The organism is Streptomyces sp. NPDC006235 (assembly GCF_040613735.1).
Taxonomy (GTDB): Bacteria; Actinomycetota; Actinomycetes; order Streptomycetales; family Streptomycetaceae; genus Streptomyces.
The window spans coordinates 1-115,343 of the sequence record NZ_JBEXSR010000015.1 but is presented as its reverse complement, the minus strand read 5'-3'; the positions used below and the strand labels follow the sequence as shown (position 1 = coordinate 115,343).

General features: G+C 70.2%; 95 protein-coding genes, 12 pseudogenes and 1 riboswitch (1 of these 108 running past the window's edge). Of the genes and pseudogenes, 62 read left to right on the top strand and 45 right to left on the bottom strand.

The annotated features are described in order from the left end of the window. The 4 genes in view from ABZ192_RS19750 to ABZ192_RS19735 are tightly spaced (at most 33 nt apart) and all read right to left on the bottom strand, a layout consistent with a single transcriptional unit that may run on beyond the window. A protein-coding gene (locus ABZ192_RS19750; protein ID WP_356925735.1) for an amidohydrolase crosses the window boundary here: on the bottom strand, nt 1–921 show its 5' portion. 777 nt of this gene lie to the left of the window's left edge; 921 of the gene's 1,698 nt are visible here — the first part of the coding sequence; it begins with the start codon at nt 919–921; its stop codon lies beyond the left edge, outside the window. Between the two features lie 33 nt (nt 922–954). Continuing rightward, nucleotides 955–1,938, bottom strand: a complete 984-nt coding sequence (locus tag ABZ192_RS19745) for an ABC transporter permease (RefSeq protein ID WP_356925734.1) — start codon at nt 1,936–1,938, stop codon at nt 955–957. After that, nucleotides 1,935–3,488: a sugar ABC transporter ATP-binding protein gene (locus ABZ192_RS19740; RefSeq protein WP_356925733.1), complete on the bottom strand. Its 1,554-nt coding sequence runs from the start codon at nt 3,486–3,488 to the stop codon at nt 1,935–1,937. Before ABZ192_RS19740 ends, ABZ192_RS19745 begins: the two co-directional genes overlap by 4 nt. Nucleotides 3,489–3,499: 11 nt before the next feature. After that, nucleotides 3,500–4,510, bottom strand: a complete 1,011-nt coding sequence (locus ABZ192_RS19735; protein ID WP_356925732.1) for a sugar ABC transporter substrate-binding protein — start codon at nt 4,508–4,510, stop codon at nt 3,500–3,502. Nucleotides 4,511–4,741: 231 nt separating this feature from the next. On the opposite strand from ABZ192_RS19735, the gene ABZ192_RS19730 reads away from it, so the two are divergent. After that, on the top strand, nt 4,742–5,773 hold the full coding sequence (locus ABZ192_RS19730; protein ID WP_356925731.1) for a LuxR C-terminal-related transcriptional regulator: 1,032 nt from the start codon (nt 4,742–4,744) through the stop codon (nt 5,771–5,773). Between the two features lie 15 nt (nt 5,774–5,788). Here the strand turns inward: ABZ192_RS19730 and ABZ192_RS19725 are convergent, their stop codons facing one another. After that, on the bottom strand, nt 5,789–6,727 hold the full coding sequence (locus ABZ192_RS19725) for a TIGR03619 family F420-dependent LLM class oxidoreductase (RefSeq protein ID WP_356925730.1): 939 nt from the start codon (nt 6,725–6,727) through the stop codon (nt 5,789–5,791). Nucleotides 6,728–6,831: 104 nt separating this feature from the next. On the opposite strand from ABZ192_RS19725, the gene ABZ192_RS19720 reads away from it, so the two are divergent. Next, nucleotides 6,832–7,404 (top strand): MarR family transcriptional regulator, encoded by a 573-nt coding sequence (locus ABZ192_RS19720; protein ID WP_356925729.1) that lies wholly within the window; start codon nt 6,832–6,834, stop codon nt 7,402–7,404. A gap of 14 nt (nt 7,405–7,418) precedes the next feature. On the opposite strand, the gene ABZ192_RS19715 is transcribed toward ABZ192_RS19720, so the two are convergent. The 10 genes from ABZ192_RS19715 to ABZ192_RS19670 all read right to left on the bottom strand — a co-directional run bounded on the left by ABZ192_RS19715 (nt 7,419) and on the right by ABZ192_RS19670 (nt 17,452). Next, nucleotides 7,419–8,111, bottom strand: coding sequence for a gamma-glutamyl-gamma-aminobutyrate hydrolase family protein (locus ABZ192_RS19715; protein ID WP_356925728.1), 693 nt, complete (start codon nt 8,109–8,111; stop codon nt 7,419–7,421). Continuing rightward, nucleotides 8,108–9,598, bottom strand: a complete 1,491-nt coding sequence (locus ABZ192_RS19710) for an aldehyde dehydrogenase (protein WP_356925727.1) — start codon at nt 9,596–9,598, stop codon at nt 8,108–8,110. The genes ABZ192_RS19715 and ABZ192_RS19710 overlap by 4 nt, the downstream gene beginning before the upstream one ends. Before the next feature lie 63 nt (nt 9,599–9,661). Continuing rightward, a complete protein-coding gene (locus ABZ192_RS19705) occupies nt 9,662–11,122 on the bottom strand; it encodes an APC family permease (RefSeq protein WP_356925726.1) in 1,461 nt (486 codons plus the stop codon). Nucleotides 11,123–11,283: 161 nt separating this feature from the next. Then, a complete protein-coding gene (locus tag ABZ192_RS19700) occupies nt 11,284–11,886 on the bottom strand; it encodes a TetR family transcriptional regulator (protein ID WP_356925725.1) in 603 nt (200 codons plus the stop codon). A 55-nt stretch (nt 11,887–11,941) separates the two neighbouring features. Next, entirely contained in the window at nt 11,942–12,787 is an 846-nt protein-coding gene (locus tag ABZ192_RS19695; RefSeq protein WP_356925724.1) for a fumarylacetoacetate hydrolase family protein, read from the bottom strand. Then, nucleotides 12,780–13,700 (bottom strand): 3,4-dihydroxyphenylacetate 2,3-dioxygenase, encoded by a 921-nt coding sequence (locus ABZ192_RS19690; RefSeq protein ID WP_356925723.1) that lies wholly within the window; start codon nt 13,698–13,700, stop codon nt 12,780–12,782. Before ABZ192_RS19690 ends, ABZ192_RS19695 begins: the two co-directional genes overlap by 8 nt. Further along, nucleotides 13,693–15,153, bottom strand: coding sequence for an aldehyde dehydrogenase (locus tag ABZ192_RS19685; protein WP_356925722.1), 1,461 nt, complete (start codon nt 15,151–15,153; stop codon nt 13,693–13,695). The genes ABZ192_RS19690 and ABZ192_RS19685 overlap by 8 nt, the downstream gene beginning before the upstream one ends. Nucleotides 15,154–15,244: 91 nt before the next feature. Further along, entirely contained in the window at nt 15,245–16,054 is an 810-nt protein-coding gene (locus ABZ192_RS19680; protein WP_356925721.1) for an acetoacetate decarboxylase family protein, read from the bottom strand. Nucleotides 16,055–16,065: 11 nt separating this feature from the next. Further along, nucleotides 16,066–17,262, bottom strand: a complete 1,197-nt coding sequence (locus ABZ192_RS19675; RefSeq protein ID WP_356925720.1) for an FAD/NAD(P)-binding oxidoreductase — start codon at nt 17,260–17,262, stop codon at nt 16,066–16,068. Nucleotide 17,263: 1 nt separating this feature from the next. Then, on the bottom strand, nt 17,264–17,452 hold the full coding sequence (locus ABZ192_RS19670) for a ferredoxin (RefSeq protein ID WP_059420853.1): 189 nt from the start codon (nt 17,450–17,452) through the stop codon (nt 17,264–17,266). 339 nt (nt 17,453–17,791) lie between these two features. Between ABZ192_RS19670 and ABZ192_RS19665 the strand changes: the two genes are divergently transcribed. Next, nucleotides 17,792–19,141 (top strand): glutamine synthetase family protein, encoded by a 1,350-nt coding sequence (locus ABZ192_RS19665; RefSeq protein ID WP_356925719.1) that lies wholly within the window; start codon nt 17,792–17,794, stop codon nt 19,139–19,141. A gap of 29 nt (nt 19,142–19,170) precedes the next feature. Then, nucleotides 19,171–20,457: a cytochrome P450 gene (locus ABZ192_RS19660; protein ID WP_356925718.1), complete on the top strand. Its 1,287-nt coding sequence runs from the start codon at nt 19,171–19,173 to the stop codon at nt 20,455–20,457. Here ABZ192_RS19660 and ABZ192_RS19655 read toward each other — a convergent pair. The 3 genes from ABZ192_RS19655 to ABZ192_RS19645 form a co-directional block, all read right to left on the bottom strand. Further along, nucleotides 20,444–20,902, bottom strand: coding sequence for an alpha/beta fold hydrolase (locus ABZ192_RS19655; protein ID WP_356925717.1), 459 nt, complete (start codon nt 20,900–20,902; stop codon nt 20,444–20,446). The two genes, ABZ192_RS19660 and ABZ192_RS19655, sit on opposite strands and share 14 nt — an antisense overlap. A gap of 131 nt (nt 20,903–21,033) precedes the next feature. Further along, entirely contained in the window at nt 21,034–21,666 is a 633-nt protein-coding gene (locus ABZ192_RS19650; RefSeq protein ID WP_356925716.1) for a sigma-70 family RNA polymerase sigma factor, read from the bottom strand. Nucleotides 21,667–21,844: 178 nt separating this feature from the next. Further along, entirely contained in the window at nt 21,845–22,516 is a 672-nt protein-coding gene (locus ABZ192_RS19645; RefSeq protein WP_356925715.1) for a hypothetical protein, read from the bottom strand. A 163-nt stretch (nt 22,517–22,679) separates the two neighbouring features. On the opposite strand from ABZ192_RS19645, the gene ABZ192_RS19640 reads away from it, so the two are divergent. Further along, on the top strand, nt 22,680–23,477 hold the full coding sequence (locus tag ABZ192_RS19640) for an SDR family oxidoreductase (RefSeq protein WP_356925714.1): 798 nt from the start codon (nt 22,680–22,682) through the stop codon (nt 23,475–23,477). 21 nt (nt 23,478–23,498) lie between these two features. On the opposite strand, the gene ABZ192_RS19635 is transcribed toward ABZ192_RS19640, so the two are convergent. Further along, nucleotides 23,499–24,347 carry a class I SAM-dependent methyltransferase gene (locus ABZ192_RS19635; protein ID WP_356925795.1) on the bottom strand — a complete coding sequence of 283 codons (849 nt, stop codon included), beginning with the start codon at nt 24,345–24,347 and terminating at the stop codon, nt 23,499–23,501. 188 nt (nt 24,348–24,535) lie between these two features. On the opposite strand from ABZ192_RS19635, the gene ABZ192_RS19630 reads away from it, so the two are divergent. The 9 genes from ABZ192_RS19630 (at nt 24,536) to ABZ192_RS19590 (ending at nt 34,314) form a co-directional block, all read left to right on the top strand. Continuing rightward, the gene (locus ABZ192_RS19630; protein WP_356925713.1) at nt 24,536–25,333 is read left to right on the top strand and encodes a VOC family protein; all 798 of its coding nucleotides are present in this window, start codon (nt 24,536–24,538) and stop codon (nt 25,331–25,333) included. A 54-nt stretch (nt 25,334–25,387) separates the two neighbouring features. Further along, a complete protein-coding gene (locus ABZ192_RS19625) occupies nt 25,388–25,924 on the top strand; it encodes a GNAT family N-acetyltransferase (protein WP_356925712.1) in 537 nt (178 codons plus the stop codon). 97 nt (nt 25,925–26,021) lie between these two features. Continuing rightward, nucleotides 26,022–27,830 (top strand): ABC transporter permease subunit, encoded by a 1,809-nt coding sequence (locus ABZ192_RS19620; RefSeq protein ID WP_356925794.1) that lies wholly within the window; start codon nt 26,022–26,024, stop codon nt 27,828–27,830. After that, a complete protein-coding gene (locus ABZ192_RS19615) occupies nt 27,827–29,155 on the top strand; it encodes an MFS transporter (RefSeq protein WP_356925711.1) in 1,329 nt (442 codons plus the stop codon). Before ABZ192_RS19620 ends, ABZ192_RS19615 begins: the two co-directional genes overlap by 4 nt. A 702-nt stretch (nt 29,156–29,857) precedes the next feature. After that, nucleotides 29,858–31,330 (top strand): protein kinase, encoded by a 1,473-nt coding sequence (locus ABZ192_RS19610; RefSeq protein WP_356925710.1) that lies wholly within the window; start codon nt 29,858–29,860, stop codon nt 31,328–31,330. A gap of 68 nt (nt 31,331–31,398) precedes the next feature. Further along, nucleotides 31,399–31,606, top strand: a riboswitch (cobalamin riboswitch). 29 nt (nt 31,607–31,635) lie between these two features. After that, the gene (locus ABZ192_RS19605; RefSeq protein ID WP_356925709.1) at nt 31,636–32,337 is read left to right on the top strand and encodes an energy-coupling factor ABC transporter permease; all 702 of its coding nucleotides are present in this window, start codon (nt 31,636–31,638) and stop codon (nt 32,335–32,337) included. Further along, complete coding sequence (locus ABZ192_RS19600; protein ID WP_356925708.1) at nt 32,334–32,708, top strand: energy-coupling factor ABC transporter substrate-binding protein; 375 nt, start codon at nt 32,334–32,336, stop codon at nt 32,706–32,708. Before ABZ192_RS19605 ends, ABZ192_RS19600 begins: the two co-directional genes overlap by 4 nt. Nucleotides 32,709–32,713: 5 nt before the next feature. Continuing rightward, complete coding sequence (gene cbiQ / locus ABZ192_RS19595) at nt 32,714–33,463, top strand: cobalt ECF transporter T component CbiQ (protein WP_356925707.1); 750 nt, start codon at nt 32,714–32,716, stop codon at nt 33,461–33,463. Further along, nucleotides 33,460–34,314 carry an ATP-binding cassette domain-containing protein gene (locus tag ABZ192_RS19590; RefSeq protein ID WP_356925706.1) on the top strand — a complete coding sequence of 285 codons (855 nt, stop codon included), beginning with the start codon at nt 33,460–33,462 and terminating at the stop codon, nt 34,312–34,314. The genes cbiQ and ABZ192_RS19590 overlap by 4 nt, the downstream gene beginning before the upstream one ends. A gap of 37 nt (nt 34,315–34,351) precedes the next feature. Here the strand turns inward: ABZ192_RS19590 and ABZ192_RS19585 are convergent, their stop codons facing one another. Beyond that, nucleotides 34,352–35,479: an amidinotransferase gene (locus tag ABZ192_RS19585; protein ID WP_356925793.1), complete on the bottom strand. Its 1,128-nt coding sequence runs from the start codon at nt 35,477–35,479 to the stop codon at nt 34,352–34,354. Nucleotides 35,480–35,663: 184 nt separating this feature from the next. Between ABZ192_RS19585 and ABZ192_RS19580 the strand changes: the two genes are divergently transcribed. Further along, entirely contained in the window at nt 35,664–36,320 is a 657-nt protein-coding gene (locus ABZ192_RS19580; protein WP_356925705.1) for a maleylpyruvate isomerase N-terminal domain-containing protein, read from the top strand. Here ABZ192_RS19580 and ABZ192_RS19575 read toward each other — a convergent pair. After that, nucleotides 36,308–36,967: a hypothetical protein gene (locus tag ABZ192_RS19575; protein WP_356925704.1), complete on the bottom strand. Its 660-nt coding sequence runs from the start codon at nt 36,965–36,967 to the stop codon at nt 36,308–36,310. The genes ABZ192_RS19580 and ABZ192_RS19575 overlap by 13 nt on opposite strands. A 416-nt stretch (nt 36,968–37,383) precedes the next feature. On the opposite strand from ABZ192_RS19575, the gene ABZ192_RS19570 reads away from it, so the two are divergent. Further along, a complete protein-coding gene (locus tag ABZ192_RS19570) occupies nt 37,384–39,198 on the top strand; it encodes an ABC transporter ATP-binding protein (protein ID WP_356925703.1) in 1,815 nt (604 codons plus the stop codon). A 54-nt stretch (nt 39,199–39,252) separates the two neighbouring features. Here the strand turns inward: ABZ192_RS19570 and ABZ192_RS19565 are convergent, their stop codons facing one another. Then, entirely contained in the window at nt 39,253–39,378 is a 126-nt protein-coding gene (locus tag ABZ192_RS19565; RefSeq protein ID WP_356925702.1) for a hypothetical protein, read from the bottom strand. A 30-nt stretch (nt 39,379–39,408) separates the two neighbouring features. On the opposite strand from ABZ192_RS19565, the gene ABZ192_RS19560 reads away from it, so the two are divergent. Next, a complete protein-coding gene (locus tag ABZ192_RS19560) occupies nt 39,409–39,501 on the top strand; it encodes an SDR family oxidoreductase (protein ID WP_356925701.1) in 93 nt (30 codons plus the stop codon). 48 nt (nt 39,502–39,549) lie between these two features. Here the strand turns inward: ABZ192_RS19560 and ABZ192_RS19555 are convergent, their stop codons facing one another. The 4 genes and pseudogenes from ABZ192_RS19555 to ABZ192_RS19540 all read right to left on the bottom strand — a co-directional run bounded on the left by ABZ192_RS19555 (nt 39,550) and on the right by ABZ192_RS19540 (nt 42,938). Continuing rightward, nucleotides 39,550–39,999, bottom strand: coding sequence for a sugar-binding domain-containing protein (locus ABZ192_RS19555; protein WP_356925700.1), 450 nt, complete (start codon nt 39,997–39,999; stop codon nt 39,550–39,552). After that, nucleotides 39,971–40,474: pseudogene (locus tag ABZ192_RS19550) on the bottom strand (sugar-binding domain-containing protein); the annotation flags it as partial. The gene ABZ192_RS19555 and the pseudogene ABZ192_RS19550, both read right to left, overlap by 29 nt. A gap of 164 nt (nt 40,475–40,638) precedes the next feature. After that, nucleotides 40,639–42,285 carry an alpha/beta hydrolase gene (locus ABZ192_RS19545; protein ID WP_356925699.1) on the bottom strand — a complete coding sequence of 549 codons (1,647 nt, stop codon included), beginning with the start codon at nt 42,283–42,285 and terminating at the stop codon, nt 40,639–40,641. A 152-nt stretch (nt 42,286–42,437) separates the two neighbouring features. Then, complete coding sequence (locus tag ABZ192_RS19540) at nt 42,438–42,938, bottom strand: aromatic amino acid lyase (RefSeq protein WP_356925698.1); 501 nt, start codon at nt 42,936–42,938, stop codon at nt 42,438–42,440. 141 nt (nt 42,939–43,079) lie between these two features. Here ABZ192_RS19540 and ABZ192_RS19535 point away from each other — a divergent pair, with 141 nt between their 5' ends. The 4 genes from ABZ192_RS19535 to ABZ192_RS19520 are packed head-to-tail and all read left to right on the top strand — an operon-like array spanning nt 43,080 to nt 46,356. Beyond that, complete coding sequence (locus ABZ192_RS19535; protein ID WP_356925697.1) at nt 43,080–44,114, top strand: ATP-binding cassette domain-containing protein; 1,035 nt, start codon at nt 43,080–43,082, stop codon at nt 44,112–44,114. Then, the gene (locus ABZ192_RS19530) at nt 44,111–44,752 is read left to right on the top strand and encodes an ABC transporter permease (RefSeq protein ID WP_356925696.1); all 642 of its coding nucleotides are present in this window, start codon (nt 44,111–44,113) and stop codon (nt 44,750–44,752) included. The genes ABZ192_RS19535 and ABZ192_RS19530 overlap by 4 nt, the downstream gene beginning before the upstream one ends. Nucleotide 44,753: 1 nt before the next feature. After that, entirely contained in the window at nt 44,754–45,416 is a 663-nt protein-coding gene (locus ABZ192_RS19525) for an ABC transporter permease (protein WP_356925695.1), read from the top strand. A 10-nt stretch (nt 45,417–45,426) separates the two neighbouring features. Next, the gene (locus ABZ192_RS19520; RefSeq protein WP_356925694.1) at nt 45,427–46,356 is read left to right on the top strand and encodes an ABC transporter substrate-binding protein; all 930 of its coding nucleotides are present in this window, start codon (nt 45,427–45,429) and stop codon (nt 46,354–46,356) included. A 33-nt stretch (nt 46,357–46,389) separates the two neighbouring features. On the opposite strand, the gene ABZ192_RS19515 is transcribed toward ABZ192_RS19520, so the two are convergent. Continuing rightward, nucleotides 46,390–47,511 (bottom strand): PP2C family protein-serine/threonine phosphatase, encoded by a 1,122-nt coding sequence (locus tag ABZ192_RS19515; RefSeq protein WP_356925792.1) that lies wholly within the window; start codon nt 47,509–47,511, stop codon nt 46,390–46,392. 200 nt (nt 47,512–47,711) lie between these two features. Here ABZ192_RS19515 and ABZ192_RS19510 point away from each other — a divergent pair, with 200 nt between their 5' ends. After that, the gene (locus ABZ192_RS19510) at nt 47,712–50,399 is read left to right on the top strand and encodes a SpoIIE family protein phosphatase (RefSeq protein WP_356925693.1); all 2,688 of its coding nucleotides are present in this window, start codon (nt 47,712–47,714) and stop codon (nt 50,397–50,399) included. 69 nt (nt 50,400–50,468) lie between these two features. On the opposite strand, the gene ABZ192_RS19505 is transcribed toward ABZ192_RS19510, so the two are convergent. Together ABZ192_RS19505 and ABZ192_RS19500 are read right to left on the bottom strand one after the other, a co-directional pair. Next, nucleotides 50,469–52,187, bottom strand: a complete 1,719-nt coding sequence (locus tag ABZ192_RS19505) for an acyl-CoA dehydrogenase family protein (protein ID WP_356925692.1) — start codon at nt 52,185–52,187, stop codon at nt 50,469–50,471. A gap of 111 nt (nt 52,188–52,298) precedes the next feature. Next, nucleotides 52,299–52,865 carry a PadR family transcriptional regulator gene (locus ABZ192_RS19500; RefSeq protein ID WP_356925691.1) on the bottom strand — a complete coding sequence of 189 codons (567 nt, stop codon included), beginning with the start codon at nt 52,863–52,865 and terminating at the stop codon, nt 52,299–52,301. 245 nt (nt 52,866–53,110) lie between these two features. Between ABZ192_RS19500 and ABZ192_RS19495 the strand changes: the two genes are divergently transcribed. The 5 genes from ABZ192_RS19495 to ABZ192_RS19475 are packed head-to-tail and all read left to right on the top strand — an operon-like array spanning nt 53,111 to nt 57,441. Beyond that, nucleotides 53,111–53,848, top strand: a complete 738-nt coding sequence (locus ABZ192_RS19495; protein WP_356925690.1) for a BTAD domain-containing putative transcriptional regulator — start codon at nt 53,111–53,113, stop codon at nt 53,846–53,848. 5 nt (nt 53,849–53,853) lie between these two features. After that, complete coding sequence (locus ABZ192_RS19490) at nt 53,854–54,417, top strand: MauE/DoxX family redox-associated membrane protein (RefSeq protein WP_356925689.1); 564 nt, start codon at nt 53,854–53,856, stop codon at nt 54,415–54,417. Nucleotides 54,418–54,425: 8 nt separating this feature from the next. Continuing rightward, entirely contained in the window at nt 54,426–54,977 is a 552-nt protein-coding gene (locus tag ABZ192_RS19485; protein ID WP_356925688.1) for a hypothetical protein, read from the top strand. Further along, nucleotides 54,974–56,878 (top strand): ABC transporter ATP-binding protein, encoded by a 1,905-nt coding sequence (locus ABZ192_RS19480; protein WP_356925687.1) that lies wholly within the window; start codon nt 54,974–54,976, stop codon nt 56,876–56,878. The genes ABZ192_RS19485 and ABZ192_RS19480 overlap by 4 nt, the downstream gene beginning before the upstream one ends. Nucleotides 56,879–56,901: 23 nt before the next feature. Continuing rightward, nucleotides 56,902–57,441: a S26 family signal peptidase gene (locus ABZ192_RS19475; RefSeq protein WP_356925791.1), complete on the top strand. Its 540-nt coding sequence runs from the start codon at nt 56,902–56,904 to the stop codon at nt 57,439–57,441. On the opposite strand, the gene ABZ192_RS19470 is transcribed toward ABZ192_RS19475, so the two are convergent. The 3 genes from ABZ192_RS19470 to ABZ192_RS19460 all read right to left on the bottom strand — a co-directional run bounded on the left by ABZ192_RS19470 (nt 57,435) and on the right by ABZ192_RS19460 (nt 61,373). Continuing rightward, complete coding sequence (locus ABZ192_RS19470; RefSeq protein ID WP_356925686.1) at nt 57,435–57,632, bottom strand: hypothetical protein; 198 nt, start codon at nt 57,630–57,632, stop codon at nt 57,435–57,437. The two genes, ABZ192_RS19475 and ABZ192_RS19470, sit on opposite strands and share 7 nt — an antisense overlap. 121 nt (nt 57,633–57,753) lie before the next feature. Beyond that, on the bottom strand, nt 57,754–58,467 hold the full coding sequence (locus ABZ192_RS19465; protein ID WP_356925685.1) for an ABC transporter ATP-binding protein: 714 nt from the start codon (nt 58,465–58,467) through the stop codon (nt 57,754–57,756). Between the two features lie 44 nt (nt 58,468–58,511). Beyond that, nucleotides 58,512–61,373 carry an FtsX-like permease family protein gene (locus ABZ192_RS19460; protein ID WP_356925684.1) on the bottom strand — a complete coding sequence of 954 codons (2,862 nt, stop codon included), beginning with the start codon at nt 61,371–61,373 and terminating at the stop codon, nt 58,512–58,514. A 223-nt stretch (nt 61,374–61,596) separates the two neighbouring features. Here ABZ192_RS19460 and ABZ192_RS19455 point away from each other — a divergent pair. The 4 genes and pseudogenes from ABZ192_RS19455 to ABZ192_RS19440 form a co-directional block, all read left to right on the top strand. Beyond that, a pseudogene (locus ABZ192_RS19455) lies at nt 61,597–62,214 on the top strand (SDR family NAD(P)-dependent oxidoreductase); the annotation flags it as partial. 80 nt (nt 62,215–62,294) lie between these two features. Beyond that, on the top strand, nt 62,295–62,486 hold the full coding sequence (locus ABZ192_RS19450; RefSeq protein ID WP_356925683.1) for a hypothetical protein: 192 nt from the start codon (nt 62,295–62,297) through the stop codon (nt 62,484–62,486). After that, complete coding sequence (locus ABZ192_RS19445; protein WP_356925682.1) at nt 62,456–63,085, top strand: hypothetical protein; 630 nt, start codon at nt 62,456–62,458, stop codon at nt 63,083–63,085. The genes ABZ192_RS19450 and ABZ192_RS19445 overlap by 31 nt, the downstream gene beginning before the upstream one ends. A gap of 103 nt (nt 63,086–63,188) precedes the next feature. Continuing rightward, nucleotides 63,189–63,455, top strand: a pseudogene (locus ABZ192_RS19440) (sugar ABC transporter substrate-binding protein); the annotation flags it as partial. 93 nt (nt 63,456–63,548) lie between these two features. Here ABZ192_RS19440 and ABZ192_RS19435 read toward each other — a convergent pair. Continuing rightward, nucleotides 63,549–64,484 carry a serine hydrolase gene (locus tag ABZ192_RS19435; RefSeq protein WP_356925681.1) on the bottom strand — a complete coding sequence of 312 codons (936 nt, stop codon included), beginning with the start codon at nt 64,482–64,484 and terminating at the stop codon, nt 63,549–63,551. A 253-nt stretch (nt 64,485–64,737) separates the two neighbouring features. After that, nucleotides 64,738–65,157 (bottom strand): annotated as a pseudogene (locus ABZ192_RS19430) (P-loop NTPase); the annotation flags it as partial. A 261-nt stretch (nt 65,158–65,418) separates the two neighbouring features. Between ABZ192_RS19430 and ABZ192_RS19425 the strand changes: the two are divergent. Together ABZ192_RS19425 and ABZ192_RS19420 are read left to right on the top strand one after the other, a co-directional pair. Further along, nucleotides 65,419–65,832 (top strand): annotated as a pseudogene (locus ABZ192_RS19425) (ISL3 family transposase); the annotation flags it as partial. A 49-nt stretch (nt 65,833–65,881) separates the two neighbouring features. Beyond that, nucleotides 65,882–66,239, top strand: a pseudogene (locus ABZ192_RS19420) (substrate-binding domain-containing protein); the annotation flags it as partial. A 155-nt stretch (nt 66,240–66,394) separates the two neighbouring features. Here the strand turns inward: ABZ192_RS19420 and ABZ192_RS19415 are convergent. Then, nucleotides 66,395–67,375 carry a LysR family transcriptional regulator gene (locus tag ABZ192_RS19415; protein ID WP_356925680.1) on the bottom strand — a complete coding sequence of 327 codons (981 nt, stop codon included), beginning with the start codon at nt 67,373–67,375 and terminating at the stop codon, nt 66,395–66,397. Nucleotides 67,376–67,504: 129 nt separating this feature from the next. Between ABZ192_RS19415 and ABZ192_RS19410 the strand changes: the two genes are divergently transcribed. The 9 genes from ABZ192_RS19410 to ABZ192_RS19370 all read left to right on the top strand — a co-directional run bounded on the left by ABZ192_RS19410 (nt 67,505) and on the right by ABZ192_RS19370 (nt 76,857). Beyond that, the gene (locus tag ABZ192_RS19410; RefSeq protein WP_356925679.1) at nt 67,505–68,509 is read left to right on the top strand and encodes a fumarylacetoacetate hydrolase family protein; all 1,005 of its coding nucleotides are present in this window, start codon (nt 67,505–67,507) and stop codon (nt 68,507–68,509) included. Then, a complete protein-coding gene (locus tag ABZ192_RS19405) occupies nt 68,506–69,477 on the top strand; it encodes a cyclase family protein (RefSeq protein WP_356925678.1) in 972 nt (323 codons plus the stop codon). The genes ABZ192_RS19410 and ABZ192_RS19405 overlap by 4 nt, the downstream gene beginning before the upstream one ends. Nucleotides 69,478–69,590: 113 nt before the next feature. Beyond that, entirely contained in the window at nt 69,591–70,730 is a 1,140-nt protein-coding gene (locus ABZ192_RS19400) for an FAD-dependent oxidoreductase (protein WP_356925677.1), read from the top strand. Further along, nucleotides 70,727–71,746, top strand: a complete 1,020-nt coding sequence (locus ABZ192_RS19395; RefSeq protein ID WP_356925676.1) for an amidohydrolase family protein — start codon at nt 70,727–70,729, stop codon at nt 71,744–71,746. Before ABZ192_RS19400 ends, ABZ192_RS19395 begins: the two co-directional genes overlap by 4 nt. A 51-nt stretch (nt 71,747–71,797) precedes the next feature. After that, nucleotides 71,798–72,736, top strand: a complete 939-nt coding sequence (locus tag ABZ192_RS19390) for a VOC family protein (RefSeq protein WP_356925675.1) — start codon at nt 71,798–71,800, stop codon at nt 72,734–72,736. A 93-nt stretch (nt 72,737–72,829) separates the two neighbouring features. Next, nucleotides 72,830–73,795 (top strand): fumarylacetoacetate hydrolase family protein, encoded by a 966-nt coding sequence (locus tag ABZ192_RS19385; RefSeq protein WP_356925674.1) that lies wholly within the window; start codon nt 72,830–72,832, stop codon nt 73,793–73,795. Between the two features lie 72 nt (nt 73,796–73,867). Next, complete coding sequence (locus ABZ192_RS19380) at nt 73,868–74,650, top strand: CoA transferase subunit A (protein ID WP_356925673.1); 783 nt, start codon at nt 73,868–73,870, stop codon at nt 74,648–74,650. Beyond that, nucleotides 74,650–75,285, top strand: a complete 636-nt coding sequence (locus tag ABZ192_RS19375) for a CoA transferase subunit B (RefSeq protein ID WP_356925672.1) — start codon at nt 74,650–74,652, stop codon at nt 75,283–75,285. Before ABZ192_RS19380 ends, ABZ192_RS19375 begins: the two co-directional genes overlap by 1 nt. A 312-nt stretch (nt 75,286–75,597) precedes the next feature. Beyond that, the gene (locus ABZ192_RS19370) at nt 75,598–76,857 is read left to right on the top strand and encodes an FAD-dependent monooxygenase (RefSeq protein ID WP_356925671.1); all 1,260 of its coding nucleotides are present in this window, start codon (nt 75,598–75,600) and stop codon (nt 76,855–76,857) included. Nucleotides 76,858–76,914: 57 nt separating this feature from the next. On the opposite strand, the pseudogene ABZ192_RS19365 reads toward ABZ192_RS19370, so the two are convergent. The 7 genes and pseudogenes from ABZ192_RS19365 to ABZ192_RS19335 all read right to left on the bottom strand — a co-directional run. Next, nucleotides 76,915–77,127 (bottom strand): annotated as a pseudogene (locus ABZ192_RS19365) (transposase); the annotation flags it as partial. 542 nt (nt 77,128–77,669) lie between these two features. Next, a complete protein-coding gene (locus ABZ192_RS19360; protein WP_356925670.1) occupies nt 77,670–78,497 on the bottom strand; it encodes a carbohydrate ABC transporter permease in 828 nt (275 codons plus the stop codon). 82 nt (nt 78,498–78,579) lie between these two features. Beyond that, nucleotides 78,580–79,491, bottom strand: a complete 912-nt coding sequence (locus ABZ192_RS19355; protein ID WP_356925669.1) for a sugar ABC transporter permease — start codon at nt 79,489–79,491, stop codon at nt 78,580–78,582. Between the two features lie 30 nt (nt 79,492–79,521). Further along, nucleotides 79,522–81,582, bottom strand: coding sequence for a beta-galactosidase (locus ABZ192_RS19350; protein ID WP_356925668.1), 2,061 nt, complete (start codon nt 81,580–81,582; stop codon nt 79,522–79,524). A gap of 70 nt (nt 81,583–81,652) precedes the next feature. Continuing rightward, nucleotides 81,653–82,969, bottom strand: a complete 1,317-nt coding sequence (locus ABZ192_RS19345; protein WP_356925667.1) for an extracellular solute-binding protein — start codon at nt 82,967–82,969, stop codon at nt 81,653–81,655. A 552-nt stretch (nt 82,970–83,521) separates the two neighbouring features. Further along, nucleotides 83,522–84,610 carry a LacI family DNA-binding transcriptional regulator gene (locus tag ABZ192_RS19340; RefSeq protein WP_356925790.1) on the bottom strand — a complete coding sequence of 363 codons (1,089 nt, stop codon included), beginning with the start codon at nt 84,608–84,610 and terminating at the stop codon, nt 83,522–83,524. Nucleotides 84,611–84,824: 214 nt separating this feature from the next. Next, nucleotides 84,825–86,612, bottom strand: coding sequence for an RICIN domain-containing protein (locus tag ABZ192_RS19335; protein ID WP_356925666.1), 1,788 nt, complete (start codon nt 86,610–86,612; stop codon nt 84,825–84,827). Between the two features lie 479 nt (nt 86,613–87,091). Between ABZ192_RS19335 and ABZ192_RS19330 the strand changes: the two genes are divergently transcribed. From ABZ192_RS19330 to ABZ192_RS19305, 6 genes are all read left to right on the top strand, one after another. Continuing rightward, nucleotides 87,092–89,092 (top strand): DUF4978 domain-containing protein, encoded by a 2,001-nt coding sequence (locus tag ABZ192_RS19330; RefSeq protein WP_356925665.1) that lies wholly within the window; start codon nt 87,092–87,094, stop codon nt 89,090–89,092. 89 nt (nt 89,093–89,181) lie between these two features. Next, nucleotides 89,182–90,897, top strand: a complete 1,716-nt coding sequence (locus ABZ192_RS19325) for a substrate-binding domain-containing protein (RefSeq protein WP_356925664.1) — start codon at nt 89,182–89,184, stop codon at nt 90,895–90,897. A gap of 270 nt (nt 90,898–91,167) precedes the next feature. Beyond that, nucleotides 91,168–92,295 carry a Gfo/Idh/MocA family oxidoreductase gene (locus ABZ192_RS19320; RefSeq protein WP_356925663.1) on the top strand — a complete coding sequence of 376 codons (1,128 nt, stop codon included), beginning with the start codon at nt 91,168–91,170 and terminating at the stop codon, nt 92,293–92,295. Beyond that, nucleotides 92,288–93,211 (top strand): PmoA family protein, encoded by a 924-nt coding sequence (locus ABZ192_RS19315; RefSeq protein WP_356925662.1) that lies wholly within the window; start codon nt 92,288–92,290, stop codon nt 93,209–93,211. The genes ABZ192_RS19320 and ABZ192_RS19315 overlap by 8 nt, the downstream gene beginning before the upstream one ends. Next, nucleotides 93,208–93,951 (top strand): cupin domain-containing protein, encoded by a 744-nt coding sequence (locus ABZ192_RS19310; protein WP_356925661.1) that lies wholly within the window; start codon nt 93,208–93,210, stop codon nt 93,949–93,951. Before ABZ192_RS19315 ends, ABZ192_RS19310 begins: the two co-directional genes overlap by 4 nt. A 70-nt stretch (nt 93,952–94,021) precedes the next feature. Next, on the top strand, nt 94,022–95,512 hold the full coding sequence (locus ABZ192_RS19305) for a family 43 glycosylhydrolase (RefSeq protein ID WP_356925660.1): 1,491 nt from the start codon (nt 94,022–94,024) through the stop codon (nt 95,510–95,512). A gap of 126 nt (nt 95,513–95,638) precedes the next feature. On the opposite strand, the gene ABZ192_RS19300 is transcribed toward ABZ192_RS19305, so the two are convergent. Further along, nucleotides 95,639–95,797, bottom strand: coding sequence for a hypothetical protein (locus ABZ192_RS19300; RefSeq protein ID WP_356925659.1), 159 nt, complete (start codon nt 95,795–95,797; stop codon nt 95,639–95,641). A 186-nt stretch (nt 95,798–95,983) separates the two neighbouring features. Between ABZ192_RS19300 and ABZ192_RS19295 the strand changes: the two genes are divergently transcribed. From ABZ192_RS19295 to ABZ192_RS19280, 4 genes and pseudogenes are all read left to right on the top strand, one after another. Next, the gene (locus tag ABZ192_RS19295; protein ID WP_356925658.1) at nt 95,984–96,985 is read left to right on the top strand and encodes a PaaX family transcriptional regulator C-terminal domain-containing protein; all 1,002 of its coding nucleotides are present in this window, start codon (nt 95,984–95,986) and stop codon (nt 96,983–96,985) included. Nucleotides 96,986–97,338: 353 nt separating this feature from the next. Further along, a pseudogene (locus ABZ192_RS19290) lies at nt 97,339–97,869 on the top strand (hypothetical protein); the annotation flags it as partial. Nucleotides 97,870–98,032: 163 nt separating this feature from the next. Then, nucleotides 98,033–98,365 carry a hypothetical protein gene (locus ABZ192_RS19285; protein ID WP_356925797.1) on the top strand — a complete coding sequence of 111 codons (333 nt, stop codon included), beginning with the start codon at nt 98,033–98,035 and terminating at the stop codon, nt 98,363–98,365. A gap of 201 nt (nt 98,366–98,566) precedes the next feature. Continuing rightward, nucleotides 98,567–99,805 carry a glycoside hydrolase family 5 protein gene (locus ABZ192_RS19280; RefSeq protein WP_356925657.1) on the top strand — a complete coding sequence of 413 codons (1,239 nt, stop codon included), beginning with the start codon at nt 98,567–98,569 and terminating at the stop codon, nt 99,803–99,805. A gap of 586 nt (nt 99,806–100,391) precedes the next feature. On the opposite strand, the gene ABZ192_RS19275 is transcribed toward ABZ192_RS19280, so the two are convergent. After that, complete coding sequence (locus ABZ192_RS19275; RefSeq protein ID WP_356925789.1) at nt 100,392–102,224, bottom strand: rhamnogalacturonan lyase; 1,833 nt, start codon at nt 102,222–102,224, stop codon at nt 100,392–100,394. A gap of 787 nt (nt 102,225–103,011) precedes the next feature. On the opposite strand from ABZ192_RS19275, the gene ABZ192_RS19270 reads away from it, so the two are divergent. The 9 genes and pseudogenes from ABZ192_RS19270 to ABZ192_RS19230 all read left to right on the top strand — a co-directional run bounded on the left by ABZ192_RS19270 (nt 103,012) and on the right by ABZ192_RS19230 (nt 114,082). Further along, nucleotides 103,012–104,034 carry a glycosyl hydrolase 53 family protein gene (locus ABZ192_RS19270; protein WP_356925656.1) on the top strand — a complete coding sequence of 341 codons (1,023 nt, stop codon included), beginning with the start codon at nt 103,012–103,014 and terminating at the stop codon, nt 104,032–104,034. A gap of 111 nt (nt 104,035–104,145) precedes the next feature. Continuing rightward, complete coding sequence (locus ABZ192_RS19265) at nt 104,146–105,174, top strand: rhamnogalacturonan acetylesterase (protein WP_356925655.1); 1,029 nt, start codon at nt 104,146–104,148, stop codon at nt 105,172–105,174. 34 nt (nt 105,175–105,208) lie between these two features. Then, nucleotides 105,209–106,078, top strand: coding sequence for an SGNH/GDSL hydrolase family protein (locus ABZ192_RS19260; protein ID WP_356925654.1), 870 nt, complete (start codon nt 105,209–105,211; stop codon nt 106,076–106,078). 456 nt (nt 106,079–106,534) lie between these two features. Next, nucleotides 106,535–106,681, top strand: a complete 147-nt coding sequence (locus ABZ192_RS19255; protein WP_356925653.1) for a hypothetical protein — start codon at nt 106,535–106,537, stop codon at nt 106,679–106,681. 120 nt (nt 106,682–106,801) lie between these two features. Beyond that, complete coding sequence (locus ABZ192_RS19250) at nt 106,802–108,151, top strand: right-handed parallel beta-helix repeat-containing protein (protein ID WP_356925652.1); 1,350 nt, start codon at nt 106,802–106,804, stop codon at nt 108,149–108,151. Continuing rightward, a pseudogene (locus ABZ192_RS19245) lies at nt 108,141–109,301 on the top strand (family 43 glycosylhydrolase); the annotation flags it as partial. The gene ABZ192_RS19250 and the pseudogene ABZ192_RS19245, both read left to right, overlap by 11 nt. Before the next feature lie 639 nt (nt 109,302–109,940). Next, nucleotides 109,941–110,345 (top strand): annotated as a pseudogene (locus ABZ192_RS19240) (carbohydrate-binding protein); the annotation flags it as partial. A 151-nt stretch (nt 110,346–110,496) separates the two neighbouring features. Further along, a complete protein-coding gene (locus ABZ192_RS19235; protein WP_356925651.1) occupies nt 110,497–112,416 on the top strand; it encodes a glycosyl hydrolase 53 family protein in 1,920 nt (639 codons plus the stop codon). Nucleotides 112,417–112,768: 352 nt separating this feature from the next. Beyond that, nucleotides 112,769–114,082, top strand: coding sequence for an RICIN domain-containing protein (locus ABZ192_RS19230; RefSeq protein ID WP_356925650.1), 1,314 nt, complete (start codon nt 112,769–112,771; stop codon nt 114,080–114,082). A gap of 164 nt (nt 114,083–114,246) precedes the next feature. On the opposite strand, the pseudogene ABZ192_RS19225 reads toward ABZ192_RS19230, so the two are convergent. Continuing rightward, nucleotides 114,247–114,348, bottom strand: a pseudogene (locus ABZ192_RS19225) (IS5/IS1182 family transposase); the annotation flags it as partial. 300 nt (nt 114,349–114,648) lie between these two features. Between ABZ192_RS19225 and ABZ192_RS19220 the strand changes: the two are divergent. Then, a pseudogene (locus ABZ192_RS19220) lies at nt 114,649–115,006 on the top strand (transposase); the annotation flags it as partial. Nucleotides 115,007–115,343 lie beyond the last annotated feature (337 nt).

Genomic DNA, 115,343 nt, shown 5'->3' with positions numbered 1-115,343 from the left:
CAGCAGCCGGGGGTCGGCGGACTCGGGACGGCGCAGTTCGGCCAGGCCCTCGCGGACGTCGGCGGCGGAGCCGCCCATGGGGGCGGGCAGCAGCAGGACGCTGACGCGTGCCCGGAGTTCGCCGCTCGCCGCGAGGTCCGCGTACGCGGTCCAGTTGTCGGTGCTCAGGCCGCCGAAGAGGGTGCCGGAGCCGCCGGGGCCGAGGCCGGGCTCGGTGTAGCTGGTGATGCCTCGCGCGTGCAGTTCGCGGATCACGTTCTGGATGGCCTGGCGGCGCTGGGCGGGGGTGGGGGCGGGCAGGGCGGCCTGGACGAGTCGCCCGGCGGCCTCGCGCAGGATGCCGGTCGGCCGGCCGTCGGGGTCGTGGTCGATGACGCCGCCGGGCGGGGGCGTGGTGTCCGCGTCGATGCCGCAGCGGCGCAGCGCCTCGGAGTTGGCCCACACCATGTGCGAGGAGAAGTCGGTCAGGCAGACCGGGTGGCCCGGCGCCACCGCGTCCAGGTCCCGGCGGTGCGGGAAGCGGCCCGGGTCGGCCAGGCACTCGGCGAGGTAACCGGGGTCCCAGCCCAGACCGACGATCCACGCTCCGTCCGGGGCGTCCCGTGCCGCCCGTGCCACGGCCGCGGCGATGTCGGCGATGGACCCCACCGCCGGATGGCCGACGTCGATGGCGAACGGCGGTTTCGTCATCCCGTAGGCGGCTCCGTGCAGATGCGAGTCGTTGATGCCGGGCAGCACGGTCCGGCCGCCCAGTTCGACGATCCGGGTGCCGGGCCCGGCCAGGGCGCGCATCTGCGCGTCGCTGCCGACGGCCAGGATGTCCCGGCCGCGTACGGCGACGCCTTCGGCGACGGTGAAGCCGGCGTCGACGGTGAGGACCTGGCCGCCGGTCAGGACGAGGGTGGGAGCGGTGTCGCTCACGGTGACCTCTCTCTTCTCTCAGGGGGAGGGGGATCAGCGCCCCGTGCGGGGTGCGAAGTACGCCAGAGCCGCGCCGGCCACCAGCGCGACGCCCTGGGCCATCTGCTGCCAGAACGTCGGCACGTTCAGCAGGGTCAGGCCGTTCTGCAGGCCGCCGAGGAACAGCACGCCGAGCAGGACGCCGAGGATCGAGCCGGAGCCACCGGTCAGGGCGACTCCGCCGACCAGCACGGCGGTGAGCACGGCCAGCTCGAAACCGGCTCCCGAGGTCCCGGCCACCACGCTGTCCAGGACCGACGCCTTGACGGCACCGGCCAGCGCGGCGGCCACGCCGGTGACGACGAACAGCCCGAAGGGGGTGCGGCGGACCTGGATGCCGGAGAGGTGGGCGGCCTCCCGGTTGACGCCGATGGCGAAGACGTGCCGTCCGGCCGGGGTCACCGCGAGGAACAGCGCGCCCGCCGCCAGGACCAGCGCCGCGATGACGACCGGCGCCGCGATCCCGGCGATCCGCGCCCCGCCGATCCAGGCGAACCCGGAGCCGAAGCCGCTCAGCGGCAGCGGGAACAACTGCTGCGCCAGACCGCGTACGGCGGTCAGCATGCCGAGCGTGACGATGAACGCGGACAGGCCGAAGTAGCAGCACAGAACACCGTTCACGGCGCCGACCACCGCCCCGGCGGCGAGCGCCCCGAGCAGGGCCACGGCGGGCGACTGGTGGTGCTGCCCGGCCAGCCAGCCCGCGACAAGGCCGCCGAGGGCGAGCGTCGAGCCGACCGACAGGTCGAGGTACCCGCTGATGACGAGCAGGGCCAGCGGGACGGCGACGATGGCGAGGGTGGCGGCGTCGGTGGCGATGCCGCCGAGGTTGGCGGGGTCGAGGAAGCTGCCCGTGGTCAGCTGGAAGACCAGCACCATCACGACGAGGACGACGAAGAGCGGGTTGCGGCGCACGGTGGTCAGCCCGCCCGTGGCAAGCAGGTGCGGGCGGGTGAGGACGCGGTCGGCGGTGGTCATGCTGCTCCTTCGGCGGGCAGGGGGTCGGGGTCGGCGTCGTGGACCGCCGAGAGCAGGGCCTGTTCGGTGAGTCCGGCGCCGGAGAGTTCGCCGACGATCCGTCCCCGGGCGACGATCAGGCAGCGGTCGGCGAGCGCCACGATCTCCTCCGGGTCGCTGGAGGCGAACAGCACGGCGGTGCCGCGCTCGGCGGCGAGCCCGGACACCACCCGGTAGATCTCCTGACGGGCCCCCACGTCGACGCCCTGGGTCGGCTCGTCCAGAAGCAGCACGTCCACGTGCCGGGCGCCGTTGATCCACCGGCCCAGGACGAGCTTCTGCTGGTTGCCGCCGGAGAACGCGCTCGCCGGCAGCCCGGGCCGGGCCGGGCGCAGCCCGATCGCCGTGGCCAGCCCGTCGAACACCCGCCGTTCGGTGCGCAACGCCCGTACGTGGCACCGGGCCAGGGTCCGCACGGCCGGCAGCAGCGCGTTGTCCTGCGCGGACAGCGACGGGAACAGGCCCTGTGCACGCCGGTCCGCCGGTACCAGCGCGATTCCGGCGCCGAGCGCGTCGGCGGGCCGGGCCGGGCTGACGGTGCGTTCGCCGACGCGGATGGTTCCGGCGGTGGCACGGCGTCTGCCGTAGAGCGTCTCCAGGATGCGGGTGCGGCCGGAGCCGATGAGCCCGAACAGGCCGACACGTTCGCCCTCGGCGACGGTGACACCGACGGGGCCGAAGCCGGGGCCGCGCAGGGCTTCGACGACCAGCCGGGGCCGGGTCGGCGTGCGCTGCGGCTCGGTCGCCTCCACCTCCGCAGCGCGCCGAGGCCCCCGCACGGCCTCCGTCGGCCTGCCCGCGATCGCCTCGACCAGATCACGCCGGGTCTGTCCCGCCACCGTGGCCTGGTGGGTCACCCGGCCGTCGCGCAGTACGGTCACCGCGTCCGCGAGCCGTTCCACCTCCGACAGCAGGTGGGTGACGTAGACGATGGCGAGGCCCTGCGCGCGGAGATCCTCGACGCGTTCGGCCAGGGCGTCGGTCTCCGCACCGGACAGGGCCGCGGTCGGCTCGTCGAGGACCAGGACGGCGGCGCTGCGGCTGAGTGCCTTGGCGATCTCGACCAACTGCCGCTGGCCCATGGGCAGATCGCCCACCCGGTCGCGCGGGGAACACCGGGCCGCGACCCGCTGAAGCAGCCCGGCGGCGACCTCCTCCTGGGCGCGCCGGTCGACGCGGCCGTACCGGGTCCACTCCTGGCCGAGGAAGATGTTCTCCGCCACGGTCAGAGCGTCGACCACGCTCAGCGTCTGGAAGATGATCGCCACGCCGGCCGCGATCGACTCGCGTGGAGTGAGGCGCGTGTACGACGCGCCGCCCACCTCGATCGTGCCGGCGTCGGGCGGATAGGCGCCGCCCAGGCACTTGATGAGGGTGGACTTGCCGGCGCCGTTGTGGCCCAGCAGGGCGTGCACCTGCCCGGCGGGCACGGTGAGGTCCACGCCGTCCAGGGCCCGGACGCCGCCGAAGGACTTGGTCAGGCCGCTGATGCGGAGGTTCGTGGTCGTCATGACGGCGGACCTCAGGCGTTCTGCGCGAGCAGGGCGTCGATCTCGGCGGTGTCGGCGTGCTGGACGAGCGCGACCGGCACCTCGACGCTGGGGTTCGCCTGGCCCGCGGCGACGGCGCGCGGCACGTCGACGATGGCGGCGGCGATGTCCTTCGGGGCCAGCGCGGCGGAGGCCCGGTAGAAGGTGCCCTGCTTGACGGCGAGGAGGGAGGGCGCGGAGCCGTCCTGGCCGCCGACGAAGGTCCTGGCGTCGTCGGCGGCGCGGCCCGCCTGCTGGAGGGCCTTGAAGCCACCGTACGCGGCGGCGTCCGTGACGCCGAGGACGAGGTTGAGGTCGGGGTGCTTGGCGAGGATCGCCTTCGTCTTCGACAGGCCCGTGTCGGGGTCGATGGCCTGTTCCCGCGCCACCACGTCGACGCCGGGTGCCAGCCTGGTGAAGGCGTCGATCATGCCCTTGGTGCGTTCGCGGCCCAGCTCGATGGTGCTGTCGGTGAGGAAGGCGATCTTGCCCTTGCCGCCGAGGTGCTCCTCGGCCCACTTCGCCGCGGCCTCGCCGAGCACGGTGCCGCCCTTGCGGAAGCTGAACTGGATGTCGGCGCTCTGGTGGTGCAGGGAACCGCCGTAGGTGACCCAGATCAGTCCCGCGTCCAGGGCCGCCTTGGCGACGGGCTCGGCGGCCTCGAAGACCATCGGGAAGGACACGATCGCCGGGACCTCGCGGGCGACCCAGGTGGTGAGGTTGCTCGCCTGCGTGTCGGCACTGGCGTTGTCGCTGGTCGTCAGGAGTGAGATGCCGTGCCGCTTGGCCTGGGCGGTGGAGAGCTTCACCAGTGTGGAGTAGAGCGGGAGCTGGGTGAAGGGATAGTCGAGTCCGATCTTCGTCAGGCGCGTGCCGCCGGAGGGCGACGGCTTGGCCGACGCGGCCGTGTTCTGTGGCGCCGAGCATCCGGCGGCCGCCAGGGCGGTGGCGGCGGAGAGGGCGAGGAAGTGTCGGCGTGAGGCTGTGGGCGGGGGTGGGGTCATGGCGGGGGCTCTCCGAGGGGCGGGCCCGGCTGGAGCGGGCGTCCGGGTGTGCCGAACAGGAAAGACCCACCGGGACCGCCGCACCATCCGTAGAAATACCGACTGCGCACGACAGGCGGCGGATCATGGGCCCCTCACCCGACAAGAGGGTGAACACCTTGCCGGACCCGGACCGGACCCCTATCGTTAGACCCCAAACGACATTGCGCCCGGGCCGCCCGGAGGCTCGCCATGCCCAGTCACCACCAGATCGCGGCAGCAGCACGCATCGGCATGCTCACCCGCGAGCGCGACACCGCGTCGGCTTCCGCGCAGGCCCTGCGCGAACTCGCCCGCGCCCTGCCGCTGGACGCGGCGACCCTGCTCACGATCGACCCGCTGACCGGCTCCCACGTCCAGGTCGCGAGCATCGGCTACACCGCCACGGCCTCACAGGCCCTGGCCGGGGAGTTCGTCGCGACCCCGTGGTACCGCAACGTCGTGCGGCGGGAGCTGCCGCCGTCCATCTCGGAGGACGCGGAGGACACCGCCGACGCCGGGCCGCGCTTCCGGCACGGCTGGTTCTACGCCGAGCGGGTCCGCCCGGCCGGCTTCCGGGACGGCGTCACGGGCGCGCTGCGGCACCGGGGCCGGCTGGTGGGCCTGGTCCACCTCTCCACCGAGAGTGCGGACGCCTACGACACCGACGCCCGCCGGCTCCTCGCCTCCGTGATGCCCGCCTTGGCCGCGCTCGCCGACCCGCTGGCCCACGCCGGTGACCTGCACGGCCTGGCGGCGGAGGACGCGGCGAGCCTGGTCACCGGCGACGGCGGGGTGATCGACCTGCCGGACCGGGACCGGCCGCGGGTGCTGCGGGAGGCAGACGGGTTCCGCGCGCTGCTCGACGCCTTCACCGGCACGGGCGGCCGGCGGCTGCGCCTGCTGTGGCCGGCCGGCGGCGGCTGGCAGCGGGTCGTACTGCACCGGCACCCGGCCGGACCCGGCCTCGCGTCCGAGGCGGTGCTGGTGCACGAGACGCCCACGGAACTGCCGTACGGGCTGAGCCCCCGGGAGCTGGACGTGCTCACCCGGGCGGCCACGGGGCAGACCAACCAGGCCATCGCGCAGGCGCTGTTCCTGTCCCCGCGGACCGTGCACAGCCATGTCGAGCACCTGCTGCGCAAGACCGGATGCGCCTCCCGTGCGCAGGCGACCGCGCTCGCAGTCCGGGACGGGCTGCTGCGGCCGGACCCGGATCACCTCGGGCGGTTCGTCGAGCGGTGATCCGGGCCGTGGCGGTCAGGACGTCAGGGACGCCACGCGCCGCATGACGTCCCGGCAGAACTCCCCCACCCCGTCCGGGTCGTCGATGAACTGGTTCGGCTTGACGCAGAACGTGGTGAAGCCCTGCTCCAGTTGCTCGGGGATGACGGAGAGCGCGGCACCGAGGTCGGCCGGTGAGCGGTCGTCGGGGAAGACCGCCCGGGTGCCGCCGATCATCTCCAGGTCGGCGACGTCCCGCCCGGCAGCGGTCATCGCCTCCTTGAGGGCTTGGAGGTCCTCGGCTGTGGGCCGGCCGAGCGGGTGGAAGCCGTGGCCGTACCGCACGAGGCGGCGCAGGACGGGACCGTGCAGCCGCTGTCCGCCGAACCAGAGCCGGGGGCCGTCCGGGTGGTGGGCCCTGGGCTCGAAGTAGACGTCCTGGAAGGGGTAGTGCGGTCCGTCGTGGGAGAACGGCGACGGGCCCCAGGCCTTGGCCCAGATCTCCAGGTGCTCGTCGAGGAGCCGACCGCGCCGGGCGAAGGGCACGCCGAGGGCGTCGTACTCGTCCTTGCTCCAGCTGACCGTGGGCTGCACGACGAGGCGCCCCTGGCTGAGGAGGTCGAGGGTGCCGAGCTCCCGGGCGAGCAGCAGAGGGTGGCGCAGCGGGGCGAGGACGGCCGCGGCGGCCAGGCGCAGCCGGGAGGTGACGGAGGCGATGGCGGCGAGCAGCAGCAGGGAGTTGGGCCAGGGGGTGTGCGGGTCCTGGTTGCCCGGGAGGGCGTAGTCGCGCGGGTTGCCCATGATGCCGGCGGCCGCCGCATCGGGGCCGAGGACGATGTGCTCGCTGACCATGACGGCGTCAAAGCCGGCGTCCTCGGCCTCGCGGGCCCAGCGGACGGCGGCGGACAGGTCGGCCCGGCCGCCGGTCAGCGTCCAGTTCTCGCTGAGGACGAGGAGCATGCGGGCAGTGGGCATGTCGGGTTTCCCTTTCGTCTCCGTACAATTTGAGTCCGAACGACCGGACGGCGAGGATGCGCCGCCCGGGTGTGACGCCTCGCGACCAGACGAAGGAGCCGCCCGTGCCGGGCCACCGATCCATCACCGAGGCCGAGAAGCTCGCGGCGGCGAAGCTCGGCGGTGTTCCGATCCGCCGGGAGCAGATGGCGGCGGTGGCGAACATCTACCGGGCCGCGTCCGCCGTGCGGCAGCATCTGGAGAACTCGGTGCTGCGCGGTTCGGACCTGACCTGGACGGCCTTCGTGGTGCTGTGGGTGGTCTGGGTGTGGGGCGAGTCGGAGACCCGGCACGTGGCGGAGGAGGCGGGGATCTCCAAGGGCACGCTGACGGGCGTGGCGCGCACGCTGGAGTCGCGGGGGCTGTTGCGGCGGACGGACCATCCGAGCGACGGGCGGCTGGTGCTGCTGAGCCTCACCGAGGAGGGCGACGCGTTCATGCAGCGGGTCTTTCCGGCGTTCAACGAGGAGGAGGCGTTCGTGACGGCCCGGCTCAGCGACGCGGAGTGCCGCAGTCTCGCCGAAGGGCTGCGGAGTGTGGTGCTCCAGGTCGAGGAGCGGGGCGAGGAGCGGCGGCAGTCCCTGCTGGGCGGCGCCGAGCCCGCGCCGCGGCGCAGCGGTCGGCGGCCCCGGGCCTGATGCGCAACGCCGCCTCATCGGGCCGCGGCCCGTACGAGTGCGTCGAACAGGCCCTGCTGGGCGGAGTCCTCGTGGGCGGTGTCCTCGGGGTGCCACTGGACGGCGGTGAACCAGCCCCGGGCACCCGGGAGTTCGAGGGCCTCAACGGTGCCGTCCGCTGCCTGGGCCGTGACACGCAGGCCCGCGCCCAGGCGGTCGACGCGCTGGTGGTGATAGCAGGACGCGTCGGTCTTCTCGACGCCGGTGGACCGGGCGACGACCGAGCCGGGTTCCAGGGTGACGGGGTGCACGAGGTGCCGGTGCTCGCGCTCGGGGCCGCCCATGTCCTGCTCCAGGGTGCCGCCGAGGGCCACGTTGACGACCTGCAGTCCGCGGCAGACCGCGAGCAGGGGGAGGCCTGACTCCAGCGCGTGGCGGGCGATGTCGAGGTCGAAGGCGTCCTGGAGTGTGTCGACGTCGTAGACGGTGTCGTGGGTGTCGGTGGCGCCGTAGCGGGAGGGGGCGAGGTCACCGCCGCCGGGGAGCAGGACGCCGTCGAAGCGGGCGAGCCGGGCGGCGGTCCCGGTGTCCGCCGGGTGGATGCTCGCGGGTTCGCCGCCGGCCCGCCAGACGGCCTCGATCAGGGCGCGGGCGTTGACCTCGGCGGCGTGGCGGAGGGCGGAGGTCCGCGCGGAGAACCGGGCGGGGATCGCGATCAGTGGCCTCACAGCTGGATCCACGTGGTCTTGAGCTCGGTGTACTTCTCCAGCGCGTGGACGGACTTGTCGCGCCCGTTGCCGGACTGCTTCATGCCGCCGAAGGGCACCGTCAGGTCGCCCTCCTCGTAGCAGTTGACCCAGACCGTCCCGGCCTTCAGGGCGCGGGAGACCCGGTGGGCGGTGGACAGGTCGGAGGTCCACAGGCCGGCGGCGAGGCCGCACTCGGTGGCGTTGGCCAGGCGGACCGCCTCGTCGAGGTCGTCGAAGGCGAGCACGGACAGGACGGGGCCGAAGATCTCCTCGCGGGAGAGGCGCGAGCCGGGGTCCACGCGGTCGAAGACGGTCGGCTGCAGATAGGTCCCGCCCGTCTCGGCGAGCAGGCGTTCGCCGCCGGAGCGCAGCCGGGCGCCCTCGTCGACGCCGTGCCGGATGTGGTCCCGTACGCGGTCCAGGTGTGCCCGGCCGGCCAGCGCGCCCATCTCCGTCTCCGGGTCGAGCGGGTCCCCCACCCTCAGTTCCCGGGCCCGCCGGACCACGGCCTCGGTGACGCGCTCGGCGATCGAGGAGTGTACGAGCAGCCGCGAAGGCGCCGTGCACATCTCGCCCTGGTTGAAGAAGATGCCCCAGGCGGCCGTGGCGGCGGCCCGGTCCAGGTCGGGAGCGTCCGGCAGGACGATGTTGGGCGACTTGCCGCCGAGTTCCAGCCAGACGCGCTTGAGGTTGGAGTCGGCGGCGTAGCGCAGGAAGTGGCGGCCGACGGCGGTGGAACCGGTGAACGCCAGGACGTCGACGTCGGGGTGGAGGCCGAGGGCCCGGCCCGCGGTGGGGCCGTCGCCGGTGACGACGTTGAGCACGCCGGGCGGGATTCCGGCCTCGGTGGCGAGGCGGCCCAGGAGCACGGCGGACAGCGGGGAGTTCTCCGAGGGTTTCAGGACGACCGTGCAGCCGGCGGCCAGTGCCGGGGCGATCTTCCAGCCGGCCAGGGTCAGCGGGAAGTTCCAGGGGACGACCGCCCCGACCACGCCGGCGGGTTCCCGGGTGACCAGGGCGAGGGCGTCCGGGGCGGTGTGCGGGGCGGTGTCGGTGAGCTTGTCGGCGAGCTGCCCGTACCAGCGGAAGGTGCTGATGACGGCGCGCAGTTCGATGTCGTGGGCGTCCGTGATCGGTTTGCCCATCTCCAGGCTGACCGTGAGGGCGAGTTCCTCGCGCCGCTCTTCGAGCAGGCCGGCGAGGCGGAGCAGGGCCCGGCCGCGCTCGGCCGGTGCCAGGCGCGGCCACGGGCCGGTGTCGAAGGCCCGCCGGGCGGCGGCGACGGCCGCGTCCACCTCGGCGGTGCCCGCGTCCGGGACCTCGGTGAGGACCCGGCCGTCACGCGGTGACACGACCGGGAACGTCGCCCCGCTCCCGGGCTCGTCGGCGCCGGCGATGTGGTGGGTGCCGGAGGGCTGGAACGCCTTGGCGCGGCGCAGCCACTCGTCGTGGGTGACGGCCGGCATGAAGGACCTCCTTTGAACTCAAACGATATGGGTGTGACGGTCCGCGGACCACGACGAGCGCGGTCAGCCGTCGGCGGCGGCCACGGCCGTCCCCCGCACCCGTGCGGTGACGACGCCCAGCGCCATGACCACCGGGACGGACAGCGTGAGCCATACGGCCGTGCTGCGTTCGCCGCCGATGAGCGTGGTGAAGTTGGCCAGGATGAGCCAGATCGCCCCCGCGATGCCGAGCGCGCCCAGGGCGGGAGCGATCAGTGTGTTCCAGGGGCGGGCGTCGAGCCGCTCACGGCGGAAGAAGACGACGACGGACACCGAGGTCAGCAGGTACAGCAGCATCATCGCCAGGACGGCGACCCCGCTGAACCAGGAGAACAGCGTCAGCACCGGGTCCTTGCCCGCCAGCGCGAAGGGCGTCACCAGCAGCACGGCCAGGACCGTCTGGACGCATCCGGCCGCCCAGGGCGCGTGCCGGCGGTTCAGCCCGCACAGCCGGCGCGGCAGCAGCCGGTCGCGGCCGAGGGAGAACAGGTAACGGTTGGCCGAGTTGTGGAAGGTGAGGATGCCGGCGAAGAGGGACGTGGCGAGCAGGACCGGCAGCACGTCGCCGACCCAGCCGCCGAAGTCCGCCGCGATGGGCGCGAACACGAAGCCGGCCCCGTCACCGCTCGCCAGGGCCTTGCCCGCTGCCGCGGTGGCCTTGGACGCGCCGTAGGAGGAGATGAGCATCCAGGAGACCAGGGCGAAGAAGCCGGTGACCACGACGACCGCGAGATAGGTGGCCCTCGGCACGGTCTTCCTGGGCTCGCGGGCCTCCTCGCCGTAGATGGCGGTGGCCTCGAAACCGAACATGGACGCCACGGCGAACATCACGGCCACGCCCGGCGCGCCGTCCAGGGCGGCGGACGGGGAGAAGCTGCCGGCGAGGCCGAGTCCCTCGGGTCCGCCGCCCTTGACGAGGGTGACCAGGGCGAAGACCGACAGGATGCTGAACTCCGCGAGGACGAAGACGGCCAGCACCTTCGCGCCCATCTCGACGCCGGCCGCCCCGAGCGCCTGCACGGCGGCCATGGTGGCCAGCGTCCAGACCCACCACGGCAGATCGAGGCCGGTGTGGCTCGCGACCAGGCCGCTCACGATGGAGCCGTAGAGGCCGTACATGGCGGCCTGGATGGTGCAGTACGCGAAGAGCGCGAGGCCCGCGCTGCCGGTGCCGGTGGTCCGGCCGAGGCCCTTGCCGATGTAGGTGTAGAAGGCGCCCGCGTCCACGACGTGGCGGCCCATGGCGACGAAGCCCACCGAGAACAGCAGGATCACCAGGCCCGCCACCAGGTAGGCGGCGGGCACGCCGGGCCCGTTGCCGAGCGCCACGGCGATGGGGGCCGCGCCGGCGATGCCGGTCAGCGGTGCCTGGGCGGACAGGACGAAGAAGAGGATGCCCAGGACGCCGAGGGCGTTGGGCTTGAGCGTGCCTGCGGTGGGCGCGTCCGGGGTCGCCGTGTGCCGGGAGACCGTCTGACTGTCCACGCGGATCACCTGCCTGAGGGAGGAGGGCGGATCGTTTCAGGCCAAACGAGTTGCCTCATCGTGGGGCGGGACTATCCGTTTGGCAAGGGGTGCGGAGCGGGGAATTCCAGAGCTCCGGGCCGGAACGTCGCGGCCGGAGGATCAGGCGGCGGCCGGGAAGATCAGGCCTCGCCGTCGCGCTTCTCGGCGAGCAGCCGCAACACCGAGCGCAGTTCGTCGAGCGCGTCCTCGATGACCTCGCGCTCGCCGAAGACCAGCTGGTGCAGGACGAGTCCCTCCAGCGTGGCGAAGACCATCCGGGACAGTCCCTCGTCCACCGGGCCGGGCAGCATCTGGGTGAGCTCGCGCCGGGTCGCGTCGAAGTACTCGGCGTACAGCGACCGCAGGTGGGCCAGGAGCTCGGGGCGGCGCCGGGACTCCAGCAGCAGTTCATACTGGAACGCCTGGAGGTCGGGGCCGGATTCCACCATGTCCGTCAGGCCCACCGAGAAGTCGGCGGCCTCGCCCGTGCCCGGTTCGAGTGCGCTGCTGCTCAGGGAGGACCGGATGGCGTGGGTGAGGGCCTCTTCGATCAGGGCGTCACGGGAGCCGAAGTGGTGCACGACCAGTCCGTGGGTGACGCCGGCCTCCTCCGCGACCGCCCGGTAGGTGAGCCGGCGCAGCCCGCCCCGGGCGACGACGCGCACGGCGGCCTCCAGCAGGGCCTCGCGGCCCGTGCCGTAGTGCACGCGCTTGCGGGGGCGGCGGCCGGCGGGCTCGGTCATGCCCGTGACCCTACCCGGGGCGCTCCGCTCCCCTGCTCGGCGGCCGGAGCCCGCGTCAGCGACGCGGCGGCCGGATGCCACGGAACTCCCAGTCGCCGCCGAGCGCGGTCGACAGCACCTCCTCCGACTCGGTGGGCTGGGCGCCCACGTCCGTACGGATGGCAGTCGGCCCGGTCACGATGTGGTTGGTGAGCCGCCCGAGCCCCTCGACCTCCACCTCCACCACGTCCCCGGGCTCGACGGGACGCGAGTTCGCCGGTGTCCCGGACAGCAGGACGTCTCCGGGGTGCAGCGTGATGGTGCGGGCGATGTCGGCGACGAGGTAGTGCATGTCCCACGTCATCTCGTCGGTCGAACCGTCCTGCACCACCTGCCCGTTGACGTAGGTCCGCAGCCGCTTGCCGTGGAAGTCCCAGTCGGTGACCAGGCCGGGGCCGAGCGGGCAGAGGGTGTCGGAGCCCTTGACGCGGAGCATCGAGCCGGCGTCGGTGTCGCGGAAGTCGTGCAGCCCGTAGTCGTTGGCGACGGTGTAGCCGGCGATGTACTCCCCCGCCTCGGCCGGCGAGATGTTCCGCGCCGTCTTCCCTATGACGATGGCGACCTCGCCCTCGTAGTTCAGCCACTTGCAGCCCTCGGGCCGGACGATCGCGCCTTGGTGGGCGTTGAGGGCGGAGACCGGCTTGTGGAAGTAGGTCGGCGTGTCGGGAAGCCCGATCTGGAACTCTTCCACCCGGCTGCGGTGGTTGAGGTGAACGGCGATGACCTTGGACGGCACGACGGGCGGCAGGTGCCGCGCGTCGTCGGTCTTGACGCGGCGGCCGTCACCGGCGACGAGCTCGTCACCGTCGACGGTGACCTGGACGGCGGCGCCGTCGAGGAGGATGCGGCGGTACTCAGGCATGGGCGGACTCCTGCGCGGGGGTGTGGTCTGCGGTCCAGCCGTCGGCGGGGCGGTCGAACCAGAGGTGGACCTGGCCGGTGCCGACGGAGTTCTCGTACTCGCCGTACTGCCGGGCCCGAGCGACGCAGCCCCGCTCGCCGAGGGCACCGGCCATCATCAGGTAGTGGAAGAACTTCGCCTCGGGCTTGTGCTTCCAGAACGCGTCCATGGTGTCGAGGACCTTGTCGTGCCGGCCCTCCTTGAACCAGGCGATGCGTTCCAGGTCGGCCTCGCGGGCCTCGGGCGTACGGATGTGCACGGGGTCACTGGCCTCGTGGTCGCGCAGTTCGCGCAGCGGCCAGAAGGTGTGCGAGAGGGCGCCGGAGGCGATGAGCAGCACCCGTCGCCCCGGGGTCGCGGCGATACCGTCGGCGAGCGCCCGTCCGAGTCTGAGATGGTCCTCCATGTCACCGGTCTGGCAGACCCCGATGGTGATCCACCGCTTGTCGGGCAGGCCCTCGCCCAGGTACTTCCAGAGGTTGGTGGTGGCGTAGTAGATCGGCAGGTACTCGTCGTCGATCGGGGTGATCCAGGTGCCGTGCTCGTCCGCGAACTTCGCCACGTTGTGGGCGAGTTCCGGGTCGCCCGGGAAGTCGTACGGCATCCGGCACATGCCGCGCGGCAGTTCCTCGGAGGTGAAGAGCCCGGCCCTGCGTTGCTGCGCGGTCACGACGAACTCGACGGTGGTCGCCCAGTGGGAGTCGAGCACGACCACGGTGTCGTAGTCGTCCCGATCGAAGACGTCCCTGCGGAGCTCCCGGAGCCCGGTGACGAGGGTGATCTCCTTGCCCTCGTTCAGCTCCAGCCGCTCCTCGTCGGGCAGCACGATGGTGGGGACGTGGGCGAGCAGCCCGGCCCCGACGATCTCACCCATGGTCCTTCCATCCCTTCGGGGCGGTGACGGTGTTCTTCAGGTCGCAGTAGAAGTCGAAGCTCCAGGTGCCGCCCTCACGTCCGACACCGGACTGCCGGGAGCCGCCGAAGGGTGCCTGGAGGTCGCGTACGAAGAAGCAGTTGACCCAGACGGTCCCCGCGACCAGTTGCCCGCTGACCCGTTCGGCGCGCTCCCGGTCGCCGGTGGCGACGGTGGCGGCCAGCCCGAAGCGGGTGTCGTTGGCGAGCCGGACGGCCTCGTCCTCGCCGGTGAAGGTCTGGAGGGTCAGGACCGGCCCGAAGACCTCCTCCTGCACGATCTCGGAGTCCTGGGCGACGTCGGTGAGCAGCGTCGGCGCGTAGTACTGCCCGTCCTTGCGATGCCCGCCGATGACCGCCCGCGCCCCGGCCGCGACGGCCCGCTGCACGAACCCGTCGATCTTCTCCAGCTGGCGAAGGTGGATGGTGGGCCCGATGTCGGTGGCCTCGTCGCGGGGATCGCCCTGGGCGAGGGCGGACGCCCTCGCCACGAACCGGCGGGTGAACTCCTCGGCGACCGGCTCCTCGACGAGCAGCCGGGTCCCCGCGAGGCACACCTGCCCGGCGTTGTCGTACTGCTCGACGGCGAGGTCGACGGCCAGGTCGAGATCGGCGTCGGCGAAAACCAACAGCGGCGATTTGCCGCCGAGTTCGAGGCTCAGCGGGGTGAGGTTCGCGGCTGCCGACGCGGCGATGCGCCGGGCCGTCGGCACCGAGCCGGTGAAGCTGATGCGGCGCACGTCCGGATGCGAGGTGAGGACGTCGCCGACCTCCGAGCCATGGCCCTGGACGACGTTGAGGACACCGGCGGGCAGCCCCGCCTCGGCGGCGATGTCGGCCAGCAGCGAGGCGGTCAGCGGCGACCACTCGGCGGGCTTGAGGACGACGGTGTCACCGGCGGCGAGGGCCGGGGCGACCTTCCAGGTGGCCAGCATCAGGGGCGCGTTCCACGGAGTGATCAGCACACAGGGACCGGCCGGGTCCCATGAGACGTGATTCGTGTGCCCGCGCGTCTCGAAGTCCTCGTGGTCGAGCGTGAGCAACCAGTCGGCGAAGAAGCGGAAGTTGTGGGCGACGCGGGGCATCACGCCCCGCCGATGCGACCGCAGCAGCGCACCGTTGTCGGTGGTCTCGACGATCGCCAGCTCCTCGATCCGCTTCTCGACGCCGTCGGCGATGGCATGCAGGATGCGGGCCCGCTCGGCGCGCGAGGTGGCGGCCCAGGCGGGGAAGGCGTCCCGGGCGGCGGCGACGGCGGCTTCGGCCTCGGCGGGGCCACCCCGGGCGATCTCGCCGATCTCGCTGCCGTCGATCGGCGAGTGGTCGGTGAAGGTCTCGGCGGAGGCGACCCGTCGCCCGCCGATCCAGTGGCGCGTGTCGACGGAAACACCGGCGACGGTGATGTTGTCAGGCATAAGAGTTCCATTCGACGAGGGGAATTGCACGTCCTCAGTGGCGCGGGGAACTGCGCGACCAGCCACGACGAGCCCGCAGCCGCCCCGAACCTCACTCGGCAGACGCTCCGGACGTACCGACCTCCAGCACCTGCCCGCCGTCCCAGACCACGCCGACCTGCCGGTAATACGCGGCGATCGGTTCCCGGATCTCCAGCCGGGCCAGCTCCTCGGTCGGCGCCTCGAACAGCTCCAACTGCGCGTCCCCCACCCACGGTTGGCCGCCTTCGAAGGACGCGGCCCCGGACTCGACCAGCTCATCGAGAGCCAGCCCCTTGCCCTCGATCGACGGCAGCCACCGGTGATGCGCCATGGGGTGCGCGTTGACGAACCCGCCGTTCTCAGCAGGCCCCCGCAGCGTCACCACGGCCTGCGCAAGCCGCCGATCCGCAGCCGCCAACGTCGCCCCGAACCGAGCCCCCGCCTCGATCCGCGGAGCAGGCCCGTACGGATGCGGCCGCGTCTGATGGATGGAGCCGAGCTTCTTCGGATACCCCTGGTGCAACCCCCGCGCGATCGCGAAGTCCTTGTCCACCCAGATGTAGACGCACCGCGAGTACGTCCGCCCCCGGTACCGGCACCGCACCACCGCGAACGCCTCCTTGTACTGGGAGCGCACCGGATCCAGCAGCTCCTCCCCCGCCCCCGAGCAGGACTGCCAGTCCGCCCAGATCAGAGCGACCGCCCCCGGATCCTCCTCGGCCAACTCCAGCGGCTGGGGAAGCAGTTCACGCACGCGCGCCGGGTCGGTCCGGTACTCGACCGTCAACAGGTCACCGGAGTACCGCCAGGGCGGGGAGGGAATCAGCGACGACGCACCCGTCGCCGTCTTGGGGTGGAAGTAACCACGAAGAGCGGTCACGAGAGGGCTCCTTACGAAGTGAGTGCGGGCTGCTTCAGCAGGTCGGCGCGGTACCGGGCGGCGGCACGGGCGACGGGAGGCCCCCCGAGCGCGACGACGCCGACGAGCCGTCCGTCGCGGTGGTAACCGACCAGCACGTCCCCCGAGGGGTCACCGTCCAGGACCCGGACGTCACCGAGCCCCAGGACGGGCGCGCCGAAGGACTGCAACCGGAAGTCGTGCTGGTCGCTCCAGAAGGTGGGCAGCGGCGCGAAGGGCGCCAGGCCGGTCTCGCCGCCGACCAGCACCTTCGCGGCGTGCTTGGCCGAGTCGGCCGGCACGGACCAGTGCTCGACCCGCCGCGGCACACCGTCGTAGCGGGCGTTCGGGAAGCGGGCGACATCGCCGACCGCGACGACTTCCGGCCGGCCTCCGACCCGCAGGTGCTGATCGGTGAGGACCCCGTCGCTCAGGTCCAGCCCGTTGCCGTCCAGCCACTCGGTGTTGGCGACCGAGCCCACGGACTCCACCACCACGTCAGCGGGGAGCACGGACCCGTCGCTCAGCACGACGCCGGTGACACGGTAGTCCCCCTCGAACCCGGTCACACCCGAACCCAGCACGAAACGGACCCCGCACTCCTGGTGCCGCGCGAGCAGCGCACGCGCGAGCAGCTCCCCGAGCGGCCCGGCCATCGGCAGCGGCAGCGGATCGACGACGGTCACCTCGGCCGCACCGAGCCCGACGGCCGTCGCGGCGACCTCGCAGCCGATGAACCCGGCGCCGACCACGACCACGCGCACGCGGGGCCGGGTCAGCTCGGCCCGCAGGGCCTGGGCGTCGTCGATCGTCCGGACCAGGTGACGGCCCTCGACCGGCCCGGGGCAGCGCAGCCGCCGGGGCCGCATTCCGGTGGCGACGACCAGGCCGTCGTAGGAGAGCACCGAGCCGTCGTGGAGCTCGACGGTCCGCTCGGCGAGCCGGGCCGCGGTGACCCGCGTGCCCAGCCGCCACTCCACATCGGCCACGGACGGTTTTGGTGTGAAGGCGAGCGACGCGAAGGACGCCTTGCCCGCGAGGACCTCCTTGGACAGCGGGGGCCGGTTGTACGGCCGGTGCGGCTCGTCGCCGATCACCGTGATGCCGCCGGTCCAGCCCGCGGCGCGCAGCTGCTCGGCCGCCCGGAGTCCGCCGAGGGAGGCGCCGGCGACGACGATGCGACCGCTCATGTCAGTCCTCGATCCGGATGGCCTGGAGCGGGCAGACGTCCGCCGCCTCCTCGACCTCGTCGCGCAGGGCGTCGTCGGGGTCGGGGACGTAGGCCAGGCGGCCGTCGTCGTCCATCCGGAAGACGTCGGGGGCCGCGAAGACGCACTGGCCGTGGTCCTGGCACTTGTTCATGTCGACGACGACCTTCATGGCCGGTCCTCCTGGATGTGAGGGCGTCGAAGCGGGGTGAAAGGGGCCCGGCCGGAACGGTCCGGGCCCCGGCCAACGGGGTGCGGTCACCGCGACCCCGAACTCGTTTGGCTTCAAACAAGGTAGGCAGGGGCTGGGGTCTGGTCAATAGCTATCCGGATGGATAAATTCTTGCCCCCGCCCCCTTGCGGCCCCACTCGCCCACCCCTACCGTTTGGCACCAAACAAAGCTCCGGGCGGTCCCTGGCTCCGCCGCGCCCGACAGCTCGTTCCCCACGCCACCCGCCTCCCCGGCCCCTGGTCCCGGAGGTGTCCCGACGTCCGCCCGAGGAGACAACGGTGAGCGCTCACGACCTTGAAGAAGTCCGCCGCCACATGGACCGGCTCGCCGCCGACGGCATCGACGTGGTCCGGGTGACCTATCCCGACCTCATCGGCACCGACCGGGCGCGTGACGTGCTGCTGGAGGAGCTGCCCCGGGCCTGTGAGCACGGTCTCGCGTTCTGTCGAGCCGTCTACCACACCAGTCCGCAGGGCGACGTGGTCCCGGTCAGCGGTGGGCTCGACGCGGGGCTGCCCGACATCTGCGTACGCCCGGACCTCGGCACGCTGGTGCCGCTGCCGTGGGAGCCGGGGGTGGCCGTCTGTCTGGGGGAGGTCGTCGACCCGGCGACCGGCGCACCCGCGCCGGAGTCACCCCGAGACCTGCTGCGCGGCGTCCTCGCCCGATGCGCCGAGCACGGGCTGCGGCCGGTGGTCGGACCCGAGCTGGAGTACTTCCTGTGCGAACCGGACCCGGCCGGCGGCTGGCGCCGCTACGCGACCGATCCCGGGGTCGTCTACACGGCCGGGCTGCGCGCCGACCCGGACAACCACCTGCTGCGCACCCTGCGCCACGTGCGCGATCTGAGGGTGGGGGCGATCAGCGGCAACCACGAGTTCGACGGCGGCCAGATCGAGATCAACCTGGCGCACTCCGACGCCGCGTCGGCCGCCGACCGGTCCTTCCGCTTCAAGGCCGCGATCAAGGAACTGGCCCGCAAGGAGGGCAGACTGGCCACCTTCATGGCCAAGCCCTTCAACGACGCGGGCGGCTCCGGCTTCCACCTCCACCTCTCCTGTGACGACACCGAGGGCCGCAACACCTTCGACGACCCGTCGGGCCCCTACGGCCTGTCCGCCACCGCCCGGCACGCCGTCGCCGGCATCCTCGCCCACGCGCCTGCCCTGGCCGCGCTGCTCAATCCCACCGTGAACTCGTACAAACGCTTCGGCCCGGACACCCTGGCGCCCTGGCTGATCGACTGGGGACTGGACAACCGCAGCGCCATGGTGCGCATCCCGCCCGAGCGCGGCACCGGGGCCCGGCTCGAACTGCGCCTCGGCGACGCGAGCGCCAACCCCTATCTGGCGATCGCCGGGACGACGGCCGCCGCCCTGCTGGGTGTCCTGGCCGGCGAGGAACCGCCCGCGCCGCTGGAGGGCTACGGCTACGACACCGCCCGCTCCGCCGTCCTACCGCAGACCCTGTCCGCCGCGCTGGACGCGCTGGAGGCGGACACCGCCCTGACCGGCCTGCTCGGCAAGGGCTTCACCACGTCCTTCCTCTCCTACAAGCGCGACGAGGTCGAACGCTTCCACCGGCACGTCACCGACTGGGAGTTCACCGAGTACGCCTTCCACCTGTGACGCCACCCGTGACGCCGAGGAGCCTGCCGATGACGACCGAGATCCTGCCCGACGCCGTGCGCGAGCCGCTGCCCCTGGCCGACGTGAACCTCGCCGACCTGGACCGCTTCACGGACGGCGTCACGCCCTGGCGGATGTTCCACACCCTGCGCCACGAGGACCCGGTGCACTGGCAGCCCGAGGAGGCGCCCAACTCCGGTTTCTGGGCGGTTACCCGGCACCGGGACATCGTCCGGGTCGACCGTGACGCCGAGACCTTCACGTCCACGAAGTTCGTCAACCTGGAAGAGGTCGACGACGACCAGATCAAGAAGCGCGCCTCGATCCTCGAACTGGACGGGGTCCGGCACCGGGCGCTGCGCAGCCTGATCCAGCGGCAGTTCGGCGCGAACGTGATCAGCGGCTACACCGACTTCCTGCGCGGCCTGACCGCGCGGACGCTGGACGCCGCCCTCGCCAAGGGCCGTTTCGACTTCGTGGCGGACGTGTCGGCGGACTTCCCGATCAACGTCCTGGCCCGGCTGCTGGACGTGCCCCTGGAGGACAACCAGAAGCTCATCGACTGGGGCAACCGCATCATCGGCCACACCGATCCCGACTACGCGGACGTCCTGCTGCACAGCGAGGAGAGCGAGCGGTACCGCGACCTGCCCTTCCGCTCCCCCGCGTCGCTGGAGGTCTTCGAGTACGGGCGGGAGCTGGCGCGGCAGCGCCGGGGCGGCGACGGCACGGACCTGATCTCCCGCCTGGTCAACGCCACACCCCGGGACGGAGTCCCGCTCTCCCCGCAGGACTTCGACAACTACTTCCTGCTCCTGGTCGTCGCCGGCAACGAGACGACCCGCCACACCATCTCGCACTCCATGCTGGCCCTCATCCAGCACCCCGAACAGCTGGCACGCCTCCAGGAGGACCCCTCGCTGATCCCGGGCGCGGTCGAGGAGTTCCTGCGCTGGGCCTCCCCCGTCTACCACTTCCGCCGCACCGCCACGCGCGACGTAGAACTGGGCGGCAAGCGGATCAGGGAGGGCGACAAGGTGGTGATGTGGTTCGCCTCCGGCAACCGCGACGAGGAGGTCTTCGGTGACCCGTACGACTTCGACGTCACGCGCACGGACAACGACCACGTCACCTTCGGCAAGGGCAGCCCGCATCTGTGCCTGGGCAACCTGCTCGCGCGCACCGAGATCCGCATCATGTTCGAGGAACTGATCCCGCGCCTGGCGGACATCCGCCTGACGGGCGAGGTGCCGCGGGTGCGCTCCAACTTCGTCAACGGCATCAAGAAGCTGCCGGTCGCGGTCACGCCGGCCTGACGAAGTCCATCCAGGCACGCACGTGCCGGATGGGGCGGGGCGGTGGGGCCGAAGGCGGCGGCGACGAAGGCCGCCGCGGCGCGGCGCCGTTCGCGCGGTAGTCCGCGAGCCGGGCGGGGATCTCCTCCACTTCGGCGCCGTGGGCGCCGTGGGCCGGGTCCAGGGCGACGACCGAGCGGACGAGGTACGGGTGCCGTACGGCGAGCAGGTTGACGACCTGGCCGCCCATCGAGTGCCCCACGGCCGCCACCGGCCCGGGGTCGAGGGTGTCGAGCAGCGCGGCCAGGTCGTCCGCCATCCCGGCGGGGGTATTGCCCTCGTCCGGCACCTCCGAGCGGCCGTGCCCGCGCAGGCCGGGCACGATCACCCGGAAGTCGCCGGCCAGGGCTTCCGTGTGCGGGGACCACTCACGGCCGTCCCCGCCCCAGCCGTGCACCAGCAGCACGGCCGCGGCGCGTCCTCGACGCTACCGGCTCAGGTCCTTCGGCGACCGTGGCGCCGGGCACGCACGGCAGACTGACGCGCGCCGGCGCCCGCCGGAGAGACCCGGCGGGCACCCAGGGGGTCCGGGACGCGTCAGGCCGCGGCCAGGGCGGGTGGTGCGGCCGGTGCCGGTTGTTCCGCCTCGGCGAGCAGGGCCAGCAGCGTCGCCCGGGCCCGGGCGACGCGGGAGCGGACGGTGCCGATCGGACAGTGGCTCAGCTCGGCGGCCTCCGCGTAGGGCAGGCCCAGCATCTGGGTGAGGACGAACGCCTCGCGCCGCTCGTCCGGCAGTGAGGCCAGCAGCTCCAGCAGCGCCACGCCGTCGTCGAAGCCGGGCAGGCCGCGCGGCTGGGCGAGCTCGGCCGCCGGCTCCCAGTCGGACAGGTCGGCCGGACGGGGGCGGACGGCGGTGTACCGGAGGCTGTCGGCCACCGCACGCCGGGCGATCGCCAGCAGCCACGTACGTGCCGAGGAGCGGCCCTCGAAGCGGTGCAGGCTGCCGAGCGCCCGCAGGAACGTGTCCTGCGCCAGATCGTCCACGGCCTGCGGATCGGCGCACAGGTGGGCGACGTAGCGGATGACGTCGCGGTGCAGGGCGCGCACGAAGTGGTCGACGGCGACGGAGTCACCGCCACGGGCGGCCAGCGCCCAGGCGGTAATCGACTCGTCGGCCGGCTCCGGGGTCTCTCTTCTCTCGTGCGAAAGGGGCAGGGCAGGAGTGATCACCTGATGTCCTTCTCGGAAATTCCGGGACCACGGGAGGGCGAGCACGCGGGCCTTGGTGATGCCGGTCGTGCGCGCACGGCTGCGCGGTCCGGTGAGTGAGGGAGGGGCCGTGCCCGATGGGCCGTGCCCGTACGGCACCGGGGCGCGCACGGGCCGCCCCGGGACCTACCGGCTGCCGTCAGACGGCAGCGGCCCTCACCGGTGGCCCTCGCGAGGTGATCGCGTGGACGAGAAGGAGGAGGCGCGGTGCCCGGTCCGAGGACCGCCGCCGTACGCGCACGGGCGGGGGCGGCGGTGCGGGCAGGGTGAACAGCAGCCGCAGCGGCGCGGCCAGCCACCCGCCCACGGCACGCAGGAGACGGAAGACGGCCCGCTCCCCGTGCCCCAGCCACAGGCCGCACAGCAGGGCGGCGAGCACGTGGGCGGCGAGCATCCCGAGGGACGAGTCACCGCCGGGGGTGTGTCCCGCGTGCCCCATGTGCTCGGACATGGACAGGGACATGGGCATAGGTGTGGACATGGGCATGGACTCTGCGGATCCCGCGCCGTGCCCGATGGATCCCGTACCGCTGATCCCCATGTCCATGGAATCCGGCGCCGACGACGCGAGCGAGAACGCCGAGTGCAGGGCCGTCTGGACGGCCACGGCGACGGCGACGACCAACCGGAGTCCGCGCTCGCGGCCCGCCAGGCACCAGCCCGCCACACCCGTCACGGCCCACCCGGCCAGCAGGGTCCGCAGGGGCACATGGTCGCCGGACATCATGACGTGCCCCAGGGCGGCGAGCACGACACAGACGGCCGCGAACACCGCGGCCCGTATCGTGCGAGCACACCGCCCAGCCGTCATGGCGCCTCATCCTCGCATCCGGCACCGCCCCGTCGCCCATGGGTACGGACATCGCCCGGGCCGGGCACTCAATCCACGCCATGTGATCCGGAGCACTGCCCGAGTGCCCCGCCGGTCGCACGCGGCCACCGGGGCTTCGACCGGCTGTTCTAGAGTGCTCGTCATGTCGACAGCAGCCACACCGGCCACCCGGGCTTATCTCTCCGAGTTGTTCTCCCTGCACGGCCGGACCGCGGTGGTCACGGGCGGCAGTTCGGGCATCGGCCGCGCCATCACCGGTGCCCTCGCGCGCGCCGGGGCGAGCGTGGTGGTCGTGGCCCGTGGCGAGGCCGGACTGACCGCGACGGTCGAGGAGCTGACGGCCGAGGGCTGCCGCGCCGCGTCGGTCAGCGCCGACCTGAGTACGCGCGAGGGTGTGCGGACGGCCGCCGAGCGGGCCGTCGAGGCGTTCGGGGAACCGGACATCCTCGTCAACAGCGCCGGGATCAACGTGCGCCCGCCCATGGACGAACTCACCGAGGACGTCTGGGACATCACGATGGCCGTCAACCTGGACGCGCCCTTCCTGCTGGGCCAGCGCTTCGGCCCGGGCATGGCGGAGCGCGGCTACGGGCGGATCCTGCACATCAGCTCGCAGCAGGCGCACCGGGCGTTCGTCCAGAGCGGTGCCTACGGCGCCTCCAAGGGCGGCCTGGAGTCGCTGGCGCGGTCGCAGGCAGAGGCGTGGTCGCCGCGCGGCGTCACGTGCAACGTGCTGGTGCCGGGGTTCGTCATGACACCGCTCAACGCGCGGCTGTCGTCGGATCCGCAGAAGGTGGCCGCCCTCGCCGAGCGCACGCTGATCGGGCGGAACGGACTGGCCGAGGACTTCGCGGGGGCGGCGGTCTTCCTCGCGAGCCCCGCGTCCGCCTACATCACCGGGCAGGCGGTCTTCGTCGACGGCGGCATGTCGGTGCACTGACGCCGCCCCGGCGCCTGCCGTTCACTGCCCGGAGGGGTCCTTCCGCCAGACGAAGACCTCCGTGCTCGGGCCGCGTTCGGAGAACCGGCCCTCCGCGGAGGCTTCCCGCAGCAGCCGGCGCAAGTCCTCCTCGAAGTCGTCCCGGCGGCCTTCGAACAGGTGTGGCGCCGAGAACGACATCGAGAACACCCAGGCGACGACGTCGTCAGAGGTCCGCTCCAGCGCCTGCCCGCCGGGTACGACCAGACGCCGGGGGCCGGAGAATCCCGCCCGGACGAACACCTCGGCCTCTCCGCCCGGCGTGCCCTGCGGCAGCACTCCGCGGCCCGCTCGCCGCACGGGTCCCAGGTACCGCTTGACCAGCTCGTCCACCGCCGCGTAGGGGACCGGCGGGTACGGCAGGCCGTCGAGGGCGCGGTGTTCCGTCTTCAGGTCCGAGATGTGCACCAGGGCACCGCCCGGCCGGAGCATGTCCCTGGCGGTCGCCGCGACCAGGTCGCGGTCCATCCAGTGGAAGGACTGCGCGAAGGCGGCGACGTCGAACGTGCCGAGCCCCGCGGGCAGATCCTCGGCCCGGGCCCGCACCCACCGGGTCTTCTCCCCCACTCCCCGGTCGGCGGCCCGGCGCCCGGCTTCGGCGATCATGCCGCGGTCGGGGTCCACGCCGACGATCTCGCCGAACAGATGCGCGAGGCTCAGGGCGACGGTCCCGGGCCCGCAGCCCACGTCGATGAGGCGTCCCTTTCCGTCGGGCCGCAGCGCCCCGGCGAGTGCGTCCGCCAATCCGGGGGCGTACGGCAGCCGTCCCCGCTCGTAGTAGGGGGCGGTCCCCGAGAACAGCGTGTCGTCCCACTCCCAGCCGGCCACCACGCCGCTCACCACCTCACCGCACAGGATTCCGTGATCACCCGACCGGGCGATGGAGCCGATGATTCCAGGGCCGTGCAAGCCGCGGGGTGGACGGCCCGGGGATCCGCCGACCGGGCCCGGCCGACGGGCGGTTGTCAGTGCCCGGTGTCACGCTGGGCACACCGAACCTGCGGAAGGAAAGCATCGCCATGATCACCACGGAGTTCGCCCCCGGTTCCCCCTGCTGGCTCGACCTCGGCACTCCGGACGTGCGGACCGCCGCGGCCTTCTACGGTGCCGTGCTCGGGTGGGACTACGAGTCCATGGGCGGGAGCGAGGACTTCGAAGGCGGCATGTTCCGGAAGGACGGCAAGACCGTCGCCGGTCTCGGCAAGCTCACGGAGGAGGGAGCGCGCTCGGCCTGGATGCTCTACTTCAGCGTCACCGACGCGGACGCCACGACCCAGGCCGTGCAGCAGGCGGGCGGCACCGTCCGGGTGGCGCCGATGGACCTCGACGACTGGGGCCGGATGGCGCAGTACAGCGACCCGCTGGGCGGCCAGTTCGCCGTCTGGCAGCCGGGGACGAACAAGGGCGTCGACCTGGTCGACCAGCCGGGCTCGCTGTCGTGGACCGAGCTGCTCACGAGCGACGCGACGGCCGCGAAGGAGTTCTACGGCGGCCTGTTCGGCTGGCAGTTCAGCGACATGGAGCTGCCGGGTGGCGGAGGCACGTACACCCTCATCACCCCCGCGGGACTGCCCGAGGAGCGCATGCACGGCGGTCTCATGGAGATGGGCAAGGAGAACCTCTCGCTGACGAACGGCCGGCCGTACTGGCACCCGGTCTTCGCCGTGGAGGACTGCGACGCCGCGGTGGCCAAGGTCACCGAGAACGGCGGCAGCGTGCAGATGGGGCCCGAGGACGCGGAGGGCGTCGGCCGGCTGGCCGTCTGCCTCGACCCGGCGAACGCGGACTTCGTGGTGCTCACCCCGGCCGAGAGCTGAGCCCTGCGGACACCCCCTCGGCAGCCGGAAAAGCCTCTTGCATATGATGTGCAAATGCACGACATCACCATCAGGGAAGCCACGGCGGAGGACCTCGACGGGGCCCGGGTGGTGATGCTCGACGCGGTGTACCGCGACTTCGGGACGGGATACGTGCCGGGCTGGCACGCCGACATCATCGATCCCGCGTCCTTCTACATCCTGCCGCCGCGGCACACGCTCCTGGTCGCCGTGGACGAGCGGGACGGGACGGTGGCGGCCACGGCGGCGCTGGACGCGCGCGGCCCGGAACATCCGCCGAACCCGCGCTGGCTGGCCGAGCGGTTCCCCTCGGGCGAGACGGCACAGCTGCGGCGCGTGTACGTGCGCCCCGAGCACCGGCGGCGGGGCCTGGCCCGGCGGCTGGTGGAGGGTCTGCTGGACTTCGCGCGGGCCGACGGTGGTTACCGGTCCGTATATCTGCACACGTATCCGCACTCGCCCGGCGCGATGGGCCTGTGGCGGACGCTGGGCAAGGTGGTGTGCGACGAGCGCGAGGACGTGCCCGGCGGGGGCAGCGGCGTGGTGCACTTCGAGATCCCCTTCGCCTGAACGGCACGGGGCGACGGTGTACACACCCCTGGCCAAGGGCCTGGGCGCCCTGCGCGTTCGTGCGCGCGGGGGCCTCCCGACGCTGCTGTGGCGGGCCGTGCTCGCGGCCGCCCTGGTGGGCGCGATCGGCCTGCTGCCGTGGCTGTCGCGCACCGACCCGGCGCTGACGGTGCTCAAGTCCCGTTCTGCGGACCGCGACCCGACACCCGAGACGCTGGCCGCCATCCGCGACGAACTCGGGCTCGGCGACGGCCCGTTGACACTGCTCGGCCGCTGGCTGGACGGGCTGCTGCAGGGGGACGCGGGCACCTCGTGGGTGTCCGGCGCCCCCGTCCTGCCCTCCGTCGCGCAGGCGCTCGGCGTGTCGCTGCTGCTGATGTCCGGCGCCCTCGTCGTCGCCGTGGTCACGGTGAGTGCCGTGTGCGCCCGTACGCTCCGGCTCGGCGCGCGGGGCCGGCTCGGCGCGCGCGGGGCCGGAGGCACGGCGACCGCGGTGCTGGCCGCGCTGCCCGAGTTCCTCCTCGCCTCGGTGCTCGCCGCGGTGATCGGCGTGCACCTGGGCTGGCTGCCGGCCCTGGGCTGGTACGGGCCGCAGTGGATGGTGCTGCCCTCACTGGCCCTCGGCCTGCCCGCCGGCGCGGTCCTCGGGCGGATGCTGGACGACCTGCTCCCCTGCGCGTTCGCTGAACCCTGGGCGCCGGCCGCCGCGGCCCGCGGGGTCCCGCCGCAGTCCGTGGCACGGCAGGCCCTGCGCCGCTGTGTGCCCGGACTGCTGCCCAATCTCGGCCTGTTCGTGGTCGGTCTGACCGGCGGATCCGTCGCCGTCGAGCAGATCTTCGACATCCCCGGCCTGGGCCGGCTCACCCTGCAGGCCGCGCTCGCCCAGGACCTGCCCGCCCTGCAGACCGGCACGCTCGCCCTCGTCCTGCTCGCGGCCGGCGCCGGCGTCCTCGCCCGGCTCGCGGCCCGGCTGCTGATCGGGCCCGCGCTGCGCGACGGCGCCCTGCGCTCCCTGCACCGGCCGGCCCCGCCCGCGCCCCGCGCCCTGCCCCTGCTGTACGGGGCGCTGCTCACCACGGTCATCGGCCTCGGCCTGCCGCGTGACGCGCTCGCCCTGGACACCCTCGCCCGGCTGCGGGGCCCCTCCCCGGCACACCCGTTCGGGACGGACGCGCTGGGCCGGGACGTCCTCGCCCGGGTCGCCCACGGCGCGCTGAACACCCTCGGCACCGCGCTCGCGGTGAGCGCCGCGGCCCTGGTCGCCGGGCTGCTGCTGGGGCTGCTGCCGCGGCTGTCCGGGCCGCTGGTCGACACCGTCAGTGCCGTACCTCCCGTCCTGACGGGGCTCCTCGTCACGGGCATCACGGGCAGCGGCCCCTGGACGCCCGCCCTCGCCGTCGGCGTCGTGGCCTGGTCCCCGCTGGCCGCCCACACGTCCGCCCTGCTGCGTCAGGAGCGGGCGACCACCCACCTGGCCGCCACCCGTGCGCTGGGTGCCGGGCGTCGGTACCTGCTCCGGCACGAACTGCTGCCCGCCGTGCTGCCGCCGGTGGCCCGGCACGCCCTGCTGCGGCTGCCCGGCGTCGCGCTGAGCCTGGCCGCGCTCGGCTTCCTCGGCCTGGGCGCGCAGCCGCCGTCCCCCGAGTGGGGTCTGCTGCTCGCCGAGAACCAGCCGTACGCCGAGCGCGCCCCGTGGGCCGTCCTCTTCCCGGCCGCCGTACTGGCCCTGCTGGGTGCGCTCGCGGTGACGGCCGCCGGCGGCGTCCGACTGCCCCGGCGGCGTGGGCGGGCCGGCAGCCCGGCAGGGCCGCGCGGCGACCGGGGCGTGCCCGCCCCGCGGCAGCGGCCGGCACACGGCGACGCCCTCCTGACCCCCGCGTCCCTCTCAGCGAGAGAAGAACGATGACAGACCTGATATCCCGCGTCCTGGCCCGCAGGGCCGCCCCTGCGTCCGGCGACGAGACACCCGACGGCGCGACGCCCAGGGCTCCGCGCGAGAGCACCTGGCGCCTCTGGCGGGACCTGTCCCCGCTGCTGCGGCTGCTGATCGTGACCCAACTCGCCTTCAACGTCGGCTTCTACGCCGTGCTGCCGTTCCTCGCCGAGCACCTCGGCACCGCGATCGGCATGGCGGGCTGGCTGGTCGGCTTCGTCCTCGGTCTGCGCACCTTCAGCCAGCAGGGCCTGTTCGTGGTCGGCGGCTCACTCGTCGACCGCTACGGCGTGCGCCCGGTCGTGCTGGCGGGCTGCGTGCTGCGGATCGCCGGGTTCGCGTGGCTCGGGTACGCGGAGGCGAGCTGGAGCGTGATCGGCGCCGTGCTGGTGATCGGCTTCGCCGCCGCGCTGTTCTCGCCCGCCGTGGAGTCCGAGGTGGCCCGCCAGGCGGTGGTCTGGGAGGAGGAAGGACACGGCTCACGCACCCGTCTGCTGGCCCTGTTCAGCGTGGCGGGCCAGGCCGGGGCCTTCGTCGGACCGCTGCTCGGCGCGCTGCTGCTCGCCGTCGACTTCCGCACCGCGTGCCTCGCGGGTGCCGCGGTGTTCGTGCTCGTCCTCGCCGGGCACGTGCGGCTGATGCCGCAGCACATCCCCGGCCGGGTCCGGACCCGGGAAAAGGGCGGGGCGCGCATGCTGCTGCGCAACCGCCGCTTCCTGGCGCTGTGCTGCGCGTACGGCACGTACCTGCTCGCCTACAACCAGCTGTACCTGGCCCTGCCGGACGAGGTACAGCGCGCGGCGGGCTCCCAGGCGCCGCTGTCCTGGCTGTTCGCCCTGTCCTCGGTGCTGGTGGTGTTCGCCCAGCTGCCCGTGACCCGCTGGGCGGGCGACCGGCTCGACCTGCGCCGCTCCATGACCGCCGGGCTGCTGCTGATCGCGTCGGGTTTCGCGGTGGTGGCCGCGGCGCGCCCCGCGGGCTGGACGGGCACCGCAGGGCTGCTGCCGGCCGCGGGCTTCGTCGTGCTGCTCACCGTGGGGCAGATGCTGGTCGTGCCCGCCGCCCGCGCCTGGGTGCCCGACCTCGCCGAGGAGGGCCGGATCGGCCTCTACATGGGTGCGCTGTCGTCCGTCTCCGGGCTGATCGTCCTCGCAGGCAGCGTGGCCACCGGCTCCCTGCTCGACGCGGGCCTCCCGGCCTCCGTGCCCTGGCTGCTCCTCGCGGCCGTCCCCGCCCTGGCGGTGACACTGCTGCCGCGCCGGAAGGAACGGGCGCGGGGGGCGAGCGCGGCGGCCTGACGACAGACGCAGGCCCAAAGGGCGGGCGCGGCGGCGGTCCGACGGCACGCGCACACGCAGGGCCGGGCATGCGGAGCCCAACCGCAGGCGCAGGCGGCGAACGCGCGGCGACCACAGGCGCAAGTGCAAGAGGCGGGGGCACGGCAGCCCGACGACACGCTGAGACGCAAGGGCCGCGGTGCGCGGCGGCCCGACCACAGGCGCAGGCGCAGGCGCGGAGTGCACGGCATCCCGACCCCACACACAGATGCGGGGGCAGGCGGGCGAGCTGAGCCCCGACCACAGGCGCAGGAGGCCGGCGCGCTGCGGCCCGACGACGGCATGCAAAGACGCACGGGCCCGGCACACGGCAGACCGACCACACCCGCAGACGCAAGAGGCGGGCGCGGCGGCGGCCCGACGGCACGCGCAGGCGCAGAGAAGCGAGGGAAGAGAGGGACGGCACAGCGGCAGCCCGGCCCGGCGTCCCCAGGCACCGGGGACGGCCTCGGCAACCACGCGCGCCCGCCATCACCCCGGCAAGGCACTGAGCCGCTCCCCGATTTCCGGAAACGTACCGTCCACGACACCGCACAGGGGAACGGTGGTCATTCGGCGCCAGTATCCTGGGGCGGCTGCGGCACCCCCCAACCAACCCCCGCTCCGACGCGGGGAGTTGCGGCCTGCGGCGAGGACCTTCCCACGAGCATAGGACGAGAACGAGTGCTGCTAGCGGGCCGCTACCGGCTGGACGTTGAGATCGGGCGCGGCGGAATGGGAGAGGTCTGGCGTGCGTACGACGAGACGCTCGCCAGAGCGGTGGCCGTCAAGCTGCTGCTGCCTCAGGACACCGATGCCACGGCGGCCTCCCGGTTCCGTCTGGAGGCGCAGACGGCCGGGCGTCTCAACCACCCCAACGTGGTCGGGGTCCTGGACTTCGGCGAGTACGACAACCGGCTGTACCTGGTGATGGAGCTGGTCGAGGGCGACAGCCTCGCCCGGGTGCTGTCCGCCTCCGGCGCGCTCCCCGCCGAGCAGGTGGCCCGACTCGGCGCGCAGGCCGCCGCCGGACTCGCCGCCGCGCACCAGCAGGGCATCGTGCACCGGGACGTCAAACCCGCCAACCTCCTGCTGGACGCGGGCGGCACGCTGAAAATCGGCGACTTCGGCATCGCGCGTTTCCTCGACGACCCGGGCGCCGCGCTCACCGCCACCGGCCAGATCGTCGGCACCGGCCTCTACCTCGCGCCCGAACGGGCCCTGGGCCGGCCCGCGGGTCCCGCCTCCGACATGTACTCCCTGGGGTGCGTGCTCTACCAGCTCCTCAGCGGCCGCCCGCCGTTCCAGGCCGACACGGCCGTCGCGCTGCTGCACCAGCATCTCGACAACGCCCCCGTACCGCCCCGGGAACTCGGTGTCGCCGGTCTGCCGCCGGCCTTCGAGAGCTACCTCCTCGCCCTGCTCGCCAAGCAGCCCGAGGACCGGCCCACGGCGCAGCAGGCCGCCGAGTGGTTCGCCGGGGGCGCCTGGCGGGGGCTGCCCGAGCCGCTGCCGGAGGCGGTGTCGCCGGGGCCGGCCTCCGGGAGCGGGCCGTACGCGGCATCCCCGGGGCCGGCCTCCGGGAGCGGGCCGTACGCGGCGTCAGCGGGGCCGTCGTCCGGGCCGGGACCGTACGCGGCGGCCGACACCGGCGCCCCGGCCGGGCACGCGCTGCCCACGGGGTCCCGGACCGCCCCGGGCGGGCGTTCCCGTCGCGCCGCGCCCCGCAACAATCTCGGCAACCACCGGAGAACGGCCGCGGTGGTGGCCGCGGCGGCCGTCTTCCTCGCCGCGATGCTCGCCGGCATGCAGATGTTCTCGCCCGACGACACCGCGACGGAGGGCACGGAACCCGAGGCGTCCCCGTCCGCGAGCAGCCCGGCCGCCCCCTCGCCCGGCGACTCCGCCGACTCCGCCGACCCGCTGGCCTCCGCACCGGCGGCCGCCACGACTCCGGCCGCCGGCACAGTGGCCGATGTCACCCCCTCCCCCACGGCCCCCGGCACCCCGACCCTCGCCGAACCGACGCCCGGCCCCACCAGCCCGACTCCGGAAGTGAGCAGCGGCCCGCCTGAGAAGGCGGACAAGTCCCGGCGGGAACAGCCTCCGCGGTCCGGGGAGGACGGGGAGGACGAGGGCGACGAGGGTGACGACTGAGCCCTCCCGCGCCGGTGTGCGAGCGGTCGCCCCTTCACGCGCCCCCTCGCGCGCCCCCTCGGCTGGCTTGTCATGGCCCTTATCTCGGCATTACTGTCACCACGCCTTGGTGAACGGGAAATCCGGTGTGATGCCGGTGCGGCCCTCGCCACTGTGATCGGGAAGTCCGGCTCCAGCCCTCGCGGGCAGCCACTGGGTTCTCACGAACCCGGGAAGGCGGAGTACGGGCGGTGGGACCCGTGAGCCAGGAGACCGGCCAAGGCGCGTCAACCATCCACGAGGTGCTGGAGAGGGTCTGCTGAGCCATGCACATTGCCGAGGGTTTCCTTCCTCCGGCGCACGCCGTCGCCTGGGGCGTCGCGTCCGCGCCGTTCGTCCTCCACGGAGTCCGGTCGCTCACCCGTGAGGTGCGCGAGCACCCCGAGAGCACTCTGCTCCTCGGCGCCTCCGGCGCCTTCACGTTCGTCCTGTCCGCGCTGAAACTGCCGTCCGTCACCGGCAGTTGCTCCCACCCCACGGGCACGGGCCTGGGGGCCATCCTGTTCCGGCCGCCCGCCATGGCCGTGCTGGGCACCATCACCCTGCTCTTCCAAGCGCTGCTGCTCGCGCACGGCGGTCTGACCACGCTCGGCGCCAACGTCTTCTCCATGGCGATCGCCGGCCCCTGGGCGGGCTACGCGGTGTACCGGCTACTGCGGCGCTACGACGTGCCGCTGATGGTCGCCGTGTTCTGCGCCGCGTTCGTAGCCGACCTGTCCACCTACTGCGTCACCAGCGTGCAGCTGGCGCTCGCGTTCCCCGACCCGGGCAGCGGGTTCCTGGGCGCGCTCGGCAAGTTCGGCTCCATCTTCGCCGTCACCCAGATCCCGCTCGCGGTGAGCGAGGGACTGCTGACGGTGCTCGTGATGCGGCTGCTGGTGCAGTCCAGCAAGGGCGAACTGACCCGGCTGGGTGTGCTCCTCGCCGACAAGCAGTCCCGGAACGAGACCCAGGAGGTGGCCCGATGAGCAAGAACACCAAGATCAACCTCCTGCTGCTGCTCGCCGTGGCCGCGCTCGCCGTGCTGCCGCTCGCCCTCGGCCTCGGCGACCACAAGAAGGAGCCGTTCACGGGCGCCGACGGCGAGGCGGAGACGGCGATCACCGAGATCGAGCCGGACTACGAGCCCTGGTTCTCGCCCCTGTACGAACCGCCGTCCGGTGAGATCGAGTCGGCGCTGTTCTCCCTCCAGGCGGCCCTCGGCTCCGGTTTCCTCGCCTACTACTTCGGACTGCGCCGGGGCAGACGGCAGGGTGAGCTGCGGGCGCTGGAGCGGGAGCGGGACTCCGGGAACCCGGCGGACGGTACCGCCGAGGAGTCCACGGCCGAAGGGGCCTGAGCCGCGTGCTGCCGATCGACGCGGCGGCGCACAGCAGTCGCTGGCGCCGCCGCCATCCCGTGGACAAGGCCGTGCTCGGGCTGGGGCTGACCCTCCTGGCGATCTCGCTGCCGCCCTGGCCGGGCGCGGCTCTGGTGCTGCTGACCGCCCTGGTGGTGCTGCTGGGTCCGGCGGGCGTGCCCTGGATCCGGCTGTGGCGGGCCTACCGGGTGCCGCTGGGCTTCTGCGTGACCGGCGCGCTGACGCTCCTCGTGCAGGTCGGCGGGCCGAACGGTTTCGTCTCCCTCGCCGGTGACGGGCCGGTCCGGGCCGGGGAGTTGCTGCTGCGCACCTCGGCGGCGTCCCTGGGGGTGCTGCTGTTCGCGTTCACCACGCCCATGTCCGACCTGCTGCCGCGGCTGGTCCGGGCCGGGGTGCCCGCGCCGGTCGTCGACGTGGCGCTCGTGACGTACCGGATGAGCTTCCTGCTGCTGGACTCCGTGCGCCGGGTCCGTGACGCGCAGGCCGCCCGGCTCGGGCACACCACGCGGGCCGCGGCCTGGCGGTCCCTGGGCGGTCTCGGCGCCACCGCGTTCGTCCGGGCCTTCGACCGGGCGGTCCGCCTCCAGGCCGGTCTCGCCGGGCGCGGCTACGACGGCACCCTGCGGGTCCTGGTGCCGGAGGCCCGTGTCTCCGTCCGCTTCACGACGGCCAGTTGCGTGCTCCTCGCGGCGCTGGCCGTCCTCACCTTCGTACTGGAAAGGCCGCTGACATGAGCGAGCCCGCCCTCGTCGCCCTGCGGGGCGCGTCCTTCGCCTACGAGGACGGCCCGGCCGTGCTCAGCGGCCTCGACTTCGAGATCCGCGAGGGGCGCGCACTCGCGCTGCTCGGTCGCAACGGCAGCGGCAAGACCACGCTGATGCGGCTCCTCAGCGGCGGACTGCGGCCTCGTGAGGGCCGGCTGACGGTCGACGGGCAGCCGGTGACGTACGACCGCAAGGGCCTGACCCGGCTGCGGACGACCGTCCAGCTGGTGGTGCAGGATCCGGACGACCAGCTCTTCGCGGCGTCCGTCGAGCAGGACGTGTCGTTCGGGCCGCTGAACCTGGGCCTGGACGACGCGCAGGTGCGGGCGCGGGTGGCGGAGGCGCTCGCCGCCCTGGACATCACGGCCCTGGCCGACCGGCCCACCCATCTGCTCTCCTACGGGCAGCGCAAGCGCACCGCCATCGCGGGCGCGGTCGCCATGCGGCCCCGTGTCCTCGTCCTCGACGAGCCGACGGCCGGGCTCGACCCCGACGGCCAGGAACGGCTCCTCACCACGCTCGACGGTCTCCGTGGGGCAGGCACCACGGTGGTGATGGCCACCCACGACGTCGACCTCGCGCTGCGCTGGGCCGACGACGCGGCGCTCCTCACCCCGTCCGGAGTCCGCACGGGGCCCGCTCCCGTGGCACTGGCCCGCCCGGATCTCCTCCGGGAGGCGGGCCTGCGACTGCCCTGGGGAGCCGCCGCGGCGGAACTCCTCCGCGCGCAGGGGTGGCTGACGGACACGGAGCCGGGGCCGCGAACGCCCGCGGAGCTCGCCGCCCTCGCAGCCGGGCGGCTGGGCGCGCCTGGGGTCTGAGGGGGCCCGGAGTCTGAGGCGCGCCCGGAGTCTTCGGTCAGTCGAAGTAGGACTCGAGTGAACCGCGGCGCCGGATGTCGAGCGTCGCGCAGTGGAACGAGCCGCCGAACGGCGCGTAGTGCAGCAGGTCGCACGGGATCGGCTCGAAGCCCCACTTCTCCAGGGCGCGCAGCATGCCGGTGTGGTGCCGCTCCGCGATCACCCGCCGTTCGTCGATCATGAGCACGTTCATGCTGAGCCACTTGCCGCACATCGACGTGACCTTGAGCAGCGTCTCGTCGATCGGGTCGGGCTCGGGGGCGACCAGGACGTCCCAGGAGCTCAGGATGCCGGGCAGCCGGTCGACGTCGATGTACTCGGGGTTGACCAGCACCTTTCCGGGCGCGAGCAGGACGAACGTCGTGTCGATGTGCATGGGCGTGCGGCAGCGGCTCTCGATCTCGTGGATGCGGTACCCCGGCCCGAGATGGCGGCGCAGCCAGTCGATGCCCATCCGGTTGGTGACGTTGCTGCGCGTGACGAACAGGTCCCGCCCGGCCCGGACGAAGTCCGCCGCGTCGAAGACAGGCTCGAACTCGGTGAGGATGTACCGCATGGGCTCGCCGTCCTTCGGGACCTGGAAGTCCGGATCGAACAGTTCGTCCGTGAGCTGCGGCTTGGGTGCCGCCGTCCAGCGCGCGCCGCGGCGGAAGTAGTCCTTGAGGAGCGGGCGGTAGGAGTGGGTCTCGAAGTACCGGCAGGGCCAGGCCATCGGCGTTTCGATGATCTCGTCGCCGATCACGAGCATGCTGTCCCGCGGGCAGGTGTTGCAAAAGCCCCGGGAGGACCAGTCAGGGGTGGCGAAGCGGCGCCGGTGGTCGACGACGTCCGGCCGCCTGACCGTGACGCCGAGGGACTCCAGCAGGGCGATGAACCCGTCGATCTCCTGCTGGGCTTCCTCGACGAGCACGCGCGGATACCGGAGGCCGGCGGCGAGTCCCTGCAGCCGCCCGGCCCAGGGCGGCACGTTGCAGCTCACCACCGGGTGGTCCGAAGGGATCGTCGCGCCCTCGAGACGCCCGACGATGATCTCCTCCAGCGGATCCCACTCGGTGTGCGAGTCGACCGGCGAGACGAGGCGTTCCACGGCCTCGTCCGTCGCGGCCGGCGATCCGGACCTCCCCATGACGGCCATGCCCACCATCCTCGGATCTCAGGCTTCGGTGATGCACCGCACTTACCACATCACTCACCGTGGCCCGACGGCCGGGTCGGCGTCAACATCTGGGCTCCACGGCGCCGCCGCACGGGGCGGTCCCGCCGTCCGCAATACGCTTGTCCGCCCGCGCGGCGCGGCCTACGTTGCCGGTGTGGATCTCTTCTCACGCTCCTGGACGGCGCTGCGCGCGGCGGTCGCCGGTCTGTCCGACGAGGACTTCGCCCGGCCGTCCGGCTGTGCCGGCTGGCTGGTGCGGGACCTGGTGTGCCATCTGGTCATCGACGCGCAGGACGTCCTGATCACCCTCGCCACCCCCGCCGACGGGGAACCGACCCGTGACGCGCTGACCTACTGGGAGGTCTCCGACACGCCGCCGACCGGAGACGACCCGCTCGACGCGCTGACCGTCCGGCTGGCGGCCGCGTACGGGGAACCGCATCTGCTCACGCTCCACCTGGACGACGTCGGCTCCGCCGCGGGCCGCGCGGCGGAGCTCGCCGACCCCGGTCTCAGGGTCGGCACCCGCGACGAGGTTCTCACCGTGGGCGACTACCTCTCCACGTACGTCATGGAGTGGACGCTGCACCATCTCGATCTGATCGCCCACCTCCCCCACGCCGCGCAGCCGCCCGCTGAGGGGCTCACCCGGTCCCGCGAGATGCTGGAGCAGATCGTCGGGAGCGCGTTCCCCCCGTCATTCTCCGACGCGGACGCGCTGCTGGTGGGCACGGGACGGCGGGCGCCGACCGAGGCGGAGCGGGAGGCACTGGGCGATCTGGCCTCGAAGGTGCCGGTCTACCTGGGCTGAGCGGGGAGAGCGGCCCTCGTGGTGGCGCTGCGGTACGTCGTGACGCCCAGCGCGAGCAGCCAGTAGCTGAGGATCGCGCCCAGCGACGCGGTGGTGCCCCAGCCGTTCGCCGCGTAGAAGTCCGCCGGGTCGTTGCCGAAGAACAGCGACGGCACGAAGGCCAGATTGACCCCGGCCAGGACGTAGGCGGAGCGGCCGGTCCAGCGCGGCAGCAGGTTCGTACGGGAGATGCCGAAGCCCACCACGGTCAGGAACAGCGCCATCAGCACCTTGCCGATCGAGCCGTAGAGGACGTAGGTGCCGCTGACCGCGATGGTCGGATCGATCGCACGGTCGGCGGCGATGACCGCGCCGGCCTCCAGCCCGCTGGAGACCAGGGTGACCGCCACGTAGACCAGCCCGACGGCGAACGCCATGGAACCCACCCACTCGTAGGCCGGGTTCGCCCGCTTGACCAGTTCGCGGAAGGCCGTCACGAACACGATCAGGAACGCCAGCGAGAAGATCCCGAGCAGCAGCCTGGTGAGGACGTTCGCGTCCGGCGGCGGCCCGGAGTAGATGAAGTAGAGCGGTACTTCGACGATGAGGGCGGCCGCGGCGGCGATGCCGGCGAGGCCCGTCAGGCGCCTGGCGAAGATCTCGTTCATGGGGGTACCCCGATGTCCGGTGGCGGATCGGTCGTCGGCCGGTTGCCGACGCCACACATGCTGCCGCCCCCGGCACGGCCCGTCCCTGGGCCTGGACACCCGATGCGGGGGTGGCGTTACCGACACCCGATGCGGGGGTGGCGTTACCGACACCCCCGCGTCACCGGCACCCCCGCGCAGACAGGTCCTGAACCGCCCGGCCGGCCCCGCGCCACCGCCCCGACCGCCCCGAGTCCGCCGACCGTGCCTCTTGGCGCTCCCTGCGCACCACCGCCCGGCCGGAAAACGCTTGGACGCCGCGGTCGCCGTCGCGGCAGACTTCCGGACTCGACCCGAATCTCCACACATCCGTTGCGGCGATGGCCCCTGCCCGCACATGCGCGTGGCGGGCGGCCACAGAACGACACAGGGGTGGGATGGATACGCCTGGATCGCGCAGGGTTCAGCCGGGCAAACGCTCGGTACTTCTCGCACTTCGTTACTACGGACGGGAGTTGTCCCGGCTCCGCCGGCTGACGGCACCCGCGATGCTGCTCATGGCGCTGGGCAACATCGGAATCAACTACATCGCGCCGCTGATCGTCGCCAAGCTCGTCGGCGGCATCGCCGACGACAGGGACCTCACGGTCGACTCGGCACTGCCGTACGTCCTCGGCTTCGTCGGGGTCCTGCTGTTCGCGGAGGCACTGTGGCGCGTCGCCGTGCACTGTCTCAACCGCCTCGACGCCCTCGGCATCGAGCACCTGTACGTGATCGGGATGGACGAGCTGTTCGCCAAGGACGCCGCGTTCTTCCACGACAACTTCGCCGGTTCGCTGACCAAGCGCGTCCTGAGCTTCGCCTCGCGTTTCGAGCAGTTCGTGGACACGCTGACGTTCCAGATCGTGGGCAGCTTCGTGCCGCTGGCGTTCGGGGCGGTGGTGCTGTGGCGCTACGAACCCCTCCTCGTGGTCGGGCTGCTGGTGATGATCGCGCTGACCGGGGTGCTGGTCGCGCCTCTGATCCGGCGCCGCCAAGCGCTGGTCGACCTGCGTGAGGAGGCGATCGCCCGGGTGTCGGGCCACGTCGCCGACAGTCTGATGAACATGGACACGGTGCGGGCGTTCGCCGCGGAGGGGCGCGAGGCCGCCGAACACCGCTCCCGGGTCGCCGCGTCACGCCGGCTCACGCTGCGGTCGTGGGACTACGGCAACCTCCGCATCGACACGCTGGTCGCGCCGATGTCGGTGCTGACCAACGCGATGGGGCTGCTGCTCGCGGTCACGCTCGCCGGGGGCGGCAACGGCGTGGAGGCGATCGTGGTCGCCTTCACCTACTACAGCAACGCGACCCGGATCATGTTCGAGTTCAACCAGATCTACCGCCGGCTGGAGAACTCGATGACGGAGGCCGCGCAGTTCACCGAGCTGCTCCTGACGCCTCCCACCGTGCTCGATCCGCCGTCGCCGGAGCCGCTGCGGCCCCGGTCCGCCGGCATCCGCTTCGAGAAGGTGACCTTCGCCCACCGTGGCGGCAGGCCGCTGTTCGAGGGTCTCGACCTGGACGTGCCGAGCGGGGCGAGGGTCGGCCTGGTCGGCCGGTCCGGCGGCGGCAAGACCTCCCTCACACGGCTGTTGCTGCGGATGACGGACATCGACGGCGGCCGCATCCTCGTGGGCGGTCAGGACATCAGCCGGCTGCGCCAGGCCGACCTGCGCAGCCAGATCGCGTACGTGCCGCAGGACCCGGCGATGTTCCACCGCACCCTGCGGGACAACATCGCGTTCGCCCGGCCCGACGCCACCGAGGCCGAGATCCGCCGCGCGGCCGAGGCGGCCCATGTCACGGAGTTCGCCGACGCGCTGCCGGACGGCTTCGACACCCTGGTGGGCGAGCGCGGCATCAAATTGTCCGGCGGTCAGCGCCAACGCGTCGCTCTCGCCCGGGCGATCCTGCGCGACGCGCCGATCCTGCTGCTCGACGAGGCGACCAGCGCCCTGGACTCGGAGAGCGAACTCCTCGTGCAGGAGGCGCTGTGGCGGCTCATGGACGGGCGGACCGCGCTGGTGGTGGCGCACCGGCTGAGCACGGTCGCCTCCATGGACCAGCTGGTCGTCCTCGACCGTGGCCGGATCGTCGAGCAGGGCACGCACCAGGAGTTGCTCGCGACCGACGGCGCCTACGCGAAGCTGTGGCAGCACCAGTCGGGCGGGTTCCTCGACGACACCACGGGGCGGGCCGAGGTGCTCTGAGGGCGACGCGGGCCGTCTCCTCGTCCTCCAGGGGACGGCCCGCGCGGGAACCCCCTACGGGAGGTCCAGCCTGCTGTGCACCACCTGCGCGTCCCACTTCCGCTGCTCCCACAGGTGCTCGAGCACCGGCCGGATGCGCCCGGCCTCCCGCTCGGCGTCCTTCGCGTGGGCGGGAGACATCTCGCGCGACTGCCTGGACGCGTCGAGGAGATGGTGGGCCCCGCGGTCTTCCTCGCCTCCGACGCCGCGTCCTTCGTCACCGGCTCCGACCTGATCGTCGACGGCGGCTACGTCTGCTGGTGAGCGGCGCCCGGCAGGCGTCCGGGACCGCTGCCGACACGTGCGCGAAGGTCAGGCCATCAGGGCCGCCGCCGTCTCCTGGTCGGTCACCAGCACGTCCACCAGGCCGCCCGCCACGGCCGACCGGATCGCCTTGTGCTTACGGCTGCCGCCCGCCACCCCGATCTTCCGGCGGGCGGCGGCGAGCTGCTCACGGGTGATGCCGACGACGCGGGAGTCCAGCTCGGACTCGACCGGCCGGCCCTCGGCGTCGTAGAACCGCAGACACACATCGCCCACCGCGCCCCGCTTCTCCAACTCGGCGCGTTCCTCGTCCGTCAAGGCGTTGCCGCTGCGGGCGAGCGTGCTGGAGGGGGTGATCTCGCCGATGCCCACCAGCGCCACGTCCAGGTCGCCCAGTTCGCCCAGAGCCGCCGACACGAACGGATCCGCGCGCAAACGCCTGCGCGCTCTCGGCCGCCCCGGCCACACCGGGGGCCTGCAGATGGACGGCCTCACCATTCACCAACTGCGCCAACTGCCCCGCCATGCGCGAGGCGTGGCCCGCCGCGGCGGGATCACCGATGCCGCCCACCGCCTGCACGATGCGCACGCCTTTCAGTCCGGGAACCGGCTGCATCGCCTGCACCGTGGCGAGCAGGGTGGCGCTCCACGAGGAGATGCCCACGGTGTCGCTCGAGCGCAACGTCGTCTGGAGGTAGTAGGCGGCGGCCGCGCCGAGATCGCCGAGCATCGTGCGCTCGTTGTCCGGGGCGGTGTCGACGACCAGCGCGAGTTTCAGGCCGTACCGCTCCTGGAGACCGTCCTCCAGGTCCGGGTGCGTACCCGACGGCGGCGTCACGGTGATCCGCACGATGCCCCGGTCCTGCGCCTTCTTCAGCAGGCGCGAGACCTTCGCCTGCGACAGATCCAGGCGCGCCGCGATCTCCGGCTGCCGTATGCCCTGCAGGTGGTACAGCCGGGCCACGTGCGTCATCATCCGCAGTTCCTCGCCGACGATCGCCACGGGACTCCTCTCCTGGCGAATCAGCCCTGCATAGATATTCGCACAGGCAGGCGGGACCCCACCAAGAGGTCCCGCCCGGCCTTCAAGGAGTCATGCGGCGATGGGCCGTGTCGCTATGGGCCGTGCGCCCGGGTTCAGAAGCGGTCCGGGGCGCGCTCCGGGAGCGGAGAGCCGGGGAGCACGTCCCGCTTCTGGTTCTTCCGTGCCTCCGCGTTCGAGTCGGCCGTCGCCTCGCAGGTCACGTCCTTCGCCGGGAGCTTGCCGGTGAGCAGGTACGTCGTGACCGTGCCGTCCGTGCACGCGTTGCCGCTCGGGTAGACGCCATGTCCCTCGCCGCCGAGGACGGTGACCATCCTCGAACCCTTCAGGTCGGCGTGCAAGGCCTGACCGCTGGGCAGCGGGGTCTGCGAGTCCCATTCGTTCTGGACGACCAGGGAGCGGACCTTGTTGTTCACCTTGGTCGCCCGTTCCACGGACTTGTCCCAGAACGCACAGGGCTTGATGCTGGACGCGAAGTCACCGAAGAGCGGGTAACGGCCCTTGTCCTCGATGGCGTCCCGCCGGTAGCTCTCGGGATCGCGGGACCACGGCGCCGAGTTGTCACCGCAGACCACGGCCCAGAAGCTCGCTGTCATGTTGTCGGCCGGCACCTCGACGGCACCGGCGGCACCTGTCGCCCCGGTCCGCCCGGACCCGGTGAACTCCGCGAGCTTCTTCGCGGAGGCGGGCCGACCGGCCGCGGCCTTCTTCAGTTCCACGACCAACTCGCTGGCGTACTCCGGGGTGAAGACGGCCCCGCGGAAACCGTTGCGGATATCGTCGCCGGTGGTCGGCTGCCCCTCTATCTCGATGGGCTTCTTGTCGGCCCGCGCGACCAGGTCCCAGAACGTCCGGTCGACCTTCTTCGGGGTGTCGCCGAGGCCGTACTTCCCGGAACGCCGGGCGGCCCACTCGGTCCACCGGTCGAACGCGGGCTCGGCGCCCTCCGCCCACCACTGGATCATCCCCCGCCAGGCGCGCGCCGGATCGACCGCGCTGTCCAGCACGAACCGGTCGGCCCGGCCCGGGAAGAGCTGGGTGTAGACGGCGCCCAGGTAGGTGCCGTACGAGTAGCCGAGGTACGAGATCTTCTTCTCGCCGAGGATCGCCCGGATCAGGTCCATGTCACGCACGGTGTTGCGCGTGGTGATGTGCACGAGCGTGTCGCCCGACTTCTCCCTGCACTTGTTCGCGACCTCGCGCGCCCAGGCGACGTCCTTGGTGAACGTCTCCTTCTTGTACGGCCGCAGCCAGTTCTCCTCTTCCGGCTTCAGATCGCAGGAGACGGGGCTGCTCCGTCCCACACCGCGCGGGTCGAAGCCGATCAGGTCGTACTTCCGCTGCGCGGACTTGGGGAGCACCTCCTTCAGGTCGAGCGGCATGTAGAGCCCCCCTCCTCCCGGGCCGCCGGGGTTGGAGAACAGGACACCGTGCCGCTTGCCGGGCGAGGTGCTCTTGATCCTTGATATGGCCAGCTCGATCCGCTTGCCCGCGGGGACCCGGTAGTCCAGCGGGACCTTGATCGTGGCGCACTGGAACTGTGCCGGGGAATCGGCTTCGCACCGCTTCCACCGGGGCTTCTGCTTCACGTACGGGTCCAGCGCGCCGCCCTCGGCAGCGGATAAGGAAGTGGTCGACGGGGTGGCGGCGGGAGCGGCGGCGGCCGTCGAGGTGGCGAGTGCGGGAGCCAGCGTCGCCGTGACACTCACGGCCAACAGGGGCGCGAGACGTCGTCTGCGCACGATTCGATCCTTCCGGTCGCGTGTTCGGACAGGAAGGATCTTTCAGGAACCGTGCGCGCGTGCGGATCCCTCGCCGGGGGGTACCTCCCCTCCACCCTGGGAATGAGACAAGTGTGGTGTGTGGTCCCCGAGTTGTACGGGGTGACGCACAGTCAGCCGACGGCGACCGGGTGGCCGGGGCGGATGTTCTGGTTGAGGCGGAACAAGTTGGCCGGGTCGTAGACGTTCTTGAGCGCCACCAGGCGCGCGACCACGGTCGGCCGCAGCCCCGCACCCCCGGCCAGCAGCTGGTTGGCGCGGACGGCGAGCATCGCGCGCACCTGGCGGGCGGGCAGCTCCTCCCCGATGGCGCCGGCATGGCTGCGCAGCAGCCGGAGGCCGTGCTCGGCGGCCGCCTCGGTGGGCACGTCCTCGTTCCGGTTGGCGCCGACACCGGTGGAGCGGCCGTAGACGCGTCCTGTCGCGGCGATCTGCCGGGCGGCGTCCCAGGACTCCGCCACCCGCTTCATCGCGTCGGTCCCGGGTTCCGGACGCGCCGTCCCGTCGGCGAGGCGTACGACGTCCTCGACCCGGAGTCCGATCCCGTCGAGGACCACTGGGCCGGTTTGCCTGGAAGACACAGCACCCGCCGCGTCCACGATCTGAGACGACATCACGTCCAAACTCCCCTCAAGGTGGACATTCGATCTTGCCTGGCGGTCAGCCGTTACGTCGGATTAACGCCAAACCGTTGACAACCTATTCACGTACCGAGAACTCTGCATGACGTTATACAGCCGGGCAAGGGACATCTCATGATCCAGTTCGACGCGGTCCACAAGCGCTTCCCCAACGGCACGACAGCAGTGCACGACCTCACCCTCGACATGCCGGAAGGCGGCGTGACCGTCCTCGTCGGATCTTCCGGTTGCGGCAAGACGACCACCCTGCGCATGATCAACCGGATGGTCGAGCCGACCTCCGGCACCATCCGCGTCGGCGGCAAGGACGTCACCCGGCAGGACGCGGCCGAACTGCGCCGCTCCATCGGATACGTCATCCAGCAGGCCGGCCTCTTCCCGCACCGCACGGTGCTCGACAACATCGCCACCGTGCCGCTGCTCCTGGGCCACGGCCGCAGGAAGGCCCGGTCTCGCGCGGCGGAGCTGCTGGAGACCGTGGGCCTGTCGGCCGAGGCCGGCAAGCGCTACCCGCACCAGCTCTCCGGCGGCCAGCAACAGCGCGTCGGCGTGGCCCGCGCGCTCGCCGCCGACCCGCCGGTGCTCCTCATGGACGAGCCGTTCGGCGCGGTCGACCCGGTCGTGCGGGCCCAGCTCCAGGACGAACTGCTGCGACTTCAGGAGGAGTTGAGCAAGACCATCGTCTTCGTCACCCACGACATCGACGAGGCCGTACGGCTGGGCGACCGGATCGCGATCTTCCGTACCGGTGGCCACCTGGTCCAGTGCGCTTCACCCACCGAGCTCCTGGCCCGCCCCGCCGACGACTTCGTGGCCGACTTCCTCGGCGCCGAGCGCGGCCTGAAACTCCTCTCGTTGAAGACCCTGGCGGCCGTCCCGCAGGGCCCGGCCCCGGAGGGCGGTCCCTGGGCCCTCGTACTCGACGCGGCGCACAAGCCCCTGCACTGGGCCTCGGGCGATGCCGAACTCCCCGTACGACCGCTCAGGGACGACGACTCCCTACTGTCGGCCCTCAACGAGTCCCTCGCCTCCCCCACCGGCCTGATCGCCCGCGTCGACGCCGACGGCGTCCTCACCGGTGTCTCGTCCCGTGACGAGATCCACCAGTATGCGGGGCAGGCCCACACGGAAGCCCGGGTGGCCGCATGACGATCGACTGGTCGTGGATCGGCGACCACACCGACGACCTCACCACCCTCACGGTCTCCCACCTCCAGGCCGCCCTGTCCGCCGTCCTCTTCGGCGTCCTGATCTCGCTCCCCCTGGCAGTGGTCGCCCACCGGATCCGCCCCCTGCGCGGCTTCCTCCTCGGCCTCTCGAACGTCCTGTTCACCATCCCGTCGATCGCGATCTTCGTGCTCCTGCTGCCGGTCAGCGGCCTCACCCGCACCACCACCGTGATCGGCCTGACCGTCTACACGCTGGTCGTGCTGCTCCGGAACACCGTGGAGGGCCTCGACTCGGTCCCCGCGAAGACGAAGGAGGCGGCGAAGGCGATGGGCACGCGCCCCCTGCGCACGCTCCTCACGGTCGAGTTCCCGCTGGCGCTCCCCGTGATCATGGCGGGCGTCCGCATCGCGACGGTCATGTCGATCTCCCTCGTCTCGGTCGCGACCTACATCGGCGACGGCGGCCTCGGCCAGCTCTTCACCGACGGCTTCCAGCGCAACTTCCCGACGCCGGTGATCGCGGGAGTGGTCCTCACGATCCTCCTGGCCGTGGTCGCGGACGCGGCCCTGGTCGCCGTCCAGTACGTCCTGACCCCGTGGCGGAGGCGGCGAGCCTGACATGTACGAACTCTTCGAGAACCTCGGCGGCTGGCTGACCAGCGGCGCCCAGTGGTCCGGCTCGGACGGCATCACCCACCGCCTCGCCGAGCACCTCCAGTACTCCCTCCTCGCCACGCTCATCGCGGCCGCCATCGGCCTCCCGCTGGGCCTGCTGATCGGCCACACCGGCAAGGGCGCGTTCATCGCGATCAACCTGTCGTCGTTCGGCCGCGCGCTCCCCACCGTCGGCCTGGTCGTCCTGGTCTTCCTGGCCGGCGGACTGTCCATGCTCCCGGTCTACGTCGCCCTGGTCGCCCTGGCGGTCCCGGCGATCGTCACCAACACCTACGCCGGGATGACCGCCGTCGACCCGGACGTGAAGGACGCGGCGCGCGGGCAGGGCATGCGCGGCCACCAGGTCCTGTTCCAGGTCGAGTTGCCGCTCGCCCTGCCTCTGATCATGACGGGCCTGCGCCTGGCACTCATCCAGGTCGTCGCCACGGCCACGATCGCCGCGTACGTCTCCTTCGGCGGCCTCGGCCGTTACGTCTTCGACGGCCTGGCCCAGCGCGACCTCGTGCAGGTGCTCGGCGGCGCGGTGCTGGTCGCCGTCGTGGCCGTCGTACTCGATCTGCTGCTGAGCACCCTCCAGCGCTTCCTCTTCCGACACCGCACTGCCTAGGGACCCCTCGATGAACCGACGCACTCTCCTCGGCGGCCTCTTCGCAGCGGCCTCCGTCCCCGCCCTCTCCGCCTGCGCGAGCGGCATCACCTCCCTCGACAACCAGGGGGGCACCACCTCCGGCGGCGGCTCCAGCAAGGGCGGAGTCACCATCGGCACCGCCAACTTCACGGAGAACCAGGTACTGGGGTACCTGTACGCGGCTGTGCTCTCGGCAGCAGGCGTGAAGACGAACGTCCGCCCCAACCTCGGCACCCGCGAGATCCTCATCCCCGCGATCAAGGGCGGTGACATCGACCTCCTGCCCGAGTACCAGGGCGCCCTCCTGCACTACCTCGACCCCAAGGCGACGGAGACCGAGGAGGGCGAGATGCAGAACGCCCTCGCCGTCGCGCTCCCCGCCGGACTCCAGGTGCTGCCGTACGGCATGGCGGAGGACTCGGACGCCTTCGTGGTCACGCGGGAGACGGCGAGGAAGTACGGCCTGACCTCTCTGGCCGACCTGAAGAAGCAGAACGGCAGGCTGGTCATCGGCGCGGCGCCGGAGGTGAAGAAGCGCCAGGTGGGTGTGGTCGGCCTCAAGGACGTCTACGGGGTGGAGTTCAAGGAGTTCAAGTCCCTCGACTCTTCCGGTCCCCTGGTCAAGGGCGCCCTGAAGAAGGGCGACGTGGACGTGGCGAACCTCTTCACCACGGACACCGACATCCAGGCCAACGACTGGGTGGTGCTGACGGACCCGAAGAACCTCATCCCCGGCCAGCACGTCGTCCCGCTCATCGCCGACCGCAAGGCCGACTCCACGGTCCGCAAGGCCCTGGCACGCCTCGGCAACGTCCTCACCACGGCCCAGCTCACCGAGCTCAACCGGCAGGTGGACAAGGACAAGAAGGACCCGGAGGACGTGGCGAACGCGTACGCGAAGCAGCACGGGCTGGCTTGACGGGGTCGGACATCCGGCATGCGGCACGAAGACTCAGCCCTTGATGCCGAGGTTTCCCCGATCCTGCGCGTCGGAGGACCTCAGCGCGAGGGCCGCGATGTCGTCGTCGAGCCTTCCGCCGCTGTGCTGCAGCAGAGCCAGGTGCAGCTGGTCGAGCAGCTCACGGGGTTGCTCCAGGCCCTGCCGCCGCATCCAGTCCGGCAGCGGGAAGAACTCGCCCGCGTGGTCCCGGGCCTCCGATACGCCGTCCGTGTAGAGCAGCAGCTGGTCCCCCGGGGCGAAGGCGACGACGTCGACCCAGTAACGGTCGCCGATGAGCGCTGCGAGGTTGAGAGGCGGGGAGGCGATGGTCGGGACCAGGACCCGGACCTTTCCATGATGCGCGATCAGCGGCGGAGGATGTCCGCAGTTGAGAAGTCGTACGCAGCCGCCGTCGTGCGGGATCTCGGCGAGGAGAGCAGTGGCGAAGTGCTCGGGCTGGTCCGGGGCCGGAAACACAGTGCTGTGACGCGTGACGGCGGTTTCGAGGCGGTGGATGACGCCCTGCAGGTCGGGCTCGTCGTAGGCGGCCTCTCTGAAGCAACTGATCACAGCCGAGGCCGCCCCCACTGCGGACAGGCCCTTGCCCCGTACGTCGCCGATGAGCAGCCGGACCCCGTGCGGTGTACCGATCGCCTCATAGAAGTCGCCGCCGATCCGGGCCTGCTCTTGGGCCGCCAGGTACAGCGACTCGATCTCGACGCCCCCGATGCGGCGTGGCAGCGGGCGCAGCAGCACTTTCTGGGCCGCGTCGGCGACGAGCCGGATCTGGAAGAGCATTTCCTCACGCTGCAGTCGGACATGACTCCCGTATGCGGCCGCCAGGGTGACCGCGACGATCGCGGCCGCCGTGTACTGCGTCCCCAGATCGGTGTGGAAGAAGCTGAGGACGATCATGAGCAGCAGGCAGAACGCCCCCAACAGGATCGTGGGGAGCACGGGCCACATCGCGGCGGCGAGGGCGGGTGCGGCGGGCAGGAGGCGGCTGAAGGCGATCTCCCTGGGCGTGGAGAACGCAAGGCCGGCGATGAGGGCGGTCAGGACGAGGGGTGACAGCCGGGCAGCTTCCCATCGGCCGCTGTAGGCGGGGCGACGGCGCCACAGCCGTGCAGACATGATCACAAAATGCATCATATCGGCCTAATCAGACATCAGGCATGGCGTGATCATGCGCCACGCACGAGAAATGCGCGCCGGACGGCCACGTCCGGAGGGGCCGGAGCCGTGCAGCGCCTACCGCCCGTGTGCCCGAGGTCAGCCGGGCACGGATCGGCCGAGCCCTGGTCACTCGGGATCACCGATGTTAGAAAGGTCGCATGGCGAATCCTTTCGCCCGTTTTCGACACCTGTCAGCCAAGCGCCTCCTCAGCAAGGGCACGCGGAGCGTGGCCGGGCAGGTGCTGGTTTTCCAGGTGGCTCTGGTAGTGCTCCTCGTGGCCTGCGGCGTCTTCGCTCTCATCCTGCAGTCGGAGCGGGACTCCAACGCCGAGGCCAGGCGACGCTCCACGGCCGTGGCACAGACCTACGCGCACTCACCAGGTGTCCTGGCGGCATTGCGGACCCCGGATCCGAGCAAGATTCTCCAGCCGCTCACCGAGGCGGCACGCCGGGCCGCCGGCGTCGACTTCATCGTGGTCATGGACACCGAGGGCACCCGGTACACGCACCCCCTGCCGGACCGCATCGGAAAGCGGTTCGTGGGCGAGATCGGGCCGCCGCTGGCTGGGAAGGTCTACGTGGAGAGCGTCGACGGCCCGCTCGGTCGCGAGGTGCAGGCCACGGTCCCGATCGAGGACACCGACAGCCAGGTGGTGGCCCTGGTCTCGGCCGGGATGAAGGTCGAGAACGTCGAAAGTCAGTTGGCTCGGCAACTACCGATCATCCTGGGCGCCGGGGCCGCGGCGCTCGCGCTGTCCACCGGTGTGACGGCGCTGGTGGGCAAACGGCTGCGACGCCAGACACACAGCCTGGCCCCGGACGAGATGACCCTGATGTACGAGCACCACGACACGGTGCTCCACTCCGTTCGGGAAGGGGTCCTGATCGTGGCCGCCGACGGGCAGCTGATGCTGGCGAACGACGAAGCCAGACGCCTGCTGGAGCTGCCCCCCGACGCCGAGGGGCGGCTCGTCTCGGAGCTGCCGGGCCTCGATCCCGAGACGAAGGCGCTGCTCGCCTCCGGGCGCGAGGCCACCGACGAGGTGCACCTCGCGGGCGAGCGGCTGCTCGCGGTCAACCAACGGCCCACGGACTTCGGGTCAGGCTCCGGGGGCACGGTGGTGACACTGCGCGACTCCACCGAGCTGCAGGCGGTGACCGGCAGGGCGGAGGTGGCACGGGAGCGGCTGAGGCTGCTGTACGACGCCGGACTCCGCATCGGTACCACCCTGGACGTGCTGCGCACTGCCGAAGAACTGGCGCAGGTCCCGATTCCTCGCTTCGCGGACTTCGTCACCGTGGACCTGGCCGACGCCGTCCTGCAAGGCGAGGAGCCGGCCCTCACGGCGACGGACATGCGACGCGCCGCCGTGTGCGGCATTCAGGACGACCATCCGCTCTCCGAACAGGGCCGGCTTTTCGACTACCTTCCCTCCACACCCCAGGCGCGCGGCTACGGCAGCGGCCGGTCCCAGTTGGTGAGCGATCTGCCGACCGCCACGGGCTGGCGCGTGCAGGACCCCGAGCGCGCCGAGGCGATCATCGACCACGGCATCCACTCCCTCATCAGCGCCCCCATCCAGGCCCGTGGCGTCGTGCTGGGCATGGCCAATTTCTGGCGTGCGCACCCGCATGAGCCCTTCGACGAAGAGGATCTGTCGCTGGCGGAGGAGCTGGTGGCCCGTGCCGCGATCAGCATCGACAATGCCCGCCGTTACACCCGCGAGCACGCTCTGGCAGTCACCCTCCAGCGCAGCCTGCTGCCACAGGCCGTGCCGGAGCAGAGCGCCCTCGACATCGCCTACCGCTACCTCCCCGCCCAGTCGGGCGTGGGCGGAGACTGGTTCGACGTGATTCCCCTGCCGGGGAGCCGGGTGGCACTGGCCGTCGGCGATGTGGTCGGCCACGGCCTGCACGCCGCCGCCACGATGGGACGGCTGCGGACCGCGGTGCACAACTTCTCCTCCCTCGATCTGCCACCCGACGAGCTGCTGAGCCATCTGGACGACCTGGTCGGGCGCATCGACCAGAACGAGACGGCACAGAGCGCGGCGGGCGTCGTGGGCGCCACCTGCCTGTACGGGATCTACGACCCCGTGACGCGCCACTACGTCATGGCCCGTGCGGGGCATCTGGCGCCGGCGCTGGTGCAGCCTGACGGAACCGTCACCTTCCCGGACGTGCCGGCCGGTCCGCCCCTGGGCCTCGGCGGCATGCCGTTCCGGACCGCGGAGCTGTGCCTCGCGGAGGGAACGCAGCTCGTCCTGTACACCGACGGACTGATCGAGGACCGCAGACGCGACCTGGACGTGGGAATGGAGATTCTGCGCGACACGCTGACGGGCCACTCCGGCCGGCCGCCCGAGGAGACCTGCCAGGACGTGCTGGACAGCCTGCTCCCCGATCGACCCAAGGACGACGTCGCCCTGCTCGTCGCCCGCACTCGGGTACTGCCGCGCGACCGCATCGCCGACTGGGATGTGCCGGCGGACCCGGCCGCCGTCTCGGGCATGCGCGACGCTGTGTCCCGAAAGCTCGAAACCTGGGGACTGTCAGAGTTCGGCTTCACCATGGAGCTGATCCTGAGCGAGCTCGTCACCAACGCCATCCGCTACAGCACCGGGCCGATCCACATACGGCTGATCCGCGACCGCACGCTGATCTGCGAGGTGGCCGACAGCAGCAGCACCTCACCGCATCTGCGGTACGCCGCGACGACGGACGAGGGAGGCCGGGGCCTGTTCCTGGTGTCGCAGATGGCTGAGCGCTGGGGCACCCGGTACACCCCGCAGGGCAAGGTGATCTGGGCCGAACAGGCCCTGCCCGAGGTCAGCGGAAATCCCTGACAGGGTGCGAGCGTCACCGCTCCCGGGGGCCCTGCCCGTCACATGCCGACGAGCCCCCTGAGCGGACTGTCACAGCGCCATCTCGTACGCCCCGGACAGTGCCTCCACACGCTCCCAGACGCGTCCCGAACGCGCTGCGTCGACGACCGGTCGCCGGACGGCACCGAGCGCCCAGCGCTGCTGATCCACCGTGGCGGAGTCCTTGCCGTGCAGTTCGACGGCGAAGGCCGAGAAGTCGCGGACGAGGACGGAGAACAGCTCGTCGAGCACATCCTCGTCCAGGTCCGTCAGACGGGCCTGCTCCAGGATCAGCTGGCCGTGCACCACCAGCGCGAACAGCTGGCCGACGGCGAGAAGAAGATCGAGGTCGCGGCTCTGCTCCTCGTCGGGGGCAGCGGTGGCGACGAACTCGCACAGGGCGTCGGCCTGTTCCCGGAAGCGGGCGACGTTCGGCACGCCGGCGTATGCGTCGTAGGCGGGGCGCCAGTCGTGGAAGCGTACGGAACCGAGGCCACGGGCCGGTCCCTGCTGGAAGAGGAACGTGTCGTCGGCCGCGTCGAGGCGGGTCGGTACGGGCGCGAACTCGGCCGGGTGCAGAAGGTGGTTGCGCATGAACTTGAGGATCAGCGCGAGGTTGACGTGGACCGTGCCTTCGAGCTTGGGCAGCCCCCGGATCTCGACGGCGGCCTGGGCGAAATAGGTGTCCTTCTCGAAGCCCTTGGCGGCGATCACGTCCCACATCAGGTCGATGACCTTCTCGCCCTCGGTGGTCACCTTCATCTTCGTCATCGGGTTGAAGAGCAGGTAACGGCGGTCGTCCGGCGAGGCGGAGCGGAAGTAGTCGACGGCGCGGTCGCTGAACAGCTTCATGCCGACCAGGCGGACGTACGCGTCGGCCAGCTCGCGGCGCACGTGCGGGAAGGCGGTGACGGGGCGGCCGTACAGGATGCGGTTGTGCGCGTGGGTCACCGCCTCGTACATCGCGTGCTCGCAGATGCCGATCGAGGCGGTGCAGAGGTTGAACTTGCCGACGTTGACGGTGTTGAGGGCGGCGTCGAAGGCGGCGCGGCCCGTGTGCAGGACGTCGTCCGGGCCCACCGGGTAGTCCTCCAGGCGGAACTCGCTGACGTACTTCGAGGAGTCCACGACGTTCTTGACGAGGTGATAGGCCGGGTGACGACTGTCGGCGGCGAAGAAGACGTAGCCGTCCGGTCCCTCGATGTCGGCGCGGCGGCCGAAGACCGAGACGAGCCCGGCGGCATTGCCGTTGCCGATGTAGTACTTGGAGCCCGTCGCCCTGAAGCCGCCGTCGCCGTCCGGCGTCAGCAGCATGTCGGTGGAGTAGATGTCGGCGCCATGGGTCTTCTCGGAGAGACCGAAGGCGAACACCTCACCCTGGGCGAGGAGTTCCGCCGCGCGGGTACGCGCTGCGGCGTTGTCGCTCTGCCAGACCGGTCCGAGGCCGAGGATGGTCACCTGCCATGCGTACCAGTAGTCGAGACCGTAGAACCCGAAGATCTCGTTGAGGGCGGCGATCCGGGCCGTGTCCCAGCGCTGGCCCTCGTGTCCGGCGGCGGACGCCGGGGTGAGGAAGGTGGCGAACAGCCCCTCCTTGGCCGCGAAGGCGAGGAAGTCCGCCAGCCAGGCGCGGGAGCGGTAGTCCTCGATGAGCCTGCGCTTGCCGCGGTCCTCGAACCAGTCGACGGTGGCACGCAGCAACCTGCGGGTCTCGGGGTCGAACTGCGCCGGGTCGTAGGTACGGGGGTTGAAGAGGAGGGGGTCGGCCATGGGGGTCCGCCTTCCGTGGGTTGAGGGTGAGGGTTGAGGGTGAGGGTTGAGGGTGGAGGGTGGAGGTGCAGGTCTGAAGGTCGCGGGGTGCGGGCGGCGGTGGCCGGCGGGTCAGGCGTGCGGGGGTGACGTGCCGAGCCGGCGGAGGGTGGCGAGTACGTCGTCGAGCCAGGCGATCGTCATCCGCTCGTACGCGATGCCGCCGCGCAGCACGACATACTGCAGTTCCTGACCGGCGTCGAGCGGGGTGGGAGCCGCCGGGCCGGTGAAGTCGCGCAGCTCCCCGGCCAGATAGTGCGCGAGCCGGTCGATGTGCACCTGGCGGTGCCGTTCGACCTCACGGATCAGCACGGACGGATCGTCGAAGGCCGCGCCGCGGATCTTCACGGCGAGTTCGTGCCGCATGCTCTCGGGTTGGATCGATTCGTGCAGCCACCGAGAGAGGGCGGCGCGGCCGGGGCCCACGACGGAGTACTCCTTCTTGTCCGGCCGGCTCTGCTGCGACAGCTCACGGACGGCGAGCAGGCCCTCGCTCTCCATGCGCTTGAGAACGCGGTAGATCTGCTGGTGCGTGGCGGTCCAGAAGTACCCGATGGACCGCTCGAACCGCCGGGCCAGCTCATAACCGGAGCCCGGCTTCTCCAGCAGGGAGACGAGGATCGCGTGTTCGAGCGCCATACCTCGATCCTCATATGCAACTCGTTGCATAGCCAAGAGGTGCTGCCCAGGTGAGACGGGGCTCACTGACGTCGGCCAACCTCGGCAAGGGCGATTCAAGCGCTTCGATGATCAGATGTCTTTTCAACTCAACATCCAGCAGCAGGGGTTCAATCCACTGGTTGTTGCAGCAGGGTTCTCTTCGAAGCGCTTCGATAATACGGTGTGCCCCCAAGCCGACCACGCGTCACAGAGGGGGAGCGCAGGTGCAGGCACCGCTGATACGCATCCTGGGGCCGATCGAGGTCAGCGACGGCGCACACCCGGGGCCACTTCGCGGCATCAAGCCGTGCGCCCTCCTCACAGCGCTGCTGCTCAGGCCGGGGAGCGTGGTGTCCCTGGAGAACCTGATGGACGCCCTGTGGGCGGGCGAGCCGCCGCGCTCCGCCGTCGCGAACCTGCGTTCGTACGCCCATCTCCTGCGCCGACGGTTACCGATGGCCACCCCGCTGATCAGCCACCAGGGCGGTTATGAACTCCGCATCGCGCCGGACGCCGTCGACCATCTGGTGTTCGAGCGGCTCGCCGACCGGGGCCGCAGCGCGGTCACCGACGACCCGCCCCGGGCCATCGAACTGCTCAACGCCGCGCTGGCGCTGTGGAGTTCGGACCACGCGGCCCCCGGTGTCGAGCGGTACGGCATGCTCGACGGCCCGCTGCGCACCCTGGACGCCGAGCGCATCCGCGCCACCGAGGATCTGGCCGATGCCTGGCTCGGCGTCGGCCAGCCGCACTCCGCGCTGCGTACGGCGGGGCAGGTGCTCGCCGCGGAGCCGCTGCGCATCCGCAGCTGGCTGCTCGTCCTGAACGCCCATCACCACCTCGGGGAACCAGGGCGGGTGACCGACGCGTTCGAGTCGGCGCGGACCGTCTTCCGCCGCGAGCTCGGCACCGAACCCGATGCATGCTTGGGCCGGCTGCATCAGCAGCTGCTCGCGGGGTGAGTGCCATGGCCGCCGGGCTTTTGACGGCCTGCCACATTCTGGTCGCCGTCGTCCTCGCCGCATCCGCCGTGGGCAAGGCACGGCCCGCCGGATTCCGTGCGTTCCTCACCACGCTCGCCGATATGGGCCTCGGCACTGCGGGCATGCGCCGCCCGCTCGCGTACGCCACCATCACGGCCGAAGGCGTCGCCGCGGGCCTGCTGTTGCTGCCCGGCACGCGGGCCGGTGTCATCGGGCTGGTCCTTGCCTCGCTGGTCCTCGCCGCGCTCACCGTGGGCGTGGTGCGGGCGGTAAGGGGCGGCGGTCCGCCCGTGAGGTGCGCCTGTTTCGGCCGCACCGGGCGCCCCCTCGGCGTACTGCACCTGGTCAGGAACACCGGACTGCTGCTGGCCGCCGTCGGCGCTCTGATCGTCACCGGCTCCGGTCCGGTGCGGGCGGCGGGTGGCGAGCTGGTCGTGTCCGTGGCCGCGGGTGCGGTGCTGGCCGTCGTCGTGATCGGCCTGGACGACATCGCCGATCTGTTCACCGCGCGCACCGCCTCCGCCGCTCGCTCCACCGACCTCCCGTAGGAGTCCCCGTGTCCCTCGGTCTTTCCGTACTCGGCCTGCTCCTCGGCCTGTTCAATCTCCTTCTCCTGTACGGCGTCATCCGCCGGCTCAAAGAGATCGAGGCCCGCCCGGCCCACGCGGCGCCCGGACCGGTCACCGGCATCACCGACGCCCACCGGTTGACCGCCGGTGCCACGGTGGACATACCGGACGGCACCCGGCCCGCGCTCGTCGCCTTCTTCGCACCGGGCTGCGAGCCCTGCGAGCAGTTGCTGCCGCTGGTCGTCACGCGCGCCATGGACGAGCCCGGCGGCAGCGAACGTGTCGTCGCCGTCCTCTCCGAGGGCACCGACGACGACAACACGCGTTTCACGAAGGCCCTGGAACCGGTGGCCCGGGTCATCGTCGGCGACCCGAAGGACCCCTGGGTCGAGTCGTGGATCACCACGTTCCGCGTGGACGGGCTGCCCCTGGTCTGCGGTCTCGAGGACACCGGCGACGGCGTCGCGATCCGCTGGTCGGCGGTGAGCGCGCCGGAGCTCATCGCCAAAGCGGGGATCGTGGGCCGGCCGGTCGTATGACGCACCCCGCGCAGCACCCCGTGTCCCGGCCCCGGGTCGCGGCCACGGCGCTGCGGCTCGCGCTCGGCGCGCACCGCCGCGCCCTCGCGGCGACGCTGCTGCTCGCCGTCGTCGAGGCCACCGGGCCGATCGCGGCGGCCTGGCTGACCAAGCAGCTGATCGACTCGCTCACCGGGCCCGGGACGCGCGAGGTCACCGCGACCGCCGCGGCCCTGGCCGGGATCGGCGTGCTGCTCGCGCTCCTGCCGTACGTCGACGATCTCTGCCAGGGCGTGCTCACCCGGGCCGTGGCGCTGACCGCGCAGGACCGGCTGTTCCGTGCGGTCAACGCCCATCCGGGTCTGGACCTGTACGAGGATCCGGTACGGCTCGACCGGCTCCGGCTCGCCCAGCAGTCCGGCCAGGACACCCCCGTACAGCTGGTGCAGTGCGCGCTGATCGTGCTGCGGTCGGGGTGGACGCTGGTGGGGTTCGCCGGGATTCTGGCCACCGTCAGCCCGGTCCTCGCGGGACTGGTGCTGCTCGGTGCCGTACCGAAGCTGGTCGCGGAGCTACGGCTGGCCCGGGCGACAGCCGCGGCGTTCGCGGGCGTCACGGCCGGCGAGCGCCGCGAGGCGTTCTTCTCGACGCTGCTCGGCGGTACGACGGCGGCCAAGGAGATACGGCTGTTCGGCATCGGGGATGTGCTGCGGGAGCGCATGCTCGTCGAGCGGCGGGCCGTCAACCGGATCCGGCACCGGCTCGACGTGCGCCGTCTGAGCGTCAACTCCCTGCCCACGCTGCTCGCTTCGGGTATCGCGGGCGGCGGACTGCTGTGGGCGGTGGGCCGGGTGTCGGCCGGGACACTGACCGTCGGGGACCTCTCCGTGTTCCTCGCGGCGGTCGCCTCGGTACAGGGCGGACTCGGCTCGGCGGTCACGGCGGTGGCCAACGGCCATCAGCATCTCCTGGTGTTCGCCGAGTACGTGGCCGTGGCCGAAGGCGGCGCACGGCCCGGCACGGCGCGGCGGGTCGCGGGCCCCCTGCGCGACCGGATCGTCCTCGACGACGTGTGGTTCCGTTACGCCCCGGATCTGCCGTGGGTGCTGCGGGGCGTGACGCTGACGGTGCGCGCCGGGGAGAGCGTGGGGCTCGTCGGCGTGAACGGGGCCGGCAAGAGCACCCTGGTCAAACTGCTCTGCCGGTTCTACGACCCCGAACGTGGGCGGATCCTGTGGGACGGGACGGATCTGCGGGAGTTCACACCCGAGTCGCTGCGGGACCGGCTCAGTGTGGTCTTCCAGGACTTCGTCTCGTACGAGATGACGGCGGCGGAGAACATCGCGCTCGGCGATCCGGCGCTGGCCGTTCGCACTCCCGACGGCGCACCCGGCCCGGAGGTCGTCGAGGCCGCGCGCGAGGCGGGGGTGCACCAGGTCCTCGCGGGTCTCCCGGCCGGGTACGACACGATGCTGACCCGGGGGTTCTTCGGGGCGAACGACCGGGACAGCGGTGTGGTGCTCTCCGGCGGGCAGTGGCAACGGGTGGCACTGGCCCGGGCGTTGCTGCGGGCGGACCGGGACCTGTTCGTGCTCGATGAACCGACGTCGGGCCTCGATCCGGATGCTCAGGCCGAAGTGGCCGGTGTGATCCGGGGGTTGGGGCGGGGACGGGCCCGGCTGCTGATCTCGCACCGGCTGAGCGAGGTGCGTCCCGCGGACCGGATCGTGCTCCTCGACGGGGGTGCGGTGCGGGAGGAAGGGCCGCATGAGGAGCTGATGAGGTTGCCGTCGGGACGCTACGCCGAGCTGTTCCGGGGTCAGGCGGCGGGGTTCCGGGAGGACGCGTCGGGGCCGGAGCGGGAGGTGGCGGTGGTTCAGGGGGCCGAGCCACCCGGCCGGGAGCAGGAGGTCGCGGGGTGAAGCGGGTGCTCGGCAGGTGGCTGATGCTCGTGACCGTACGGGGGCACAGCATGGAGCCAGGCCTGCGGGACGGGGCGGTGGTCCTGGCCCGTCGGCTCAGAGGTCGTGCGGGCGGAGACGGGCGGCTTCCGGGGCGAGGCGGGCGGCTTCCTGGCGGAGACGGGCGGTTTCCGGGGTGGCGCGGCGGCTCGGCGGGCCGGCGGCTGCGCGTGGGTCAGGTGGTCGTCCTGCCGGTGCAACTGCCGGACGGCGCCCGGGTGGTGGGGCCTGTCGCGGACGGGGACGGGCTGTGGGTGAAACGGGTCGCGGCGTTGCCGGGCGACCCGGTTCCGGCCGGGGTTCCCGGGTGTCCAGGCCGGGTGCCGCCCGGGCGGATGGCGGTGCTCGGTGACAACGCGGCGTTGAGCACGGACTCGCGGACCGTCGGCCTCGTACCCGTGGACGTGGTGGTCGCGGTGGTGCTCGGCACGAACGCCCGGCCCTTCGCCGCAGGACGCGACGGAGAGCCGGGCGCAACTGATGCCACGGGGAGGCACCGGGGACAGCAGGAACCGCGTCAGTAGCAGCAGGAGTAGAGCGTCCACGCGGTGCAGTTCGTTCCCGGCGACTGGCAGGTGCGGCGCCAGTTCCCCTTGGCGGAGGGGTACTGGGGGCCGCAGCTCGTGTCGCGGCGGCACCAGTACTCCGTGGTGCTGGCCTCGGCCTCGGCGCGCGGTACCACCCGGCCGAGGACCGAGTCTGCGAGTCGGTTCAAAGTGCGCATGGCAGGTCCCCCATGTGGGGCCGTCGCCCGTCACGACGGCGTTCGTCCATGACGCTACGGGGACGGCATACGCCTGCCATACATCGCCGATACGCGGACCACGTGCGCCCTCTCACCGGGGACGCCCCGATCCCGAGCCGCCGCTGCCCGCCACCTCACCGAGCCGCCCGTCCCGTACGCGCAGCACGTCCGTGCAGCGTTCCGCCACCCCCATGTCATGCGTGGCCACCACAAGCGTGCAGCCGTACTCGGCGGCCAGCTCGCCCACCAGGTCCATGAGTTGCTCACCGGTCGCCGAGTCCAGGCTCCCGGTGGGTTCGTCGGCGAGCAGCAGCCGGGGCCGGGCGATCAGCGCCCGTGCCACCGCGACGCGCTGCTGCTGTCCGCCGGACAGCTGCGAGGGCAACGCCGACTCCCGTCCCTGAAGGCCCACCGCCGCGAGGAGTTCACGGGCGCGTGCGTCCCGGTCGAAGCCGGCCTTGCGGGGCAGCACGGGAGCCAGCACGTTGTCCAGCGCGCTCAGGCCCGGCAGCAAATGGAACCGCTGGAACACGAACCCCACCGTGCGCCGGTACGAAGCGGCGGCCCGCCGCCCCAGCGCGGTGACGTCCTGGCCGTCCACCACCACCCGTCCCGCATCGGCCCGTTCGATGGCCCCGATGAGGTGGAGCAGCGTGGATTTGCCGGAGCCGGAGGCGCCGACGAGGGCGACGCTGTGCCCGGCCGGGATGTCCAGGCTGATGCCGTCGACGGCCTTGATCAGCCCGTCACCGGTGCCGAAGCTCTTGTGCAGGTCCTCCACCAGGACCGACGCACCGTCCCCCATAGGGTTCTCTCTCCCTCTCCGTACCTCTGTCCATCCTTCTTGGATCATCCCTCTTCGGCCAACGGCCCCGCCGGCGACCGCCGTACCGCGAGGCCGGCTGCGACGGCGCTGCCCGCCGCGGCCGCCAGTACTCCCGCCACCGCCACCACGCCCACCGCCACCGGCAGCCCCGCCGGAATCGAGCCGGTGAAGGCCACGGTCAGTGCGAGCCCCGTCGCCGCGCCGGGCAGCGCGCCCGCCACGGCGATCACCACACCCTGCGCGACGACCAGTCGCATGACCTCGGTGTCGGCCCAGCCGCAGGCCCGCAGCATGGCGAACTCCCCGTCCCGTTCACAGCTGTCGAGATAGAGGACATCGGCGAGGGCGAACACCCCCAGGGCCGCCGTGAGGACGGCCGCGGCCACATCGACCCCGCGCACCTCGAGGGACACCGCCTCGCCGAGGAGCGTGCCCTGGACCGTGCCCTGGAACGTCCACATGACCGCCGTGAGCAGGGAGACCGCGGCCACCCCCACCGCGAGGGCCAACGCGCCGAGCACCGAACGGGACGGCGTGCGCAGCGCCCCGCTCACCGCGAGCCCGGGCAGCGTGCGTGCGGGCCCGGCGCGCCGGGCCCGCCGCGGCCCGGCAACCGAGCCCCGCAGCGCCTGTGCGGGATACGGCCGCCCTGCCCGTATCGCCGGAAGCGCACCGGCCAGCAGCGCCGTGGCCACCACCAGCGGTATCGCCGACAGCGCACGCCCCGCGGTGACGTCGAGGCCGAAGGCCCAGCCCAGCGGGAACGAGGCCCCGGCACCGGCGGCACCGGCCACGGCCGCGACCAGGGCGACCTCGCCGAGGACGAGTCCCGCGAGGCGGGCGCCCGTCCAGCCGGTGCAGGCGAGGACGGCCAGTTCGCGCTGCCGGGTGCGTACGGAGGCGGCCACGGCATTGCCGAGGAACAGCGCGCACACGCCGAGCACCAGGCCGAAGAGCAGCACGCTCTTGCGGTCGGCGGCCTCGACGAGTGCGACGGCGGTGCCCTTGGCGGTCCAGTTCTCCGTCAGCGCGAGCGCGGGCCGCCCGAACTTGCCCTTGGCCAGCGCCACTTGCTGCGGCGCCGGGGAGGAACCCGCCGTGATGTCCACGTCGAGCCCGGTGCGGGTGGTGATCGCCTCGGCGACCGCGCGGATACGTTCCCGGGACGCCTCGTCCGTTCCGTGCACCCCGGCGACCCTGACCCGCACCGCGGAGATCGGGTCCTTCGCGTGCGGGGAGTCGGGGCCGGTGACGGCCTCGACCGACTGGAGGGTGGTGAGCAGTTGCGGCGGGGTGGCGAGGTAGCCGCCCGGGTTGCTGTTGGGGGCGAGCGCCCGGCCGCCGAGTGCGGCGCGTCCGGCCTCGTCGGCCGCACGGGCGGCGGGCGGCCGGTAGGTCTCCAGGGGCACTTCGGACAGTTTCGAGAAGCCCTTCAGGCGCTCGACGGCGTAGGTGCCGACCACGCTGAACTGCGGGAAGTGGTCCTGGCTCGCGTCGGTTCCGGGCAGCCTGGTCACCGGCCGGAACGCCGTGTCCTGAACGAACCACGCCGGCAGATCGCCGCCGTACGTCGACTGCCGCCACAGCTCACCGCTGTCCGACGCGACGGGCGCGGGCCGCAGCACTCCCCCGCCGGCCGCATAGCGGGGGGCTCCGGCCTGGAGGACGACGAAGGGGTTGACGTCGATCGTGCCGTCCGCGACCGACCGCCGGAACACGGTGTCGGCGTCGGCGCGCGTGGTCGGCCCCGGGCTGACGGGCAGCCCGGCCAGCAGGCCGCGCAGTTCCTTCCCGCCACGCCCGGAAAGCTTCGGAAGCGTTCCCGTGACCCTTGAGACGGACGTGCTCAACTGCTCGTCCAGGTAGGGCCGGTCCGTAACGATCAGCGGGATGTCCTCGAACCGCGATCCGCCCCGCGTGTCCACGGCGGGCTTCTCACCGTCCTTCAGATACCGGCCGGAGGCCATCGCCCCGTCGATCCCGACCAGCCGGGCCTCCTGCTCGGGATCGACGGCGGCGAGCAGCAGCGTCATCGACCAGTCGATGTCGACCACCGCGCGGCGGGAGGTCGTGCGGTTGTGCACGTCCGTCCCGCTGGTGAAGCTGCCGTCCGCATGCCGCCGCACGACGACGAGTTCGCTGCGCTGGGCGGGATCGAGCTGGTCATTGACCGCGCCACCGCCGTACGAGGAGACTGTACGAAGGGCACACAGCGGCTCGAACTTTCCCCCGGGCAGCACCTCGAGCGGAGGCATCTCACCCTCGTCGCAGGGGCTGTCCCCCTGGTTCAGCGCGTCACCGACCTCGGTCAGGTGCCGTCCGCGGTACGTGTACAGACTCCTCCAACTCGGGTCCCTGGCCGTCGATCCGGCATCCGGCAGCACGACCGGATTGCTCGTGACGTAGACGTACACCGAACCCGGGTCCTGGGCCTTGCTCAGCGACCGGTCCGTGGTCCAGGTAGTGCGCAGCCGCAGCAGCTGCCGGTCGGCCGCGGGGTCGAGCCGGCCGGTCACATCGACCCGGGCGTGCGTCCCGGCCTGCACATAGCCGAGCATCGCCACGGGAGCGGCGATCTCCACCCCTCGCAGACCGGCGATCTCCCGCCACTGACCGGGAGTTATCCCACCGAACTGCCCGGACAGAAAATTGGGGCGCACCTGCCCGACGGACTCCTCGCGCCCGGTCCGCGCGCCGGCGGGCCGCACGAGGATGTCGTACGCGGCACGGAAGCTGGCGTCGGCGGACGCCTTCACCGTCAGGCGTGAAGTCTCCACGGACCCCGTCAGCAGAGTGAACCCGGCCGTGGCCACCAGCACACCGACCAGCAACGTCAACGTCCGCACGGACTGTCTGCGCAGCTGCCCGGTGATCATTCCCCACATGGCGCCTCCATCGGCGTCCACGCTAGAGAGCGGCCATACATGGGCGATACACGACGACGGCAGCGAGGCAGTGAGGGCTGGGCCAGGCTCCGCGGGCAATCGATCCCTCGGCTGCGGGCGTAGGGGGAACCGCCCAGCAGACAACGGATCGCCCTATCCAGTTCCGTGGTACCGTGGAGAGGTAACCGGATAGACCTATCCGAATCGACGATGGGCCCGCACCTTCGGCTCCCAGGGCCTCGACGTCGCCCTGATCTCCCGCAACCGCGACAAGCTCGACACGCTCGTCGGCACGCTGACCGCCGAGGGCATCACCACTGCCGCGTTCCCCGCGGACGTGCTCGACCATGAAGCGCCCACCCATGCGCTCAAGGACGCCGCCAGCCGGTTCGGTGGCATCGACGTGCTGGACTGCTCCCCGGTGGGGACGTTCGGCTCCACCGCTCTGACCACTCCGGTCGAGACCGAGCCGTCTCACGTGCAGCACGAGATCGAGTTCCAGCTGTACGGGGCCATCGCCGCCACCAAGGCAGTGCTGCCTGCGATGCGTGAAGCCGGCGCGGGCACCCTGCTGTACACCACCGGCGCCGGCTCCATCGACCCCGTGCCGCAGGTCGGCAACGTCAACGCCGCCGCAGCTGCGCTGCGCAACTGGGCGATCAACCTCCACAAGGAGCTGGACGGCACCGGCATCCAGGCCGCCCACGTCGGCATCGACGTGTCGATCGGCACCCCGGCCGTCCCCGGCTTCCCGACCGCCCAGCCCGAGGAGATCTCCCCCGTCTACTGGGACCTCCACACCACCAAGCGCGACCAGGCAGAGCTCGTGTTCAGCCTCTGACACCGGGCCGACCTTCGTGATCCGCCCTTCGTCCCACCTGCCATCAACTCATCCCCACTGTTTTCGAGGAGTAGACCGGCATGACCACGACCACCGATCCGTCCTACGCCGACCCGGCACTGATCAACCCCCGCGCGGTCCGGCTCGTCAACGCATTCAAGGACGCTCTGGCCCGCATGCGCGACGAGGAGGGACTGCCCTTCGACGACCTCAACGTGGCCACCGATCTGGCATCCTGCCGATGCGACCGGACGAACCGGGCACGCCCCTGATCGTGTCCGGCCGCGTCCTGGACGGCCACGGTCAGCCGCTCGAGGGCGCCAAGCTGGACATCTACCACGCGGCCAACAACGGCAACTACTCCGCGCTGTACGACGACGGGGTGCCCACGTACAACCTGCGCGGCCACTTGTTCACGGACGCCGACGGCCGCTACACCTACACCACCATCACACCCGTCGCCTCTGCCGACCCTTCCACCATGGAGGTCGACGGAGTCGTCCAAGCCGTCGCAGCCCTCGGAGGCAGCCTCCACCGTCCGGCCCACATCCACTACGAGGTCCACCAGCCCGGACACCATCACCCCGAGCGGGACGCCGGCATGACCCCGAGGACGCGACCGCCTGGGCGCTGGCCCGGTTCAACACCGCCTTTTACCACCCCTACGATCGCCGCGAATACGACGCCATCGGCGACAACACCGCGCAGGGAACCATCACCCTGCTCGGATACGGCGGCCGCCCACCCACCGAACCAGGACCCGCTCCCTACACCATGGCGACCGGCGGGCACATCTTCGGCACCCGGTCATGGACCTGCTCTCGACGCCGGTGCGGAGGCACCCTGGCCGGCACGGAGCATGGCCTTGTAGAGGGGTTCGTGCCCGGGTGAGGCGGGCAGCGAGCCGCGAGCCGGGGCCTCAAGGGGTCGGGGGCCTCCAGAGCGGCGGTCACCGCGTCGGCGTAGGCGTCCGCGCCCCGGTCAACATCGGGGCCGGTGACGGCGACCCCTCGGCCTTCCAGCGCATCAACGGCAAGGAGTTCCAGGCCGCCACCGTGCCAGAACCGCTGTCCGGACAGGGCTGGCAGATCATCGACGAGTTCAACCGTTCCTTCGCCGGCAAGCCGGCCAGCGGCTACGTCGCCCCCGTCCACGTCACCACCGCCGCCACCAGCGGCGGCGCACTGTCCTGGGACTCGGAGGGAGACCGCGAGGCCTACCGCAGGATCTGGGAGAAGTAGACACATCCCGGTCTCGTCTCCGAGACCGAGATGCGGGCCATCCCCGGGCCACTCCCGGGAACGGCCCGGGGCTGACGCACCCGTCGGCTCAGGTCAGTCCCTCTGTGCGCCCGTCGGCAGGGTGCGCAGTCGCATGGTGCTCGCCGAGCTGGTTCCGAAGGCGTAGTCCAGCAACTTGGCGGCGTCCGTGTAGCGGTACTGGTCGTTCAGGAGCACGCCGATGACCGTCTTGCTGTTGCGGGTCGCGGCGAAGACGAGGCAGGGGCCGGACGGCGTGTTGGTGCCCGTCTTCACCCCGATCGCCCCGCTGTAGGAGCCCAGCAACTGGTTGGTGTTGTACCAGGTGTACGTGCGGGTGCCGCCGGTGCTGGTCGTCGCGTACTGCACGGTCTTCGGCTTCTTCACGATGCCCGCGAACGTCGAGTACTTCATCGCGCTGCGCGCGAGCTTGGCGAGGTCGCGCGGCGTCGTGTAGTTCGTGTTCTGCGTCGAGTTGCCGTCGAACGAGTCGAAGTGCGTGTTGGTCAGGCCGAGGGTGTCCGCCTTGGCGTTCATCTTGCTGATGAACGACTTGGTCCGCGCCGAGACGGTCGTACCGGTGCCGAACGTGTCCGCGAGGGCCATCGCGGCGTCGCAGCCGGACGGCAGCAACATCGCATGGAGCAACTGACGGACGGTGACCTTGTCGCCGGTCTTGAGATCCGCGGTGCTCGCGCCCTTGGCGGTGACGTAGTCCCGGTAAGCCTGCTTGATGGTGACCTTACGGTCGAGGTTCAGGTCGGGAGTGCTCAGCACCACGCGAGCCGTCATGATCTTGGTGGTGCTCGCCATGGGCCGCTTGGTGTCAGCGTACTTGCTGTAGAGCGTGGAGCCCGTCCCGCTGTTGAGCATGAACGCGCCCTTGGCGCTGACCGAGGGCGCGGTCGCTGCCTGCGCGGGCGCGGTCAGGGCGCCGCCCGCGAGCAGCGCGCCGACGGCGGCGACAGTTGCGGCTCTGCGGATACGTACGCCCTTGATGCCGGTTATCACTATGAACGCTCCGAGTGTGCCAAGTGCCAAGGCATTTACGAAATGAAGCGGGGGGAGGCGTTAGGGAGACTCACAGGGGACACCGAGGGTTGTACAGCGGGCGGAAGTAACTCAGGGAGTCCTGCGAGCCGACGCTGCGGCGGAGGCCACCCGGACACGAATCAGCCACTGTCTACGGGCTGACCGGGAGCCGGCAACCGGCCAGGCCGCGTCGGCGTACGGACAGCCGCTCCGCGATTCCGCGGAGCGCCACGGCCACCTCGGCCGCGGCCGCCTGCGGTGTGGTCACCACGAGGATCTCGGAGTCGGGAAGCAACTGGGCTATGGAGAGGCCCGAGGTGAACATGCCGACGGAGATCACCTTCACACCGTTCGCTCCGGGCGGCCTGATCATCTTTTGGACGCGGGTGGGGCCGGCCGTCACTCCCAGCATCCGCGGAACGGAGTGGCCGTAGATGTCGGCGTCCAGCACACCGACCGACAGCCCGCGGGAGGCCATCGCGGCGGCCAGGTTGACCGTGACACTCGATTTCCCGACTCCGCCCCTGCCGGAGGCGACGCAGTAGACCCGGGTCAGAGAGCCGGGCCGGGCGAAGGGGATCTCCAGCTCGTCCGTGTCGCCCCGCAGACTCCTGCGCAGTTCGGTGCGTTGCTCGTCGCTCATCACGTCCAGCCCTGACCGGCCGACCTGACGCTCGACGTGTGCGCTGTCGAGGCCAGGCCGGATACAGACGGACCGGAAGTGCCCGCCATCTGTAGCGCCGCACGGTGCGGCTTGCCTGGCAGATATCCCAGGTGGCGCGCGAGTTATACGGCCGGGCGGCCGCACGCCTCGCCGGCCTGCTGGCCGTGCCGGTCTCCCGCAGTACCGCACTGCGCTCTCTGCCACGCCTGCCGCTGCCGCAGCAGGCGGTCCCACGGGTGATCGGCGTGGATCTTCTACCTCAATCAGGGCCACGCCGAAGGCGAGCGCCCCGTCACCACGTCATGCCGGCCGTCTCCTGCTCACCGACCCCGAAACCCTGCGCCCGAAGGAAACGACCCTGCTGGAGCAGAGCGCCGCGGCCTGCCCGGCGATGACCGCACTCGCCGCCCTGCTGAAACCGGGCGAGGACAACGACGTGAAACTCACCGAGTGGATCACGGCCGCCCGTGCCGTCGACCTGCCCCACCTGCGCAGCTTCACCAACGGCCTCGAAATCGACCGGCCCGCCGTGAACGCCGACCTCGCCTTGCTCGACCACAACGGCCGCACCGAAGGCGTCAACACCCGCATCAGAGGATCATGAGACGAATGCACGGACGCGCCGGATTCGGCCTCCTCCGCCACCGCATCCTCCTGCCCTGACGGCTACCCGATGTCACCACCGACGGGCCAGAGTGGTTCGTTCGACAGACCCCTTACGGGCGATTGGTGTGCACAGTCGGGCTATGAACAGGAGCGGCGCCTGGCCGCCATGCCCGATGTCACCGCCGTTTCTTCGACGCCAACGACCAGATGGCCCTCGGGGTAGTGCGTGCCCTCCGCGAGGCGCGCCGCGACGTGCCGGCGACGTCAGTCTGGTCGGCTACGACGGCATCCCCGAGGCCGAATACGTGTGGCCTCCGTCGACCACGGTGCGGCAAGACTTCGGCGAGGCCGGGCGTCGCGCGCTGGAACTCCTTGTCGCCCAGATCGAGGGCGAGCCGAGAACAGGAGCCTCGGTCGCACTGGAGCCCGAACTGGTTGTACGGGACAGCAGCGGCCCTCCTCCCTCCCTGCGGAGTCGGAAACCAGCGGATCTTCCGGGACTACCAGCACGCCCATCCCGGGACCAGACCCGATACACGCAGCTTGAGCAGGCGATCGTCGCCGCTGGTACAGGACCGGTCGGCGAACCTTTCCAGCCAGATCAGCAAGCAGCAACTACTCAAACCGGCTCCACGCGGCGGCCGCCATTCGGCGTCGGCCGTCGCTCGGCGGTGCCTTTTGCCGATGCAGGCCGACCGGCCTCCATCATCTCCGCGACCCGGACCATCGTCTCCCGCAGCCATATGTGCGCCGCGTCGTGCATGTGGACTGGATGCCACCACAAGGCCTGCTGGATCGGCACGGCGTCATAGGGCGGTTCCATGATGCGGACGGATGCGAGTCCGTCCAGCTCATCGGCGAGACGCCTTTGAAGGAGAGCTACCCGGCGGGTGCCTACGACCAGGAGTGGCATCAGCTGGAAACTGTCGACGGAGACCGCCACGCGCGGCTCGATGCCGAGCATGGCAATCTGACGGGCGGCGGGGGCATCGTAGGCTCGTTGGTACGTCACCCACGGCAGTCGGGCCAAGTCGTCGAGGGTGAGCTGCTCGCCGACCTCCGGGTTGTCATCCGCGACGAGGAAGACCCAGCTGTCCTGGTAGAGCTCGACCGTGGGGAAGCCGCGAATGATGCCGTGGGGCAGCAGTAGCCCGTCCACGGTGCTGAGCAGCGACCCGGTGCTGTCGATGATTTCGTTCGGCACCTGTTTGAACCTGAGCCGGATGCCTGGTGCCTCGGCTTGGACGGTGCGGGCGAGTTCGGTGCCGAATACGGCAACCGCATAGTCCGAGGCGATCAGCGTGAACTCATGCTCCTCGCGGGAGGGGTTGAATTCCGCCTGACTGGCGAAGACGCGCTCCAGCAGGTCGCATGCGGTGGTGGTCCGGTCGAGGAGGGCCTGTCCGAGGGCGGTCAGTTCGTACCCTCCGCCCACCCGGGCGAGGAGGTCGTCGTCGAAGTGGCGGCGCAGCCGGGCCAGGGCCGCGCTCATCGCGGGTTGACTGAGCCCGATGCGCTGGCCGGCCCTGGTGACGTTGCGCTCCTGCAGGAGGGCACGTAGGGCAACGACGAGGTTGAGGTCCAGGCTGGCCAAGTTCACGAAGCATCCCAATTCCGGAGCCGGCCACCATCGGTATTCGCCGGCTGGATTCCTATATACAGGAAATCGATTTCCCTGATTGCAATCTACGGGCCAGATTAGTGGCACCGCAATCGGGAGGAAATCTCCGTGACATCCGCAGCCACGTCGGCACCCTTCACCCCCTTCTCCGGACCGTTCGCCATCGGCACCCTTTCGGCACCGGGCGAGACCAGGTTCCCGAGCCTCGTGACGCCGGACGGCCGAGCGCTCGACCTGCGCACGGCACTGGACGAACGCGCACTGACCACGCTCGCGCTCCTGGAGCGCTGGGACGAGGAGCTGCCGCGGCTGCACACCCTCGCCGGGGACCCGACGCGCGACTGGCGACCGCTGGCGGACCTGACGGTGCACGCGCCCGTCGAGCCCCGGCAGATCTTCCAGTCCGGCGCCAACTACCGCCAGCACGTGATCGACCTGGCGGTCGCACACCGCGCCCCGGACGCCCCGGGCACCGTCGAGGAGGCCCGCGCCGAGGTCGCGGCGATCATGGACAAGCGGGCCGCCGAGGACCTCCCGTACGTCTTCATCGGCCTGCCGACCACGATCAGCGGTCCCTACGACGACGTGGTGCTGCCCGCCTGGGCCGAGAAGCCCGACTGGGAGCTGGAACTGGCCGTGGTGATCTCCCGTCCCGCCTACCGGGTCACCGTGGATGAGGCGCTGGAGTACGTCGCGGGCTACACCATCGCCAACGACCTGACCGACCGCGCGACCGTCTTCCGCCGGGACATGCCCCCGATCGGCACCGACTGGCTGCGCAGCAAGAACGCCCCCGGCTTCACCCCGCTCGGTCCGTGGATCGTCCCGGCCGGCTCCATTGCGGACCCCTCCGACCTGCAGGTCACCCTGAAACTCAACGGCGAGACCATGCAGGACGAGTCCACCAAGGACATGATCTTCGGTGTCGCACGGTTGATCTCCTACATCTCCCAGACCGCCCAACTGCTTCCCGGCGACCTGGTTCTGACCGGCAGCCCGGCCGGCAACGGCATCCATTGGGGCCGGCTGCTGCGCGACGGCGACGTGATGGACGGCTCGGTCACCGGGCTCGGCGCCCAGCGCACCCGCTGTGTCGCGGAGGAAACCCGATGAGCGCCGATCGTATCGACCGTACGGATCCCGAGGCGGCGATCGCCGAGGCCGCGAAGGCGTACTCGAACTGGGGCCGCTGGGGCGAGGACGACGTGCTCGGCACGCTCAACTTCCTCGACGAGGCCAAGCGCCGCGAGGGCGCGGCGCTGATCCGCGACGGCGTCAGCTTCTCCTTGTCACAGAGCTTCGACATGGACGGCCCGCAGAAAGGGTGGCGGCGGCGTACCAACCCGGTGCACACGATGCTCGCCACCGGCACGGACGCCGCTCTGGGTGGCCAGGGCTTTCCGCACGGTTTCGGTGGCGCCGACGACGTGATCGCCATGCCCTTGCAGTGCTCCACCCAGTGGGACGGGCTCGGGCACATCTTCGATCACGGCAAGGCGTGGAACGGCCGCTCGGCGGAGAAGGTCGTCACCTCCGAAGGCGATCTGGTCACCGGTATCGAGCACATGGCTTCGCACGTCGCCGGGCGGGGCGTCCTCCTCGACGTGGGCCTGGTCGTCGGTCAGGACGGCGAACTCCCCGACGGCTTCGCCATCACCGAGGAGCACCTGACCGCAACCGCTGCCTCGCATGGTGTGACCGTCGGTCGTGGGGACCTGGTCCTCGTGCGCACCGGGCGGCTGGCCCGCGCCCGTCACGAAGGCTGGGGCGACTACGCGGGCGGGCCGGCACCCGGGTTGAGCTTCAGTACGGCCGGCTGGCTGCACCGAAGCGAGATCGCCGGGATCGCCACCGACACCTGGGGTTTCGAGGTGCGGCCCAACGAGTTCGAACACGCCTTCCAGCCGCTGCACCAGGTCGCCATCCCTCACATCGGTCTGCTCATCGGGGAGATGTGGGACCTCGACGCCCTCGCCGCACATTGCGCCGCCGACGGCCGGTACGAGTTCTGGCTCACCGCCGCGCCACTGCCCATCACCGGGTCGGTCGGCTCACCGGTGAATCCCATCGCCGTCAAGTAACGCCCTGGACGGCCGGGCGGGCCGCGCCCTGACGGCTACGCACCCTCGCCCGCCCGGCCCGCAACACCCCCTCTGCCGCTCGAAGTCGCGCGGCACCTTCTCAGGGAGAACCCATGAATGACCCTCGTCCCCGCACCGTCCTCGTCATAGGCGGCGGCGCGTCCGGCAACGCCGTGACCGTGCTGCTGCGGCGGGCGGGCATCGCCGTGGAACTGATCGAGGCCAAGCCCGACTGGAACGTGCTCGGCTCCGGCATCACCCTCCAGGGCAACGCGCTGCGCGTGCTGCGCGAAGTGGGCGTATGGGACAAGGTCCGGGAGAGCGGCTACGCCGTCGACGCCGTCGGCATGGCCGCGCCCGACGGGACCGTGTTCCATGTCCAGCAGGACTTCCGCACCGGTGGGGACGACCTGCCCTCGATCTTCGGCATGCAGCGGCCCCGGCTGCAGGAGATTCTGTGTGAGGCCGTACTCGAGAGCGGCGCGACGGTACGCCTCGGCACCACCGCCGAGGAACTGGTCCAGGACGCGTCCGGCGTCACCGCCCGGTTCAGCGACGGCACCGAGGGCCGCTACGACCTTGTCATCGCCGCCGACGGCGTCGGCTCCGGCACGCGCGCGATGATCGGCATCAGCGACAAACCCGAACCGACCGGCATGGCCATCTGGCGCGTCCCCGTGCCCCGCCCCGAGAGCGTGGAGCGCATGACCCTGGCCTACGGCGGACCGTGCTACATCGCCGGCTACTGCCCCACCAGCAAGAACACCATCTACGCCTACCTCGTCGAGGCCAACCGCGACCGCGCCTGCATCGACCCGGCCTCGTACGCGGACGAGATGCGGCGGCTGGCCGCGCCCTACGGGGGTGCGTGGCCGGAGATCGCCGCGAGCATCACCGACCCCGCCAAGGTCAACTACACCTGGTTCGACCGGCTGCTCGTCGAGGGCTCCTGGCACCGCGGCCGGGTCGTCCTGATCGGTGACGCGGCCCACGTCTGTCCTCCCACGCTCGCCCAGGGCGCGGCCATGTCGCTGGAGGACGCCTCCGTACTGGCCGAGATGCTGAGCCAGGAGCAGGACTGGAGTTCCCTCGACGCCCTGCTGACCGGCTTCTACGAACGCCGGATCAACCGTGTCCGCATGGTGGTAGAAGCGTCCGTGCAACTCGGTCAGTGGCAGTTGGACGGCGTCCGTGACGCCGACGCACCCGGTCTGATGAGCCGCACGATGTCAGCCCTGAAGGAGACTCCGTGAACCCCGTGAGTCCCCGGAACAGCGCACCCACGATCGACGTCCACGCGCACGTCCTGCTCCCTCAGGTCGAGGACGCCGTCGCCGGGCACCCCGGGCTGGCGGCGGCCCGCGATCTCGACGCCCGCCGCAACGGCCCCGAGGCCATCGCCGTCAGCGGCCCGATGTTCCGGGACCGCTTCCCGAGGCTGACCGACGTCAAGGCCCGGCTCGCCGCGATGGACGCCTCCGGGGTCGACGTCCAGTTGGTCTCGCCCTCTCCGTCGCACTACCACTACTGGGCCGACGAGGACCTGGCCCGTACGGTGTGGGAACTGGCCAACGAGGGCACCGCCGCGCACGTCGCCCAGGACCCGGAACGGCTGCACGGCCTCGGCCTCGTCCCGCTCCAGCACCCGGGCCTCGCCGTCGCAGCCCTCGAACACGCCCTCGGCCTGGGCCTGCGCGGTGTCGAGATCTCGAGCCACGCGCCGGGACGCGAACTGTCGGACCCCGCGTACGAACCGTTCTGGACACGGGCCGAGGAAACCGGCGCGATCCTCTTCCTGCACCCCTTCGGCTGCACGCTCGACGAGCGTCTCAACCGGTGGTACCTGTCCAACACCGTCGGCCAGCCGACCGAGAACGCCGTCGCCCTGTCCCATCTGATCTTCTCCGGAGTCCTGGACCGGCACCCGGGGTTGTGCATCGTCGCCGCCCACGGCGGCGGCTATCTGCCCACCCACATCGGCCGCTCCGACCACGCCTGGCTCGCCCGCACCGACACCCGCGGCTGCGCGCACCCGCCCAGCAGCTACCTCAAGCAGCTGTACTTCGACTCCCTCGTCCACGACCCGCACGTCCTGCGCGAGCTGATCCGCGTGGCCGGCCCCGACCGGGTCCTGCTCGGCTCCGACTTCCCCTTCGACATGGGCACCGACGACCCGCTCGGCGCGCTGCGCGACGTCACGGACCTGCCCGCCCCCCACTTCCACGCCGTACGCGGCGGCAACGCGGCAGCGCTGCTCCGCCTTGCCTGAAGCGTCCGCACCGTCGGAACCGTCCGAACCGCACAGAGGAGAACCCCCACCATGAGCACACGCCTGCTCACCCACCTGCGGCACGTCGACCTGGCCGTGCCGGACTACGACAAGCAGCTCGACTTCTACGCCGGCGTCTGGGGCCTGACCAAGGTCGCCGAGGACTCCGGCATCTCCTTCCTGGCCGCCGAGGGCTCCCCCGAGCAGTACATCGTCCGGCTCCGCAAGGCCGAGGAGAAGCGCCTCGACCTCATCTCCTACGGCGCGGCGAACCCCGCCGACGTGGACACGCTTGCCGAGCAACTCCTCGCGGGTGGAGTGCAGTTGATCTCCCAGCCAGGCAAGATCGACACCCCCGGCGGCGGCTACGGCTTCCGCTTCTTCGACATCGACGGACGCACCATCGAGGTCTCGGCCGACGTCGAGGCGCGCCGGCACCGCCGTATCGAGGAGAAGGAGTCCATCCCGGTCCGTCTCTCGCACGTCGTCCTGAACTCCCCCGACATCAACGCCACCCGCGCCTGGTACGAGCAGCACCTCGACTTCCGGCTGTCCGACACGATGGCCTTGCCGCACATGGGCGAGGTCATGCACTTCATGCGGATCAGCAGCCAGCACCACTCCATGGCCATCGCCAGCGGCCCGCACACCTCCCTGCAGCACCTCTCCTTCGAGATGCGCGGCATCGACGAGTACATGCGCGGCTCCGGCCGCGTGATGCGCTCCGGCGCCCGCAAGATCTGGGGCCCGGGGCGGCACATGGCGGGCGACAACACCTTCACGTACTTCCTCGACCCGCACGGCAACACCGTGGAGTACACCACCGAGCTCGAAAAGCTGGACGAGGACACCTGGCACCCGCACATCTACGACCTGACCAAGCCCGAGAACGCCGACCAGTGGGGCACGTCCAACCCGATGAACGAGATGGTCGCCAAGGAGATGCTCAACGACGTCGACCGCGGCGTCTTCGTCGCTCCACCGGTCTGACCCCTTGACCCCGGGGGCTCGGCGTACTCCCCCGCCCTGCCAGGCCGCCGGGCCCCCGGCCTGTGTCAACCCACCCAGCTCCCTAGGAATGCCATGCGTTTCGCCACGTACGAACAGCACGGCCGCAGCCGTCTCGCCACCGTCGAGGACGACGGCACCCTCTACCCCTGCCCCGGCGCGGGAACGCTTCTCGACCTGATCCAGGCCGGTCCCGAGGCACTGCGCGAGGCGGGCAACGCAAGCGTGGACGTGCCGCGCGGCCCGCACGTCTCCCAGGTGCGACTGCTGCCGCCGCTCCAACCGCCGTCCGTACGCGACTTCATCACGTTCGAGGAACACGTCGAGGGCGTACGGCGAAACATCGACGGAATCCCGGGCGCCCCGGACGCCTGGTACGACGCGCCCACCTTCTACTTCACCAACCCCTACGCGGTCATCGGCGCTCACGACCACGTCCCCGTGCCGCCCGGCAGCCAGGCAATGGACTTCGAACTCGAAGTCGCCGCGGTCATCGGCCGCGAAGGCCGGGACCTCACCCCCGAGCAGGCCCGCGACCACATCATCGGCTACACCATCTACAACGACTGGTCCGCACGCGACCTCCAGTCCCGCGAGATGCAGGTCAGCCTCGGCCCCTGCAAGGGCAAGGACACCGCCACCACCCTCGGCCCCTACCTCGTCACCGCGGACGAGCTGGAGCCCTTCCGCGACAGCGACGGCTTCCTGCGCCTGGCGCTGACCGCCGAGATCAACGGCGAGGTCGTCGGCAAGGACCTGCTGTCCAACATGAGCTGGACCTTCGAGGACATGACCGCCTACGCCTCCCGCGGCACCTGGGTCCGCCCCGGCGACGTACTCGGCTCCGGCACCTGCGGCAACGGCGGCTGCCTCGCCGAACTCTGGGGCGTGCGCGGCCGCCAGGACCCGCCACCGCTCAAGCCCGGCGACACCGTCACCCTCACCGTCGAGGGCATCGGCACCGTCTCCAACACCGTGGTATCCGGTGCCGAACCGGTGGCCGTCCCTCGCGCCCGTACACGCCCGCGCACGCGCCCGTGAACCGCGCGGCGGAGAGCAGGCCCGGCTCCCCCGTTTGACCCTCGGCCGACCTCCGGCTGAAAGGACCCGCACGTGAACAAGATCAGCGCGAGCGCCGCCGAGGCGGTCGCCGACATCTCCGACGGGGCCTCACTCGCCGTTGGCGGCTTCGGTCTGTCCGGCATACCGGCCGCCCTCATCGACGCCCTGCACGCCCAGGGCACCACCGGTTTGAAGGTCGTCTCCAACAACTGCGGCGTAGACGGCCAGGGCCTCGGCCTACTACTCGGCGACGGCCGCATCAGCCGCGTGACCGGCAGTTACGTCGGCGAGAACAAGGAGTTCGCCCGCCAGTACCTCAGCGGCGAGCTGGAGGTCGAACTCGTACCGCAAGGCACCCTGGCCGAGCGGCTACGGGCCGGCGGGGCCGGCATCCCGGCCTTCTACACACCGGCAGGCGTGGGCACACAGGTCGCAGACGGCGGCCTGCCCTGGCGATACGCGGCGGACGGCAGCATCGCCCTCGCTTCCCCCGCAAAGGAGAAGCGCTCCTTCGGCGGCCGCGCGCATGTCCTCGAACACGGCATCACCACCGACTACGCCCTCGTCCGCGCCTGGCGCGGCGACACGCACGGCAACCTGGTCTTCAACAAGGCCGCCGCCAACTTCAACCCACTGGCCGCCATGGCCGGCCGCATCACGATCGCCGAGGTCGAGGAACTCGTAGAACCCGGCGAGCTGCCCCCCGACGCGATCCATCTGCCCGGCGTCTTCGTCCAGCGGGTCCTCGCCCTCACGCCCGCGCAAGCCGCCGACAAACCGATCGAACGGCGTACGATTGCCGCGCCCGAGGCACGAGAGACGGTGCACAGCTGATGCCCTGGACCCGCGACCAGATGGCCGCCCGCGCCGCCGCCGAACTCACCGACGGCTCCTACGTCAACCTCGGCATCGGCCTGCCCACCCTCGTCCCGGGCCACCTCCCGCCGGGAGTCCACGTCGTCCTCCACTCCGAGAACGGCATCCTCGGCACCGGGCCCTACCCCAGTGAACGCGACGTCGACCCCGACCTCATCAACGCCGGCAAGGAAACCGTCACCGTGCTCCCGGGAGCAGCCTTCTTCGACTCCGCCCTGTCCTTCGGAATGATCCGCGGCGGCCACATCGACACCGCCGTGCTCGGTGCCATGCAGGTCTCCGCGACCGGCGACCTCGCCAACTGGATGATCCCCGGAAAGATGATCAAGGGTATGGGCGGTGCCATGGACCTCGTCCACGGCGCCCGCCGCGTCATCGTCCTCATGGATCACACCGCCAAGGACGGCAGCCCCAAGATCCTCGAGGAGTGCACCCTGCCCCTCACGGGGCAGGCCTGCGTCCACCGCGTCATCACGGACCTGGGCGTCATCGATGTTACCGACAACGGCCTGGTCCTTGTCGAAACCGCCCCCGGCGTCACCCACCACGACATCACCGCCGCCACCGCCGCGGAACTGCGCACCGCCGCTTGAGGCACGACAACCGCTACCTCGTCTGCGTACGCCCAGGACGAGGTCCGGCAAATCCACCCCCTCCAGACCCGGCCCGCCCGGGACTGCACCCACCGGTTCGGTTCGCCGACTTCACCGACGCCAAAGGCACCGACCGGAATCGGGCGGCGGTTTCAACCGTGGATGCACCGCGATGTCCGCCGCGACCATCCCTGTTCACGGAGGTACACATGCTCTCAGTGACTGGCAGCTGACCGGGCACCGAGCGTTTATGGGGCAAGCCCTCCCTCACCATCTACCAGGTCGACGACGATCAAGGCTGAGGAACCCACCATGAAGAAGCTTCCCGCCCAGCGCGGCCGCGTCGCCGTCATCGGCGCCGGACCCGGCGGCATGGCCGCCGCGCTCTCCGTCCACCAGGCCGGCCACGACGTCGTACTGTTCGAGCGCTACCCGCACGCCAGGCCCGCCGGCAACATCCTCAACCTGTGGCCGCCACCCATCAAGGCACTCGGGCTGCTCGGAGTGAACACCGAGGACCTGGGTGCGCCCTGTACGTCCGAGTTCCGCAACGCCCGCGGCCGCCGCCGGGTCCGCGCGGCCCTTCCGGAGCAGGTTGTCCGCGACTACGGCGGCGGCTTCATCGGCCTGCTGCGCCCCGAGCTGTACGAGCGGCTGCTCGACGCGCTGCCCAAGGGGGTTCTGCAGGTCAACCACACGGTGGAGCGCATCGAGCAGGACGAGAACAGTGTTCGACTGCACCTCGCGGGCGGACGAGTCCACGAGGCGGACCTCGTGATCGGCGCGGACGGCATCGATTCCCTGGTCCGGCGCACTCTGTGGGGCGACAGCCCCAAGCGCGAGCACAACCTGCACATCTTCGGCGGCTACACCTTCGACGAGAGCGTCGAGACCGAGCCCGGGATGTGTGTTCTCTCCCACACCCGCACTGTGCAGGGCAGTTGGACCGCCATCCGCGACAAGGGACGTGACGGCCACCAGTGGTGGATACTCGAAGCGTTCGACGCAAGGCGGGAGTTCTCGGGGGACCTGCACGCGAACGCGACCGTCCTCGGCCAGGACTTCGCCCGTCCGCTCCCCCAGCTGATCGCCGCGACCGACCCCGCGCACGTTCAGCGCTGGGTGATCCGCGACCGCAAGCCGCTGAAGCAGTGGTCCAAGGGCCGCGCCACTCTCGTCGGCGACGCCGCGCACCCCACCTCCCCGTACGCGGGGTACGGCGCCGGCATGGCCACCGAGGACGGCTATTTCATTGGCCGCCGCCTGGCAGGGGTGGACCTGAGCGACTACGCCGCTGTCCGCCAGGCACTCGACGCCTTCGAGGCCCCCCGCAAGCCGCACACCGCCCGGCAGTCCCAGCACGCCTATGCCCTCGGGCAGGTCTTCCATCACGCGCCGCGCGCTCTGCAACCGATCCGGGACGTGATCCTGGACCGCACCCCACTGATGCAGAAGGTGGTCGGTGACTCCACCCCCAGTTCGATCCTCACTCAGCTCGAGGAGATCGACCGGGCCGAAGCCCGCTTCACCGCACTCGTCGGCCTCGGCGAGGCGCACGGCACCACTTGGTGACCTCGTGGCTGGGACCGCGCCCGGCGGGGCGGGCGGAAGATGTGGCCACCGGTCCGCGACGTGAATCGCGTCCGGGGCGCCGAGCCGTCCGGCCTCGGCATATGCGGTGGACCGGTCACGGCAGATCAGCTCGACGCCGGGATAGCCGACGAGCCAGGCGGCCACCGTCGCCGTGGTCCGGTCGGGCAGCAGATCGATGGGACGGTGCGTGTCGATGTCCACCAGGAACGTGCCGTAGTTGTGTCCCTTGCGCAGAGCGAACTCGTCCACCCCGAGTACCCGTGGCGTGTGCACTTCGCAGGAGCGTCGACCGGCTGGCCCGGACCGCGAGCGCGTTCGCCAAGCGGGCGTCGGCCCGGCCGGCCAGCATCACCCCTACGTGTTGCAGCACCGTCTGCAGCCCGGAGCTTCGCCTCCCATGCCGGAAAGTGAGTCCGCGACCTGCTTGACGAACGTGGCCCGCCGGCAGTCGCGGTCACGGCAGCGGAACGGCCGGACCTTGAACTCGATCGACACGGAGGCCCGGCGACCGCAGTGTCGGAAAGGCGGCCCACGTATCGGCTGTGCACCCGGCCCGACACCGTCCCGCAATCGGGACATGCGGCCCGCTCCGCCGGTGCGCGGGCCCGCACGACCACCAACTCGCCGTCGAGCACTGCGTTTTCGATCACTACACCTTCGACCTGGTGGAACCACAGGTTCTGGAGGAACACATCACCCACGACCGTTCATGATCGCGCTTGTGGTGACGCTCCGTGGCCCCGGCACTGAAAGTGATCCAGAACCACTTTTCAGCCGTCGCCGACCCAGAGCTACTTCATTCCCGTGGTGGCGATTCCCTTGACGAGGTAGCGCTGGCCGACGAGGAAGACGATGAAGACCGGAATCAGCGTGACGACGGACATCGCGAACAGCGATCCCCATGAAGCCCCGCTGGTGGCGTCGACGTAGTTGCGCAGGGCCACGGGCGCCGTCTGCAGTTCCGGCTTGGTCAGGTAGATCAACTGACTGAGGAAGTCGTTCCACGTCCAGATGAAGGTGAAGATGGCGGTGGTGGCCAGGGCCGGCAACGAGATGGGCAGCAGGATTTGGAAGTAGATACGCCAGTACCCGGCTCCGTCGATCTTGGCCGCCTCGTCCAGCTCGGTGGGCAGACTCCGGAAGAACTGGATCATCAGGAAAATGAAGAAGGCGTCCGTGGCGAGGAACTTGGGAACGATCAGCGGGAGAAACGTATTCACCCATCCGATCTCCGAGAACATCACGTACTGCGGAATGATGAGGACGTAGATCGGCACCATCAGGGTCAGCATCATCATGCCGAAGAAGAACGCCCGCCCGCGGAACTTCAGCCGCGCGAAGGCGTAGGCCGCCATGGAGCAGCTGACCAGGTTGCCCAGCAGTGCCCCCAGGACGACGATCGCCGAGTTCAGCAGGTACACCCCGAACGGGTGTGACAGCGCGTTCCAGCCGTCGGAGTAGTGCCCGAAGTCGGTCTGAGTGGGCAGCAGGGAGGGCTCACGGAAGATGAGAGCGTCCGGTTTGATCGAGCTGGCGATCATCCACAACAGCGGGTAGACCATCACGAGGCCGAAGGCGATCAGCACGACGTGCTTGATGAGCGCGCGTATCCGAGCCACCCGCCTTTGGCGCTGCGCGGCGGGAGCAGGCGAAGGAGCTGGAGCAGGCGAAGGAGTGTCTTCGGCCTTCAGGAGTGCCATCTCACTTACCGTCACCGTAGAACACCCATCTCTTGCTGAAGTAGAAATTGATTGCGGTCAGGGCGCCGACGATCACCACGAGCAGCCACGCCATGGCCGAGGCGTAGCCCATGTGGAGTCGGCCGAAGCCCTCCTCGTACAGGTACAGCGAGTAGAAGAGGGTCGAGTCCGAAGGACCTCCCGTCCCTCCGCTGACGACGAACGCCTGGGTGAAGGACTGGAAGGAGCTGATGACCTGGAGAACGAGGTTGAAGAAGATGATCGGCGTGAGCAGCGGCACGGTGACGTGCCGGAACTGGTGCCAGCGGCCGGCGCCGTCGAGCGCGGCGGCTTCGTAGTACTGCTCGGGGATCTGCCGCAGACCGGCCAGGAAGATCACCATGGAGGAGCCGAAGGTCCACACGTGCAGGACGACGAGGCTGTACAGCGCGGTGTCCGGGTTGGAGATCCAGCCGGGCCCGTCGATGCCGAAGAGACCGAGGAACTTGTTCACCAGGCCGTCGGTGCCGAAGACCTGTCGCCACAGGATGCCCACGGCGACCGAGGCGCCGAGGAGCGAGGGCAGGTAGTACACGGACCGGTAGAACGCCAGCCCCTTGATGCCCCGGTTGAGGATCATCGCCAGGGCGAGGGCGACCGCCAGCAGCAACGGAACGCTCAGGGCGACGTAGGCGAAGGTCACGCCCAGGGATGTGTGCAATCGGGGGTCGTCGAGCATCTTGCTGTAGTTCTCGAAGCCCACCCACTCGGGAGAGCTCAGCAGGTTGTAGTCCGTCATCGAGAAGTACAGCGAGGCGATCATCGGGCCGAGCGTGACGCCGGCTATGCCGACGAACCACGGCAACAGGAAGACCCATGCGGTCCGTTCTTCTTTTCTGGCCGCCTGGCTGAGGGGGCTGCGGAGCACAGTCATCGTCCTCGGGTTCTTGGTTCGGGTGCGGGTTCAGGAGTCGCTCGACGACGGCTCGGCGTGCTGCGATGCGGACAGCGGACAGCGCACGACGGCGACGTCCGCCGCGTCGAGAACGAGCGTCTGCCCGGCCTCCAGGCGGCGTCCGGTGATCAGGTCGGTGCCGGAGCGGTCGAGGGTGACGGTCGCCTTGTCCTGCCGGTGGTTCAGCAGGAACAGGTACACATTCGTGTCCGTCCGTCGCTCGGTGACCTCGACGCCTCGCGGTGCGGCGTGCACCGGTCGCACCCCGGCGCGATCCAGGACGTGCCGCACCAGGGCCTCGAGGGCGTCGTCGTCCAGACGTGTGCCGACGTACACGGCACGCCCCCGGCCGAGTTCGTGCTCGGCCACCGCGGCCTTGCCGGCGAGATGACCCTTGCGGTAGACGGCGAGCGGTCGGGCGGTCTCCGTTTCGAGGTCGTCCTGCCACGCCGACGCGGTCGCGAAGAATCCGTTCAGCGCGGCCCCGTCGGCTGCCGCCCGGACCGGCACCGTAGCCCCGGCGGGCAGCGGGGAGAACTCCTGCACGTGCGCGCCGATGACCTCGCGCAGGGCCCCCGGATATCCGCCTTCGACGATCCGGTCGTCCTCGTCGACGATCCCGGAGAAGTACGAGACCACGAGATGGCCGCCGTCCTCCACGAACCTGTGCACGGCCGCACTGTGCTGACGTGTCATCAGGTACTGGTTGGGGATGACCAGGACGCGGTAGGGCGACAGGTCGTCGTCGAGGGCGACGACGTCGATGGCGACCTGGCTGTTCCACAGGGCCCGGTAGTGCCGGGCGACGGTGTCCCGGTAGTCGAAGGCGTTGTCCGGGTGGGCGCAGCCTTCCACGGCCCACCAGTTCTGCCAGTCCCAGACGATCGCGACCTGGGCGCTGGTGCGCGCTGTGGCGATCTCGTCGATGGCCCGCAGTTCGTTGCCGAGGGCCTTGACCTCCTGCCAGGTCCGGGTCTTCTCTCCGCCGTGCGGGAGCATCGCGGAGTGGAACTTCTCCTGCCCCTGGCGTGAGGCCCGCCACTGGAAGAACATCACCGCGTCGGAGCCGTGCGCGACGGCCTGGTAGGAGCCCAGACGCATCCGGCCAGGTTGCTTGACCTGGTTGGTCTTCCACTGACTCACCGCGCCGGCCGCCTGTTCCATCAGCATCCAGGGCTGCCCGCCGCGCAGGGTGCGCATCAGGTCGTACTGGAAGGCGGCGACGGACATCGAGTGGGGCTGTCCGGGGTCGGGGTAGCAGTCGAAGGCGATGACGTCGAGTTCCTTCGCCCACCGGTGGCTGTCGGTCAGCCGGCACCCGAAGAAGTTGGTGGTCGCCGGCACATCGGGGGTGATCTGGTGGAGCAGGTCGCGCTCCTGTGTGACCAGTTCCAGCAGGAGGTCGGAGGTGAAGCGGGAGAAGTCCAGCTCACGGGAGGGATTGACCGAGCCGCGCACGGGTCGGGGCAAGTGCACCTGGGACCAGTCGCCGTAGCGCTGGCTCCAGAACGCCGTGCCCCACCGGTGGTTGAGCTCGTCCAGCGTGCCGTACCGCCCCTGCAACCAGCCGCGGAAGCGCTCGTCGCACCGGTCACAGAAGCAGTCGGAGTGGTACTCGTTGCCGATGTGCCACATGGCCAGTGCCGGATGGCTCCCGTACCGTTCGGCCAGCTTGGTGGCGATGCGCCGGCTGCGGTCCCGGTAGACCGGGGAGGAGGGGCAGAAGTGTCCTCGGCTGCCGATGCCGTGCCGCACTCCCTGCCGGTCCACCGACAGGATCTCGGGGAAATCCGTGGCGAGCCACGGAGGTGGCGCGGCGTTCGGCGTCGCGAGGTTGACATGGATGCCGTTCGCCCACAGCAGGTCCATGATCTCGTCGAGCCATGAGAAGTCGAACTCGCCGTCGGCCGGCTCCAGCATGGCCCAGGAGAAGACGCCCAGGCTCACGAGCCGCACGCCCGCGACTCGCATGAGCCGGACGTCCTCCTGCCACACCTCCCTCGGCCACTGCTCCGGGTTGTAGTCCCCGCCGTAGACGACTCCCGGCAGTCGACTGCGAAAGGTGTTCATGCGCGGATCGTTCGTGCGCGGATCGGACACAGCGGGGATTCCTTCCGGAAGGGCTACTACGTGTGCCAGCTCAGAGCTGGGACTTGATCTCGGAGATGAACTTCTTGGCCGCCGCCTTCGGCGACAGACGGTCGAACAGCACGTCCTCGTTGAGGCGCTGGAAGATCTCCGGGACAGCGGGACCGGCCTCCGCGTTGGGGAGGTGCACCGCGGTCGGCTTCAGGGCGTTGACACGGCCCAGGTAGTCGGCGATCCGCTTCTCCGCGGGGGACAACTCGGGCGTGATGGCCTTGAGCACGTCGGGGTTGACGGGAACACCGCGGTCGAACTTCCCGATCTTGCCCGCCTCGGGGGAGTTGACCAGGAAGTCGAGCAGCTGCGCGGCCTCCTTGGGGTGTTCCGTCCGCGCCGAGGCCCCGTAGAAGACGCCGGGCTTGGTGTAGGCGCCGACCTGGGCGGCACCGTCCTCACCGGGGAAGAGCAGCAGCTTGGTCTCACGCCCGCTGGCGGCCTCCAGCGCACCGAGCTGCGTGACGGACATCTCGGTCATGGCCGCCTTGTGCTGGGCGACCAGGTTCTGCTCAATACCGGCTCCTGAGGCCAGGGCCTCGACCGCTGCCTCGGGGCTGGTCGTACCGCCGCTGTCACGCAGGTTGACGACCCACTCCCAGTAGCCGGTCATGGTCTTCTCGGTGAAACCTATTTCGCTGCCGTCCTCGGTCCAGTAGTCCTCACCGTGCTGCCGCAGCCACGGGCCCACCATGTTGGGGTAGAGAGGCATGACACTGCCGACCAGCTTCGACTTCGACTTGGCGATCGCGGTGGCGGTCTTCACGTAGTCGTCCCACGACCACTTGGTGTCGTCCGGAATGGGCACGCCGGCCTTCTTGAACGCCGCCGGATCCACGGCGACGCCGAACGCGCTGTCGCCGGCCGGGACGCCGTAGAGGCCGCCCTTCACGGTCGTCATCGACATCGAGTTCGGGGGCAGCTTGTCGGTGTTCAGCACGTCCTTGACCTTCTTCAGGTCCATCAGCTGCCCGTTGTCGATGTACGAGTACATGAACGGGTCCGTGATCTGCAGGACGTCGGGCATGTCACCGGCCGCGGCGCTGGTCGACAGCTTCTTCCAGTAGTCGTCCCAGTTGGAGTACTCGACCTGGACGCTGATGTTCGGGTGCTCCTTCTCGAACAACGCGATCATCTGCTTGGTCTGCTCGTGCCGGACGTCCGACCCCCACCAGTTGAACCGGATGACGGTCTTGCCGCCGTCGTTGCCGGAGGAGTCCGCGGCACAGCCCGCGGACAGGACGAGGGCGAAGACCGAACAGGTCAGCCCGACTGCCCGGAGTCGGGAGCGTCTGCTCGGACGGGACGAGTGGTTCATGGTGGGGCTCCTCTGCTGCCATCACTGGGCGGTGTGCCCAGAGGGGGGAAACGTCGTCTCAGAAGGCCGGCGTAGGACGCCGGCTGTTTCGCCGCGTGGCGGCCAACTGCACAACTCGGCTGCTTTGCGGGCCGCGAAAGTTACTTGCGATCCGGTTGCCTGCCGCTCGCCCGGCTCGTCGGGATCCCGGGTGGGCCGCAGCGGCTCTGACAGGGGTTGTTGTGAACGTACGCTGGAGCCTTGGGTCGGTGTGCCGAGCTGATCCGCGGGGTTGACCGCGAGCGTCGCGCCGAGTTGAGGGCTGTGTGCGTCAGCAATAGTGAACGTTCACGCAGCGAGCGTAGTAACCGGCCACATCTCGGTCAAGAGGTCTCTGCATAACGCTTGGGTACTTAGTGCGACTTCACCGGTTCCGGACCGGTACGGAACCGGAACGCCACCGCGCGCGAACATGCCGGGTCAGCGTGTTCCGCACCGGTGCGGACAGGGGTTCGGGCGCGTATGTCCGCCCGGACGCCCGTTGTACGACGGCCGGTTGGTGGGGCCGACGGGCTACATGGTGTGGTTCGTCCTCGCCGGTCCGGACGACTCGCGCGGCACGAGGCGGCAGTCGAGGTCCAGATGCAGTTCCGGCTCGGTCTCCTCGCGGATGCGGGCGAGCAGGGCCCGCATGGCCCGGCGGCCCAGGGCCTCGCGGTCGAGATCCACGGTGGAGATGGACGGGTTGAAGTACGCCGTGAACTCCTGGTTGTCCCATCCGAAGACGCTCACGTCCTCCGGGACGCGCCACCCGCGGTCCTGAAAGCCGCGGATGACTCCCATGGCGACGTCGTCGTTGGCGGCGAGGACCGCGGTGACACCGGAGTCCGCCGACAGGCCCTGGGCCGCGTCGTATCCGGACCGCACGGACCAGTCACCGTCGATGACGGCGTAGTTCTCCAGGCCCCGCTCGGCGACCGTCCGCAGATAGACCTCGCGTCGCTTGCGTGCCGACATCCAGTCCGTGCTGCCGGCGACATGGACGAAACGCCGATGGCCCAGGGAGACGAGATGATCGATGATCATGGCGGCGGGCTCGCCGTCAGCCGTGATCCCGTGGGACCGCATCTGATCGTCGTACTCCCCTATGACGACGGTCGGAGTATGGTCCAGCCCCAGCTTCTCCAGGTCGCCGATGGGCGTGAAGGTCAGCACTCCTTCGGCCTGACCGGAGTCGAGCAGGGCGCGGACACGGTCGCCCCTGACCCGTTCGTCCCCTTCCAGGCCGACGATGTCCAGCAGGTAACCGGCCGCCTGTGCCTCGGCGGACGCTCCCCGCAGGATCTGCGAGGGCACGAAGGTCGTCATGGCCGGCAGGACCACGGTGACGCGATTCGACTTGCGGGTGCGCATCGACCGCGCCACCAGGTTGGGCCGGTAGTCCAGCTCGGCCACGGCCTGCTCGATGCGGGCCACCGTCTGAGGCTTCATGCCACCGTTGCCCCGCAGAAAGCGCGAGACGGTCTGATGCGACACCCCCGCGCGCGCCGCGACGTCGAGGATGGTGGGACGCTTTCCGGACGGCGGCTGCGGCCGTTTCACGTCCCGCTCCGCTCTCTCCGGTCCCGTGTCCGCGTCCACCGTGCCGCCCCCCCGCCGCATCTCCACGCCCCGCACGCCCATCGGTACTGTACTGCCGAGTTCTCCATGGCAGGCCGGGTCCCTTCCTCTTGCCGTCTCGCCGGACCCGAACGCATGGGCCGGTCGAGCCCGGCTGCCCTGCGGATCGTCCGGCCTGGCCGGCCGCATGGTCCCTGTCCGGGCCGTGCGGCCGGCCGCCGGATCCGCCGTCACCCGGCGGCTCGCGTTCCTCATGTCAGACCTGCACGGTCCAGTGCTGGTTCCTGTGCGACTCGTCGTTCCAGCAGGTGTACTGCAGCAGCCGGGCGCCGTCCGTCATGAGGGCCCGGTCCACGTCGAGGCACTTGCCGGAGTGACGGGCGACGATCTCGACGTAGCCGGTGCCGGTGTCGTTCAGCCGCCACTGCTGGCTGGTGCGGCCGTCGCAGGTCTGCTGGACGATCGCGGCCGAGTTCGCCGTCGAGGAGCCGGTCACGTCCAGGCACAGTCCCGAGTGCCGGGAGAGGATCTGGTAGTAGCCCCCGCCGACGTCGTGCAGCTGCCACCGCTGGTCGCCACCGCCCGAGCAGCCGGCCTGTTCGATCGCGGCCCCGGCCGTGGTCGAGGAGCCGACCGCCTCGGCGCACTTGCCGGAGTGCCGCGCCTTGAGCGTCGTCGTGTCGGCCAGCTGGCACAGTGTCGATGTGAGGACGGGCACGTAGAAGTCGGTCATGCCTGCGATGTTCGGGTGCGTCCCGGTGCCGCCACTGCCTGGGAAGGTGTTGACGAGGTTGTCGAAGGTGTACGCCACCCGCTGGGCGTCCACGCGCGTGTCGAGGGTCGCGTCCCCGAAGACGTCGGCCACCGCGATGCCCCACTTCTGTGCGGCTTGCAGGTACACCTGGCGCAGGGCGAGTTGGGTGTCCCAGTCCCGCGAGCCCATTTTGTGGGCGGCCACGTACACGAGCTGGGCGGACGGCCACTTCTGCCGCATCGTGCGGATGGTGGTTTCAAGCGTTCCGGCGTACGTGCCGGTGTCGAACGTGGCGGGGTCCTGGGAGGCGCTGACGGTGCCGACCGCGTAGGTGTGGTTGGTGAAGATCTCGCCGGCGTCGTTCGTGCCGCCGTCGAAGACGACGAAGTCGGGCGCCTGCGCGTTGGCGTTCTGCACCTGGGTGAGGATCTGGTTGCTGGTGGGACCCACGGTCGCACCGTTCACCGCGTACTTCGTCAGCGTCATGCCTTCACGTTCGGCGAGGAAGTTCATGAAGCTGCGGGAGTACTTGTGCCCCCAGACGATGCTGTCACCGAAGGCGTAGACGGACGAGCCGGTGAGGGATCCGTAAGCGGGGTTCGCGGGGCGGGTCAGGCGGTAGTTGTCGATGGACTGCACACCGGTGCCGTAGTAGTTGCAGGCGACGAACTTCGCCAGGTTGGTCCCCGTGATGGTTTTCGTGCCGGAGGCCAGCACGATCGGCGCGGCCTCCTTGCTGGTGATCGTGTACTGGACCTTCTGGAGGGTGAAGTCCATGTGCAGATCGACCGTGTACCACTTGGTCCGGTCGAAGCTGATCTTGGTCCAGGTGGGATTGAGTGAGTCCGGAGCGGAGGTGGAGTCCGAGTCGGGTCCGGTCACGGCGTAGCGGAGTTCCGCTGCGGTCGCGGCCAGCCCGAAGACGAGGTGTCCGGCGTCGTCGCGCAGTTCCAGACCGGTCTTCATCCCGGTGCTGGTGATGGCCGTCTTCCAGTCGAACCGCAGGTCGAGCGTCTTCTCCTGGGTGATCGAGGACGCGAACGGACGCACGGACGTCGTGTAGTTGCCCATACCCTTCGTGACCTCCAGTACGCCGTTGCCGATGGCCGCCCCGACCGGGAAACCGAAGTTCGCGGGGGTCGTCTGGGCGTCGAACGTCTCGTTGATGAACGTCGTGCCGGGGGTTTCGGCGGCGGAGGCGGCCGGAGCCGTGAGGAAAGTCGCGAGGAGGAGGATGCCGGCGGCCAGGGAGCCGGCCCATCTTCGGGGCTGACGGCCCGTTCTGCGCATGACCGTATACACGTGATCTCCCTTGATCTGGTGATACCGACCGGGGCCCGGCGGGGAGGAAGGTACCCGGGCGTGGCTCGGCCCGAGGGCGCACAGAAAAGCCACGAAGTACCGGGAGCGATGAGGTGTCCGACAACAGCAGGGGCAACTTAGTGATCGTTCACCTGAGCGGTCAAGATGTCTGCGGGTGATCGTTCACTACGTGGGGGTCCCACCGGCACGACCTGAGCCGACCGGCTCTGGGCTGCGAAGCAACTCTCCCCGTTCACACCATTGACACACAAGCGTTTCAGCCAGTCTTATGTGCGCCATCGTTGGTTTCGGCCACCATCTGATCGCCAGGGCCTCGCCATCGCCTGTCGGCTCGATCACGCTGCGCCCGACCCCCCTGCCTCGAAGGTTCCTGACGGGCACCGTCGAACCCTCAATCGTGATCGTTCACTATCCGGCAGAAGTTCACCTGACACGGAGGTAGTGCAATGAAGTCGAACACCGGCCCTTGGTCGCGCCGCAGATTCCTCGCCACGAGCGGGGCGACAGTCCTCGGGGGCGTGGCGCTGAACCTCGTCGGCGGTCTCCCCCGGGCTGCCGCGGCCGGCGGCGTGGTGTCCCACGTCGACACCTCGAAGTCCACGTACGACAAGATCACCCTGATGGTCGACGGGAAGCCCTTCTTCCACAGTGGCGTCCAGTTCCGGTACGAGAAGCACAAGTACACGTTCGGCTGGACGGACGCCCAGCTGAAGCCGGTGCTCGGGATGATCCGCGACGACGGGTTCACCGTGGTGAACATCCCGATCTGGTGGTCGAAGGTGGAGACCTCGAAGGACGTTTTCGACTTCACCGACGTCGACCGGTACCTGGCCTGGTGCGGGGAGTTCGGCCTCAAGCTGGAACTCCTGTGGTTCGGCCACGAATCGACCGGTTCGTCCCTGGCGGCCCGGATGCCGGCCTACGTGATGAACGACTACCAGGCCGTGGTGAGGTCCGACGGCACCAAGCTGACCCTGAACGGCAACCCTCTCCTTGACAAGACCGATCCGAACCTGCTCGCCAGGGAGAAGTTCGTACTCGGCCGGCTCATGGCCCACCTCGCGTCCGCCGACACCGCTCACACCGTCGTCGGCATCCAGGTGCTGAACGAACCGAACGTGTCGAAGCAGCAGGGCGGCCAGTCCATCGACCGGAGCTACAGCACCTACAGCACCGACCTCTGGAACAGCGGCGGATACACCGACGCGACGAAGTTCCGCAAGGACGTGCTGCTGAACTACCTGACCCAGCTGGGACAGGTGATCAAGCAGTCGGACTACTCGGTGTACACCCGGACCAACCTCGCCGGCAGCGCGGACACGGTGCCGGTCGCCGAGAACGAGGCCCTCAGGGCCCAGGGGACGGCGACCATCGACTTCTTCGGGAAGGACCCGTACACCACGGGCCTCGACACGCTCTACAACTACGGGAGGGACGCCGTCTGGGCCCAGGGGAAGAACTTCCCCATGATCATGGAGAACTTCGGGGGATCCGCGGCGGCGGACGTCGAGAAGTTCAACGCCATCGCCGGCAACACCGCCCACAATCTGTACGCCGCCCTGGACCCGGACTCCAGCACGGGCAGCAGCAGCCACGGCCTGTACGACTTCAACCCCACCACCAAGGTCGTCACCCGCAAGGCCGTCTCGGACAAGGTCGCCCGGCTCAACCACGTGCTGAACAAGATCCACCGGGACCTCGCCAGCAAGCGTCCGGTGGAACGCGGCGGAACCGACCTGCAGACGTTCAACCGGAGCGCGACCGCCAGCACCACCACCACCAAGACCGTGGGCGGCGTCAACATCGCGTTTACGACATCGAGCGGTGCGCAGGCATTCGGCGTCAGGCGCGGTGCGGCCGAGTTCGCCTTCACCACCACCACCGAGGCCACGTTCACACTGCCGGGAAGCATCGGTGTCGTACGGTCCGTCGAAATCGGCCAGTACGACGCGAACGACACCTGGGTGAAGTCCGGCACCAAGGCGTACAGCACGGTGTCCGGGGACACCGTCATCGCCCTGGCGGCCGGCGAATGCGTGCGGGTCGCCTACCTCGTCAGCGGCGCGCGGTACAAGCTGAGGAACACGTCCTCGGGCAAGTACCTCGACACCGATGCGGACGGTGCGGTGATCCTCGCGTCCGCGACCACCTACGACGACCAGGACTGGATCGTCGCCAAGGACTCCTCCGGGTCCTGGACCATCAGGAACGTGCGGACGGGACGCTTCTATCTGGAAGCCGCCGCCACCGACAACAACGTCATATGGAACACCGGCACTGTCGCGGACGCCTCGCTCTGGAACCTGGAAGGGGTCGCGGCAGGCGGGCTCCGCGTCAGGAACACCCACACGGCAAGGGCCTACCTGTACGGGAACTCCGCGGGTGAGGCGAAGTGGAACACCGGAACGCAGGACGCGAACACGGTCTGGGAGTTCCAGCCGAAGTAGCCGCCCCCGCCGTTCCTTCCCCCGCGAGGCCGGAAGTCGGTCCACGCGGGGGAAGGGACGGCGCAGGGTGCCCGTGTAATGATTGCTGCATGACTCAGGCCGAGGTGTTGCGGGCTCTGGATGCCAGGGCCGCCGGTCAGTGGGGTCTGGTGACCACCGCGCAGGCGAAGCTGGACGGTGTGCAGGGCGTCCAGCTCCTGCGGCTGGAGCGGTCCGGGGCGCTGGAGAGTGTGGGCCACGGGGTGTACCGCCTGGCCGCCTCTCCCCAGCCGGAGCACCTCAGGATCAAGGTCGCGTGGCTGCGGCTGGATCCTGGAACCCCGGCGCGGGACCGCCGTATGGCCGGCTCCGGGGCGGGCGTCGTCTCCCACACCTCCGCGTGTGCGGTGCACGGCCTGGGCGGCCGGCCCGACGACCCTGTGGAGCTGACGGTCTCGTCCCGCCGTACCACTCGTGACGAGACCGTCGTGCTGCACCGCGCGGCCACGGACGTCGAGGACGTCACCGTCGTCGACGGGCTGCCCGTCACCACCGTGCCGCGTACCGTCGTCGACCTGCTGGGAGCCCGTGCCGCCGCGGCCCGTACGGGCACCTTCGTCGCCGAAGCCGCCGCTCGTGGCCTGGTGCGCGTCGACGACCTCGCGCCACGGGTCGCGGCCTTCGCTGGTGCCTACGGACTGCCCGCGGACGCGTCCGGCGCGGAGCTGCTGGAATTTCTGTGCGAGCAGGCGGGCCGTCCTCTGCGGGCCGGTAGGGCCGGTCGGCCCGCCGCGAAGGGCGCCGGTCCGGGGGCGGCCTCCACCCCGGAGAGGAAGCGGCCGACCATCTGGGAGGTCGCCAAGCGGGCCGGCGTGTCGCACCAGACCGTGTCCCGGTTCCTGAAGAACGACAGCGGCATGAAGCCGGCGACGCGAGCGAGGATCGAGCGGGCCGTCACCGAGCTGGACTACCGGCCCAACCTCATGGCCAGGTCGATGCGCACGCAGCGGTCCCACCGGATCACCATCGTGCTACCCGAGTTGAGCGGCTTCGTTCCGATTCCCCTGTTGCGGGGCGCGTCGGCCGCGGCGCACGAAGCCGGGTACATGACCGACGTCGTCGGGCTGGAGGGCGGCGAGTCGCGGCGCGCCCGCAGCGTGCTGTCCCTCCTGGAGACCCGGCAGGCGGACGGGGTGCTGTCGCTCGTACCGCTGGGGGACCTCGCCGGCGGCGGGGGCGCCGGGCGGTGGCCCGTGGTGGTGCTGGGCGAGTACGACGACAACCTCCAGTCCCGAGGGCGGCTGGCCGACGGGCGGCCCGCCGAGGAGATCCTGCGTCACCTCGCGGACCAGGGGCACCGCCGGTTCCTCCACGTCGCGGGCTCGCAGGACTGGGCCTCGGCACGCAACCGGCGGGCGGTCTACCTGGACGCGATCGAGCGACTGGGCCTGGAGTCCTACGGCGTCGTCGACGGGGACTGGTCCGTGCGCTCCGGCTACGAGGCCGCGCGGGACCTGCCCGCCGATTCCGGCGTGACAGCCGTACTGGCCGCCAACGACTACGTCGCACTGGGGGTGCTGCGCGGCTTCCAGGACCGCGGAATGCGGGTGCCCGAGGAGATGAGCGTCTTCGGTTGGGACGACGAGGAGTTCACCCGGTACTTCTCGCCGGGCATCTCGACGGTGCACATCAACAAGGAAGAGGTCGGCCGGCAGTCGATGCTGTCGCTGCTCGCTCTCCTGCGCGGCGAACCCGAGCCGAAGTCCGAGGTGACGGATCTGTTCCACCTCGTGCCGCGAGGGTCGAGCGGCCCGGTCGACCACTGAGCCCGGTCGGCGTTCCGGTAGGGCGTCACACAAAATGTGAACGATCACTACGCAACCCTTGACCACGAAGGTGATCGTTCACTACGTTCGGGCTGCCGCCCTGTTCGTGTCGGCGAGAGCCCAGTCCGTCCGACAGAGCCGTTCCCCTCGACCGCGCGGTCACGCGTGCACGCCTTGGGCTGAGCAGGTCGAACCGACCTTCTTCGTCACCGGTTGACGAACCCCCGGTGCCGCGCCCAGGCACCGCCCGAGCTTCCACGAAAGAGCCACATGACTGAGTACAGCCAGCCCGCGAGGGTGGCGATCGTCGGTGCCGGCAACATCGCCGACGGCTGCCACATGCCCGCCGTCCAGGCCCAGAACGGCGAGGCGACCGTCATTGCCGTGGTCGACGTCGACCTGCGGCGCGCCGAGGCGTTCGCCGCCCGCTGGGGCATTCCCGCCGCCTACGACAGCCTCGACCGGATGCTCCAGGAGCAGCACCCGGACCTGGTCATCGTCTGCACGCCCCCGATCGCCCACGGCGAGGCCATCACCGCCTGTCTGGACGCCGGCGCGTCGGTGTGGTGCGAGAAACCCCCCACCCTCTCGGTCGCCGAGTACGACGCCGTCGCCGCCCACGAGCGCGAGGGCGGCCCCTACGTCTCCTACGTCTTCCAGCACCGCTTCGGGTCCGCCGCCCGGGCCCTGCGGGAGCACATCCGCACCGGCAGCCTCGGCGCTCCTCTGGTCGGTGTCTGCCACACCCTGTGGTACCGGGACGACGCCTACTTCGACGTCCCGTGGCGCGGCAAGTGGGAGACCGAGGGCGGCGGTCCCACCATGGGCCACGGCATCCACCAGATGGACCTCATGCTGTCCCTGATGGGGGACTGGACCGAAGTCCGCGCCGCCATGGGCACGCTGGCCCGCGACGTGGAGACCGAGGACGTCTCCATGGCAATGGTCCGCTTCGCCAGTGGCGCCATGGTGTCCATGGTCAACAGCCTCCTCTCCCCCCGAGAGACCAGCTACCTGCGCTTCGACTTCCCCGAGGCCACGGTCGAACTGTCCCACCTCTACGGCTACGACAACACTCACTGGACGTGGACCCCCGCACCTCACCGGGCCGAGGCCACGGCCGCCGAACTCGGGGCACCGCTCGACGACGAGGCCAGTTCGCACGCCGCGCAATTGCGCCTGCTGCTGCGCTCCCTGCGCGCCGGGCAACGCCCCGAAGCCAGTGGTGACGACGGCCGCCGCGTCCTGGCCTTCATCGCCGCCCTGTACCAGTCGGCGACGACCGAACGCCCCGTCACCCCGGACATGATCACCCCGGACAACCCCTTCTATCACTCCATGAGCGGCCGCCTCCGCGCCGCCCAGGACAACGCCGACAAGGAGAAGACCGGTGTCTGACCCTCACTTCCGGATCGAACACGACGAGGCCGGGACCGAGTTCGTGGTGTCGGCCGCGGGCACAGACCTCGCCACGTACGTCTACCGGCCGGACAGTCCTCTCGAGGAATCCCCCAAGCCGTATCTCTACCCGTTGAAGACCCTCTCCGGTGCGCCCGTGGGTGTCTACAGGCCCTGGGACCACCGCTGGCACAAGGGCCTGCAGATGACCTGGTCGCATCTGTCCGGCGACAACTTCTGGGGTGGGCCCACCTTCGAGCAGGGGGCGCCGGGCCACGGCTACGTCTGGCGCGAGAACCACGGACGGCAGGTGCACCGCGGCTTCGGCCTGCAGGACGACCGCGGCAGCGAGGTGTCGATCTCCGAGGTCCTGGACTGGGTCGCCTCCAGCGACGAGGTGTGGATCGACGAGACCCGCACCCTTCGCTTCCACAGCGCCGACACCGACGACGGTGTCTGGGCGCTGGACTTCGCCACCGCCCTGACCAACGTTCACCGCGTGCCGCTGGGACTGGGCAGCCCCACCACGCACGGCCGCCCCAACGCCGGTTACACCGGACTGTTCTGGCGCGGGCCCCGGGCATGGACCGGCGCGGACGTCATCGCCGACGGGGGGCATGAAGGCGACGCCGTCATGGGCACCCAGGGCGCCTGGGCGGCCATCACCGGCGAACACGACGAGATCGACGGCGGTGCCACGGTCCTCGCCTACGCCGGCACCACCACGGCCGCCGTCCCGCTGAAGTGGTTCGCCCGCAGCAGTGCCTTCGCCTGCCTCAACCCGTCGCCCGCCTTCGACACCGAGATCAAGCTCGAGCCCGGTGAGACCCTGTCCCTGAGCCACCGCTTCGTGTTCATCGACCGCATGGTGGACCGCCGCGAACTCGAGCCGATCGCCCAGAGGTTCGCGCCGTGACCGCCCTCCCCGACTTCCCCGGAGCCGTGGGACTGAGCCAGCTCGAGGTGTACCCCTGGCCCACGGCGGACGATGAACACGGCGGCTCGCCCCACATGCACCTCGTCTGCTCGGAGTGCTACGTCGTCGTCAGCGGCCACGGCCGGCTGGAGACCCTCAACTACAAGGGCCACACGACGACCGAGCTGCACCCCGGAGACACGGTCTGGTTCACCCCTGGCACGATCCATCGCGCCATCAACGACGAAGACCTGCGCGTGATCGTCGTCATGCAGAACAGCGGCCTTCCTGAGGCGGGCGACGCGGTCATGACCTTCCCGCCCGCGCACCTCTCCCCCGAGACCTATCCGGACGCGGCCTCGCTCCTCGACGCCGCCGGGACCCCCGACCCCGAGCGCGCCCAGGCACGCAGGGACCTGGCCATCGAGGGGTTCAGGGAGCTGACGCACCAGTGGCGGCGCGGCAACCGCTCGGCCTACGAGGACTTCTGCGCGGCAGCCGTGCGCCTCGTCCAGCCACGCCTGGACGCCTGGGAGAAGACAGTCGACGAGGGTGCGCTGGCCGCCGCACAGGCGGCACTGCGGCAGATCGATTCGCTGCGTAACGGCGACTTCAACCACCTGTACAAGGCGACCGTCTCACGTATCCCCCAACCGCCCCGGCAGGCACTGGGCATGTGCGGTTTCCTGCGCGCCTACGACCCGGCACGCCGGGCCGGCACATCGGCCGAGCCCCAGTGACACCCCACCACTCGAGCACGTCCGAACAGGTGCTGACCTGCCCGGGTTCGAACCAAGGGAAGTGCTTCGCATGAGTTCGATGCTGCCGGAAGGCGATGGGAGCGCCGACGCGGCCACCGCCCCGATCTTGTCAGGGATGTATCCCGACCCATCGGTTTGCCGAGTCGGCGAGGACTACTTCCTGGCGAATTCGTCGTTCGAGTACAGCCCCTGCGTCCCGATCTGGCATTCCCGGGACCTGGTGTCCTGGCGTCAGATCGGCAACGCCCTGACGAGGGACGATCAGTTCCCCGCAGGCCGGTCGCCGTCGAGTCGTGGCATCTACGCCCCGACGCTGCGCCATCACGGGGGACGGTTCTGGCTGATCACCACGAACATCGACGACCCTCGGGGTGGTCATCAGCTCTACCACGCGACCGACCCGACCGGGCCGTGGTCGGCGCCGGTGTGCCTGACCGAACTCGACGGCATCGACCCGGACCTGGTCTGGGACGACGAGGGAACGTGCCTGGTCACCTACTGCTCGTGGTCCGAGACCGAGATCGGCATCAGGCAGGTCGCGGTCGATCCGGAGCAGGGCGTGGTCCTCGAGAAGCCGCGATGGATCTGGCACGGCACCGGCCTGGCCCATTCCGAGGGGCCGCACCTTTACCGGCGCGGCGACTGGTGGTACCTGGTCATCGCCGAAGGCGGCACCGACCGGGGCCACGTGGTGTCGGTCGCACGCTCACGCAGTCCCCGCGGGCCGTTCGAGGCAGCCCCGCACAATCCCGTCTTCAGCCACCGCAGCACGGCTCATCCCGTCCAGAACGTCGGTCACGCCGATCTGGTGGAGCGCCCCGACGGGGCGTGGGCAGCGGTGTATCTCGGTACACGGCCGCGCGGCCGCAGTCCGCGCTTCCACGTCAACGGGCGTGAGACGTTCCTCGCCGACGTCTCATGGGTGGAGGACTGGCCACACTTCAAGCCGGCGAGCGCAGGCGTCCCCACCGGGCAGCGGGACTTCGAGGACGACTTCTCCGCGCCCGGCCCGCATCTCAGGTGGGTCTCGCCAGGGGAGCGTCCCGACCGGTTCGTCCGCAGCGTGCCGGAAGGGGTGGTCGTGCGTCACACGCCGAGCGAGACCGGCGGGCCTTCGGGCCTGTTCACCCGGGTCGGCGGAGACCACTGGGAGGCCGACTTCCTCGTCGATCCAGGGGAGGGTGTGTTCACCGTCGCGCTACGGCTCGATGGTGCTCATTGGTACGGGCTGCGCGTCGCCGACGGCGAAGTCACGGCCGTCGCACGGATCGGACAGATCCAGACGGCTCTCGGCTCCGGCCCGCTGCCCGACTCCCCTGTCAGCCTCCGCATCCGATCCACGCCGCCGACCTGGAACGGACCGGACGACATCGAACTGGGCATCGGTGACGGAACCGGCACCGATGTCCTCGCCCGCCTGGACGGACGCTATCTCTCCACCGAAGTGGCGGGCGGGTTCACCGGGCGCTTGGTCGGCCTGTGGACCGAGTCTCGGGAGGTCCTTGTCCGCCGGGTCCGGTTCACCGAACAGCTCGCGTGACACCGTCCCGTGACGGACTCACTCCTATCCAGGCTATGCCTCACGAGGCGCTTCCTCGCCCAGGACAGAGCGACCCGGCGCACAACGGGCTGAGCCCGCCGCCACGGTCGTGGGCGCGGGGGTTCGTCAGGACGGGCAAGCGATGCGGCGGCGTGGAGTGCATCCGCATGTGCGTAGTGGCGAGTCGTCACGAAGGGCGACGGCCAGCACCTCGTTCTTGCCCGACCCGGCGCTGAGGAACAGCACCTCGACGACCACCACATTGACGATGACGAACGCCCACATCGCCCAACGCGCCGTGTCCCCCCTCAAGCACGGTGTCAAGGGTGACTGTTCGCTCCGTCACCCTCCAAGTACACCGGTGTAACACACCTGGGCACTGTTGGGGCGCCTTCACCTGCGCGCGAGGATCCCGCCTGGTGGAGCAATCGCGGCGGAGCTACACCCGGCGATTCCACAACCGTTACAGTGATGCCGACCCTGTCCATCGCGCCGGAGCCGACCTTGCCGAACCTGTCCAACCTCGAGGAGATCTTCTCCGACGAGGGTGACGGCGCCGTCGGCCCCGTGCGGTCGCCCGGCTGGCAAAGCAACGTGTCGCCGCAGGGTCTCACGGTGACATTGATCGCCGACTACACGTTCCCCGACCGGGCGTGGTTGCCGTCTGCGGCGATCGTGGCATTGCTCGGGGAGTTCCAAGTGACCGCGGGCGCCGCCCGTACGACGATCAGCAGGCTGATGCGCCGTGGGGTGCTCGAGGGCAGCCGGCAAGGGAGGTACAGCTCCTACCGGCTGACGTCGCGGGCCGCCGTCGATTTGTGGAGCGGCGCCAGCTCGATCGCCACCTTCACCACCCAGCCCGACTCATGGGACGGTCGGTGGACACTGATCGCCTTCTCCGTCCCGGAACAGGAGAGCACGCGGCGGCGCGCACTGCGCACCGCGCTGCGCTGGCGGGGGTTCGCGCCGCTGTACGACGCGCTCTGGGTGTCGCCGCACCCCCTGACCCCCAAGGGGCGGATCGAGGTGGCCGACCTGGCGCGGGGAGCGGTGACGGTGTTCCGCGCGCGGCAGGAGGAACTGGACACGGAGGTCGACCGCAACCCGGTCGAGGCGTGGGACCTGCCCGGCATCGCTGAGCACTACCAGGCTTTCATCGACCGTTGGAGCGGCCTGCTTCCGCACATCAGCACCGACCTCGTCACCGGTGCCGACGCGGTGCGCGCACGGACCGAGGTCATGCACGCCTACCGGCACTTCCCCATCCTGGACCCGCTGCTCCCCATCGGGCTGTTGCCGCCCGGCTGGCCCCGGTCACGGGCGCGGGAAGTCTGCGTCGCGGTGTACGACGGCCTGCTCCAGCCGGCTCAGGATCATGTCCGCGCCGTGGTGACCCGATTCGCGGAGGGACCACACCCCGACATCAGGGCTCACACGATCGCCGGCATGAGCGCAGGTATCGGCCACGGCTGACGGCCCGCCGCGAGTGTGATCGAGCGGTCCGCGGAGACACCACACAGCACCTCCCGGCCCCTGCGATCCATCGAATTCGTTTCGAATGCAACAGAGTTGGTCGCCAATGATTGACAGATCGGCACCCGATCGGGAATCTACCTGTTGCAAGACAAGTGGGAACGCTCCCAGGCGCAGCACACGATGAGCGGAAGGAGAGGCACCCCCTGCGCCGCTCCCGCAGAATCAACATCCCCGTCAGACAGGCGGGCAGGTGGGCAGGTGGGTGCGAAGGGCTTCTCCCTCAACGAGTCACGGTTCGGCCCATATTCAGCGGCTCGCCGCGCCACTGACGGCAAGGCCACACCACGCCGATGACCACCACGGGCAGGCCCGGAACGTCCTCCCCCATGCGTGATTCGCCGTCCTGCCCCCCCACGGCCACTCCCCCACCACCTCGGTCAGCCTCACCGCCGCGGCTTCACCAATGCCTCTGCGCGACACCTGACCGAGCAGCGCTCCGCACACCCCCCACACCAGGAGTCCTCATGACCATGCAACGGCGTAGTTTGCTGACGCTGAGCGCAGCCGGAGCTGCGGGCGTAGGTATGTCCCTGCTCGGCACGGGACCAGCAGGTGCCGCCGCAAGGGCCGGAGCTCCGACCCAGCGGTTCGCGGTCGGCGTGCGCCAGTACGCCTGGAGTCGCGGCAGCCGCCGGTGGACCAACTACGTCTATTACCCCGCCACCGGCGCCCCCGGTGGCTCCCCGGTCGCCAACGCCCCCGTTGCCCAGGGCGTCTTTCCGGTCTGCGAGTTCATGCACGGCTTCAGCAGCAGCCCGCAGAATTCCCTGGCGGTGATCCGTCCCCTGGCCGAGGCCGGGTTTATCGTCCCCGCCCCCCACTTCGCCAACCTCAGTGGCCAAGACGTCCACAACGGCAACCAGTCCAAGGACGTCTCCGAGGTCATCACCAGGACCCTCGCCCTCAACACGGCCGGCGACCCCGCTGGCCGGCCACATCAACACAGCACTCGGAGTCGGCGTCTCCGGCCACTCGATGGGCGGCATGACCACCCACGGCCTGCTCACGGCCTGGCCGGACGCGCGGATCACCGCCGCGATCCCCATGTCCTGTGTGGACATGGGCAACCCGAGCCCGTCGGTCCGCGCCAAGGCCCTCTTCATCCACGGCGACCGGGACGGAACGTGCCCGATCTCCTCCGCTCGTCAGGCGTATGGGGAACTGCCCGCCGCCAAGGCGTTCGCGGTGGAGCCTCTACGGCGACACCGGGGCCCGCGACCGCCTTCGCGCCGACGCCACTTCCTCCACCACCACCTGGGAATCCCTCCTGAGCTGAGGAGCAACCACGCGCGGCCCGGGTGCGCGCGTCTGCCGTGATCGCCGCGCATCCGGGCCGCGCAGGGTGCGTGGCCGCCCACGGACGCCCGCGAGGTCAGCCGCCGCGCAATCGACTGTGTTCGTTTCCCGGCCGGCGTGGACACCACCGCCCGAACAGCAGGCTGCTCCGGCCGCTCCCACTCGCACAGACAGATCCACTTGGGGGTCCGACACCCTCAAGGAGGCAAGAGAGGAAAGCTCATGGTTTCACTAGCAGGGAAGATCAGAGTCATTTGCCTTGCCGTCCTGTTGGCAGTTGCCGCCTCTGTGTACGGCGCGGCGCATCAGGCATCGGCCGATACCGTGGCACAGTCGAGCGCTTCGCAGATCGTGGCCGACATGGGCGCGGGATGGAATCTGGGGAACCAGCTGGAAGCCAATGCCAACGGATACCCCAACGAAACGGCATGGGGACAGCCGGCCGTAACACAAGCCCTCATCGACAAAGTAAGGGCGGCCGGGTTCAAAACCATCCGTATCCCGGTCTCCTATCTGGGACACATAGGGCCCGGCCCGGATTACACGATAAACCCGTCCTGGCTGAACAGAATCCAAGAAGTCGTCAACTACGCCTACAACAGGGGCCTGCATGTGATGATCAACATGCACGGTGACGGCTACAAGACCATCAACGGCTCCTGGCTGATCTGTGATTCACCCTCCCAAACAGCGATCAAGGCCAAGTACCAGAAAACTTGGCAGCAAATCGCAAACAGGTTCAAGAACTACGACCAGCGCCTGATCCTGGAATCCATGAACGAGGAGTTCGACGGGCAGTACGGCAACCCGACCCAACCGTGCTACTCAAACATCAACAGTTACAACCAGATTTTCGTCGATACCGTGCGCAAAACCGGCGGAAATAACAGCTCAAGGTGGCTGCTCGTTCCCGGCTGGAACACAAACATCGATTACACGGCGGGGAACTACGGCTTCACGGTTCCGTCCGACCAGTACCGCTCCCCCTCCATTCCCGCCAATGAACGGCGAATCATGATCTCCGTTCATCACTACAGCCCGTGGGATTTCGCCGGAGAGGAAAGCGGCACCATCACACAATGGGGACGAGCGGCGACCAACCCATCGAGGACGTCCACCTGGGGACAGGAAGACTATCTGGACTCGCAGCTGAAAAAAATGTACGACACATTCGTCGCGAAGGGGTATCCGGTAGTTGTCGGCGAATACGGCGCCATCGACAAGTCATCGTTCGATTCGTCAAACAACAGGTATCGCGCGGACTTTGCACGGGCCGTCGCGGCCACCGCGAAGAAATACGGCGCGGCCACCGTCTACTGGGACAACGGTGCAACCGATCGGTACGGGTTCGGGCTGTTCAACCGGCGCTCCCTCACGGTCACCCAGCAGGGCATCATCAACGCCATCATGACCGGCGTTAGCGGCGGTGTTGCCGGCTCTGGCCTTCCGTCCGGCACGTAGCAGGACCCCGAGTCGCGGCAACGGGTACATACCTCTACATACCTCGAGGGCGCGCAGTTGGGCCGGGTGGCGATGCCACACGGTGTGCGATCTCAACTGCGCGCCGACCAGCCGGAGAAGCTACCTACGCTGCTTCGCATCTGGGAGGTGGACGGCTGTTGCGGGTGAGCAGTCCCGCCGGGTGGCGGCCGCCTCGTTCGCGTACGGCCGCAGTGGTCCGGTGGCGGAACGGAATCCAGGTGATGGGCAGGACGCCGGCGCGCACGGTTCCGGTGCCGTCGCCGACAAGCCCCTGGCCAGGACTCCGCCGTCGTCGGCTTCGGCGGCATGGGCCCAGTAGTGGGCGTCGTCCTGGAGCTGGTTTCCGTGACCGTACCTCTGCGGGAGGTCAGGTTCCGCGGGAGTCACACTTCAGCCTGGTCCGTGCGACCGCCTCCGGCAGGTCCTGTACCCCAAGAACACCCTCAGCGGGGCGCGTGCACCACTGCCGGTGCTCCGTTACCCATGCCAGGTCCCACTCGTTCGACGAACGCCCCTTCCCTGATGCTTGAACTCGCTCAAGCATCAGGGAAGTCGGCTGTCCAGCTCAGAGGCTGCTCGGTAGCGCGACGGTGGGGCGGGGTGGTGTAGGCATGTTGCCGCCGATGAAGAAGCTGGGGTGCGGGGGCTGGTTGTAGGCAGTGTTCTGCCAGGCCAGGGCCGTGCGGTACTGGGTGTCGTGGAGGAGGGTCGTGATCCGCGTATTGGCCTGGTACGGCGTGGAGTAGATCCGCAGGGCCGTGTTGTTGGACGTCGGCCAGATGACCTCCTCGCGCCAGTCGCCGAGGAGGTCGCCGGACAAGGACGGCGTCGACTTGGTGCCGTTGTTCGAGTGGACTCCCGAGCCGGTGAGCAGGCGGGTGTCGCCGGAGGTGCCGTACTTGTCGATGTGGGTGCCGTCGAGGAGTTCGCGCGTGGTGTCGCCGTCCCACCACGCCAGGAAGTTGCTGGACCCGGGCTTACGACTGGCCACCACCGCGCCCTTGGGGTTGCGGACGCCACTCACGAGCGACGACCACGACTCGGCGCCCGCGCTGCCGGACCAGATGTCACCGGACACCCCCCGGCCGTTGTCACCGCCGGCCGGGGTGGACCAGAGGATCTGGCCGGTCCTCGCGTTCGCCATCCAGGAGGACGGCTTGGAGCTGTCCTCGTCGACCTTGAACTCCTCCAGACCCGGTCGGGACGGGTCGAGGTCGCCCACGTGCATCGCGTCCCCGTGGCCGTTCCGCGTCGTCCACAGGCCGTTGCCGTTGTCGTCGACGGCCATCGCGCCGTAGACGACCTCGTCCTTGCCGTCCCCGTCCACGTCCGCGACCGACAACTGGTGGTTGCCCTGGCCGGCGTAGCCGCTGTTGGCGTTGGAGTCGAAGGTCCACCGGCGGGTGAACTGCCCGTTCCGCCAGTCCCAGGCCGCGATCACCGCGCGGGTGTAGTAGCCACGAGCCATGATCACCGAGGGTCGGGAACCGTCCAGGTAGGCCGTGCCCGCCAGGAACCGGTCCACGCGGTTGCCGTAGGAGTCCCCCCAGGACGACACCGTGCCTCGGGCTGGGACGTAGTCGACGGACTGCATGGCCTTGCCCGTCTGCCCGTTGAACATCGTCAGGTACTCGGGGCCGGACAGCACGTAGCCCGAGGAGTTGCGGTGATCGGCCGAGGAACTGCCTATGACCGCGCCGGTTCCGTCCTTCGTGCCGTCGGCGGTCTTCATGGCGACCTCGGCCTTGCCGTCGCCGTCGTAGTCGTACACCTGGAACTGTGTGTAGTGGGCACCGGAGCGGATGTTGCGGCCCAGGTCGATACGCCACAGGCGAGTGCCGTCGAGCTTGATCCCGTCGACGATCGTGTTGCCGGTGTAGCCGGACTGGGAGTTGTCCTTGGCGTTCGTCGGCTGCCACTTCAGAACGATGTCCAGGGCACCATCGCCGTCGAGGTCGCCGACGGAGGCGTCGTTGGCCTCGTAGGTGTACGGCGAGTTGCCCGGTGAAGTGCCCCCGGACGGCGGGGAGATCGGCACGTCCTTGTACCCCGTGCGGAACTGGAGCGCGTGCTCGGACGGCGCCTGCTCGATGCCGTTCACCACCGCGCGCACCGTGTAGTCCGCCGAGTCCGGGGCGCCGGCGTCCAAGTAGTTCGTCGAGGTGGTCAGGGGCGAGGAGTTGAGTCTGGTGCCGCCACGGTAGACGTTGAAGGCCACGTCGTTCGGGTCAGTGGCCAGCCACCGCCACGACACCAGGTTCCCGCCGCCGGTGTGGACGCTGGTCAGACCCCGATCGAGGCGTTCCACCTGCCGTGCGGTCGCGGCGTGCGCGGTCTGCGGCAGTCCGGTGAGTGCGGAGAGGGCCAGTGCGGTGGCGGCCGTCAGGCCGCCGAACAGCCGACTGCTGGACCGGCTTCGGAGTCGCCATGGGCGCGATGCGGTGCGCGGATGCCGGTGCGGGTCGGTCACTATGACCTCCGATGTGGGGGTGGTATGAAGATCGCGGAGACGGCGGTCCGACCACAGATGTGGGAACGCTCCCATTCGCTGCGAGGGTAGAAATTCACTGATAGCCCGTCAAGCATCCTGTTGGCCTTTTCTGTTCGAGCGTGTTCGGATGCGAGCCGACGAGATGTCCCGTGCGCAGCCTCGTCCCTGTCGCCGCATTCCTTCTGGAAGGGCACTTGAACTGGGCCGACTCCCGGCCGTTCCAGAAAGCTCACGGCCGAGGCGCGGCGAGCCTCCGGTCCACAGGATCGCACTGCTTCTTCCATGGATTGTGGAGCAATGGTTGACAGCTTCCTGCCCGATCGAGAAGCTGCGTGATGCACCTGAAGTTCGTTGTGATGCGATTGCGTACCTCCGTCGCACCCCCCTGTGATCGCTCACAGGTCCAACCTGGAGGACGTCCCTGGGCACGTCCAGGCCGCCCCCTTCAACACGTGCCACTCGTAAGCACTCCTGCCACAGTTGTTGCCCCACCGAGGGAGGCGCATCGGCTGGATCGCACGCGGCCACACCAACTCCGCGAGTCTGAGAGGCAGTTGCTCCACCCATCCGCCTCGCTCCTCGAAATCTCTTCCTCACCACCCTCCTCTCCGTCGACCGCGATGGCTCACTCGCGGCCGACGGAAGGAAAGGACCGACCATGTCCCCGCGACCCCCCACACCAGTTGCCGGACGCATGAGCCGGCGAACCCTGCTCAAGGCCACCACCGCCACCGCTGGAGCGCTCGCCACCGCCGCCGCCTTCGCCGAACTCGAGACGCCTGCCGAGGCCGCGGCGAGCTTCGTCAAGGGCGTCGACATCAGCTGGGCACCTCAGATGGAGGCGCGCGGTTACTCCTGGAAGAACGCCGGCGGACAGACCCAGGACCTGCTGACCATCCTCAAGGGATACGGCATCACCGCCGTACGCCTGCGCACGTTCGTCAACCCTTCCAACGACCCGGCCGACGGGCACTGCGGCATCAACGCGGTGGCCGCCTTCGCCAGGCGGGTCAAGGCCGCCGGAATGTCGATCATGCTCGACTACATGTTCGGCGATACCTGGAACTCCGTCGGCGTGCAGAACCCGCCCGCCGCCTGGAGGAACATGAGCTACAGCCAGATGCGCACCGCGATGGGCACGTACGTGAACCAGACCATGACGGTCATGAAGAACAACGACGTGCTCCCGACCTGGGTGCAGATCGGCAACGAGATCAACAGCGGGATCTGCCGCCCAGTCGGCAGCGTCTCCAGCCCGGCGCAGATGACCGGACTGCTCAACGCCGCATACGACCAGGTCAAGGCGGCGTCACCGAACTCGACCGTCTGCGTGCACCTGGCCCAGCCACAGAAGTACGACGTGATGACCACGTTCTTCAGTCGCTTCGCCGCGAACGGCGGCAAGTGGGACATGTCGGTGTTCTCCTCCTACGGCAGCGCCGACGTCGCGGCCGGGATCGTGGGGAACATGAAGAGGATCTCCGACGCCTACGGCAAGCCGTTCCTGCACAGCGAGTTCGGTGGTCGGGTGGAGCGCGCCTCGTCCACCCAGGCCGCGCTGGTCGCCTACATCAAGGCCCTCAAGGCCAACGGCGGGCAGGGCATCTTCTACTGGGAACCGGAGTGCATGTCCCCGTTCACCGGTTACAACATGGGCGCCTGGGACTCCGCCACGCAGCGGCCCACCGTCATCATGAACGGCTTCACCCAGGCCTGAGCGACGGGCCACGGACCTCAACCCGGACAACTCTCCGGTCAAGGATGGGGATTGGTGATTGTAATGGGCATGACATTAGGTCTCGAAGGGTACGGGACCAGGCTGGGAGCAGTGGGTCTGCTGACCCTCGCGACGCTGGTCGGCACCGGTGCGGCGCATGCCGATGCCGCCACGCGGGCGCTGCCGGCCGGTTGTTCCGGCACTGCGCCGATCAAGTGTCACTACGCGGTCTCCCCCGGCAACTACGACGTGACGGTCTCCATCGGTGGTGCCGCTGCCGCCGAGACCGACATGTGGGTGGAGGCCCGGCGTCTGATGCTGCCGGCGACGAAGACGGCCGCCGGCGCCGCCGCCACGTACTCGTTCACGGTCAACGTGCGGCAGCCGGAGGGGCAGCCGACCGGCCAGGGCGGCACCGGAAACCCCGGTCTGGACATCCGGTTCGCGGGGAGCAACCCGCAGGTGTCGGCCGTCTCCGTGAAACCCGCGCCCCAGCCGCTGGTCGCCTACCTGGCCGGTGACTCGACCGTGTGCGACCAGCCCGTGGCCCCGTACACGGGATGGGGCCAGATGATCACGCCGGCGGTGGGTCCCGGAGCGTCCGTCGCCAACTACGCCGACTCGGGGGAGAGTTCGGGAAGCTTCCTGAGGAACTCGGCGCTCTTCCCGGCGCTGCTGGCGAAGGTCAAGACACACGACGCGGTCTTCATCCAGTTCGGCCACAACGACAAGCAGACCAGCGCGTCAGCCTTCCGCAGCAACCTCACCTCCATGATCACGCAGGTCCGCGCGAAGGGCGGCGTCCCCGTTCTGGTGACCCCGCCGGTCCGCCGGCAGTTCAACGGCAGCCGGCTCACGCCCACAGCACTGCACGTCAACGGCCTCGGAGTGAACCTGCCCGCCGAGATGCGCTCGGTCGGCACCGAGCAGAACGTGCCGGTGATCGATCTGACCACCAAGAGCCGGACGCTGGTCGAGTCCCTCGGCCCGTCCGCCTCCGCACAGCTCTTCCTGCGCTCATCCGTCGACGGTGTCACGGACAACACCCACTTCTCGCGGTACGGCGCGAGCCAGATGGGCGGGCTGGTGCTCCAGAGCATCCGCGAGCAGCGCCTGCCCCTGGCCGCGTACCTGCGCTGACCGACGCCCGGCGCCAGTCCCAAGGAGGGACCCGTTGAGGAACTTACGGATTCTCATCACGACCACGCTCTTGATCGCCTTGTCGAGCCTCGGTGTCGGCGCCGCATCCGCGGCGGACCGCGTCGCCACGAACTGCACCAGTGCCTCCCGCCCCCAGGCGCCGGCCACACGGGCGGTCGCCGCGCCGGTCACCGTGTGGCTGGCCGGCGACTCCACCATGGCCAACCCGAGTTCCGGCCGTTGTCCGGTCGGCTGGGGCAGCCAGTTCGACGCCCTGTTCAACAGCGACGTGACCGTCAAGAACCAGGCCGTCGGAGGCCGCAGCATCCAGACCTGGCTGTACGAGGGGAACGTGAGCACCACCAAGGGCTCGGACGGTGAGTGCCGCCTCACGTCCACCACGTACTCGTCACGCTGGCAGGCGATGCTGAACGCGAGCACCGGAATGAAGGCCGGTGACTACCTGTTCATCCAGTTCGGCATCAACGACTCCTCCTCGACCTGCCCACGACACGTCGGCCCGGCCCGGTACCAGCAGCTGATGACCATGATGGCGCAGGCCGCCCTGGCCCGGGGCGCGCACCCGGTGCTGCTCACCCCGGTGGCCGCCATCACCTGCTCCGGCGGCACAGCGACCAAGAACCGCGGCTTCGTCAACGAGACCTTCGCCGCCGGATCCGCCACCAGGGCCCCCGTCATCGACCTACAGACGCTCAGCGTCTCGCTCTACAACAGTCTGCGCTTCTGCCCGAACAACGGCGACTACGGAGGCAGCGGTCCCCTGGGCACCTTCTTCTGCAACGACCACACCCACTTCGACACCTACGGCGCCCAGCGGGTCGCAGGGCTCGTCGCCGGTGACGTGCGCCGCCAGAACCTCCCGCTCGCCGCGTATCTCAGGTAGCACGCGGCGGTGGGCGCGAACCGAGGCCGGTCGGTTCGCGGGTGGCCTCAATGACGGCGGTGCCGCAGACCGAGGACGTAGTCGTCCCTACCTGACGGTGGCGTGCGGAAGCGGCTTGGCTCCGACCGGGCCGCGGCGTGCGACGAAGGCGGAGGCCGCGGGTACGACCGGCGAGGCAACCTCCGCATCGGTGGTGACAGGAGGCCTCTCCATGGGTGAGTCACGGCTGGTCGGCTCGACAGTTGCGGTGGTTCCGGACCAGCGTGCGAGTCGGAGCCCTCGGCGGCCAACTGCACAGCGAGGAACTGGAGCCCGGCATCCGCGCGGTGCCGGTGGACACGACGTGCGCGCCGTACTCCACCACCCACCCGACGGCCAACGCAGCCCGGGCACGCACAGGACGCCCGCCAGGTCGCCGCTTCGGGCCCGGGCTGGGCTGCCTGGGTGCAAGTGGTCGTGCAGCAGCTGAACGGCGTCTACACCACCGACCAGTCGATGGTCATCGCCGGAGCGCTCACGTCCGTGATCCCGCTGATCGGGGTCTTCCTGATCGGCTCGCGCCACTTCATCGCCAACCTGGCCGCCGGCGCCATGAAGTTCTGAAGAAGCACGCGCGTGGTCCCGCCCTTCGAAAAACAGCTTGCGCACCTGCGCTGAGTTCTTCAGACAGGCACGAGTCCTACTGCCACACGGGAAAAAACACCTGACTCGGGAGATGACGCTGTGAGAACCGCGAAGTTCGGCACCCCTGCCCTCCTGCTCTCGGTGGTCACGGCGAGTTCCGTCGCCATGGCCCCCGGCTCGGCGTCCGCGAGCGCCGCGGCGGCCGGAAACACCTACTACGTCGCCCCGAACGGGAACGACGGCGCAGCAGGTACGCAGGCCGCCCCGTGGGCATCGATCGCCCGTGCACAGGCCGTCGCCAAGGCAGGCGACACGGTCTACTTCCGGGGCGGCACCTACGCCTACACCCGCGCGAACAGCGCCTGTCCGAGCCAGACCGCCAGAGTCGACGCGATCACCCTGAACAAGAGCGGCAGCTCGGGCAACCCGATCCGGTACCTGGCCCAGCCGGGCGAGAAACCGGTCTTCGACTTCTCGCGGATGACGGACAACTGCCGCATCAAGGGCTTCAACGTCACCGGCAGCTGGATCCACCTCAAAGGACTGGAAGTCAAGGGCGTTCCGCAGAACAACAACCGCAACGCCGAGTCCTGGGGGATCTGGGTCTCCGGCAGCAACAACATCTTCGAGCAGATCAACACCCACCACCACATGGGCACCGGCCTGTTCATCAACGGCGGGGGCGGCAACCTCGTCCTCAACTCGGACGCACATGACAACTACGACCTGCGCAGCAACGACGGGCCCGGCGAGAACGCCGACGGGTTCGGTTCGCACTACACGCCGGCCGGCCGCCCCGCGAACGTGTTCCGGGGTTGCCGATCGTGGTGGAACGCCGATGACGGGTTCGACCTCATCTCCACCTATTCGCCCGTGATCATCGAGAACTCGTGGGCCTGGCGCAACGGGTACGTGCCGGGGACGACGACGCCCTCCGGCAACGGAGCCGGCTTCAAGTCGGGCGGCTACGGCGGCGACTACGAAGCCAACGCGCCCAAGCACACCGTCCGCTCCTCGGTGGCGTTCCTCAACAAGGCGGCCGGCTTCTACGCCAACCACCACCCGGTGGCCAACGACTTCTTCAACAACACCGGCTACGGAAACCACCCCAACTTCAACATGCGTGGCGTCGACTCGAGCGGCGCCGCCGTCGGCCGGGGCAACCTGCGCAACAACCTCGCCTACACCGGAACGCCGACGTCGTACATGACCGGCACGAACGCCGCGTACAACTCCTGGAACCTCGGCGTCCCCCTGGCCGACTCCCAGTTCCACAGTGTGTCGACGTCCGGCTGGGACGCGCCCCGCCAGACCGACGGGAGCCTGCCCGTACTGCCCCACCTCCGTCTCGCGGCGAACAGCGCCCTGATCGACAAGGGCACCGCCGTGGGACTGCCCTTCAACGGAAGTGCGCCGGATCTCGGCGCCTTTGAGAACGATGGAAGGTGACATCGTGAAGCAAAGATCGCGTGTCGTTTCGAAGTACTGGAAGGTGGCCGCCGCCGCACTGTTGTCCGTGGCGTTAGCGGCACCGCTCTCGGCGGGAACCGCTGCGGCGGGGACACCTGCGACGAAGACACCGGCGACGAAGACATCGGCAACGGCGCTCCAGGACCAGGGTGCCGCCGCCGCACCGGTGGTGGATCGCGGCCTCAAGTACCTGGTGTCCGACTACCGGACACGCACTCCGTCGAAGTACACGGCTGACTCCTGGAAGCCCTTCGCCAAGGCGTTGACCGCCGCGGCCGATGTCGCGGGCGACACATCGGCCACCACGTCGGAGGTCGCCGCCGCGAAGACGGCACTGATGACCGCCGCCGCCGATCTGAAGGCCGCCGACGAAGGCACGTTCCAGACCATCACGAACAACACCTTCTGGAACGACACCAGCGGCAACCCCATTTATTCGCAGGGCGGTGGGGTCTTCAAGTTCGGCGACACCTACTACTGGTACGGCGTGCACTACACCGGCGCCGAGCTCTACCGGGCCAATCCGACGAGGAAGTACGACGGCAACGTCAGCTTCGTCTCGATCCCCGTGTACTCGTCCAAGGACCTGGTGAACTGGAAGTTCGAGAACCGGGTCGCGACGCGTTCCACCGGCGTGGGCAGTGGCGCCAACCTGGGGGGTGCGGGCTGGGTCGGGCGCCTCGGCGTCTCGTACAACGAGAACACCGGCAAGTACGTGCTCGCCGTGCAGATGTGGCACACGGGCAGGGGCGGGCACGGCGTTCTGCTGCTGCAGGGCGACTCACCCACCGACACCTTCGACTACGGCTACTTCCAGACCCAGATCACCAACTCGCCCACGACCGGCACCGGGGATCAGACCGTCTTCACCGACGACAACGGCAAGGACTACCTGATCTTCTCCAACCGCGAAGGACGGTCGCGCGGCTTCGTGGCCAAGTTCCGGGAGTCCGACTCGCTGCGGATCGAGCCAGGCGTGGAGATCCGCCGCGGCGACGGTCGCGAGGGCAACGCCATGTTCAAGCTCGACGGCAAGTACTACCACGCGGCGTCGGACCTGCACGGCTGGAACACCTCGGTCAACTACGTCAATGAGTCGACCAGCAGCAACGTTCAGGGCTCGTACAGCAGCGAGTACGTCCTTGCCGGCACCGAGATGGACTACAGTCACGTGACCCAGACCGGGTTCTTCGTGACGGTCAAGGGCACCAAGCAGAACACGGTGATCTACGCCGGCGACCGCTGGGCCGACTTCGCCTGGAACGGCATCGGGTACAACCAGTGGGTGCCGATCACCAAGACCGGCGCGAGGCCGCAGTTCCACTCGGTGAGCCAGTGGCAGTTCAACGTCACGACCGGAGAGTGGCGTGTCGGGCAGGCGAACAACTACATCCTCAACCCGGACATCCAGGCTGACCGCATTATCGTCTCCAGTGTGCGGGGATGGCGGAACCTCGGCGGTTCGGTGACCAACGTCAACGGTGGTGTGAACGGGTCTCGCTTCGCCCTCCAGGTGAGCAACAGCGGCGGCGTCGAGCAGCGGATCGAGTCGGTGCCCGCAGGCACCTACACCCTGTCCCTGCACGCTCGGGGTAGCGCCGGACAGGTCGTGATCACCGGCGCCAACGGCAGCCAACGCACCCTTAGCATCCCGTCGTCGAGCGGCTGGGCCAAGCGCGAGCTCACCGGCATCGCGCTGCCCGGCGGGGCCGCCACCGTCACCGTGCGGGCGTCGGGTTCGGGCGGCGTCACCGTCGACCAACTCTCACTGGTCAAGACCTCTGCCGACGCGCCATCGGGACAGCGATACGAGGCGGAGACCGCACCGGCGGTGTGCCAGGGCACGATCGACTCGAACCAAGCGGGCTTTTCCGGTAGCGGGTTCTGCAACGGCAGTGCCGCTGCGGGGGCCTTCGCGCAGTTCACGGTGACCCCGGCGACCGCTGGTACGGCGACGGTGGCGGTCCGGTTCGCCAATGGCTCCAGTAGCGGTACGAGGCCGGCGAACCTGATCGTCAACGGATCCACGGTGGGGACCGTTTCGTTCGAGTCCACCGGTGCGTGGACGACGTGGACGACCAAGACCGTGACCGTCCCGCTGAACGCCGGCAGCAACACCATCCGATTGGATCCGACCACGGCAGCCGGACTACCCAACGTCGACTACCTCGATGTCGGTGCCGCCACTGGCTGACATCCCACGCTCTGCCGGTCTCTTCGACCGGCAGAGCGTGCAGGGTCACGTCCGGTGCCATTGAGGACGACGGCCGAACGCGTGGGAAACAGCACCCGCCGCAAGTAAGTCACACCGTCAGGAGAAGGACATGAGCAGCAAGCGTCTGCCCCGCGTCATCGCGGGCACCACGACGTTGGTCACCATGGTGTCCGCGACCTTACTCATGGTGCCCGCGCCGGCCCACGCGACCTTCGGAACCGCGGACATCAAGCCGATCGAAAGCAATATCGCTGCCAAGCCCTGGGCCTCGGCGACGGCCGCGACCGGCTCGTCCAACGCCCGTCTGGCCATCGACGGCGACCCGACGACGTCCTGGCAACCCGGTAGTGCCGGCGCCCGGCAGTGGCTCACCGTCGACCTCGGTGGAACCTACGACAACCTGCGCAAGGTCAAGGTGCTCTTCCCGGACCGTGGCGTGGCCCACCGGTACGTCGTCGAGGCTTCATCCGACGGTCGCCGGTGGAAGACCATCGCCGACAGGTCCCACAACCGAGCCGTGTCGCGAGGGGAAGTGCACCTGTTCACCCGGCCGGGAACGCGCTTCGTCCGGCTGGTGTTCACAGGTGGGCAGGACCGTGCCCGGGCTGGTGTCAGCGAACTCCAGGTCTTCAACTACCTGCGCGACGACCTCACCCTCGGCGCCGATCTGTCCTGGATGGACGACGTCCAGGACCAGCAATACTGGGTCGACCCCCTGGCCGAAGACCGCGGCGCCGGGCCACACCTGCTCGACGTGGCCAAGGACCGTGGCATCAAGTACAGCCGGCTGCGGATATGGAACGAGCCGCGCAGCGAGAGCACCGGCCAACCGACGCCGATACCGCGCCAGGGCCCGGAGCGCTCACTGGCCTCAGCCAAGTGGATCAAGCAGCGGGGCATGGGCCTGGGGATCGACTTCCACTACGCGGACTCGTGGGCGGACCCGAGCAAGCAACCAAAACCACGCGCCTGGGCCGAGCTGGAGTTCGCGGACCTCTCCCAGGCCGTGTACGACTTCACCGCCGACTATCTGAAGCGGTTGATCCGGCAGGGCACCACGCCGGAGAAGGTGGCCGTCGGCAACGAGATCATCAATGGCTTCATGTACGGCAGCGAGGCGGCCCACATCGGCACGACGAATCCGCCGTACTTCGCCGACCAGGCCGATATCTACCAGTCCAAGCCCGGCGGTGGCCTGCTGTGGAAGTACTGGCGGTCAACCGACCCCGTGGAGCAGCAGCTCTACGACCAGTCGTGGGACCGGTTCACCACCCTGGCCGCGGCCGGGATCAAGGCCGTCCGCGACGCGTCACCGACATCCAAGGTCGAGATACACGTGATCGTCGACAAGGACAAGCTCGCCAAGACCATGGAGTTCTGGCACCAGTTCCTCACCCGGGTGAAGGCAAAGGGCCAGAACCCCGATGTGCTGGCCATCTCGTACTACCCGGAATGGCACGGTACGCCCGAGGCACTGGATCTCAACCTGAACACCATGGCCACCACCTATCCCGGCTACGAAATCGACATCGCCGAAACCGCCTACCCCGCGTCGGGCGGCGATGGCTCGCCGTTGCCCAACTCGCCGTACCCGCGAACCATTCAGGGGCAGGCGGACGCGATCCGGAGGGTGTTCCAGGCCGCCAACGACGTGGTCGGCAACCGAGGTTCAGGTGTCCTGGTGTGGGAGCCGGCCGGCTACCAGCCGATGTTCCGGGCCGTGCCCGGACTGGCGAACACATGGGAGCCGCACGCGTCCATCAACGTCTTCAACGCCAGCCGCGCCAAGCACATCCTCCAGGACACCATCTACATCGGCACCATGGTGAGGGCCGCCCCGAAGCTGCCCTCCTCCATCCGCATGCTCACCACCGCCAACAACAAGATCACCACTGTCCCCGTCCGCTGGCAGCCGTTGCCACCTGGCGCGACCGACAGGCCGGGTGAGGTGACAGTCACCGGGACGACCGGCACAGGACCGGTCACGGCGGTCATCGACGTCGTGCCCAGCCGGGCGAACACGACTTGACCACCTCATAGCCTGCTTCACCGACGTCGCACCGCCGAGACCACGACGGCACCGGCGACATCATCACTGCTTTCACAGCAGTGCTCCGCTCACTCGGTGGCCGACAGCAACAACTGCGGCAGCGCCTGGGAGAACCAGGCCGTGTTCGACCGGAACGGCCACACTCACCCCGACATCCGGTGCGCCCGACCAACCGCACGCCGCTCCTCGCGGGTGGCAGGAGCACCCACACCCGCTGTTGCGCCGTGCGCCCCGTCGACCTGTTGGCCTCTGTCGCCGACGGGACGCACCCGGCAACGGGGACCAGCCGAACGCCAAACCCTCCACCCATCCCCGCACCCAAGGAGTCACCATGACCCTGCGACGACGGACCTTCCTCAGCATGAGCGCGGCCGGAGCGACGGGCGTGGGCCTGTCCCTGCTCGGGGCAGGACAGGCACCGGCCGCCGCCGGGCCACTGGACACCGCGCCGACCACGCCGTTCGCGGTCGGCGTGCGCCGGTACAACTGGACCCGCGGCAGCCGCCCGTGCACCACCTACGTCTACTACCCGGCCACCGGCACCGCCGGCGGCAACCCGGTGACGGACGCCCCGGTCGCGGGCGGGGTCTTCCCCGTCTACAACATGACCCACGGCTACGGAAGCAGCCCGCAGAACTCCCTGTTCATCATCCGGGCCCTGGCCTCGGCGGGCTTCATCGTCCCCGCCCCGCACTTCAACCACAACTTCACCGACGTCAACAACGGCAACACCTCCAAGGACGTCTCGCAGATCCTCACCAACACCCTCGCGCTCAACGCGAGCGGACCGCTGGCCGGGCACATCAACACCGGCATCGGCGTCGGCGTCTCGGGCCACTCCCTGGGCGGCATGGTCACCCACGGTCTGCTGACCTCCTGGCCCGACAGCCGGATCATCTCCGCCAACCCCCAGTCCTGCGTGGACATGGGCAACCCGTCCAGCTCGGTCTCGGCCAAGGTCCTGTTCGTCCACGGCGACCGGGACTCGACCACGCAGTACTCCTCGGCCCGGCAGGCGTACTCGGAGATCACCTGGCCCAAGGCGTTCCTCACCTTCGTCGGCGGCAGCCACACCAGCTTCTGGAGCGATCAGCGCTTCCCGAGGACCGTCGTCGACTGGGCTCGCTGGACCATGTACGGCGACACCGCCGCACGGGACCGCCTTCCGGCTGACGCGTCCGGGTCCAACACCAGGTGGGAAGCCCAGCTGGGCGACTCCACCGGCGGTCCGGGCCTCTACACCCTGCTGGCCCAGCACAGCGGCAAGGCCGCCGAGATCAACGGGGCCTCCACCGCCGCCGGCGCACAACTCGTCCAGCGGACCACCAACAGTCGCCCCAACCAGCAATTCGAGTTCGTCGACGCCGGCGACGGCCACGTCCGCGTCAAGGCACTGCACAGTGGCCTGTTCCTCCAGCCCACTGCCACCGCGACCGGAGCAGACGTCGTCCAACAGGCCGACGCCAGCGCCACCAGCCAGCAGTGGCGCGTTGTCGATCACGGTGGTGGCGTGATCAGCCTCGTCAACCGGGAGTCCGGCCTGGCGATGGATGTCTGGGAGTACTCGACCGCCGACGGCGCCCGCATCTCCCAGTGGACCTACACCGGCAACCCCAACCAGCGCTTCACCCGCCGCCGCGTCTGACCGGAACGTGTCGGGGCACCGCTCGGGCAACAGGGCGGGCGGTGTCCCGACATGGCGCCGATAGTCCTTCGCGACTGACCAAGGGGTGTGCAGTCTGCACGCTCGCCGCCCGAGGGTGCGCAGAGATACGTCCGTCAACTGGCCCTGACAAGCCTACGGACGTGTCAACGCGTGATCAGGCAAACGGCGAGTCCGAGGAGGGCCTCGTGGATGTCGTCGCGTCGCTCCCATCGGATCCGTAGACGGCGGAAGCCGTAGAGCCAGGAAGTTGGGTCGGCCGCGAGGGCGAGGTGTCTGCCGTAGCAGGTCCTGTTCCGCGCGGCCTCCCGCCGAACCGGCCGAGGCAACCAGCGGTGTGTGCCGTGCCGCCGACGAAACCATACGGATACTGGCGCTGCACGACTCCCGGATCGTCCCGCTACGCAGCCGCCTCGTGCAGGAGGTCGGTCTCCTCGCCCGCCTTGGGGATGCGCCCGGTGTCCAGCAGATGATCGACGACAGGGGGGCGCTTGCGCCGTGGAGCTCGGCGGCGTCAAGGAGGTGCCGTCGTTCCGAAGGCGGAACCGACGGACGTGACCGTCCACCCGCACGACGCGCAGCCCACCGCCCCGTAGTGGTCGGGCAACGGCCACAGGCCGCAGCCCCCTACCGCGACAAGCCGTCCGCGGTCGCCGCACTCGCGGCCGACCACGGACGGCAGGCCTTCACCGAGGTGACCTGGCGGGAAGGCTCCCGCGGACCGATGCACTCAAACACGGCCTCGGCCTGGACCACTTCGAGGGCCGCTCTTGGAACGGCTGGCATCATCACGTCACCCTGGTCACCGCCGCCCGCGCGTTCCTCACCGAACAGCGCCTGGCCCCAAAAGCCGATACAGCCAACTCACCCTCTACCAGATGCTCGACGCCATCGAGGACCTGCTGAACTGCTGGACCGGCACCTGCACCACCTGCCACCGCCCCTTACCCAGAACAACCCCCACCAGGCACAACCCAAGAACCAGAGCAACCTAACGGAGTCCTACTAGTGTCCTGCGCCCGAAGTTCGTCGGTAGATCCCCGTCTTGCCCGGCCGGGGGGGGCAGCTGCTCGTCCGGCCCCGGCCTGTGAGTACTCGGCAGCACTAGGGGCGCCAAGAACTAACGACGAATTAATGGCGCAGGACACTAGGCCGTTTCTGATGGCTCTTGGACGGTGTCGCGGAGCCAGATCACGATCGCGGTGACGGTCAGGGTGCCGTTGAAGATGTAGTCGCGCTTGTC

Bases quoted from the DNA above. Each gene is read 5' to 3' on its own strand.
- ABZ192_RS19460 (WP_356925684.1), bottom strand. From the start codon at position 61,373: ATGTGGGGAATGATCACCGGGCAGCTGCGCAGACAGTCCGTGCGGACG.
- ABZ192_RS19510 (WP_356925693.1), top strand. From the start codon at position 47,712: ATGGCGAATCCTTTCGCCCGTTTTCGACACCTGTCAGCCAAGCGCCTC.
- ABZ192_RS19725 (WP_356925730.1), bottom strand. From the start codon at position 6,727: ATGCCCACTGCCCGCATGCTCCTCGTCCTCAGCGAGAACTGGACGCTG.
- ABZ192_RS19710 (WP_356925727.1), bottom strand. From the start codon at position 9,598: ATGCCGGCCGTCACCCACGACGAGTGGCTGCGCCGCGCCAAGGCGTTC.
- ABZ192_RS19740 (WP_356925733.1), bottom strand. From the start codon at position 3,488: ATGACGACCACGAACCTCCGCATCAGCGGCCTGACCAAGTCCTTCGGC.
- ABZ192_RS19375 (WP_356925672.1), top strand. From the start codon at position 74,650: ATGCCCTGGACCCGCGACCAGATGGCCGCCCGCGCCGCCGCCGAACTC.
- ABZ192_RS19730 (WP_356925731.1), top strand. From the start codon at position 4,742: ATGCCCAGTCACCACCAGATCGCGGCAGCAGCACGCATCGGCATGCTC.
- ABZ192_RS19280 (WP_356925657.1), top strand. From the start codon at position 98,567: ATGGTTTCACTAGCAGGGAAGATCAGAGTCATTTGCCTTGCCGTCCTG.
- ABZ192_RS19660 (WP_356925718.1), top strand. From the start codon at position 19,171: ATGACGACCGAGATCCTGCCCGACGCCGTGCGCGAGCCGCTGCCCCTG.
- ABZ192_RS19670 (WP_059420853.1), bottom strand. From the start codon at position 17,452: ATGAAGGTCGTCGTCGACATGAACAAGTGCCAGGACCACGGCCAGTGC.
- ABZ192_RS19320 (WP_356925663.1), top strand. From the start codon at position 91,168: ATGACTGAGTACAGCCAGCCCGCGAGGGTGGCGATCGTCGGTGCCGGC.
- ABZ192_RS19475 (WP_356925791.1), top strand. From the start codon at position 56,902: ATGCTCGTGACCGTACGGGGGCACAGCATGGAGCCAGGCCTGCGGGAC.
- ABZ192_RS19590 (WP_356925706.1), top strand. From the start codon at position 33,460: ATGAGCGAGCCCGCCCTCGTCGCCCTGCGGGGCGCGTCCTTCGCCTAC.
- ABZ192_RS19300 (WP_356925659.1), bottom strand. From the start codon at position 95,797: ATGTGGGCGTTCGTCATCGTCAATGTGGTGGTCGTCGAGGTGCTGTTC.
- ABZ192_RS19385 (WP_356925674.1), top strand. From the start codon at position 72,830: ATGCGTTTCGCCACGTACGAACAGCACGGCCGCAGCCGTCTCGCCACC.
- ABZ192_RS19535 (WP_356925697.1), top strand. From the start codon at position 43,080: ATGATCCAGTTCGACGCGGTCCACAAGCGCTTCCCCAACGGCACGACA.
- ABZ192_RS19230 (WP_356925650.1), top strand. From the start codon at position 112,769: ATGACCCTGCGACGACGGACCTTCCTCAGCATGAGCGCGGCCGGAGCG.
- ABZ192_RS19615 (WP_356925711.1), top strand. From the start codon at position 27,827: ATGACAGACCTGATATCCCGCGTCCTGGCCCGCAGGGCCGCCCCTGCG.
- ABZ192_RS19345 (WP_356925667.1), bottom strand. From the start codon at position 82,969: ATGAACCACTCGTCCCGTCCGAGCAGACGCTCCCGACTCCGGGCAGTC.
- ABZ192_RS19515 (WP_356925792.1), bottom strand. From the start codon at position 47,511: ATGTCTGCACGGCTGTGGCGCCGTCGCCCCGCCTACAGCGGCCGATGG.
- ABZ192_RS19700 (WP_356925725.1), bottom strand. From the start codon at position 11,886: ATGACCGAGCCCGCCGGCCGCCGCCCCCGCAAGCGCGTGCACTACGGC.
- ABZ192_RS19695 (WP_356925724.1), bottom strand. From the start codon at position 12,787: ATGCCTGAGTACCGCCGCATCCTCCTCGACGGCGCCGCCGTCCAGGTC.
- ABZ192_RS19555 (WP_356925700.1), bottom strand. From the start codon at position 39,999: ATGGTGAGGCCGTCCATCTGCAGGCCCCCGGTGTGGCCGGGGCGGCCG.
- ABZ192_RS19235 (WP_356925651.1), top strand. From the start codon at position 110,497: ATGAGCAGCAAGCGTCTGCCCCGCGTCATCGCGGGCACCACGACGTTG.
- ABZ192_RS19745 (WP_356925734.1), bottom strand. From the start codon at position 1,938: ATGACCACCGCCGACCGCGTCCTCACCCGCCCGCACCTGCTTGCCACG.
- ABZ192_RS19370 (WP_356925671.1), top strand. From the start codon at position 75,598: ATGAAGAAGCTTCCCGCCCAGCGCGGCCGCGTCGCCGTCATCGGCGCC.
- ABZ192_RS19305 (WP_356925660.1), top strand. From the start codon at position 94,022: ATGAGTTCGATGCTGCCGGAAGGCGATGGGAGCGCCGACGCGGCCACC.
- ABZ192_RS19560 (WP_356925701.1), top strand. From the start codon at position 39,409: ATGGTGGGCCCCGCGGTCTTCCTCGCCTCCGACGCCGCGTCCTTCGTC.
- ABZ192_RS19630 (WP_356925713.1), top strand. From the start codon at position 24,536: ATGATCACCACGGAGTTCGCCCCCGGTTCCCCCTGCTGGCTCGACCTC.
- ABZ192_RS19295 (WP_356925658.1), top strand. From the start codon at position 95,984: ATGCCGACCCTGTCCATCGCGCCGGAGCCGACCTTGCCGAACCTGTCC.
- ABZ192_RS19570 (WP_356925703.1), top strand. From the start codon at position 37,384: ATGGATACGCCTGGATCGCGCAGGGTTCAGCCGGGCAAACGCTCGGTA.
- ABZ192_RS19685 (WP_356925722.1), bottom strand. From the start codon at position 15,153: ATGCCTGACAACATCACCGTCGCCGGTGTTTCCGTCGACACGCGCCAC.
- ABZ192_RS19585 (WP_356925793.1), bottom strand. From the start codon at position 35,479: ATGGGGAGGTCCGGATCGCCGGCCGCGACGGACGAGGCCGTGGAACGC.
- ABZ192_RS19625 (WP_356925712.1), top strand. From the start codon at position 25,388: ATGCACGACATCACCATCAGGGAAGCCACGGCGGAGGACCTCGACGGG.
- ABZ192_RS19355 (WP_356925669.1), bottom strand. From the start codon at position 79,491: ATGACTGTGCTCCGCAGCCCCCTCAGCCAGGCGGCCAGAAAAGAAGAA.
- ABZ192_RS19505 (WP_356925692.1), bottom strand. From the start codon at position 52,187: ATGGCCGACCCCCTCCTCTTCAACCCCCGTACCTACGACCCGGCGCAG.
- ABZ192_RS19500 (WP_356925691.1), bottom strand. From the start codon at position 52,865: ATGGCGCTCGAACACGCGATCCTCGTCTCCCTGCTGGAGAAGCCGGGC.
- ABZ192_RS19335 (WP_356925666.1), bottom strand. From the start codon at position 86,612: ATGCGCAGAACGGGCCGTCAGCCCCGAAGATGGGCCGGCTCCCTGGCC.
- ABZ192_RS19325 (WP_356925664.1), top strand. From the start codon at position 89,182: ATGACTCAGGCCGAGGTGTTGCGGGCTCTGGATGCCAGGGCCGCCGGT.
- ABZ192_RS19525 (WP_356925695.1), top strand. From the start codon at position 44,754: ATGTACGAACTCTTCGAGAACCTCGGCGGCTGGCTGACCAGCGGCGCC.
- ABZ192_RS19600 (WP_356925708.1), top strand. From the start codon at position 32,334: ATGAGCAAGAACACCAAGATCAACCTCCTGCTGCTGCTCGCCGTGGCC.
- ABZ192_RS19405 (WP_356925678.1), top strand. From the start codon at position 68,506: ATGAGCGCCGATCGTATCGACCGTACGGATCCCGAGGCGGCGATCGCC.
- ABZ192_RS19340 (WP_356925790.1), bottom strand. From the start codon at position 84,610: ATGCGGCGGGGGGGCGGCACGGTGGACGCGGACACGGGACCGGAGAGA.
- ABZ192_RS19540 (WP_356925698.1), bottom strand. From the start codon at position 42,938: ATGTCGTCTCAGATCGTGGACGCGGCGGGTGCTGTGTCTTCCAGGCAA.
- ABZ192_RS19480 (WP_356925687.1), top strand. From the start codon at position 54,974: ATGACGCACCCCGCGCAGCACCCCGTGTCCCGGCCCCGGGTCGCGGCC.
- ABZ192_RS19575 (WP_356925704.1), bottom strand. From the start codon at position 36,967: ATGAACGAGATCTTCGCCAGGCGCCTGACGGGCCTCGCCGGCATCGCC.
- ABZ192_RS19270 (WP_356925656.1), top strand. From the start codon at position 103,012: ATGAGCCGGCGAACCCTGCTCAAGGCCACCACCGCCACCGCTGGAGCG.
- ABZ192_RS19285 (WP_356925797.1), top strand. From the start codon at position 98,033: ATGACCACCCACGGCCTGCTCACGGCCTGGCCGGACGCGCGGATCACC.
- ABZ192_RS19330 (WP_356925665.1), top strand. From the start codon at position 87,092: ATGAAGTCGAACACCGGCCCTTGGTCGCGCCGCAGATTCCTCGCCACG.
- ABZ192_RS19565 (WP_356925702.1), bottom strand. From the start codon at position 39,378: ATGTCTCCCGCCCACGCGAAGGACGCCGAGCGGGAGGCCGGGCGCATC.
- ABZ192_RS19450 (WP_356925683.1), top strand. From the start codon at position 62,295: ATGACCACGACCACCGATCCGTCCTACGCCGACCCGGCACTGATCAAC.
- ABZ192_RS19520 (WP_356925694.1), top strand. From the start codon at position 45,427: ATGAACCGACGCACTCTCCTCGGCGGCCTCTTCGCAGCGGCCTCCGTC.
- ABZ192_RS19465 (WP_356925685.1), bottom strand. From the start codon at position 58,467: ATGGGGGACGGTGCGTCGGTCCTGGTGGAGGACCTGCACAAGAGCTTC.
- ABZ192_RS19605 (WP_356925709.1), top strand. From the start codon at position 31,636: ATGCACATTGCCGAGGGTTTCCTTCCTCCGGCGCACGCCGTCGCCTGG.
- ABZ192_RS19490 (WP_356925689.1), top strand. From the start codon at position 53,854: ATGGCCGCCGGGCTTTTGACGGCCTGCCACATTCTGGTCGCCGTCGTC.
- ABZ192_RS19645 (WP_356925715.1), bottom strand. From the start codon at position 22,516: ATGACGGCTGGGCGGTGTGCTCGCACGATACGGGCCGCGGTGTTCGCG.
- ABZ192_RS19530 (WP_356925696.1), top strand. From the start codon at position 44,111: ATGACGATCGACTGGTCGTGGATCGGCGACCACACCGACGACCTCACC.
- ABZ192_RS19400 (WP_356925677.1), top strand. From the start codon at position 69,591: ATGAATGACCCTCGTCCCCGCACCGTCCTCGTCATAGGCGGCGGCGCG.
- ABZ192_RS19640 (WP_356925714.1), top strand. From the start codon at position 22,680: ATGTCGACAGCAGCCACACCGGCCACCCGGGCTTATCTCTCCGAGTTG.
- ABZ192_RS19690 (WP_356925723.1), bottom strand. From the start codon at position 13,700: ATGGGTGAGATCGTCGGGGCCGGGCTGCTCGCCCACGTCCCCACCATC.
- ABZ192_RS19445 (WP_356925682.1), top strand. From the start codon at position 62,456: ATGCGACCGGACGAACCGGGCACGCCCCTGATCGTGTCCGGCCGCGTC.
- ABZ192_RS19390 (WP_356925675.1), top strand. From the start codon at position 71,798: ATGAGCACACGCCTGCTCACCCACCTGCGGCACGTCGACCTGGCCGTG.
- ABZ192_RS19350 (WP_356925668.1), bottom strand. From the start codon at position 81,582: ATGAACACCTTTCGCAGTCGACTGCCGGGAGTCGTCTACGGCGGGGAC.
- ABZ192_RS19735 (WP_356925732.1), bottom strand. From the start codon at position 4,510: ATGACCCCACCCCCGCCCACAGCCTCACGCCGACACTTCCTCGCCCTC.
- ABZ192_RS19675 (WP_356925720.1), bottom strand. From the start codon at position 17,262: ATGAGCGGTCGCATCGTCGTCGCCGGCGCCTCCCTCGGCGGACTCCGG.